Origin of the sequence: Algoriphagus jejuensis, assembly GCF_039523455.1 — a bacterium.
GTDB lineage: Bacteria > Bacteroidota > Bacteroidia > Cytophagales > Cyclobacteriaceae > Algoriphagus > Algoriphagus jejuensis.
Genome location: NZ_BAAAFI010000045.1, coordinates 57,672 through 146,728 on the forward strand (window position 1 = coordinate 57,672; position 89,057 = coordinate 146,728).

The following is an 89,057-nucleotide window of genomic DNA, read 5'->3' on the forward strand; positions in this document are numbered from 1 at the left end:
GGGCAAAAAAAAGAGCCCCGAAAGGCTCCATTGATTTTTTTTCAGATTCTAAAATCTATACCCGAGACTAAAGCCCCCGTTGGGTTCTACTGCGGAAAACTTATCCGAAACTGCTTCGCTAAAATTGCGGGCAACGCTCACATAGGGCCCAAAAGCAAAATGCTCGGAAACCTCCCATTTGTAACCGATACCTGCACCCAAGATAAATGCGGTCATATCAGTGGTGGCCACTCCACCAGCTACAGACTCCTCATAGTCTCCAAATCTGAATTTTAGGAAGGGAAAGACGTGAAATCTCCCGCTCCGGCCATTGCCGAAATAGAAATTCATCGCGGACTGGATGGAGTTGGTTTTGAAAGTTTCCCCATCGCCGTCGGATTGATACCCAAAGCGGTCATTGATATGCAACTGGATATCCAAGGAATGACTTTCGCTGAGAAATCTTTCATAGCCGAGTTCGAAAGAACCCAACAAAAACATGTTGAGAAAATTGAGCTTTATTTCATTTTCGAAGTTTCCAAGATTTGGATTGGAGGTAGAAGAAGACGAAATGACCTGCTGGGAAAATGCAGAAATGGTAAACGCCGCAGCGACGAAGGCAGACAGGATAAGTTTTTTCATGTGTCGGGAATTAGACTTCTGAGCTAATGGCAAGGATTACGCCAATTCCATTTTATAGTGCTGGATATTGCACTCCTCAAACATTTCGCCGACTTTCTGGAAGCCGAATTTGGAATAAAGTGGCACCGCTGTGAGCTGGGCATGTAGGTACTTGGTTTTCCCCTTGGCTTCAGGGGTTGCCTCCACGTCCGTCAAAACCGCGGACACCAGCGCCTGTCCCACGCCATTTCCCCGCGCTTCTTCGAGCACGGCAAATCGCTCCAACTTCACCCCGTTTTTGGTAAATCTCCAGCGCGCTGTACCCACAGGAATACCGTCTATGCTGGCCAAAAAATGGGTAGAGCTATTCTCAAACTCATCGTATTCCTCGGCTGGGTCAACCTGCTGCTCTATAACGAAAACGAGTTCTCTTATCTTGAAAACCTGCTCAAGGGCTAGCTTATCCGTTACTTTTTCTACTGTTGGCTTCATAGCGTTCTTGATCTCTATCTTCTTGGTCTTTTTCGTAAGCTTCGATAATCGCTTTGACAAGCTTGTGTCGGATCACGTCTTTGCCGCTTAGACTGACCACTCCGATCCCTTTGACATCCTTTAGGATTTTAAGCGCTTCGGCCAATCCTGACTTTTGTCGGACTGGCAAATCCACTTGAGTTTGATCCCCAGTGATAATCACTTTGGAGTTGGGACCCATTCTCGTAAGGAACATCTTGATCTGCTCGCTGGTGGTGTTTTGTGCTTCGTCCAGCAGGACAAACGCATCGTGCAGCGTCCGCCCCCGCATGTATGCCAGCGGCGCGATTTCGATCACCCGGGTCTCTTGATAATACTTGAGTTTTTCCGGTGGCACCATATCCTGGAGCGCATCGTAGATTGGTCTCAGGTAGGGGTCGAGTTTTTCCTGAAGATCTCCCGGAAGAAAGCCCAGATTCTCTCCCGCCTCCACCGCCGGACGGGTAATGATGATCCGTTTTACTTCGCGGTTTTTCAACGCACGTACAGCCAAGGCTACCGCGATGTAAGTCTTTCCGGTACCGGCAGGGCCGAGAGCAAAAACCAAATCATTGGTCATCGCCGCCTCTACCAGTTTGCGTTGGTTGGCTGATTTCGGTTTAATGACCAATCCCTTATTCCCGAAGACAATCACCTGATCGCGATTGGCTTCCTCAAAAGGAATCCCCTCGACATCGAGGTAGTCTTTGACGTTTTCGGGGGTGAGGTGACCAAAGCGGTCGAAGTGCTCCAACAACAAATTGATCAGGTCATTGATGCGCAAAATCTCAGGTGCGCCGCCCTGAATGCGGATTTCGTTGCCGCGAGACACGATCTTACTCTGGGGAAATGCCTGAGCGATTTGCCGGATGTTTTCATTGGCTGTACCCAAAAATTCCGCCAAGGGCACGTTCTCTAAGGTGATGACTTTTTCGACCAAACTTGTATTTTGATTAAGGTTTACCTTGAAGGCTAAGGAATAAAATTTCTATTTTTGTCCGCTCCCCCTCAAACAAAACTACACAATTTTAATAGACTTGCTTGTATGGCATTGGTGACATTCCTCTCTGAATTTGGGGATAAAGACTACTACGTTCCAGCGGTAAAGGCGAGGATGCTCTCGATCAACCCGCAGCTGAATATCATCGATATATCCCATGCAATTGAGCCCGGGGATCTGGAGCAGGCGGCCTTTGTATTGCGCTCCGTGTTCAGAGAATTTCCCAAAGGGACGGTACATTTGGTGGGAATCAATACCGTAGGAGTCATGACCCAAGGCTACATCGGAGTGAAATTGGAAGAGCATATTTTTATAGGCCCCAATAACGGGATCCTGAGCCTTTTGGCGGACCATGATCCGGGGATCTTGGTGCAGTTTGCTGATATTCATCTGAAAGACTCCACTTTTCCCACCCGGGATATCTTGGCTCCTATCGCTGCGAAAGTGGCAAGTGGGGCAGCCATTCATGATTTTGGAGGGCCGCTCACCAATTTCCGCAAGCTGATGTCCCGACAGGCAAAAGCTACCCGAGAGCATATCATCGGACATGTGATCCGTATCGATCGATACGGCAATCTGCTGACCAATATCCGCCGGGAGGTCTTTGAAAAACTGAATCCCGGCAAATTTAAGATTCAGTTTGGTCGTGAAGCCGTGGATCGACTCCAGACCGGATACGATCAGGTAGAGCCGGGCGACCCATTTGCCTTTTTCAACAGTTTGGATGTGTTGGAGATCGGTATCAACCATGGTCACAGCGGCAATCTATTGGGACTGAAGCAGGACAGTGTCGTGTACGTTCATTTTGGAGACTGATGTTGATCCGGATAGTACGCATGACTTTCAAGCCCGAGGCAGTGTCGGCTTTTTTGGAAAACTTCGAAAAGAATAAGGACTTTATCCGAAATTTCCCCGGCTGTCAGCACTTGGAGCTATGGCAGGATCATTCCGAGAAAAATATTTTCTTGACATACAGCCATTGGAAAAGTGAGGAAGCGCTGAATATGTACCGTGATTCTGAGCTCTTTAAATCCGTATGGAGCTTTACCAAGACTCTTTTCTCAGAAAAACCTCAAGCCTTCAGCACAAAAAAGTTGCAGGAAGTGGAATCCTGAGTTTGCAGAAAAAAATTCTTTCCTCATATTTGCATCCCGTTACGGAAGTGATGGAGCCAAGTCAGGCGTAAGGCCGGACTTACCGAATGCCCAGATGGCGGAATCGGTAGACGCGTTGGTCTCAAACACCAATGCCGCAAGGCGTGCCGGTTCGACTCCGGCTCTGGGTACCAAAAGCTCGCTGAAAAGCGAGCTTTTTCTTTTTACCTCAAACTTTTCCAAAGTTCGAAACTTTGGAAAAGTTACATCAAAATGGAAGTTGGCACTTTTTGATTTTCAAGGATGATAATATTCACTCTTCAGACAAGAGCAATATTCTCCCAACTCACATCCCTCCGGACTGCCTGTACAGAAGTCAAAGCAGTAAAACCCATGCTTGAAGATCATCACTGGTCTTACCAAGATATCCATCAATAACTCATAGCGCCTGGGTTGGGGGAGGTCATCTGGGAAAGCGACCTCCAAATTCCACGACTTCATCATTGTCACAAATGCCTCGTTGATCTGAGTCAATTGGCCTTCGGAAAGTTGATCTCCGGGAGGAAAACTCTCCCGCTTCAAACCGCAATACCGTTCAACTCCCGCTCTTCCCTCCTGACTTACAAATTGCTCTGATTCTTGAAGGGATTCTTCCAAATTTTCCTCTGGTGAGTTTTTTCGCGATTTTTTATAATAATCCGCGGGACGATGACCTGCTGCGATATCTTCTAGCAGGATGTTGACATAAGCTTGCATAGTAGGATTGGATTGATGGATGAAAAAATTCGATTGGACAATTCAAAATAATTAAAATCAAGCATATATTTCAACGAAAGCCTCCCCCACCCACCTCCCCAATAAATAATAAATCAACATTGTCACTAGGCAAAGCGCAACGGAAAGGGCTTGGCATTTTCCCACTTTTAAAGGTGGTTGACAGCCTCAGAGAGATTGAAGAAGTCTTTAGGATCTGGAGCCTTAACCCCCCTAACAGTTGCACATATTCAGTATTGAACGCGATCTCAAACACTGTGAACGATAGGTGGCTTTGGCTGGTGTATTTTAGGAATGGTGTACATCTTTTTGGAGCCTTCTTCAAAAGTCCCTGAACTCGCCTTCCTTTAATTTTTGAAAATCCCGGATCAATCTCACTGAATCATACCTCAAAGCAGACCCAGTTAATTGAATATTTCAAGACGAATAGAAATGGGGTTCTACCCTTAAGTTAGTGAGGATATAAGTTTAAGCCTCCATGGAAGAATAGAATAGCACTTCTGAAGTTGGCGAATGTGCGATACCCTTTTCCGACCGTTTTGAGTTCTTGTATTTTACCGTTTAGGCGCTCGGCCATGGCGTTGTTTAGATTGGTCAACAGTGCGTTGACCACTCCGGAAACATGCCTGTTGAACATATCCACGACCTTGTCTATTTCTTTGATTTTTCTTCGAGTAGCATCAGTGGCCCATCGGTTAAACAACAGCCTGGCGAAGAGATTTCCGGCACTGAATAGTTCCCTGAAATTTTCCCGCACCTGCCTGGCTTTGCTTACCTCATAGTTGGCATCGGCGATGGCGTCAAAGTGGATGCGCTGTCTTTCGGTAAGATTCTCCGGGTTCTTGAGCAATGCATAGCGGCTGTGTTTCAAGTCCTGGTGTTGCTTCACTTCTCGTCTGCGTACTTGGTCGATGGCCTCGTTAAGATACTTGACCAGATGAAACCTGTCATGCACGATCGACGCGTTAGGTAATGTTTCCTGCGCTGTGGCGATGTAGGGCTTCCACATGTCCATACTGATGGTGGATACCTTCTCAAGCTGATCAGGAGTCAATGATTTGTTTAACAGTGTTTTAGTCGACTCCTTGGTACGGTCTTCTTCCACATCCAGCACACAGCCGGACTGCGGGTGACTGAGCACAGTGATGTAATGATGCCCTTTCCTAAAGGACTTTTCATCGATACTCAGGTGCTGAAAGGTAAGCTGAGAATAATTCCTTCTCTGCATCCCCCGCTCGGTGCTCAGGTGCAAGATTCGGTTGATGACATTAAAGCCACAACGCAGCAGCGATGCGGTTTTAGTCTGGTTTTTACTCGCCTTCAGCAGATCGATTGCCGCATGCTCAAACAGGAACGTGTGGCGCTCATGGCCAGAAGCCCAATTGGGCTGGACGGTCTTGACCTTTCCGTCTGACGCCTTGATACGAGGTAACCGACTTTGATGTAAGTCTTATATTGCATCGTGTCCAAATGCCTCCAGGAACGCTCTGGAGCATAGTCATATATCTTGCAAAGCTCGCCCGTTACAGCATCTTCCAACTGATCCAATACACAAGCAACCTGAATATAGATCTCCTCTTTTGTCAGATTCGAATCTACCGATTCAACGATCCAACCGTCTTCCAGATCAAGCAGCTTGGTGAAGAAATTCTCTGTAAACATCTTTTTGCCTCAAGATACCATTTCCATTAAATTCGTGGTAGAACCAAAAAGAGTTGAAGTCACCACTATTTTAAAGGAGTAAAATCCAACTAAAATGCTCTCATCCCATAATTCCCACTAATAAAATTTACTAAAAAATCCCTTCGTCAACCAAGAACCAAAACTAATATCAAAGACACAATACAGCCTAGAATTTATTCTCTAGGCTGTATGATAAATTAATATTAGATATAACAATCAAAATCTAATCTATTTCAAATGAATCCAGAACTCAACTCATGCTCAGACATTCGACCAAATCTGCGAAATCACCTCCTAAATATAAAAACTCAAATATATTGGAATTTAATTTTAAAAGCGCGCTTAGTAAAATACCTATTTTTCCATCCAAATAGACTAGAATAGTCCAGCCAGGATTTTGCCTAGCTTTTCGCCCATCCCAAAAAAAACAAGAAATAAAATCGAGCTAGTAACAATACTTAGAACGATAATCATCTGAATTAATACGTTTTGTTTCTTTACCATTGACCGCTATTTACTTTTTCTTTAACATACCCATAAACCGTCCCTACGACAAAAGCTCCTGCCACAAATATCAACCAACCGCCTTGAGTATTTTGAAGCTCTTCCGGCGAAAGCGAAATAAATTTATCCTTTTCCATAATTAATTTTTAGCTAAGGCTCTCCCTAATTCTTCACCTTTGTTAAACGCCCAAGCAGCTGCTGCATAACCAGCAGCTCCTGCAGTTACTCCCAAAGTAACTAACACCCCTAAATGGGCAAACCCCCCATCAACTCCTTGGCACTCTTCCAAGCTCATTTCTCTCAACTTTTCCATAAGTTAATAAATTTTGTTTTCCTGACCAATCTTTCCCGGGCATTGGAACTCCCAATCTCAGCACATCCTTACACCTGTAGTTAGCGTTGGTTTCAGCGACTGATCATATTACTAAGCTATCCTCAGTCAGTGCATAAAAATAGCACGGAGTATATAAATTTAAACTTTCTCCACCATTGATTTCCGTCCGGCTTTTCGAATCAAGGAGTTCGAACCTGACCTCTATCTTCAATTCGTGCTGCTCAGCATAAACGAAGCCGTCAAGCTTTCTCGAGAACTGGATATCCATTCCAAAATCTTTCAGATACTCAATATAAACATAGAGTTGTCTCCTACCTATCCCCAAACGTTCCGCCAATTCTTCCGGACTGCCTGTTCTACGCTCCTTTACCAGCTTATTTAAAAGCTGAAGTCTTTCAATCTGCCTGATAAATTCCATAGTCAAAAATGCATTTTCAATTTAAAACCAAAAGTTGCTTGCTAATCATTTGAAAGTACTTTCCTTCATCTGCCAACAACCCTTGGTGGGTACCTTCTTCAATTAGTTTGCCTTTTTCCAATACGTATAGTCGGTCAAAATCCTGCACTGTTGCCAATCGATGAGTTATAAAAATGACGGTCTTACCCTCAGCGGCAAACATCCTGATAGCCTGCTGAACAAACTGTTCTGAATCAGGATCAAGAGATGCTGTAGCTTCGTCCAAAATAAGAATTTCGGGATCCCTATACAGCGCCCTGGCAATTGCAACTCTTTGTTTTTGTCCCCCCGACAAAGAAGCGCCGTTCTCCCCCAAATAGGTCCCGAAACCATTGGGCAAGCTTTCGATGAAGTCCATCATTCCTAACCTGTTACAGATACTTACAACTTTTTGCATATCAGGCTGATAGTCTCCGAGGGCCACATTCTCCAATACATTTCCTGCAAAAAGATCAATCCGCTGTGGTACAACTGACACTAAACTTCTCAGACTGACATTGCTGATGAATTTTATATCATGTTTACCTAAGTAGATATTTCCTGATTGCAAAGGATAGAGGTTTTGCAACAGTGAAATTAAAGTACTTTTCCCTGAGCCACTTTCGCCGACTACTCCCGAGATTTTGCCTTTGGCAAATGTCAGGTTAAGCAACTCAAAAACATTAGCCCTAGACCCATATCGAAAGGCGACATTTTTAAAAATGATATCACCTACTTCTTCTTTTTGGATTGGAAAAGTATCAGTTGCGCTTTCCACTTCCAGATCCATAATTTCAAACAGACGATCTGCAGCAATCAATGCATTTTGGATTGTCTTGTTCATACCGATCAAACTCGAAACCGGACCTGTCAAATAACCTATCAAAGCATAAAAAGACATCAGCTCGCCAGGAGTGATTTCATTTTGAAGCACAAACCCTGCCCCTACCCAAAGCAAAACGATGGTGAAAATCCTTGAAACAGCCTCTGACGATGTTCCCGCAAAAATATTGTTGAGCCCGGACTTGTATACTGTCCTAAGCAAAGACACAAACCTGACTTCTGTTTTGATATTGGCGTGATCCTCTGCCCCAAACCTTTTGATCGTACCGGCGGCGGTAATTGACTCCACTAAATGTGACTCCAACTCGGCAGATTCCTCCATCAACTTCCGCTCTGCCTTTTTGTTGAGCATATTGGTGACAACGTAGATAATGGAATAGAGAGGAATCACCAAAAGCATAATCAACGCAAGCTTCCAGTAAAAAGTAAACATCAAGCCAAATGAAAAAATCACGATAAATACATTTACCAAAAACCCGATCGAAACATCATTAATAAAAGCCCTGATCTTCACCGCATCACCGATCCTGGAGATGATTTCCCCGACACGCATGGTATCGAAGAAACGCTGAGGCAAAGTCAATAGATGCTTATAATAGCCCAAAATCAGCCTCGCATCGATTCTTTGACCTACCTTTATGATGAAAAGTGTTTTGTAAACACCAATAGCGATCTGGATCAGCAGCAAAAAGATCATGGTAACAGAAAGCAGATTCAACAGATTGGTATTTCTTGCTATAAAAACATGATCGATGATTTTTTGTACATAGATGGAAGTGGACAATCCCAGAAGCGTATAGATAACCGCCCCAACCAGGGATTGAATCATGACTGAGCGATGCGGCCTGAGCAAAAACCAAAACCTACTCCATGTACCTACCTTTTGATTGGTGGCTTTGAACTCTTCATTAGGCATTAGTAGAACCAAGACTCCGGTCCAAATCTCTTTGAAGTCGTCCTCACTCACAGTATGCAACAGACCATCTCCCGGATCCATGTATTCCACTGTCTTCCCTCGGAACTTATAAAGCACCACAAAATGGTGCAATACTTTTTTGACGAGCACGTGGGCGATTACTGGTAGCGGCACATCCTTCAATGTTTCAAATTCACCTCTTACCCCTTTTGCAGTGAACCCCATCTTGGTGGCAGCCTCAATCAGTCCCAATATATTGGTACCCTTTTGATCCGTTGAAGCCATCTGTCTGATTTTGGCCACCGGCATTTCCAACTTGTAGTGTGAAGCCACTGAAGCGAGGCAAGCTGCACCGCAATCGGTAATGTCTCTCTGTTTTACTTTAATACCCATATTTAAAAAATTAGCTTTAAACTTTTACAGAAGGGTTTAGCCAGTTGTCCGCCTTGTCATAAAGTAGCTGGAATAATGAACGCCTGGCAACTACAAAGCGGGCGGTAAAAGTCATACCCTTTTTGATAGTCCCTTCCTGTCCAGAAGAGAGATGCAAAGAAGGGAGTTCGAGTTTCGAGGTCACTAAATAGCCCGCCTCTCTTTCATTTAGCAAAGTAAGGTCATCCGCTACTTCGAGCACCTTACCTTCCGCGACACCCCATTGGTTATAATTATAGGCATCAACTTGAAAAGTCACATTTTGATCCTTTGTGATAAAGGCTATATCGGCAGGTGAAATATATGCGATAGCCAGTAAAGTAGCATCTGGAGATATTTCCGCCAACTTTTGCTGTGAGTAAACAAAATCTCCTTTGTTGAGATTCATTACATTGATAAGAGTACCACTAGCCCCGGCAATAATTTTGTATTGATCCAACTGCTCCGAATATACCTCTAACTGATTGAGAAGTCGCCTCTTTTCATTGCTATGATCGATGAGGTCTCGCTCCCATTCATTTACTTTTTGCCTCCTTATCAAATCCAACTCCGCCTGGGCCTGCTTGTATTGCACTTCAATGTTATCATAGTCAGCAAAGGCGATGGACTTACTTTCATATAAAAGTTCTGCTCTCTGAAAATCCCTTTCGAGTTTTTGAACAGCAGCTTTCTGATTGTCGATTCTCGACTGAAATTCCAGCAAGGACGAGCGATAACTAGTAGAGCTGAGAGGAGAACGTGTTACTTCTGAGTTCTCGAAATCTAGGCTCAGCAGTCTATCTAAATCCCTAATAAAATCTCCCAAAAGAGCCAGCCTCTGCTTTACCCCTCCCATTTCCAGATTAATTTCTTCACCTCTGACAATCGCTAGAACCTCTCCCTTTTCTACTTTTTGATTTTCAGAAAGATTCCATATTTCGAGCCTCCCGCCTACCGAAGTCATAATGGAGTTTCGTTGCAATGCTGACTGAAAAGTCCCGCGGGTCTGAACAGCCACATCAACATAAATCAGCGGCAGAACGGCAAAAAAAGCAAACAGCCCTCCCAGTAAAATAATATAAATAGCGTGGGATCTCACGCTGATACGAGAATCGTAAAGCTCTACCGTGTTAAAGATGATAGCTGCTGGAAATATTTTGTTTTCCATATGTAAAAAAATTAAAGAACAAAAATCTATGACATTGAAAATCAACCTAATACCCACTTAATAAAATATATCTTTCTAAGATAAATTCTATCTTTTCAAAATAATCTCAAATCCTTTAAGTCAATGAGGAACTTACCTGTCTTAATAAAGACAAGAGGAATCTCCAGAAGAAATCTAATTAATTTGGGAAAAAACTCGCTAAAAATATTGTATCTGAATTAACTAAAAACAAAATCAAAAAGCAAAATAATTTTCAAGTTTTTTAGCTATCAACTTTAAAACAAAACATGCCAGATCATAACAAATTGAACAACAGAGACTTTCATATCTCTTATGTGATGTTTAAAAATAAAACACTCTATAACAAGCAATCACTACTCAAACAATTTCAGTACCACAACCTGAAAATAAGAATTTTCTCGGGCGAAGATCTCGCCGTCCAACGCATAACTATTCCAAGAAGCATGGTTGAAACTTTAAAAAAAATAGCCCAAGTAAAGCCCATCTGTCAAAGGAATTCTCTCTGGATTAATCCTACAAAAATAGTCCTGTCCAGTAAAGGCGATGGGAGAGGCCCGGGAATTATCTACTCCTACCTCCCCAAAAACCAATAAATCGCCACCGTCACCACGCAAAGTGCCAGGGAAAGGGGCTTCGCGTATTTCCACTCCTGTAGATTAAGCGGGCTTCGGGGAATAGCCATTGCAGTTGTTGCCGGAAACTTCAGGCTCACCAAGTACATCACTGCGAGATTGAGTAAAAATTCAATTCCCCAGATATGGATGAAGTGGATGTCGATGGCAAGCCAAAAAGTCGTGACCAGATAGAACACAAAGCCTACCAACAGCCCGGCCTTTGCCCCGGCCGCGGAAACTTTCGGTATAAAAAATCCGGCAATCAGGACTGAGGCGATTGGGATAAAGAATATCCCATTGAGCTGCTGCATGAGTTGGTAGAGGCCCTCGGGCGCATTGGCCACCATCGGTGCGATCAGGATGGCGATCACCGCGAGGATCAGAGAACTCAACTTTCCAACCTTGACCAGCTTGCTGTCCGAGGCGCTGGGTTGGATGATTTTTTTGTAAATATCCAAGCTGAAGATCGTAGAAGCGGAGTTGAGAACAGAGTTGAACGTACTGAGGACCGCCCCTAAAACCACCGCGGCAAAAAAGCCGATCAGACTCAGCGGCAGCACTTTTTTCACCAAAACCGGATAGATGAAATCCTGATCTCCATAGTATTGCTCTCCATAATAATAGAAAGCGATCACACCTGGCAAGACGATGATCAAGGGAATCAGGATCTTGAAGACTCCGGTATAAAGCAGTCCTTTTTGGGCTTCAGCCATGTTTTTTGCTCCTAAAGCCCGCTGGATGATTGTCTGGTTCATCCCCCAGAAATAGATCTGGTTGATCATCAAACCCGTGAAAAGTGTACTAAAAGGCAGGACGGAATCCTCCGTGCCTATCACGTTGAATTTTTCGGGAACGGCTTCATAAACTTTGCCCAAGCCGGTCATCATGCTCCCGTTTCCGATGTCCCAAAGCGCAAAAGCCGGAACCAACAAGCCGCCAATCATCAGTCCGATGGCATTGATCATGTCGGAATAAGCCACGGCCTTCAGCCCGCCCAAGATCGCATAGATCGATCCGATGACACCGATCGTGATCACTGTTAGCCATATGCCTTCCGTCTGACTTATCTGGAAAACCTCTGAGACATTGAAGATGCTCTCCAAATTGATCGCGCCAGTGTAGAGGACAATCGGCAGCAGTGTGAAAACAAAGGAAAGCATCAACAGCAGCGAGACGATGGTCTTGGTCGTGTCGTCATAGCGGACAGCAAGGTATTGGGGAATCGTCGCCAAGCCCATCCGCAGATAAATCGGCAAAAAGTAAAGCGCTGCGATTACCAAGGCAATCGCCGAGGTCACTTCCCAGGCGATGATGATCATGCCGTTTTTGTAGGCCGAACCATTCATCCCGATCAAATGCTCCGTGGAGATATTGGTCAGGAGCATGGACCCAGCGATCACTCCACCCGTCAAACTTCTGCCTCCCAGGAAGTACCCGTCTTTTGACCTGAGATTCTCTTTTCTCAACTTGTACCAAGAAAAAACAGCAACAAAAAGCGTGAATCCTACAAAGGAAATGACGGTGAGCATGAAGGTTATTTTGGGTTGGAAAAAGTGGAGATATCAAAAAAAGGGGACATTGACTATCCCCTTTCGATTAGCGGCTTCTTTTAAAATTTCAGCGTTGCCGGCAAATATTTGGCGACCAAGTCTTCATAGTAAGGCCTCAGTGCTTTGGAATCCGGCGGCACAGGCACCTTGGAATATAGGTCATAGGGATTGAACTTATCCACCCACTTAAACATCTCCCGATCGTGGTCACTGAGGAGGTGATCGTAGGCATTTTCCCGATGCTGGGCATAGAACGAGTGGTAGCGGATCATGTAAAGCGCCGGTTCGGGCATATAATCCTTCACCATCTGATACAGGTATTCGTCGTGTCCCCAAGACATCTTCACCTGATTCAGCCCACATTGATGAGAGTACACACCATACTTTGTATTGTAGCGTTCGTCTTTGGAATCTGGATTTTGGTCAAAAAATTCCGGATAAACGATCCGATCCGAATGCTGGCAACCTACCGGAAAAGTATCCCCGACAACCGCCCATTGCGGTTCGCCAAAGAGGCAAAGCACTTTTCCCAAATCATGGATAAATCCGGTCAGCACAAACCAATCCGGATGACCGTCCGCACGGATCGCCTCGGAAGTTTGAAGCAAATGCTGGAGCTGATCCAAATTAGTATCCGGATCTGAGTCGTCAATCAGGGTGTTGAGGAAATTCACCGCATCCCAAAAAGGCATCTCCTTCTTCTCGAACTTCAGAAACTCGCTTTCCTTTTCCCGCACAAAGTCATACGTCTGATAGGTATGGTTGAGCTTGTAAAACTCCCGCACGGTATCCACTCGCTCGGAGTCATGGTAGTTTCGGTAGTCATCCTTGGCTTTGGCCTGCTTATCCTTGGGCTCAGGATAGCGGGTCAAAAGATCATCTTCCCAATCCTCGATGGATTGGAGGGGAGCTATTTCAGATTCTGAGAGCTGAGTTTTCATATGAATATGAATTGTTTTTTAATGGCTATTTGGAATCTCGCATGGACTGTAAACATTCGATTACGAAGCTTACATCACGCTCGATTCCATAGGTTTATTGATTGTCTGGGAATATAGAAACAAAAAGCGATTGCCTGCAAGCCCTTGGTACACAAACAAATCGTGGCTTCGGATAGGCACTCTTCCAGCACAGTGAACACGAAACACTCACTCATACTTTCAGATTACATACTTTTTTATCCATTTTTATGCAATTTGAAAGTCAAACTTTCAAATTGCATACTTTTTCATCTATTTTTATGTAATTTGAAAGTCAAAGAGTAAGCTGATGATCCAGAGAATACTTGAAGAAAAACTCATCCAAGGTCTGAAGACCATGCCGGTGACAGTCATTCTCGGGCCCCGACAGGTCGGAAAAACGACCTTGGCCCTCGAACTGGCAAAGCCTGCCGTAGACAAGCCCATCCATTACCTGGATTTGGAGCTGGATTCCGACTTGGCAAAACTGGACGATGCGGAAGCCTATTTGAGGCGTTTTGAACACCAACTCTTGGTCATCGACGAAGTGCAGCGAAAGCCAGCTCTTTTTCCGGTGATCCGGGCTTTGGTCGACCTTCGCAAGAGAGCCGGAGAACGAGCAGGGCATTTTCTTCTGTTGGGCTCTGCCTCCAAGGAACTGCTCCAGCAATCCTCTGAAAGTCTGGCTGGACGCATTCGCTACCTGGAACTCCATCCCTTTTCGGCCCTCGAGCTCCATCATGAAGACCCCTTGGGCTTTAAGGTGGACAAACTATGGTTTCGCGGAGGCTTTCCCGACAGCTACTTGGCCGATTCGGAAGCTGAAACCCAGGATTGGAGACGGGACTTTATCGCCACCTATGTCGAAAAGGACATCCCGCTCTTTGGTCCCCAGGTGCCAGCCACGAGGATGAAGCGGTTTTGGTCTATGCTCGCCCACTACCATGGGCAGCAGGCCGTCCTGACAGAGATCGCAAAAAGCCTCGAGGTCAGCCACACCACTGCCCGCACTTATCTGGATATTCTTCAGGACTTCCTCATGGTCAGGCAGCTGCAGCCTTGGTCTGGCAACACCAAAAAAAGGCTGGTAAAAACTCCAAAAGTGTATCTCCGGGATTCCGGGCTGCTTCATAGCTTGTTGAATATCTCTTCCTTCGAGCAGCTAATGGGCCATCCCGCCGTGGGCGCGAGCTGGGAAGGCTTTGTGATGGAAAATATCCTGAACCATTTGTCGCCAGACTGGACAGCCAGCTACTATCGCTCAAGCAACCAGGCGGAGATCGACCTTGTCCTGGAATCTGGGAAAGAAGTATGGGCGGTAGAGATCAAAAAGTCCAGCGCCCCTACGATCAGTTCAGGCTTTCATCGAGCCTCTGAAGACATCAGTGCCACCAAGAAGTTTATTGTCTACTCCGGTTCAGACCGATTTCCGATGAGAGGAGACCTTGAAGTCGTGGGTCTGGTCGAATTCATGAACATGATTTCTTAATAAAAAACAACTTGTACAGCATCCCGTACAAGTTGTTATATTTGTCAAAACCCCGAAAACCATGGAAGTCACGACCTACTCCAAATTCCGCGAAAACATGAAGTCCTACCTGGACAATGTCGTCAACGACCAGCAGCCACTCTACGTCACCCGTGCCAACGGAGAAGACGTGGTCGTCCTCTCCAAGTCTGACTACGAAGGCCTGCAGGAAACTTATTATCTGATGAGTAGCCCGAAAAATGCGGAGAGGCTACTTCGGGCAATTGACGAAGCAAACAGAGGTCTTGGCGTGAAAAGAGACCTTATCGAACTCTGAGCCTCCTGCCATGTATATTATTTTTTTATCCACAGGATGGGAGGATTACCAGTATTGGATTGAGACAGACGTGAAGTTTCTCAAAAAGATCAACACACTGATCAAAGAATGTCGACGTACTCCATTTCAAGGAACGGGAAAGCCTGAACCGCTGAAAAACGAACTGTCTGGCTGGCGGTCTCGAAGAATTGATCGAAAACATAGGCTGGTATATCGAGTGAAAGACGGAGCCTTGGAGATCGCCCAGTGCAGGCACCACTACTAAAAACCTCCTTTTCTCCACCCTTATCCAACTCCGGATACCCTGCGCAGCTCACCAATCTCCGTCTGCATCTTGGCCATCATCCGCATCAGCTGCCGCATATCGCCTTCCTGCTCGGGTATCTCCCGACTGGTATAGGCATACAAAGCCCAAATCTCCAGCACTTCTTCCACGGGCACAGCGTATGGCTCAAAAAGCGGGTTGAGCGATTTCAGCAAGACCTTCCCTTCCTGCCCCAAGGTCACCAGCTTGAAGACAAAATCCTGACTTTCCCTCAAGATCACGATGCAAGGCGTGCCCGGCTTGAGCGCTGTCCAGTCCGCAACAAACTGCGCAATCACGTCGCTCCCCTCGGGAATAGGCTCCATGGAATCGCCCGTGGTGGGAAAAATCCGAAACGTCCCACCTCCCGGCAGATTGGGCAGGGAGTACTTGGGCAACGTGGCGATAAACTCCGGGTCATTGTAGCCGGTGCGATAGCCTGCCTTCGCCTTGACTGGCACATACTCCACATTCTCGTTATTGTCACGATCCACACTGATAGCCAGCACACGCAGGTTGCCACCACGGATATAGACATCATTTCCCGCCTCCAAGTCTCGCAGCTTCAGCTCTCCCAGCTTAGATAATTTTACCCTAATGAGGCTGTCTATGCTGATCCCAAAGAGCTCCGACACCGCCATGAGATCATCCATCGCCGGCGACTTGGTCTGCCCGGACTCCAGCGCATTGACCTTGGACCGGGTCGCCTCCAGCCTATCGGCCAATTCCTGCTGTGTCATCTTGCGTCGCTCTCGGAGGAACCTCAGGTTTTCCGCAAAGAAATTGGTTGACTTTGCCATTGCTTTTTGATAGTATTAGAGTCAATGTTTTGACATGATTAGTGTCAAATATAAGTAAGGGAGAGATAGGATGAAAACATCAGGGGATAAAAATGAGGCAATACGCCAACTCAGGGCGAAAATCATGGAACTGGAAGGCTTCAGTGCTTCGACCCAGCTCCCTACCTCATCCTTGGGCCTTGGCCCCATCGAGTCCTCGTTTCCCGGCGGCGGCTTTCCCCTAGGCACTGTCCACGAATTTGTCAGTCTCCACCCGGCGGATGCCGCCTCCACCAATGGATTTATCTCAGGCTTGCTGGCCTCTTTGGTGCGCAAAGGAGGCTTTTGCCTCTGGGTGAGCAACCGGCGCAGTGTTTTCCCTCCGGGCTTGAAACGCTTCGGGATAGCGCCTGACCGGGTCATCTTCATTGATCTCAAAAGAGAAAAAGACGTGCTCTGGGCCATGGAACTGGGACTCAAATGCAGCACGCTTTCCGCCGTGGTCGGCGAGCTGCAGGAGCTCAGTTTCACCGAATCCCAGCGCCTGCAACTGGCTGTAGAGCAAAGCAAAGTAACCGGACTCCTCCATCGACACAATCCCAAACACCAACATGCCTTAGCCTGTACGACACGTTGGAAGATCGTCTCACTCGGTAGCGACTTGCCGGACGGAATGCCCGGAGTGGGTTTTCCCACTTGGAAAGTCACCCTGCTCAAAGTACGGAACGGCAGACCGGGCGAATGGAAAATGGAATGGAAAGGCGGTCGATTCCAGCCGCTGACTCCCCGAGAATCCCGCAAGCAAATCCACCTTTCAAGAGACCAACACTATGCCTAGGCGCTTCCTTTCCCTTTGGTTCCCCTACCTGCTCACCGACCGGCAGGTGATCCGGCAGCCTGCGCTTCGGGATCAGGCCTTTGTCTTTGCCGCTCCACAGCGGGGCAGGATGACCATCCAAGCCTCCAGTCTCCCGGCGGTTTCGCTGGGGATACGTCCAGGAATGGCTGTCGCTGACGCACGGGCTTTGCAGCCTGAGCTTTTGGTCTTGCCCGACCAAGTCGGCCGGGGAGCAAAACTGCTCCAGGGCCTCGCGGACTGGTGTCTTTGCTACACACCTGTAGTGGCAGTCGATCCTCCCGACGGGCTAGTCCTGGAGATCTCGGGCTGCCCACATCTCTGGGGTGGGGAAAAATCCTATCTGGAAAGTCTGACCTCTACGCTGAAGGCAAAAGGCTACCACAGCAAGGCGGCGATATCCGACACCATCGCTTCCGCCTGGGCAATGGCGAGATACGGCCAGCAACACATCATCGCGCCTGACAAGCAACGGGAAGCCCTCCTTTCTCTCCCTCCCACTTCGCTGCGCCTCGATCCCCAAACCTTGGATCGAATGGATAAGCTGGGCTTTAGCCAAATCGGCCAATTCATCGACATCCCTACCCCCACGCTCCGCAGGCGCTTTGGCGAAGCCACAGTCCATCGTCTGGGACAGGCTTTGGGCAGCGCACATGAGTCACTGGAGCCAATCCTTCCCAAGGAGCCCTACTTGGAGCGCCTTCCCTGTCTTGAGCCGATTCGGACTGCGCCCGGGATCAAGATCGCGTTGGAAGAACTGCTGAAGACCATTTGTCAAAAGCTCTCGAAAGAAAAAAAAGGCATGCGGAAAGGCATCTTTCGGGGACATCGCATGGATGGAAAGGTCGAGGAAATCTCCATCGGCACCCACATGCCTTCGCACCATCCTGAGCATCTTTTCCGCCTCTTTGAGCTCAAAGTCCCGACTATCGAACCAGATCTGGGCATCGAGCTTTTCGAGTTGGAAGCCCTGCTCGTGGAGAAGATCAGCGAAACCCAGGAGTCGCTCTGGCACAGCGCCGGGGACGACGTCACCGCATTGGCAGAACTTCTGGACAAGATGGCCGGCAAGATGGGGAGCCAAACCATCCATCGCTATCTGCCCCAAGAGCAGCACTGGCCGGAGCATTCCATCCGGGAGGCGCATTCCCTGGAGGACAAGCCCAACACGGAATGGAACACCCATCGGCCTCGTCCGCTGCATCTTCTTTCCTCTCCGGAGCGGATCGACGTGATGGTTCCCCTGCCGGATTACCCGCCTTTGCATTTTCGCTATCGCGGGGAAATCCTGCGCGTGGCAAAGGCCGACGGCCCCGAGCGCATCGAGCAGGAATGGTGGCTCCAGTCCGGCCCGCCGCGGGATTACTATGTGATCGAGGATGAAAGTGGAAAACGGTACTGGCTATTCCGGTTGGGCATTTACGGAAGAGGCGACCCGGAATGGTTTCTGCATGGTTTCTTCGCTTAAAACGAAAGATTAGATTTTGGAAACTTATGTCTTGTTTGAAACCTTCAGTGAACAGATCGTAAGGGGTATGTATCATCTCTATTACATCATACTATAGTTTTCCGGTTAACTATAACTTAACGACACAAATAAGGCACAAAGAGGCCAAATTATTCTTCAGTCATTAGTTGACATCCAAACGAGTTAGGATTTGCCACCACGCTTTCAACCTTTAAAATCACTTTCAAACCCTCCTGCATCCCACTTATCTTTTTTCGTTTTTCGCCTATCTTTATCACTATGCCTTCAAACTCTTTGCTAAAAGTCGCCCTCGCCCAGATTGCTCCCGTCTGGCTAGACAAATCCGCTACCTTGGAGAAAGTCAAAGCATCCATAGTTGAAGCAGCTGAGAAGTCCGCCGAATTGATCGTATTCGGAGAAGGCTTGGTTCCCGGCTACCCTTGGTGGCTGTCCATCACCAACAGCACGGCTTGGGATAACCTGGTTCAAAAGGAAATTCACGCCCACTACGCCCGCCACGCCGTCCAAATCGAGAAAGGCGACTTGGCTGACATCCAGAAGCTGGCCAAAAAACATCAAATCGCCACCTACCTCGGCATTATCGAGCGACCAGCAGACCGCGGTGGTCATAGCCTTTATTGTACGCTCGTCTATATCGATCAAATGGGCGAAATCCGCTCTGTCCATCGCAAGCTTCAACCTACCTACGAGGAGCGGCTAACTTGGGCTCCTGGAGACGGAAATGGCCTGCAGGTTCACCCACTTAAGGGATTTACCCTCGGAGGACTGAACTGCTGGGAAAACTGGATGCCATTAGCAAGAACTGCACTGTATGGCTTGGGTGAAAATCTCCACGTCGCCGTCTGGCCAGGAGCAGTGAGAAACACTGAAAACATCACCCGGATGATTGCACAGGAAGCCCGTTCCTTCGTGATTTCGGTTTCCAGTCTGATGCGCAGATCCGACTTCCCAGCCGACACGCCTCATCTCGACTATATCTTGGAAAACTGCCCCGATGTCCTAGCCGATGGAGGCAGCTGCATCGCCGGGCCTGACGGAAAGTGGATTCTCGAACCTGTGGCAAACAAAGAAGGCCTTTTATATCAAACCCTGGACTTCAACCGCGTGCTGGAAGAGCGACAAAACTTCGACCCTGTTGGCCATTATTCAAGACCGGACGTGTTGGAACTGAGAGTGAATCGGGAGAGACAGAGTTCGGTGAGGTATTGATGTAACGACTGAACTTCTATAAACCCAGGGGCCTATGGACGAGATTTGCAATCTCATCTTACTTTCCCCGCAGCAAACACCAATTTCAATCCCATCTCAAAAATTGTTTTTCCCGTCAAAAAGACTTCTATACGACTTATGACCCAAAAAAAAAACATCACCGAAGTTGGGAAGCTGAAAAGCGAAAATCCATCTTTCAGCAGATTTGAAGTTACCTTAGATGAGTTCAAAGATCCATGTAACGAGTCCATGCTTGGCATGTATGGCGGTAATTAAGATCTAAAATCTCGATCCGCCATCAAAGTCACTTGAAATCACTCCACCTCCGCTCTAATAATCAGCACACAATTTTCTCAACTAGATTTAGCCTCCCTCTTTTCAATTAGAGTTTTCCGCTAATTTTAGAAGTTGAAGCCAAACCTATGCAGCGAACTTTGTCTCTTCACGGACTTTTCCGGATCAGCAGACCGATCAACCTACTGATGGTTGCCTTTGCTCAAATCATGGCCGCCCACTTCCTGGTCCGCACCACCGCCGATGGGCTCCCCGTTCTAGAGGACTACCGGCTGTACCTACTTGTACTTTCTACAGTGATCATCACCGCAGCCGGATACATGATCAACGACTACTACGACGTCAAAATCGACTATGTCAACCGCCCGGCAGAAGTCGTGGTCGGCAAAGGAATCAAACGCAGAGTGGTGATCTTCCTCCATTCCCTATTCAATTTCACCGCGATTGGACTTGGGTGGCTGGTCGCACCGAGGATCGCCGCTTTGGATTTTCTTGCATGCTTCCTGCTCTGGCTCTACAGCAATCGGCTAAAGCGTGAGCCCTTTGTCGGTAACCTTACCGTAGCTTTTCTGACCGGACTTTCGATCTACCTTGTCGCCTTCTACTACCAAAAGTCGGAACTACTCGTGATGACTTATGCCATCTTCGCCTTCTTCCTAAACCTGATCAGAGAGATCATCAAAGACATCGAGGATCGCCCGGGAGACCGGAAACATGGCTGCCGCACCCTGCCCATCGTTATCGGTTTTCGCAAAACCAAGCAAGTCATTTTCTTGATTGCACTGGGACTGGTCTGCTCCATCTTGATTGTAATCTTCAAGATCAACAGCCCTATTGTATTTATTTATTTTGGGATTTTAGGCCTTGCTTTTGGCTGGTTTATGTGGAAAATCTATCAAGCCGATCGAAAAAAACATTTCACCCGCCTGAGTGCAATCGCCAAGATCCTGATGCTGGTCGGGACGCTGAGCATGGCGTTTTTATAAATAGCACAAAGTATCAAGCAATCAACATCGGTCTTCGGACAGCCGACATCAAAGCCAATTTCGAAATTTTTCAATTTTCAAATCACCTTGTCTGCTTAGCAATTCCCTACCGAATCACTTACTTTCATGCAAATTTTTCAACAATGCTTGATTCTAAGACCCTGGTAGTAAAAATTGGTTCCAATGTCCTTACCCAGTCGAACGGGTTGCCCGACTTGGATCGAATGGAGCATTTGGTATCCCAAATCCAAAAGCTCATCTCGTCCGGAAAAAAAGTAGTGCTCGTGAGCTCTGGAGCGGTAGCTTTTGGACGCCAATCGATCCCACTGCCCGGAGGCCTCAATCCAGTCTTCAAAAAACAAATTTGGGCCTCCACGGGACAGATTCGCCTTATCAACCAATACCAAGAACTATTTGCAAAGCTCAATCAGCCTATCGCCCAGATCTTGGTAACCAAGGAAGACTTTCGCGATCGAAAGCATTACCTCAACATGAAAAACTGCATAGAGGCTCTTTTGCAGCAGGGGATTTTGCCTATTATCAATGAAAACGACACCGTCACGATCACCGAGCTGATGTTTACCGACAACGACGAACTTGCCGGCTTGACGGCCGCCATGATCAACGCCGATACACTTCTACTCCTGACCAATGTAGACGGGATTTTTACTGGAAACCCAACAGACCCCAACTCCCAACTGATCGAAAAAGTAGCCTCTTCCATGCCGGAGGTGTCCAATTACATTTCGGCGACGAAGTCCTCCTTTGGGCGGGGTGGCATGCTGACAAAGTATGCCATGGCAAAAAAATCGGCTAGCTTGGGTATCCAGGTCTTTATTGCCAACGGAAAACGGGACGGAGTCTTAACCGAATTCCAAAACAAAAGCCTCCGCTGCACCTGGTTTGAACCCAATAAGTCAAAACACGCAGCAATCAAATGGCTCGCCCACGGCGCGCACTACTATAAGGGAGAAATCACCATCAATCAGGGCGCAAGAGAATCCCTGACTTCGACCGTGATTCGCAGCCTCCTACCTATCGGCATCACCGCGATCACTGGAGAATTTTCAAAAGGTGATATCTTGCTGATCCGCGATACGGAACAAAACAAAATCGGCTTAGGAAGAGCCGAATATGCTTCCAAGATCGCTCAGGAACTGATCGGCCTCAAAAACCAAAAGCCGCTCGTACACTACGATTACCTTTACCTATTTGACCATGAATGAGTACCAGCATATTTTTCAGGAAGTAAGAAAAGCAAGTCGCCTGCTGATTGGCGTGTCCACAGACAAAACCGAAGCAGTGCTGCTAGCGCTCGCTGAGCTTGCAGTGGAGAAAATCCCATTTCTTTTGGAGGAAAATAAAAAAGACCTCGATCGGATGGAACCAAGCAATCCGATGTTTGACCGATTGCAGCTGACCGAAGCACGTATACTGGGAATCGCCGCCGAAATCAAACAGGTCAATCGACTCCCTACACCTTTGGGAATCAAATTGGAGGAAAATACACTCGAAAACGGATTGCAGCTCAGCAAGATCAGCGTACCGCTCGGAATTATTGGCGTCATCTACGAAGCCCGTCCCAACGTTACGTTTGACGTCTTCACGCTGGCACTTAAGTCGGGCAACGGATTGGTGCTGAAGGGGGGCTCCGATGCGGACTTTTCCAATCGGGCAATCCTGAAACTCATCCATCAAGTTCTGGCAAAACATAGTATGCCGGTCGCTGCTTTCCAGCTGCTTCCTCCAGAGCGTGCCGCTACCAAAGCATTGCTCGAAGCCGTGGGTTTCGTGGATGTGATCATTCCAAGAGGCTCGCAGGGTTTGATCAATTTCGTAAGGGAAAATGCAAAAGTGCCTGTGATCGAGACCGGAGCGGGGATCGTCCATACCTACGTGGATGAAAGCGCTGATCTGAAAAAAGCTAAGACTATCATCCACAATTCCAAAACCCGCCGCCCCAGCGTCTGCAATTCGCTGGATTGCCTGATCATTCACGAGGAACTGCTTGAAGACCTGAGTGAACTGGTGCTTCCTCTGATGCTAGACAATGTGAAGATCTATGCGGATGAAAAATCCTTCGCACATCTCCAACGGCATGAGCTGATCCAAAAAGCAGACGAAAGCCACTTTGGAACTGAATTCCTTAGCCTAAAAATGTCCATCAAAACCGTGAAAAATCTGGCCGAAGCACTGGATCACATCGCAACCTATTCTTCCAAGCATTCGGAGGCGATCGTCTCCGAGAATCAATCGAACATCGATCGATTCCTGCAGGAAGTCGATGCAGCGGCAGTTTATGCCAACGCTTCGACTGCTTTTACCGATGGAAATCAGTTTGGCCTTGGTGCCGAGATCGGCATCAGCACCCAAAAGCTCCACGCCCGCGGCCCGATGGCACTCAAGGAACTGACAAGCTATAAATGGGTAATTCGCGGAGAAGGGCAAATCAGGAATTGACACAAAAAAGTCTCAGGACTAAAGTCGAGTTTGATTCCGTTTCGATTTCCGCGATCTATGACTTTCTTTCTCTTAGCTTTGAAAAAGTATTCACCATGAAAAATCTCCTTATCCTATCGATTGTTGCGCTCACCGTTTTCAGTTCTTGCGCCGGCAAACAAACTGAAGCAGAAAGTACCGAAACCCTTGGGGAAGCGGCATCGCCGATCAACTTAGACCCTGCCAAATTCCAGGAAATGAGCGGAGAAGGCATCATCCTCGATGTCAGGACTCCAGAGGAGATCGCCTCCGGAAAGATCGAAGGCGCGCTTGAAATGGACTTTCGCCAAGCCGACTTTGCATCCCAAATCGCCAACCTGCCCAAGGACAAGGCGATCTTTGTCTATTGTGCTGTCGGTGCCAGAAGTAAATCCGCAGCGGAGCTCTTGATTCAGGATGGTTTTTCGCAAGTGTACCACTTGAGCGGAGGAACCCAGGCATGGACACAGAGTGGCCTGCCACTGGTTCAAGAATAAACCCAGATCGAGCACAAAAAAAGTCCCTTGGGGTTTCACAACCTCAAAGGACTTTCTCGCTCCTGCTGCTCGCATTTTGCTACTAGACCTTCACCCGCTTCCCCGTCGCTGCACTTTCAAGGATTGCCTCGACGATGCGGATATCGCGTTTTCCTTCTTCTCCCGGCACTGACATCGGTTTTCCATTCATGATGCTCATCGCATCGTCGTCCATCTGATAGACCTGCTCCATGGGTTGCTGAAAAGGGAAGTTGATCTCACCTAGGGTGCTTTTCCCCTTGTTTCCGGCATAAGCCGAAAAGGGCGCCATTTCTATCGTTCCTTTTTCGCAGACGATGTTAAGATAGTTCACATTCTCGGCAAAGGAAGTCTTGATCTTGCCAATGACTCCTCCCGGAAATTCCAGCTCTGCCTCCACGATTTCACCCAAGCCATCTTTGTAGATCTCCGGCCGCTCGGTCCAAACCTTGGCCGACTTCACCGCCACGGGTTCCATCGCGCTGCCGAGCCTCGCCCCTTGGATAGAATAGACGCCCATGTCGTAGATCACACCGCCACCCATCTCTTTTTTCTGCTTCCAATGGTCGGTACGGCCTTCGCGATATCCAGCCGCACAGTCAAGAGAGGTCACTTTGCCCAGCTTGCCACTTTTCACGATCTCATTGTAAGCTTTGGTGTTGGGTTCATGCTGGCAGCGGTAGCCGATGGCGAGGCTCACGTCATTTTTCTTGCAGGCATCGATCATCGCTTGGCAGTCTGCAGCCGTCACGGCCATGGGTTTTTCGCACCAGACCTGCTTTTTGGCGGCTGCCGCCCGCTCCACGTACTCCCGGTGCATCGAGGGAGGCAGGACCACATAGACCACGTCGATATCGGGATTGTCCTTGATCGAGTCAAAGTTTTCGTAGTTGTAGATATTCTTTTCTGGGATGTTGTACTTGGCCTTCCAAGTCTCGGCTTTGGAGGGAGTTCCAGTCACGATACCAGCCAGGTAGCAGTTTTTGGTGAGCTGCAGGGCCGGAGCAAGGAGATCCGTGCTGTAATATCCGAGTCCCACGAGGGCGATGCCTAATTTTTCTTTTTTGACTGGATTGGCAGTGGCCAAAAAAGTGAAGGGTGAAGTCAAGCCTAATCCAGCCGCCAGCCCGAGGGTTTTGAGAGATTCGCGTCTTGTAGTCATAATTTTCGATAGGTTAATGGGAGTTTGTCAATAGGTTTTAGAATTATTGTATTTTTTGAAAATCAAGATAGCCTATTCCATTCCGCTATCAAAAAATAGTACCTTGAGAATACGATTCAATAAACTCGCTTCAACGATGAAAAAGCTACTCTTTCTATTTCTCATGGCCTTGCCGGTGTTTTCTTTTGCCCAAACCAAGCCTTACCTCACCCTTGCCGATGCCGAACGAATCACCGCGGCAGCCGAGGTAAAAGCCAAGGCGGAGGGCTGGAATGTAGTGATTGTGATCATGGATGACGGCGGCAATCTGATCTCCCTCAAGCGTATGGATGGGGTACAAGTCGGCTCAATCGACGTCGCCCAAGCAAAAGCCAAAACAGCAGTATTCTTCAAACGATCCACCAAGGTCTTTGAAGATGGTATGAAAGCCGAAGGCGGAGGCAGAATCGCGACACTTCCCAACGCAATTGCGGTCGAAGGTGGCTTACCTCTCCTCAAGGACGGGATCATCGTGGGAGCCATCGGTGTATCTGGAGTTACCTCAGCCCAAGATGGGATCATTGCTGATGCCGGGGTAAAGGGCTACTAGGCTCAGCTAATTCCCAATTCTTCGAAACTATAGGAATTGAAGGAAATCTATCGACAGTTTCAGATGAACTAGCTGTAATGGTGGATGTAGTAAAACTCCATGCTCAAAACTACATCAAAGTCCTGCCAAGAACGCCCTTCGCGGTTTCCTGGCAGGATTTTTCACTCTCAATCCACAGGAACTGATCGAGATACAAAAACCTTCTCCAGTGAAATAGGGCCGCCTGTATTATTGCCAAAAAAGTGCCCATGAGCAGATAAAACCCGCTTTCTTTTCAAAATCACTTCTCCCAGCGCCGAATTTTGTGTCCCTATTTTCCTAGCTTTAGCTAAACCTTAAACTCTAAAACCCATGAAACTCGGTGCTTTTTCAATCAGTCTTTCGGTCAAAAACCTTCAAGCCTCCAAAGAATTTTATGAACATCTTGGCTTCTCTGTCTTTGCGGGAAGCGATGAAATGAACTACCTGATCATGAAAAATGAAGATTCCCTGATCGGACTTTTTCATGAAATGTTTGAGAAAAACATCCTGACTTTCAATCCCGGCTGGGATCAAGACGCAAAAAATCTCGACACTTTTGATGACGTCCGGAGTATCCAAAAACATCTAAAAGAAAAAGGAATCAGCCTAGCTCAGGAGGCGGACGCTGCAAGCAGCGGACCCGCAAGCATTGTGTTTTTTGATCCGGACGGCAACACGATCCTAATCGACCAGCATCGCTAACCAACTCTAAAAACCTATGGAAGCTGCCGTTCGCTACCACTATGGCTCTGTCGACACTGTCCGAGTCGAAAATATCCCCCAGCCTACTCCTTCCCCGAAGGAGATATTGATCAAGGTCATCGCTACCACCATCAATCGAACCGATGTCGCAGTGGTGACTGGAAGTCCGGCTATCATGAAGCTTTTCGTGGGTATGCCGAAACCCAAAAACCCCGTGACTGGGACCGACTTCGTGGGAGAAATAGTAGGCGTAGGCCCCCAAGTGAATGATTTTCAGATGGGAGACCGCGTCTGGGGCTTCATCGACAATGGCTGCGGGAGCCAAGCGGAATATTTTTGTACCTCGGCTTTTTCCAACCTTCGGAAACTTTCCAAAAATATAGATCCATTCATCGCTGCTGCTTCCATCGAAGCCGCTCATTATGCGATAAATTTTATCAACAAGATGGCCCTGCAGCCCGGCGACGAAGTGCTGGTCATAGGGGGCACCGGTGCGATTGGTTCGGCAACTATCCAACTGCTCAAAACTATGCAAATCCACGTAACTGCCGTCTCCCTCGGCCATGTGGACAAGGTATTGGCACTCGGGGCTGATCAGGTAATTGATGCGAATAAGGAGAACTTCACCCGGGTTGAAAAGCGTTTCAAGGCAGTCTTTGATGCGGTGGGAAAAAGCCGCTTCAGGATCTGCAAACCACTGTTAACAGAAAGGGGCACCTATACCTCCTCGGAGTTGGGACCAAATTGGGAAAACCCACTGCTGGCGTTGAAAAGCCTTTTCTGGGGTAAACAGAAAGTCAAATTCCCGATACCATTGGATGTCCAACAAAGCCTCCGGCAGATGGAGCAATTACTTTTGGAAGGGAAGTTCAATCCGCTGGTTGACCGTACCGTCAAGCTAAGCCAGATCGCTGAGACGTACGCCTACGTCGCCTCCGGACAAAAAATCGGAAACGTGATCCTCGACCTTTCAAAAACCTAAACCGAATCCCGTGAGACCCAAGCTGACAGGAAGCCGACACGTGTTGGCAGTGAAGAATCTCAAAACCTCAGCTGACTACTATAAAACGCTGCTTGGATTTGAAACGCTCTGGTCGGATGACTTTTGGCATTTTCTGGTGCGAGACGAAATTACGTTGATGCTCGGCGAGTGTGCAGATGAAGTTCCTGCGGGCGATACTGGTGACCATTCCTATTTTGGCTACTTTGAGGTCAAGCATATCGACACGCTTTTCGAAGAATATCAAGCCAAAGGTGTGGAGTTTCTCAGCCCAGTCCAGGATAGACCCTGGGGCCAGCGGGAATTTACACTTCGGACTCCAGACGGGCATCGGATCGCTTTTGGCGAGGAGATAGCACGTGGATAGATATTGCGGGAAATTACTGCGATCGGCTTTGAATCAGGGTCGCTTTTTCATTTTCTCCGAAAACTCCAAACGGAAAATCACCAGGGGAACTGACACCCCGAGCGTAATTGCCAGGAGGACAAACAGCGTCATCACGCCGTTGTAGATCGCTTGGTTGACGATCTGCCCGTAGTTCGTGTCAGGCTGGGTGGCCAGAGACATCAGTCCCAACATGGCCCGATAGGCAAAAGCTCCGGGAACCAGCGGAATCACCGAAGGAATGGTGATCATCATCGGGATCAGCTTTTGTCGGTTGCCCAGAAACACACCGGTAAATCCGACGACCAAGGCTGCCACAAAAGTCGCCAACACCACCCTTGCTCCTATCTCTGGAAGCATCAGCCCAAACTTGACCAAGCCTCCCAAAAAGCCCACCAGCAGGATCATCCACAAACTTCTTTTGGGAGTGTTGAAAAGAATTCCAAAACCAAATCCCGCAAGGCTACACCACAGCCCCTTGAAAACAACTTCCAGCAGCTCCATCAAAAAGGAATGTTAAAGACGTACAAAACAGTTGCTAGCCCCGCTGCGATGGCAAAAGCATGAATCAGGGAATTGACTCCCCGGTCGATTCCGTTCAGGATATAGCCATCCAGCAGATCCACGAATGCGATGATCAGGGGCACACCTGGAATCAAATACAAAACACTTGTGGCAAAGGCCTGCCCCATTTCCTCCAGCAAACCCACCTGCCAACACAGCATTACCGCCAAGGCAGACAGCAGGGCACTCAGAAAAGTGATTACATAGCTGTTCATGCCCTTCTTGAGCAGTTCCTGTTTGAGAAACAGCCCACAAAAAGTCGCAAAAAAGGCGCTGCCCATCTCCTTGTAGTCTCCTCCAAACGTGTAGCAAAATGCCGATCCCGCCAAACTGACCACCAAGAGGATTAACCATCGGGAATAGTGCGGCAGGCTCTGGATCATGAGCAATTCTGCCTTCGCCTCCGCCAAGGGCTTTGGAACTGTCTCCAAATCCAAACTCAGATTGCTGACCTCGGACACCACCCGGAAATTCACCCCAGGAAGAGCCGGTTTTCCGCGGCCGCCGGAAAAGGCATTCGCCCCCTCCCGGTCGCGAATGCTGACGCTCAGGTGTCTGGTACCAAGGTCGGAGTATATCCTATATCCATAGGCGGTCGACACACGGTCGAGAACCATGCTGACTCTCCTCGTGGGAGCACCGGCATGCAGCATGGTCATGCCCATATTGAGCAGGAGCTTGCCCAGCAAAAGGGGATCGTAAGGGCTGTTGGATGAGGCCATGGAATCAAAAAGGCGATTTGCTGCTTAAGATAGTAGATTTTGCCAATCTGAAAAAAGGGCAAGGTGAGGGATTAAAGATAGTTTTGGAGGAAACCATGGCAGAAACGATCTTCCACTAAGGACTAATTTCAAACAAGAAACCTCAGATTTTCGAATCCAGGGATATCCTTTTTCAAATCCCCTCCTGATCCAGCAAATACACCAAAGCCGTCATGGCTGCCGCTCCCAGCTCGAGTTCCCGCTGATCCACCACCTCAAACACATCCGCCTCGGTGTGATGGTAGAGGAAGTATTTTTGGGAATCTGGCTTCAGACCAATCAGAATCGGGCCTTGGTCTCTCAATGGGCCAATGTCGGCCCCACCTCCGGGCCTGTCCAGATTCCAAACTTGATAGGGTCGGAACAGCGGCTCCCAACTCGCCAACTTTGCACGCTGCTCCTCAGTACCGCTGGACGAAAAGCCAATCGGTAAAAAACCACCCGAATCAGACTCAATCGCCGCGACATGCTTTTCTCCTTTTTCCTTGGCTACGCGGGCATATTCCTGCCCTCCACGGAGCCCGTTTTCCTCATTCATCCACATCACAGCACGGAGTGTCCGCTTGGGCTTCCAGCCAAATTCCTTGAACAAGCGCAATACCTCAATTCCCTGCATACAGCCTGCCCCGTCGTCATGAGCTCCCTCGCCCACATCCCAAGAATCGAGGTGCCCACCAACGGCAATGATCTCTTCTGGCTTTTCGCTGCCACGGATTTCTCCGATCACGTTGTAGGAAAGTTTGTCGGATTTCATCTCCCCGTGGGACTCCAAGTAAAGCCGCAAGTCTGGCTGCTCAGATAGCAAAGCGCTGAGCAACTCTGCATCCTGCGTACTGATAGCCAAGGCAGGGATCTTGGGAAAATCCGGATTGTAGCGCTGATTGCCGGTATGGGGGATGTCATTGATGGTATTGCTCAGCGAGCGGACGACGCTGCCGATTGCCCCAAGCTTACTGGCCTCTGTCGCCCCACTGCTACGCTGGGCATTTGCCCCTCCGTAAGCTTCGAAAGCGTCGATCTTCTTGGGATCCATAGGGCCGTTGAAAAAAACGATCTTCCCCTTAACCTTGTCGCCAAGCTCCTTCAACTCTGGAATGCTTTTCACCTCCACCACTTGGCCGGAAAGGCCAGCCGGGCCTGTTCCCTGGGTATTCCCTAGCGCCAGAGCACTCAGTTCAAGAGATCCGTGTTTATCTGAATTGATGATCTTTACCACGTCTTTTCCTCCCCTTTCCCAATGAGGCACCATCACCGGCTGAAGATAAACGGTGTCAAATCCATAGCTTTCCATCAATTGGCGAGTCCACTCGACCGCTGCTGCCGCGCCGGGAGATCCGGCGAGACGATTGCCGATTTCCTTGCAGAGGTATCGGAGATTGTCGTAGGTATGGCCTGTGGAAAGCTCCTTGTCATAGATCTTGCGGATGCTGCTTTCGTGATCTTGGGCTAGGGCGATACCTGGCAAAAAGAGGAGAAGGAAAAGGATGTTTTTCATGGTTCTTAACGACTTGTCTCAAAATATAAGGAAAGGGAAATTCGGTTTCTGGATTTTTTGACAACTGGCGAAGTGAAAGAATTAGACCATTACCGAGTCACCACTGGCAATTAAGTCTTTATGTCAAATTCCCCATCGTTTGAAACTCATTCTTATCCTTCCTTTTTACCGCCCAGAAATAATTTTTGGAATTGACAATCAATTGACTAAAATTGAGACAATAGATGGTCTGCAGCCCACGAGTTTTCGACTATGTCTGACCCTACTTTTGCTTTAAACCTAACCCAACACTAACCTATGTCGCACCTTTTACGCAAACATTCCCTTGCGGCGCTGGTCTTACTTTGCTTGTTGGCCTGTAAGTCAGAGCCCGAGGAAGACCCCAGCATCAAGCCAGAAGATAACCGATATACCAAAGTGGTCCTGACCGAAGGGATGGACGAGCCGATGGAGATGACTTTTCTGCCCGGAGGAAAAATCCTCTTCGTCGAAAGAAAAGGCGGCGTCAAGATCCTCGACGAAGCGACTCGGAAAGTCACGCTCGTGGCCACGATCCCGGTCAACACCAAATACACCAATAAACAAGGAGTAGTTCGCGAGGCGGAGGAAGGCCTCATGGGCGTGATCGCTCACCCTGACTACGCCAAAAACAACTGGATCTACATGTATTATGCTGATCCGACAGACACCAAGCACGTGCTAGCCCGCTGGGAACTGAAGGGTAACGAGCTGGTGGAATCTTCCAAAAAGGTCGTCCTCGAAGTCCCCACCCAGCGTGAGGAATGTTGCCACACCGGCGGTGGGATGGTCTTTGACGCGGAGGGAAATCTCTACCTGACCGTGGGCAACAACACCGTCAACCCGCGCGAAGGCTCTTCCAACCTGGACGAAAGACCGGGAATGGAAAATGCCGACGACCAGCGTGCTCCCGGCAACACGAATGATTTAAGAGGAAAAATCCTCAGAATCCATCCGGAGGATGACGGAAGCTACACGATTCCAAAAGGCAACCTTTTCCCGGAGGGCACCGAAAAAACGAAGCCTGAAATCTACACCATGGGTCACAGAAATGCCTGGAGACCAACTATCGACAGCAAAACCGGCTACCTCTATTGGGGTGAGGTCGGACCAGACGCTTCGGTGGATTCGATCTGGGGGCCAAAAGGATATGACGAGTTCAACCAAGCAAAAGGTCCAGGCTTCTTCGGCTGGCCTTACTTCATCGGGGACAACTTCCCCTACAACCGTCACAACCACGCGGACAGCTCCTATGGCGCTCCTTACGATCCTGCCAATCCGGTCAATGAATCGGTGAACAACACCGGTTTGAGAGAACTTCCGACTCCAGTCGTTCCGGCAATGATCTATTACCCCTATGGTGCTTCTGAAGTTTTTCCTGAGTTGGGAAGCTCGGGGCGAAGCGCCACCGGTGGGCCGGTTTTCCGCAAGGCGGATTTCAAAAAAGATGCACCTTATGTCTTTCCTGCTTACTACGAGGGCAAATGGCTGATCGTAGACTTTATGCGGGGCTGGATTTTCGCAGTTAGCATGGATGAAAATGGCGACTACCAAAGCATGGAGCGTGTCTTGCCGAATGAGACCTTCAGCTCGGCCATCGACATGGACTTTGGACCCGACGGAGCGCTCTACATCCTGGAGTACGGCTCGGCTTGGTTCCGCGGAAATGCCAACTCCCGTCTGATCAAGATCGAGTACAACAAAGGCAACCGCAAGCCAAACGTCACCGCTAGCGCAGACAAAACCTCCGGCGCTGTTCCTTTGACCGTCGCATTCAGTTCAGCAGGAACGAGCGACTTTGACGACTATGATCAGGGAAAACTCAGCTATTCTTGGGCTATCAGCAATGCTGCGGGCTTTAGTCAAACCCTCACCGAAGCCAACCCGAGCTTTACTTTCAGCGAAGCGGGAACCTACCAAGTCGTGCTGACAGTGACGGATACGAAAGGTGAAACAAACAGCAGCTCCATGGAAATCGTCGCTGGCAACGAGCCTCCGGTGGTCGCCATTGACTTTGGCAGCATGAACATGAATAAGTCGTTCTGGTTTGGGGAAAAAGAAATCCCTTACTCCATCACCGTGACGGATAAGGAAGACGGCGGCACCGGCGATGGCAAGATCAAGTCGGAAGAAGTTGCGGTGACTTTCGACTACGTACCGGCAGGATTTGATCCGATAGAGATCGCTTCGAAGCAAAGCGGGGTAGAAAACGCGGCGATCTTGAATCTAGGCAAAAACCTCATCGAAGGCAGCGACTGCAAGTCTTGCCACCAATACACCGAAAAATCCATCGGCCCCAGCTATCAGGCTGTGGCGGAGAAATATCCCAATTCGGAGCAAAACACCAAGTACCTCATCGATAAGATCATCAATGGCGGGGCCGGCGTCTGGGGTGAGCATGGCATGGCCGCGCACCCTTCGATCCCTGAAGCGGACGTGAGGAGGATGGTGGACTACATCCTGGCTATGGACGACACACAAGCCAACATTGCTTCACTTCCGCTGAGCGGAAAGGCAAAGGCAAGCATCCCTGAAGGTGAAAACGGCCAGGGCAGCTTCCTGCTTCGCGCTTCCTATGCCGACAAGGGCGCCGGAGCAATCGGCTCCCTCTCTGGCGTGGACTACATCGCCCTGCGAAATCCTTTCCTCGATCCGCAACTTTCCGTGGACCGAAAAGGCGTCACGCTCCTCACCACGCCAAGCATCAGCTTCATGATGATCGGTGACGGTTCGCATATCGCCTTCAAGGGCATTGACCTGACAGGAGTACAGCAGATCGACGTGATCGCAAGTATCAGCAGCCGAAATGGAGGCATCGGGGGTTCGGTGGAAATCCGACTCGACTCTCCGACCGGCGAACTGCTTGGCCAGTCTCAGACCATCGGTCGTGTAGAGATGGGCTTCCGGCCTCCACAGGGCATGAACATGATCGACTGGAGAAGACAGGTTGCTCCCCGGGCCAAGACTCCGATCAAAGCGACTACGGGCGTTCAGGATATCTATTTGGTTTTCAAAAATCCAAATGCCCATGGCGAGGAAGTCCTCATGGGCTTGATCGAGATCGAGTTTAAGAATAAGGCAGACAACTAACCGCGAAGGAATTCTCCTTCAGAAATGAATGAGGCCCCGATCCGTTTTTGATCGGGGTTCTTTTTTTGGGGCAAAAGCACTATAACCAACCCTTTTGGATGGGAAAGTGGGGCTGAAGGCTTAATTTCAGGCGATTATTCCTGTTGAAAAACCCAATTTACCCATGTCAGTTTTTGCCAAAATCGCTCTAGGCCGTACCCTTTTTCCAGCCATTCTTCTACTCACTGCCTGCTTGGCGCTGTTTTCCCAGCCTGCAATGGCACAGAACCTTGAGGGCGATTGGCTGGTTGACGGAAAGTCTCGGCCGGCCAAAGTGCTGGAGGTTTCCCTAAAAGAAATCCAGCTTAGCAATGGGCTGATCCGTCGCAGCTTTTACCTGGACCCAAATCTCGTTTGCTTCGATTTCAGCAACCTCGGCACCGGAGAGCAATTGCTGCGAACCGTGATGCCGGAAGCGCGCATTACCTTGGATGGCGTCGAGTATGAGGTTGGCGGCGCGATAGACCTGAAGGAAAGAGGCTTTTTCAAAAAAGAATGGCTTTCCCAAGTCAGCAGTCCCGCAGCCAATTTCCAATACCAATCCTATGAGGTTTCGGAGATCACGCCACTTTTCCCATCCAAAAATCAGTTTTGGACCAGCGAGGAAAAAGGCGGCAAAGGCAAGAAAGTGTCCTTTTCCTACACCCATCCCAACTTGCCGGGTCTCAGTCTGATCGTCCATTACGAAATCTACGACGACCTTCCCTTGGTTGGGAAGCACCTGACTCTGGAAAACAATGGTTCAAAATCCATCCACATCGATCAGGTCGTGCACGAAATCCTCGGCACCATCGAGGAGGAATCTGCCGTCGTCGGCAGCACCGAGCAGATGAAAAAACCGCATCAGCTGTACGTGGAGAGCGATTTTGCTTTCAATAACTCGATGAATGCCGAACTCAGCAACCAAGCCAGCCACTGGAAGCCGGACTCATCCTACACTTCCCAGGTCAACTACAACTATCAAACGCCGAGTACGCTGGAGATCTATCCGGAGAAAGGAATCGGAATTGACCTGGCTCCGAATGAAAGCTTCCGCTCGATCCGAAGTTATGAGCTCGTCCTCGACAGCTACGACCGCGAGAGAAATGGCTTGGCCCGCAGAAAGATGTATCGGGCACTGACACCTTGGGCTATGCAAAATCCGATCTTCATGCACTTGGTCAGCAAAAACGACGAGCAGGTGCGCACGGCATTTGACCAGTGCGTCGCAACCGGCTACGAAGCGTTGATCTTGAGCTTTGGCAGCCATATCAACATGGAAGATGACTCCCCCGAAAACATCGCCCGCTGGAAGTCGCTCGCCGACTACGCCCATTCTAAGGGAATCAAGATCGGCGGTTACTCGCTCTTTTCCTCTCGAAGCATAGGCCCGGAGACAGACGTGATCAGCCCGCTGACGGGCAAACCCGGCGGAGCATTCTTCGGCAATGCGCCCTGTCTGGGAAGCGAATGGGGACAGGATTACCTGCGAAAACTCCAATTCTTTTTCAGCGAAACCGGCTTTGATATCTTTGAAAATGACGGCCCCTACCCAGGCGATGTCTGCGCCTCCACTTCCCATCCGGGCCACAAAGGATTGGCCGACTCTCAGTGGGCCCAGATCAACATGCAAAAAGGCCTCTACCAGTGGATGAACGGGGAAGGCATCTACATCAATGCACCAGACTGGTATTTCTTGGACGGAACCCACAAGATTGCGATGGGATACCGTGAGGTGAATTTTGCTCTGGCAAGAGATCGCCAAAAGGTGCTCAACCGCCAGAACATCTACGATGCAACCTGGGAAAAGACGCCTTCCATGGGTTGGGGCTTCGTGCCGCTGACTGCCTATCATGGCGGTGGTCCGGATGCAGTCCTCGAACCGCTCAATGAGCACCTCGACGACTACAAGCAACTCATGATGCAATACTACGGCGCTGGGATCCAAGCCTGCTACCGCGGCCCGAGACTCTACGACACGGAAGAGACGAAGGAAGTGGTAATCGAGGTGATCGACTGGTACAAGAAGTATCGGGATATCCTGAATTCAGACATTATCCGCCTGAGAAGAGCCGATGGTCGCGATTGGGACGGCTGGATGCATGTGGATCCAAGCGGAAAAGAGAAAGGCCTGATCATGCTGTTTAATCCCACTTCTGAGGCTATCAAAAAGGACATTGCTATACCTCTTTATTATACGGGATTGACAGAGCAAGCCAGCATTCGAGTACAGGAAGAAGCCGCCAAAACCCACCAGCTCAGTAGAAATTACGAAGCGACAGTATCAGTCGAGATCCCAGCTAACGGGTATACCTGGCTTGTGGTGGAGTAAGATAATTGTCGTGACAGTGAAACGACAATCTTTTTAATCCAAGCCCAAATACATTATTGCACTTCGCTCCGATCAGCCCAAATAATGGATAAAAAAACCATCGGCCATGCCTACGGCATTTTATGAAAACCTTTCGACTCTTGGAATCCAGCCATTAAAATGGCTGGCTAATGGATGATTCATGCCTACGGCATTTGGTTGACACATATATTGAACATTTCCCCAAAATCCCTCTTTTGTAAATCCTAAATTCACCTACCTCCGGGCAAAAGTCGTCTCAACACTCAAGCCGCCTCATTCCTCGCCCATAAATCCGGGATGTGAAATCTCTCATTCATTAGCCCAATAACCTTCACAAAGGGTATTATCAGGACAGAGAATGTGGGCAAAACCCCTATATTTTCAGCCTGACTAGTTTCGAAATGCCTTCTAAATCCAATAGCACCAGCCACTTCCGCATCAACACTTCAGTAGCTGTCTCATTGCTTCTAGCCTTGGTGAGCTTCTCTGCTGTGGCGCAGGATGGATCATCGGAATCCGGCTTCTGGCTGTGGCAGCTCATGGGAAGGCTTCACCCGATGCTCGTCCACTTCCCGATTAGCTTGCTGATCTTTGCCGGATTTCTTGAGCTTTTTACCCTTGGGAAATTCAAGCATCCCCTACGTCCGGGCATCCGGATTCTGGCTTTAGCCGGAGCCATCAGCGCCATTTTCTCGGCGATCTTCGGATTGCTTCTGGCTAACAACGAAGGCGTCAGCGGTGAGATTTTGGACATCCACCAGTGGATTGGCATCGCCTCAGCGGTTTTGAGTTTGGGACTTCTTTTCTTTTTGGGAAAAAGAAGACCAAAAGCCAAAACAATTCCCATCTACCGAAGTCTGCTTTTCGTCGCGGGAATAGGTGTTGGATTGGCAGGACATTTTGGAGCTTCGCTGACCCACGGAGAGGACTTTCTGACGGAAGTCTTGCCTTGGCAAGAAGATGTGGAAGCACCCGAATCCATCACCATTGATCTCGCAGCATTCGCCTCTACCCTATCTCCGGATCAGGAAATCCTGCTGGCGACGAATGTCCGCTCCGTCTTTGCACACAACTGCTACAAGTGCCACTCCGGCTCCAAGATCGAAGGCGAACTGAGGCTCGATGAAAAAGAATTTGTCTTTGCCGGAGGCGAAAACGGGAAAGTCATTGTGCCCGGAAACCCTACTGAAAGCGACCTGATCCGCCGGATTTCCCTCTCGAAAAACCATGACGATGTCATGCCTTCCAAGGGCAAATTGCTTAGCAAGGAAGAAATAAAACTGCTGACGCTTTGGATCGAAAAAGGAGCTCCTTGGCCCGATGGGGTTGCGCAGCAGTCCATCTATCGGGTAGCGGATTTGGCTCCTAGAACGCCCGATCTACCTCCTTCCCGACCGGGACTGGAAAATCCGATCGACCGCTGGGTGGATCAGTACTTTCAGCAAAATGAATTGGAATGGAGTGCAAAAGTAGATGACCGAACCTATCTGCGGAGGATCTATCTGGACGTGATCGGCCTACTGCCCTCTCCGCAGGAACTTGCGGATTTTGAAAGGGACCCAAACCCCAACAAAAGAGAGCTCTGGCTGGAAAATCTGCTTGGCCGAAAGGACGACTTTGCACAGCATTGGCTGACCTTTTGGAACGATCTCCTGCGAAATGACTACACCGGCACCGGCTACATCACCAAAGGCAGATTTGCTATTACGGATTGGCTTTACACGTCGATTCGCGACAACAAGCCCTACGACCAGCTGGTAAAGGAACTGCTCAACCCCAACGCCAAGTCCAAGGGCTTCATCGAAGGCATCCGCTGGCGAGGAACCGTGAATGCCTCCCAGCGCACCGAGATGCAGGCGGCCCAGAACGTCGGGCAGGTCATCCTTGGCCTAAACTTGAAATGCGCCTCCTGTCACGACAGCTTTATAAGCGACTGGAAGCTGGAGCAGTCCTATGCCTTTGCCAACATATTCGCAGATTCCACCCTGGAGGTCAGCCGATGTGAGATCCCCACAGGAAAGATGGCCAAGACCGAAATCCTCTGGGAAGAGCTCGGCGAGATCGACAGTCTGGCGACCAAAGCCGAAAAGCTGACACAGTTGGCGGATCAGCTCGTGCAGCCCGCCAATGGCCGAATGTATCGCACAGTGGTCAACCGAATCTGGAAACAGCTAATGGGTCGGGGGATCGTGGAGCCGGTGGACGAGATGGACAATGCCCCTTGGAGTCAGGACTTGCTGGATTGGTTGGCAGTGGATTTTGTAGAAAATGGCTATGATCTCAAGCGTCTGATCTACCAGATCGCCTCCTCTCGGGTCTACCAAAGCCAATCCATCGCCGTCGCTTCGCCCGAAATGCTGATGGGTGAAGACTTCAAGTTTCAAGGAATTGTAAGCAGACGACTCACTGCCGAGCAGTTTTCGGACGCAGTAAGTCAGCTCTCGGCTCCGCTCTTTGACTCGACAGAGGTGAAATTTAGACCCTACGAGCTGATCCCCGAGGCCAAACCGACACTGCCTTACGCCAGGGCCTCGGTCGTGGCAAACAACTCCTTTCTCACCTCACTGGGCCGTCCCAATCGGGAGATCGTCTCCACCAGCCGAGACAGTCAGGCGAGTCTATTGCAGGCTTTGGAACTCAGCAACGGCGACCGACTCAATAAATCGCTGGAACTTGGCGGCTTTATCTGGGTAAAAAACTATCCCGACACGGAGCAACTGACCCGAGAGCTGTTTGCACGGGCGCTGCTTCGAAGTCCAAATGAAAAAGAGCTGGCGCTCGCGAAGCAGACTTTCGGAGAAAAGCCAGATCCGAACGAAGTCCAGGACTTTCTCTGGGCGCTGTTTCTTTCTCCTGAATTTCAAATGATCTATTGACGCGATGAAGTATCTACAAAGCCGAAGAGAATTTCTCAAAAAAACCAGTGCCGCGGCCATGGCAACGATGGGTATGGGCGCACCCTTGGCCGGATTGCTTTCTTCCTGCGAAAGTACAGGAATGCCGTCCACAGCGGACTCCGTCATCCTGCTTTTCATGGCAGGAGGAATGGCGCATACGGAGACTTTTGACCCAAAAAAATACACTCCTTTCCGCAAGGGAATGGAGTCAAAAGAAGTCCTGAGTACCTTCCCGTCTATCCCGACCGCGCTGGACGGGATCCAGTTTTCGAAAGGCCTGGAAAACATCGCCTCCGTCATGGACAAAGGCACGCTGATCCGCTCCTACGTGGCGGCGGATTTGGGGCACATCCTCCATACCCGGCATCAGTACCATTTTCACACCTGCTACGAACCGCCCCAATCGGTGGTCGTGCCCCACTTGGGAAGCTGGATTGCAAAAGAAAAAGGTGCCTTGAATCCGGTGATTCCGCCATTTATCAATATCGGTCAGAATTTTTCGGTAGGTGAAGGCGAGGAGTTGAAAGCCTTTCACAGCGCGGGATTTCTGGGTTCGGAGTATGGGCCGTTTTTGATCCCGGATCCCTCTGCGGGGCTGGATGCCGTTCGGCCTCCGGTTGGGATGGACTCCAAGCGATTTGAGTCGAGAAACCAGCTTTACAAGGATCTGATTTCGGCCGGGCGCATGGGAGAGTTTGGCTCCGAATATCAGAAGGAATCCCTCAAGCGATCCATGGAGCAAGCCTACATGCTGCTCAACTCTCCCGAAGCGAAGGCTTTTGACCTCAGTCAAGAACCCAAAGAAAGCTACGACAAGTACAATACGGGGAAGTTTGGCCTAGGCTGCCTGCTGGCGAAAAGATTGGTCGATCAGGGCGCGCGCTACATCACCGTGACGACTGAGTACATCCCGTTTTTCGGTTGGGATACGCATGACAATGGCCACACCCGACTCAAGGACATGAAGAAGATGATCGACGCTCCTGTCGCCCAACTGATCAAAGACTTGGATCAAAGCGGGAAATTGGACCGAACACTCGTCATCGTTGCGAGTGAATTTAGCCGGGATATGCTGACCGAAGGACGCCCGGATCTGAAAGTACTCGATCAGGTAGAGGTGCCGGATATCATCGACGATTTGAAAAACTACGGCATGCATCGCCACTTCACCGATGGCTGCTCCATGTTGTTATTTGGAGGCGGGGTCAAAAAAGGCCATGTCTTTGGCAAAACCGCCGACGAGCGTCCCTGCAAGACCATCGAAAACCCCATCAAGATCGACAGCGTTCACCAGACGGTTTATCATGCTTTGGGAATTCCAGCTGACAAAAATTACGAAATTGAGCAGCGCCCTTTCTACACCACGCCGGATGGGCATGGTAAGGTGGAATTTGACCTACTGGCGAAAACCTGAGCCCAGACATCCTGAAAATAATCCGATCATCACAATCCAACAACCTTACCCACGGCTGTCGTTAAACCTTTTGGCTTGACAAAAATCAAAGGCCGATATTCCATCCCTCAATCAAACCAATTTCTCTTCTCAAATGAAACTCATCACTACTCTTGCCTTGGCTTTAGGCACTTTTCTAGCCACTATTTCTGAGCCGATCGCCCCCGCCACGGTCAACAAAACCGAAAGCACCGTCACCTGGAAAGCAGAAAAAGTTACCGGCAAGCACTGGGGCTACGTGCCCATCGCCGATGCACAGCTTGACGTGGCCAACGGCAAAATCACCGGGGGCTCCTTCGAGATGGACATGACAAACCTGACCGTGGAAGACCTCACCGATCCAAAATCAAAAGGCAACCTGACCAACCACCTGAAGTCCGACGACTTCTTCTCCGTAGAGAAATTCAACAAGTCCACCTTCAAAATCAAAGAAGCCAAAACCTCCAACGGAACCGACTACAGCATCTCCGGTGACCTCACCATCAAGGGTACCACCCAGCCGATCACTTTCCCTGCGAAAGTGACCGTATCCGGCAATAGCCTGACTGCAAGCGGCGAGATCACCTTTGACCGCACCAAGTATGACATCAAGTACCGCTCCAGCAATTACTTCGAAAACCTGGCAGACAAAGCCATCTACGACGACGTCAAACTGGAAGTGAAGCTGGTCGCGACGATCTGATTTGAAAATTGAAAGATTTTAAAATTGAAAAATTTGGCCTGAGTTTGACTCAGGCCTTTTTTTTGATTAAGTATCCTATTTCAATCTTCCTTTGTCTTGCTTCTCCAAAAGCAGGACTAGACTTGTTTCTTCTATGTGAAAAAAAATACCGCGAGGCGCAAAGGCCGCAAAGCTTTGGCTGATTAGCTTGTCATTTCTGAAACCAAGAAGCTTTAGCATTTTTCTCTGCGCTCTTGAAAACACCAGCTAGTGTCCTATCGTGTGCAGTTCAGAACGACATCAGTTAACACCTAGTCCAAAATTCTCCGCATCCTCTGGGATAAACTACTTGCGCACTTTGCGGTTAAAATCTTGTTAGTAGGTGACTCATTTTCCGTTGGCAGACCCACGGTATTCCACCCAAAAAGGCACCACATCAGTCTGGATTAGCTTTGCTCCAGGTCCAGTCAACTCATCAGCAACCTTCGGATCTGGATTGGAGGATAGCTTCTGGTCAGTTTCTCCCAATGAATTGATCCAGGCTTTCATGCCCAATTTTTTGCAGGCCCTTAGGGTTTTGGCGGTATTGAATCCCCCATCGATGTGAACAAGAGTAGGATTAAATTGCTTTTTCGCACGGTAGACATCCTCCACAGAATAAGTTCTCGGCATCAGTTGCGCCTCTGGCATCAGACTGCGCACATGATCCAAGACCTCCCAGTCCGAGTCGAAGAAAAACACCTGGTCGGCCATATCCAGCTCTTTGACTATCGGCACGAGAAACTCAATTTTCTCAGTCTTCAGATCCAAATCCACATAGATTTTGCCTTTGGCCAACTGCAAAGCTTCTTTGAGTGAAGGTACAAACTGATCAGATTCACTTCCATCGGTGTTCTTTAATCTCACTTTGCGGATTTGCTCGGCAGTCATGGTTTCCAAAGGTCCCCTTGCAGAAACCGCCGTTCGATTCACCGTGCCGTCATGCATCAAGAAAGGCACTCCGTCTGAACTCACGCGCACATCAATCTCGATGATGTCCACCCCGAGACGAATGGCCTCCTCGATGGATTTAAGGCTGTTTTCTGGATAGACGGCATGTGCCGCCCGATGGGATGCGATGACCAAGCTATCCGGATGCTCCATCCGAACCTTGATCTGACTCAATTGGGCTTTTGCCTGCGCACAAAAAAGCGACAGGGCAGCAACAAAAATTAAAGGAAAACGCAAATTCATATTTTTAAGGATTATTGATTAACAGGCTCCGTTCGTTCAGGTACCGCAGGAATTTTGTTTACTATCTTGTTTCCGCCTTTCTTTTTGGTCATCACGAAGGCATCGTAAAGCTCCCCAGTCGCCATGTAGGACTTATACTCGAGTTGGTCTCCGTTGATGCGGATCGTCTGGAAGAGCTGCGTGCCGAAGGCCTTGCGCACCATCCAATCTTCATTTTTCACGTCATACATCTTTGGCCCCGCCACCGAGACAACGTAGACTGGACCTTTCTTGTAGTCCAAAGCTTCGGTTCCAGGCATCGTATGAGCCTGTCCTCGCGCATACGCGTGGTCATGCCCTTGGAGTACCATATCCACTCCAAACTCTTCGAAGATCGGTCTAAAGTCCTGAAGCAGCTTATCATTTGTCCGCTCGGCCTTGGTCGCATAGACCGGATAGTGGATGAAGACAAAGGTCCATTTCTTGGGATTCTCGGTCAGGATCTTGCGCAGCCAAGCCTTCTGGATTTCCAGCATCTCGTTGGACTCATCGATCTGCTCCGTGTCCAATGAAATCAGCTTCACATCCGTATAGTTAACCTCGTAGGCCGTTTCTTCCAGTTCGGCCACGCCTGCCGGGCCATTGGACGGCAGGTTAAACTGCGCCCGCCAGTGCTCGGTGATCTTCACGTTGCGAAACTCGTGGTTGCCGGGGCTCATGAGGTTGGGGATGGAAGCGTGCAAAAACGCACCGCCCTTGAACCACTCGCCCCACTCCAAGTCCGAGTTGTGTCGGTTGATCAGATCGCCCGCATGAAGCGTGACGTCCACACGGCCGGCCGACAGGTGTGATTCGCGATAGACTCGGCTCCATAGGGACAAGATATTGGTCTGCGCATCGCCATAGTAAAGGATTGAAAACTCCCCTTTGGAATCCGGCATCACGATCTGAAACCATTCGCTCCAAAGTCCCGGTTTTCCCACCCGATAAAGGTAGCTCGCGCCCGGAGTGAGTTGATCTACCGTGACTGCATGGTTGTTGAAAGTCAGGATTGGCTCGTCCTCTTTTTCAGTCTTGAACTTGGAAGTGCTTGCAGAGAAACGTTTGACTTCACTCTGAAATTCAGGACCCGGCGTGGCAGGAGCCAGCTCCAAAAAGGACTCGGTAACCGCCGAGGAAGTCCGCCAGTTTACCGCGATGGTTGTTTCGCCATTTTCTCCGGGGTGAAGAATAATCCGGTCAGGTCTTTCTCCTGCAATGTACATCTTTCCGGGAATTGAGTCTGCTACTTGGGCTTCCGTTTGGGAATAAGTCACTAAGCCAATTGCAAGGCTTAGTGCTGCAAGTTTGATTTTGTAATTCATAGATAAATGAAAATAAAAACAGGACGGAACATCCATCCCATCCTGTAAGAAAACCATATCTATTCTACCCTTTGGAGGTACCAATCGGGCTAGTCCTGGCGGTTAATTCTGTGTGAATTTGTCTTTAAACTTACGTTTTGACAAAGCTACCCAAGAATACCGCAAAAGGTCGAATGTTGCCATCCGAGCTTGCAACTAGCCTTGCTGCTCTTCAAAATTTAGCTTTTGGTGCGTCATGGTATTTAGCATTAGATGCGTTGTAGTTTTTAGCTTTTAAGGAACAGCTATCCAAAAAGTCACTTCTCCCCAACTTCCAAAAATCGGGTTCGGAGTCACTTCCGTCGCTTGTGCTGAGCGAAGCCGAAGCATCCGTCTCCCGTCTTCCGTCCCAGAATCAGCAAACAGGAATGACACAACATTTCACCCGGCTTTCATACGTAGATCTAACCTCCTACAAATCATACTTCAGCGTCAAGATCCCATACCGGGGCTGCACCAGATAAGCATAAGTACTGATCAGGTTTTCGCTAAAGCTGTCTCGGCGAATCGAGCGGGTATCGAGGATATTCCATACCGAGAGCCTGAGTTCCCAGGGACTGGACTTGCCCTGATAGCTCAGGAACGCGTTCAAAAACTCGTAGTCGCTGCGAATCCCGCTGGCTCTGTTGAGGTAGGAGTTGTAAGTGTAGTCGGCGTTTAGCTTCAGCCCTTTGAAGAGGTCCAGGTCGATCTCCAACTTGGGACTGTGGGTAGAAAAAGTGTTTTGGATGCTTCCCGAGGTGTAGTTGTTTCCCGTGAAGGCATAGCCCAGATCCACCTCCAAAATCTTGAAAAAGGTCGTCGTCACCTTGGTGTCATAGGTTTGGGAAAACTGCTCGTTTCGGCTTGGGTTTTCATCCAAAACCAAATTAGTCGAGAAGGCATTCCAGCGTCCTCCCAGTGCAAACTTGAAGCGGTTGTAGCGCTTGTCCATCCTCAGACTCCCATTTACTGTCTCGTTGGTCGGTTCGATATTGAGCTGAGAAAGGAGGCGGTTGATGCCCATAAAGTCCGTCGTAGTGATGATCTCATCCCGCTTGCGCTGCCAGTTGAGATCGCCAAAGAGATTGAATCCGGAGAACATGTCGAAATGGTTGAAATTCAACGAATGGGAGTTATAAAGCCCATTTTCAAGCATCCGATTCCCCTGGAAAATCGCATTGTAATCCTGCAGCACAAAGCCCTGGGCGAGCTTTTGGATATCCATAAAATTAGCCTCGGTCTGGAAACGATAGGTCAGCGAGCGGTTGGACTTGATCGCCCACTTCGCGTACATCCCCGGGAGGAGCAGCAGCTTGTCATGGCTTAGCTCATCGGCAAACTGCTGATCGCGCCATGCATAGCCGTGTAGGTAAAGTGAGGGACTGAGGATGATCTTTTTCCACTTGGTCTTATACGTCATTCCGAGATACAGGTCCTGCATGCCAAACTCATTGTTATTGACAAACGCGGCAAAATCGGCTACTGCCCCTTCTTGCCCCATGCTTCCGACGAGGCTTTGGGAGATATTTTGGTAGCCTAAAGCCCAATTGAGGTGGTTGGTGGCGTTGAGGATGTGATAGTAGTTGAAAGCGCCCTCGAGGGTCTGGGTGTGGATCTCCTGATTCTGGAGAAAGCGGTAGGTCTCCTGCTCCATCACCGGAAGAAAATCCCCAAAGGGCTGCCGATTTATGGTCAGGTCGTAGAGCGGATCTTGGAATTTTTTCTCCCAGTTCACTTCCATAGAATAGACACGCTTGGCGCTCGGAGCATGATACCATTCCACTTTTTGCTGCAGACTGTAGGGAGTTCGAGTCTGTAGCGTCGCGAGGTTTTGCTCGATCTCGCCAAAGTTGGAGTTCTGGACGTTGCTGTTGGAGATGTCGGAGACCTTGCCAAAAAAGCTGTATTTAACGTAAGTTTCCTCTTTGGGTGTGTAGTTGACCGCGTATTTGAAAAGGCCCGATTTGTTTTCCACCTGACTGGCTGTCGTGAGCAATTCCTCGTTGTTTTCCCCCGAATTCAGATAGGTGCGATAGGAAGAGCTTCCCAGCTTGTTGTCAGAAGCGGACCCGATGGCAAATCCCGAATGCCTCCATTTTTTACTCGGGTTGTAGTTGAAATTGATCGCGCCGAGATGCGTCTCCAGCGAGGCGGCATTGTCCCGGCTGGCCATAGGAATGCCGAGGTCGTCCGAACTGAGATTCACCCGCGAACCTGCACGGGAACTGAGTCCGGCCATCCCGCCGCTGAAGCGGAAATAATCCTGCAAGGTGAAGGTTTGCTCCCCGACGTTGTTGGTGCCGGCGATCAGGTTGAGATTCAGCTTCGGCGCATAGTAGAAGACATTGGCGTGGCCGAGGTAGCGCTCTTCCAGCCCCCCACCCGCCGTGAGGTCCCCAAAGACCATATTCTTTTTCCCATCCTTCAGCTGGATATTCAGCGCCAGCGTCTCGTCATTGTCCAGCCCTCGGATCGGAGAGATTTCGTTGAAATTTTTCAGCACCTGCACCCGGTCCACGGCATTTGCGGGAAGGTTTTTGGTCGCCAGCTTGGTGTCTCCGTCGAAGAAAGTCTTACCATCGACGAGGACCTTGTTCACTTTTTTGCCCTGCACCTTCACGTCGCCATTGTCGTCGATCTCGAAGCCCGGCAACTTCTCCAGCACATCTCCCAGCTTGCGCTCCGTGCCGGTGGTGAAGGCGTCCGTCTTATAGGTTAGCGTGTCGCCCTTCATCGTGACCGGCATCTCGGATACGACCTCCACGAGTCCCAGTTCGGTGTCACTTTGCTGCAGGATGATCTGCATCTGGACTTCGGAATCCCATTCTGTCACCAGCTTTTCAAATGGAAGGAACCCGACAAAGGAAACTCGAAGCAAATAGCTGCTTCCCGGTGCCAAGGTAATTTTGAACCTACCTTCCTCATTGGTGATTCCAAAGCCGCCGATCGTTTGCGTGCTTTGGTTGATCGCCACCACGTTGGCGTAGGCAATGGGTCGGTTTAGGCTGTCCAACACCTGCCCGATCAGCGGGCGATTTTGGGAAAAAGAACTCAGGGAGATCAGGAAAAAGCCGAGGAAAAGAAAGGTACGGTATAGAAAAGGCATAGTTGGCAAGTAAGAATTATGAAATCAGAAAGTTGAAGTAATGAACTCGATCCAGATAGACTCGGGCCGTCATTGGTAGGAACGAAGCAGTCTATTCCACTCCGTCAAAAAGATTGCTTCAGGGCTTTATACTCTTCGGGCGTGCTTAGCCTCAAGGAACCCTTTGCAATGACGGTTCCGCAACGTCATTGCGAACGCTGTGAAACAATCTCTTAAGCGGTACTCCAACAGGGCAGATTGCTTCACTCCTGCGTCGTTCGCAATGACGGCAAGTCTTGGCTCTTACTTCTAGGTTCTTGGATCTGTCTAGCTACTTGATACTGACGTCTTGCTACTAATTTCCAATCCTGATCGTAAACTGATTCCCCTCGCCTGGCTTGCCTTGGTAGCGATTCATCATCTGCTTCATACCTTCCTCCTGCACCGCGCGAAATTCCTCTCTACTGACCACTTTTCCACGCTTCGGATGCTCTATCTTCACCGGATCCGCGGAGGGATTCAGCTCGATCTTTTCGCAGATCAAGATCCGGCCGGAGTTGTGGACCTCCAGGATCAAGCCGGGGAGGCCAAAGTAGTTTTCAGGTCCATGCGCCACAGGGATCTCCGGTGTAAACCAAGCCACCACCTGGATGGTATCTTTGACCGCTTCCATCTCGGTCATGCCGGTAGAGAACCGCTGCGAATCGATGATTCTGGAGTAAGTGGCCTTTTGGGCCGTATAGTTGCCGATCTTTTTGGTCTCCTCGCTCAGCTCCCATTCGGCAGGCTCCAGGGCATCTTTGATCAGAAATTCCTTTCCCATCACATCCTGCTCCTGCTCATAGGCTTGATCCGCCACGTTTTTGTAAAGCACCCGATCCGCACTTCCCGTATTGATCACCATGGTCATCCCTCCCGACGAGGCGGTGGCTGGCCCGCCGCCCAGGCTTTCGGCTTGCCTCCACATGGATTCTGTTTGGGTAAAGGAAAGAATGTAATCCTTTTCCATCTGCTTTTTGAGCTGGGCCTGGATTTCGGCCATTTGCTCCGGACTAGTCTGAGTACTGTCCATCTGGAACTTTATGGTGCTGGAAGTCTTGTAGTAGGCCCTGCCAGTCAGCCCCTGACCTGAGGCTTCGGTGATAAAAGCTCCCGCGAAAAAGAGCCCTGCAAGTAGTAGTGATTGAAGTTTCATTGTTCGTTTCGTTTATGCTACAAATGAATTGTAAAGGAGAAAATACATGCGTTAAGCACTGTTAACGTCTGTTAAGGGAGTCTTAGGAATCGAAACTGTGGGGATTGAAATCTGCGTGACTTTAACCTCCGATGCTGACTTTCCGCCTATTCGGTCCGCCTGGCTTGCCTTGGTACTGCCCTTCCATGTTTCGGATGCTTTCCTCCTGTATCGCCTGAAACTCCACACTGCTCAGCACTTTGCCCTGCTTTGGCACCCGGATCTCCACCGGATCGGCGGAGGGATTGAGCTCGATCTTTTGGCAGTAAAAAGCCCTTCCTCCGTTGTGGACCTCGAGGATCAGGCCTGGCAGTCCAAAGTAGCTCTCCGGCCCGTGGGCCACTGGAATCTGCGGCGCATACCAGACGGTTATCTGGACAGTATCTTTGACGGCCTCCATCTCAGCCATCCCTGCGGAAAAACGCCTGGAGTCGACGAGCTGAGAATAGGTGGCCTTATATGCGGTATAGTCGCCGATCTGCTTGGTCTCTTCACTCAGCACCCAATCCTCGACAGCCAGCGCATCCCGGATCAAAAAGTCCCTTCCCATAAACTCCTGCTCTTGGGTATAGCTTTGGGTGACCAGGTTTTTATACAGCATGTCGTCCTCCCGGCCCGAGAGACTGATCGTCATTTCGTCCGAAGACTGGGATGTGGCACCTTTATCTAGGCTCGCCACCTGCTGCCAATTGGATTCCGTTTGGGTAAAAGACAGGATAAAATCCCGCTGCCAAGGCTTCTTCATGATCTCATGCGCCTGGGTGATTTCATCCGGACTCATCTCAGCACTGTCTATCCGGATCATGATCTGATTGGAGGCTTGGTAGTAGACCCGTCCGGTCAGCTGGGCGAAGCTGGTGGAGAAAATCAGGGAGAAAACTCCGACGAGTAACAGCAGTTTGGTTTTCATGGCTGGAATGGATTTATTGTTTGTAACTCAAAGACTCCCAAAACAAGCCAAGGCGCTGAAGCAAAAGCGTTAAGCAATGTTAACGAGTGTTAAGCCCTGTTTTTTGGCGCTTTCGAGTCGCCTAATTTAGTGTCGTGGAAAAACTGCAGTTCAAACGTATCGGCATCTTGATCGGCTTCACGCTGCTCCTCAGCATCGGGGTGCAGGCTTGGCGCATGTATTCCCAGTTTAAGATTATCCGGCACCAACTGGTCTTGGACATCCAACAGAGCTTGGACAATTCGTTGGAAAACTATTTTGCAGAAATCGTCAAGACCGACGTGATCCCTGTCAGGGGCCAAAGGCCCGGCCGCCCACCACTCCGGGACTCCATGCGAGTCAATACGGTAGTGACTCGCATGCGCACGGATAGTTCCCAAGGCAGAAAGCGCCTGGTTGTCCATAGCAGCAGTAAGCCTTCTGCAATGACCTTGGATTCTCTGGTTTGGGAGACGAAAGAATCTGATATGGCCCACCAGTTGATGCAGATGGATTCGGTGAAGTTTTTTCAATTCGGAGAAAACTCCGACATGAATGTTTTCTTTGGGAGCAATGCCTCAGACAGCATCGATCAGCTGCATTTCTTCACCAACAAAATCTTGATTTCCATCACCCGAGACTCCTTGGATTTCGATAAGATCAATGGGCTTCTTTTCACCGAACTTCAGAGGAGGGACATTAATATCAACTATCGCTTGGTTCATCTCACGGGGCATTCCGAAGAAGACAGTCTCTTGACTGCCGGAAAAAGTCCTATGCCCTTCAAAACCGTTGCCCGTTCGACTTTCTTGCCTCCGGGCCAGTCGCTCGAGATGTACTTCGAAAACACCGCCCTGACCATCCTCAGACGTGGTTCGGCGGAGGTTTTGACTTCCCTGGTTTTTTTGGGCATCATCGCCTTTGCCTTCTATTACCTCTACCAGACGATCCGAAACCAGAAGGAAATCGCGGAGATCAAGCAAGACCTGATCGCCAACATCACCCACGAGTTCAAGACGCCCATCGCCACCACGCTGTCGGCCATCGAGGGAATTGAGCTGTTTAATCCCGAAAATGACGCAGCAAAGACCAAGCGCTACCTCGGCATCTCCAAGTCCCAGATGCACAAGCTCAACCAGATGGTGGAAAAGCTGCTGGAAACGGCAACCTTGGATTCCGAGCAGGTCGTGCTGAAAAAAGAAAACATCGAGCCGGAGCCGATCTTGCAACAACTCAGAACGAAATTCCAGACTTTGGCGCCGGACAAAAAAATCGAGTTGATCCTCCCCGCCCACTGCAAGACCCTCGAAGCGGACCCTTTTCACTTCGAAAATGTACTCTCCAACCTCCTCGACAATGCCGTGAAATACGGCGGAAACGAGATCAGAATTTGTCTGGACCAAAACGGACTGAACAAGATCCGAATCCACGACAACGGGGGAAATATTAACTCAGACCAAAAGGAACGGGTTTTTGAGCAGTTTTACCGCATCCCAAAGGGCGATCTCCACGACGTGAAGGGCTTCGGCATTGGGCTGTATTACGTGAAAAAAATCCTGGAAAAACACGGCGGAAAGATCGAACTGGAAACCGGGCAACACTCCACCACCTTTATCACCTATTGGCCATGAGCAAGATCAGCGTACTTCTTGCTGAAGACGAAATTGCCCTCGGGACGATCATCCAGGAGAGCTTGGAGAGTCGCGATTTTCGCGTTCGGCTCTGTGAGGATGGGCAAAAAGCTTGGGAAGCCTATGGGCAGGAAAAGCCGGACATCTTGGTCTTGGACGTGATGATGCCCAGGAAGGACGGTTTTACGCTAGCCGCCGAGATCCGCAAGACTGACCCCTACACCCCGATTATCTTCCTCACTTCCAAAAGTCAGACCGAGGACGTCGTCAAGGGATTTGGGCTGGGTGCCAGCGACTACGTACGCAAGCCCTTCAGCATGGAGGAACTGATCGTGCGCATCAAAGCCCATCTAGATCGCCTCCGTACGCGACAAGCCCAGAGCGATTGGATTGGATTGGGGAAATATGAGTTTCACCCTACCCGCCAAATACTGAAGCTGGCCGAAGAAGAATCCCCGCTCACCGCCCGGGAAAGCCAACTGCTGCAGATGCTCCTCGAAAACGCCAACGACATCACCGACCGCACGCTGATCCTCACCCAGATCTGGGGCTCAGACGACTTCTTCAACGCCCGCAGCATGGACGTCTTCATCACCAAGCTCCGCAAAAAACTCCAGGACGATCCGGCGATCCAGATCCTGAATGTGCGGGGGTATGGGTTTAAGTTGGTGTGTTGAGGGAATGCCGTCATCGCGAGGAGGAGGAACTAGAGCAAAGCAATCTTCCCTTTCGATTTTCTTTAAAAAGATTGCCGCGCGGTCCAAAAAATCCCGACTCAATCCCCATAAGAACCTCACCGGTTCCCCGAAATAATCGGGGCAGGCAGTGCAACAGCGGTTTCATTGTTCGTGCTTCGCGCAACGAAAACCTAGTTGTTAGTGACAGTTTTTGACTCTAAAACATTTTTAAAATCTGTTTTGAAAGTTTCAAAATCGAAGTATTTAATTTTTTTATGATTTTTAATTTTTTCAAGAGACTCAATTAATGCTTCAGTAATTACTCTTTTTAAGTCTTGACTCAGTAAATGAATAGTTTTGGAATAATCAAATTTTATATCATATTGCAAACACTTATCTTTATTATATCTAATTCTACGCTCTTTAAAAAAAAAAATCAAACTCAGGTTTTACACAAATTATCCCAATATACATTTCATTGATATCACTTCCGTAGCTTTTATTCGCTAAAAAGTTTTTCAATAAAATTGATAAATCATGTATGATCGAGTTTTGTTCGTTGGAAAAATTACTTTCTAATGTTAATGCAAATTTCATGATGTATAGTAAAGGCGCGATTAAATTGCCACTAACGAGCAGGGCTTTGTGCAGTAGCGGTATTCCGTGTTTCGTCTGCCCCGAACTGCTGCTGATAAATGTACAAAAAGTTGATGTTTATTTCTATTGTTCATCTGCATTCGGTCAGCCAAAACCGAAGATGATTAGCGAACCTGCTGTTGATGCTGCGTTTCGTCCGCCGCTATTGCACAAAACCCCATGTTGCCTGCTGGCTTTTGTGTTCGTCAACGTTTCATAAAAAATTCAATCAAACCTAAAATAGTTGTTACTACAAGAACTAACGCTGCAAATATTCCTTTGTTATACTCTAGTACTCTTACAGAAATCATCTTGATGAAAAATAGTAAAATGGAAAAAACTATGAGTAAAACTGAAAGAACAAAAATCGGAAAAAATATAATAATGAGCCAAACTATATAAAGCGAAAAGACAAGCGTAAGGCAATTTAGAATTGTTAGTAGTATTAATAAAATTGAGCCTATTCCCGTAGGTAGTTGAAATACATCAACACACAGATAGACGATAAAGTATATCAGCAAATTATAACCAGCGTACACAGTTATCAAAATGATATATCTCAGGATGAATTTATACGCATTACTTGCATCAATGAGGAAGTTTGGTAAGTCCTCCCAGATATAATCGTCAAATATGCTATTTATGAACCTCACACCGTATGCAAATGCGGCATACAAAAAATATTGCAGGTACTTTACCTCTTTCACGAGTGCCCAAAAAATTTTGATTTCCGTCCAAAATTTGTAAAGCAAAAATGCTACTAAGAATGAACAGCCAATTATTGCTAATACAAGCCTAAGGTCATCCTTTTTTAGGAATGAGAGCCACTTTATAGGATTTAGCTCCTTGATGTAAGAGTAGAATGACTTGAACGACTTCTCAATTGCATCTTTCTGCTTTTGCAAAAAAAGAAAATCTGCAACTTTTGTGAGCAGTAGAAGCAGTCCAATAATAAATGCAATATGTACTGTGTTATTCATTTGCAGTTTATTGGCTTAGGTTGAAAGCTTGCAGGCAACATCCGTATAAGTCCCACTCTTTTCCGAGTGTCGTGTATATCCGTTTGGGACGGAGCGACTTCCGAACGTTTTGCTCTTCAAATTAAATCATTTCGGAATCCAGACCAAGAGCAAATGGGGGATTTGGGATTTACAATCCCAAATCGAGAACTGGCAGGGAGAACTTTACCAAAGTTCGGAACTTTGGAAAAGTTCTTATCCGCCTACCGTAGCAATCCCATCCCTACAAAACCGGCTACTTCTGCGCCTCCTTATAGATCGCATCCAGTAGCGATCCTTCCTGCTTGGTGTCGTTGCCCAGCTCCCAAAACATGATTCCCCCGATCCCCTTTTCCATCGCATAGCGGGTTTTCAATGCCACAGAAACCGTGTCATCGTAGGACAGCATCAGACTATCGGTCGCATTGTACATGTAAGGGGCTTGAGCTTTGTCATCCCAAAACCGTACGAAGTTGCTGTCCGCCTCATACTTTTCCCGAATGGCATGATAGGCCATCCAGCCAATGTGCAAGCCTCCGCTGAGTTGGTAGAGTCCGTTGTTGGTTGGCGGCACACCTTTCCAAACCCGTCCGTAAAATGCTCCACCGATCACGATTTGCTTCGGATCTACGCCCTTTTCGATCAGGAAGTCCACGATCTTTTGCGCCGAACGAGGGTCTGAATCCGGGTTGTCTCCACTTTTATATAGACTATCCAAACGCGCTTGGAAAGGCGTTCCCGCGATATCTGTATTCTTCACATCGCCCAGTGGGGTGTGGTGTCCCGTGTAGATCGACACGCCGGAGACCTGATCGTAGGTCATCACGTTGGTGTAGTCGGCGTACTTCATTACCTCGTTTACCTCGATAAAATCATAGTAACGCTTCCAACCGGCGGAAGCAAACGTCAGGAGCTTGGTCGTTTCGAAAGTGTCCAGCATCTCCCGCAGGCCTTTCATCAGCGCGGTAAAGTTCTTCGTATCCTCGGGCCTGGCCTTGGTACCCGCACCGGAAATCCCCGGATACTCCCAGTCCATGTCCATCCCATCGAGCTGATAGGTCTCAATAAAGGTCTTCGCGCTTGCGACGAATTTCACCCGGCTTTCCTCCGTCAGAGCCATATCGGAAAAGCCATCCGCTCCCCAGCCGCCGATGGCGATCATTACCTTCAGATCTGGATTTCGCTCCTTCTGCTGGACCAAAGCCTCCAGTTTTGGTCCAGCTACCTCTGGCTTGCCAAACTTCATCTCCCCATCGATCACATGGGCAAAGGAATAGATGATATGGGTCAATTTCTCTACCGGCACCTCCTCCGGCTTAAAGTTCCGCTCGGGAACATAGTAGGCCATGATGACCGGCTTGATCGTAGAGGCTTCGGCACCAGCCTCTGAGGACTTTTCCGAAGGAGAACAGGCCCAGAATAGTGTAAGGGCAAAAAACGATAGGAGATAGTTGTGTTTAGTGGTCAAAGCAGATCTTGTTATAGTTGATAGATATTTTTAAATAAGACAATCTACTTATCTTATTTTTTCAAAAATCTAATGACGCGAATATTTCCCGTACATGAAATCAAAATCCGATAAAAGTCCGGATTCTTACACGAATCACTTAGCTTAAAGCACCGACCTCTTTCGCTGCCCTATGCACATCCGAAAAGCACAAATTGAAGATTCCGATGCGATTGCCACATTGCTCATGCTCGCGACTGGCGAAGTCATTCGCCGATTGATCGGAGAGAACAATCAGGCCAGGGCACAGGATCTCCTCCTTCATTTTGTCAAAAAGCCGTACAACCAATACTCCCATCATAACTGCTACGTGGCAGAACAGGATGATCAAATTGTTGGGGCCTTGCTCGCTTACGACGGCGGTAACTTGGCGGCACTACGGGAGCCTTTTCTGGCCCACGTTCGCCAGCACTTCAATCCCCTGGCAACTGTCGAAGACGAAACCCAATCGGGGGAATTTTACATCGACTCGATTGTCGTATCACCAGCGCATCAAGGGAAAGGCATCGGGTCTCAGCTGCTCCAGCATCTGATCCAGGAAAAAGCCATCAACCAAGGCCAAACGCTCGGATTGTTGGTGGACAAAACCAATCCCTCGGCGAAGAAGCTTTACCTCAAACTGGGCTTCAAGACTGTCGGCAAAAAGACGCTGCTTGGCCTCGAACTGGAGCACTTGCAGCTGAAAGGATAAAAGCCAGTTACCATATTGTAGTTTTTATTACAGTATTTTTTGATACGGTAAAATATTCGTATTTTTGTGCTATGAGATTCTACAATAGGGAAAAGGAACTTGATCAACTGCGTAAAATCCGTGAGCGCTCAACCCAATCCGCCCAAATGACCGTGGTGATTGGACGTAGGAGGATCGGCAAAACCAGCCTGCTCAAAAAAGACATGGAAGGCCAGGTAGCCGTCTATCTCTTTGTGGCAAAAAAAAGCGAAGCATTACTCTGCCAAGAATTTGTTGAGGCGGTAAGAAACACCCTTTCAGTCAACCTTTTCGGAGAAATCACACGGTTCAAGGATTTTTTCGCTTGGGTGATGGAGCTGTCCCAAAGCAGGAATTTCACCTTGGTCTTGGATGAATTCCAGGAATTCAAGCTCATCAATCCCTCGGTTTTCAGTGAAATCCAGAACATTTGGGACTCGCAGAAAGAGACGAGCAAACTCAACCTGATCTTTTGTGGCTCGGTGTACTCGATGATGAAGGACATCTTCGAAAACGCAAAGGAGCCTCTTTTTTCCCGCGCCACTGCAAAACTGACCATCAGGCCTTTTGGGGTCCAAGTCCTGAAGGAAATCCTCGCAGATGCCAATCCAGCTTACAGCCAAGGTGATTTGCTTGCATTTTTCTCCCTGACCGGTGGGGTAGCCAAGTACGTGGAAAACTTCGTCTCTGCCGGTGCGCTGACGCTAGACGGCATGTTGGCGGAGATTTTCTCGGCAAATTCCCTGTTTCTTGAAGAGGGCAAAAACACGCTTATCGAGGAATTTGGCAGAGACTACACCACTTATTTCTCCATTCTCTCCCTGATTGCATATTCGAAGACATCCCGACCCGAGATCGAATCGATCCTGGAGACCAGTGTGGGACCATTTTTGGAGAAGCTGGAGTCCGACTTTGGGATTATCAAAAAAGTCCGCCCCATCCTCGCCAAGCCCACAGGCAGATCCGTCAAATACGAGATAGTCGACAATTTCCTTTCCTTTTGGTTTCGCTTTGTCTTCAAAAATTTCAGTGCGGTGGAGATAGGAAACTTCGATTTCCTAAAAACACAAGCACAAAGTGGATTCCCCACTTTTTCGGGTAAGATGCTGGAACGTTACTTTGTGGAAAAATTCAAAGAAAGCAATCGCTTCTCGGAAATCGGCACCTATTGGGAGCGAGGCAACAGCAATGAAATCGACTTCGTGGCCGTCAATTCGGCAGAGAAACGTGCTGTTTTTGCAGAGGTAAAAGTCAACGCAGCCAAGATCAATTTGGACACTTTGAGGCAAAAGTCCCAGAGTTTAGCCACCCAGTTTCCTGGCTACGAGCTGGAATACTTGGGCCTTTCTCTAGCAGACATGTGAATTCACTCACCAAGCATGATGCAGGCTGACCTGTAGCTGGTTTTTGGCCCAGTTATTCGTGGTCTGCCTCATCCATCCGAGTTGAGTTCGCAGTCGATCCCCAAGTCCATAGCCCATGCCTAGGTAGGTTCGATTTCTGTCAAAAAACTCGACACTTACATCTCTACCGATATCCTTTTGTCCATTGATGAAGATCTCGTTGTAAAGCGCCACATAGAGCGTGTTTTTCTTCAATTCCTTGGCATTGAGAGGCACATTCACAAAGAGATTGTAGCGGTAGCGGGTGCGAAAGTCCTGATACTCCACCCAGCGCTGCTCGTAGCGGAAGCGATGGGTAAGCAAAAAACGCCCGCCGACCTTTTGGGGAATCAGCGCCTCCTGATAGATGCGGTTTTCCAAGACCACTTCTCCCCCGTCTCCAAAGGCCCCGGAACTTACATTGGCATACCCCAGCGTAAAGGTAACACTGGTATTGTTTGGGGTATACGTCAAGCCCGAGCGGAGCAGCAACTGCTCCTTGTCTCCCCCCAAATCCCAGGATCGATATTGAAAATCCCCCTGCACACCCCAGGGACTGTCCCCGAAACGGTGGGTGAAAAAATACATGTACCAGGCTCCCAACTGGTCTTCATCGAAACTTGCCTGTCCCCATGCCATGGGGGAGCAACTTAATAGAAGGAATAGGGCAATCAACTTTTTCATCTTAATGGATTGGGTAAAAAGGCAGCAGGATCACCGCCTACTCGTGAGAATAAGTCCCTCCTCTAGGAACAGGTTTTCTATTTCTGAAGTGGTAAACGGGCGTCGGTGTTTTTCCAAAAATCCGCCAACTTGGTCCTCAGCTCCATCACAACCAACGGAAGCTCCTTGGACAGGTTGTGCTCCTCCATGGGATCATTGCTGAGATCAAAGAGCTCCGACTCAGTACCGTCAAAGTAGTAGATCAGCTTGTAGTCCCCTGACCGTACCACCGAGTGGGGCGTCACATTGGGAGAACGATAATGAGGAAAATGCCAAAACAGGTCTCGCTCCAGGCTTTGCTGTGTGCCAGTCAGCACCGGCCAAAGGCTTTCACCTTCCAGCTCGGGTTGGTCTGGATTTTCACCTGCCAGCTCCAATACCGTGGAGATCCAATCCATCGAGATCGTAGGGACTTCCGAGGTAACTCCAGCAGGAACCGTACCTGGCATGCTCACAATCGTCGGGATGCGGATTCCCCCTTCGTAGGGATAGCCCTTGTATTCTCTCAGACCGATATTCCAAGTGATGGGGTTGGATTTATTTCCAATCAAACCGCCATTGTCTGAGGTGAAGATCACCAGGGTGTTCTCCCTAAGACCATTTTGATCCAAATAGTCGAGCAACTTGCCGACGTTGGCATCGAGATTTTCAATCAGCGCAGCATAGACAGGATTTCTTTGAACTCCCGGCGCCCTGGCTTTGTACTTTTCTACCAGATCAGCAGGCCCCATGATCGGTGTATGGACGGCATAGGGTGCCCAGTGGACGAAGAAAGCTTGGCCGGGATGTGCATCCAAAAAGCCAATCACCTCATCCGACTCCCGGTCTGTCAAAAACTCGCCAGTCTTGCGTGGAGGCAGGTTTTTGATGACATAAAATTCACTGGGCGTTTTTGGCAAGTACGGATCAAAATAGCTCGGCGGCTGGCCGAGGTCGTTGCCTCCGACATTCACATCAAAGCCCTGATCCTCGGGATGCATACCCTCGTCGCCCAAATGCCACTTGCCCACGTGCAGCGTCGCGTAGCCGAGGGGCTTCATCCGCTCGGCAATCGTCACCTCTTCGAGAGGCAAAAAGCCCTGTATCTTGGGCGTTTTCAGAGGTTTGTCCGCAAACTCCTCGTATTCCCCGGGCAAACCCGACGTGGTGACACCCTGAAACTTGGCGCGAATCCAATCCGTGATCCCGATCCTCGCCGGATATTTCCCGGTCATCAAGGCCGCCCTTGAAGGCGAGCAGATGTGCGCCGCCGCATAGGACTGGGTGAAAAGCATACCCTCTGCCGCGAGCTGATCGAGATGGGGTGTTTCATAAAAATCGCTTCCAAACACCCCCAAATCCGTAGCTCCCAAATCATCCACATGAATCAGGATTACGTTGGGTTTTGCTTGCTTTTGGGAAAATGACTGGCTACTTAAACCCACCAGCGAGAGACAAATCAAAAATATTTTCATGCCCTTAATTAAAAGAAAAAGTCCGGAATTCCGGACTTAAATTGATACCAAAGGCCTCTGGGCCTTTTCTAGACAGCCTCAATTGACCATTGAAAGCCGATTTATTACAAATTCTTCCTATTCAACTCCTCCACCGCATAATTCGCAGCTCGTGCTGTCAGCGCCATAAAGGTCAAGGTAGGATTCTGAGTGGAAGTACTGGTCATACAGGCACCATCGGTCACAAATACATTTTTGCAATGGTGCAATTGATTCCATTCGTTGAGGAGGGAAGTTTTTGGATCTTTGCCCATACGTACACCGCCCATTTCGTGGATATCCGAACCGGGCAAAGCACCTGAATCTTCCACTTTGATATTGGTGAAACCGGCTTTTTCATACATCGCAGTTTGTTGTTCGATGAAGTCAGCCACCATCTTATTGTCATTCTCTTTCCATTCCACCGAGAGAATGATCTTTGGAATCCCATATTTATCGACTTGATCGGTGCTGAGTCGGACGTGATTATCCTCCACTGGGACAGTTTCACCCTGCATCCAAGCAGCCATCCCCCAGTGATCGTTCAATATTTGGTTGAGGAGATTGTCCCGTAGTTCGTCGCCGATCATGTCGGTATCGGAACTCATCCCACGACCTCCGGACATACCGATGGAATAACCTCTTAAGAAATCTGTTTCCTGTTTGAACACATTTCGGAATCTCGGTACGTAGGCGTGACCCGCATGTCGGCCTTCCTGTTTTTTATCCAAAAAGCCTTCAAAAGTCGCATAGCCTTTTCCCCGGTAATTATGCGAACCCAAAAACTTCCCCATCAGCCCTGAGTCATTTCCTATTCCTTCGGGAAAACGAGAAGATTTAGAATTCAGCAGGATCGAGTTGGAAGCGATCGTTGAGGCATTCACAAAAATGATTTTAGCATAAAAATCCATCTCATCTCCGGTTTCCCGATCGATGATTTTGACTCCTGTTGCCTTTTCCTTGGCATCATCGTAGATCACCGAATGAACGATCGAATCTGGTCGAATGGTCAAGTTTCCGGTCTTTTCAGCCCAAGGCAAAGTAGAAGCATTGGAACTGAAATAGCCTCCATACACGCAACCCCGGTTACACATCGTCTGATTCTGGCACTTTATTCTACCCTGCTGCCTATGAATTTCCTGAGGGTCAGTCAAATGAGCACATCGGCCTTGAATTAAATATCGATTGGTGAAATTCGTCTTCAGTTGCTCCTTGTAATAATTTTCGATACAACTCAATTCAAATCCAGGCATAACTTCTGAATCCGGCAATTCTGCAAGACCATCCTTAGCCCCCGCAATCCCTGCAAATTTCTCCACGTATTCGTACCAAGGATTCAAATCTTTTACACGGATTGGCCAATCCACCGCAAAACCGTCCCGAGCCGGACCTTCAAAATCAAAATCTGACCAGCGCTGGGTTGCTCTAGCCCATAGCAGCGACTTGCCGCCCACATGGTAACTTCTCCACCAGCGAAATGGCTTTTCAAAAATCACTGGCTGCTCATCTTCAGACATGGCCCACTGCACTGTTTCCTCCCGTTTCCAAGACCAATCTGCCAAACCAGCACGCTTTTCAAGGGGAATATTTCCTCTAAACTCAAATTCCCAAGGCGCTTTTGAGGCCGTAGGGTAGTCTTCGATATGACGCACCATACGACCACGATCCAAGACAAGGGTTTTGAGACCGGCATCGCAAAGTTCTTTTGCAGCCCAGCCACCTGAAGCCCCCGATCCGATGACGATGGCGTCGTAGGTGTTCGTTTGTTTGGCTTTCAGGTTTAGGTTTGACATAGCATTTTGGGTTTTTGATTTTAGGGAAAGAAAAGTAACAAATGTCCAGAAAGATAGAATGTTACCCGTGTAAAAAACGCTGAAAAAACGGGATCAGGACAACGTTCAAAACACCAATTGACTTATCTCGATTCTTTCAAATGGATTCAGAACAAGGAAATCTTGTTCTCCGGTAATCAAAAAATCTATTTTGTCGTCCAAGGCCGGCTCTCTACAGACATCTACTTGTCATGCTTTGACCTCGGAAGTACAGACTCAAGTTCATGCAAAGTATCGTTGGAATAAAGAGCAAAGCATTTCCCAAAATCGGATAATTACACTTTGTCGGCGGGCACATCCACACATCCGCGGTAAAATCCCGGCGCAACTTGGTGCCCTCTATATTCCACCATTACTTCTTTCACTGTTGTAAAACCCATGATCGTATTGGATCGCATCAGGTTGTAAAACTTCTTTTCGTCCTCATTTTCAGAAGAATTTAAGGCCAATAGTGCGGCTTCTTTTTCAGCCGAAGAAAGGTCCAAAAAGCCGGACTTAAGCAGCGACTTCAACTGAGTTTTGATGAGATCCTGGTCTTCCTTTTCGTAGCATTTTTCGAAAAGCTTGATCAAAAACTGGTCTGTCCCGGTGCTGATTGCGCCTATGGGTTTGGCATCAGGTGTAGGCAAAATCGGAGGATGGCCTTGCGGGATAAAAGCATCGGCGACGGCGGTGATCATCCGCTCCTCGTCAAAGCTGAAAAACCCTTCGTGAGTGAGCCGATCCGCAATCTGCCATTTCCAGTCGACCAAAGCCAATCCGGCAATGCCAACTCCAGTTGCACCGAGAATTTTGAGGGATTTACGTCTGTCCATGGTTTTGATATTTTGGGAGATAACGAGGTGACAAGATACCTTTTTATAGAAAAGCCAGAACGGAAATCAGGACAGAAATCCATCAGTGGAATCCCTATCCTGATTCGGATTATCGATCGGAGTAGTTGAAAGAAAGTCCGATGGACAGGTAGTAACGAAACACGTGATCTTGGGAGTTGCTGGAGATCCCAAGGGTAATCGGCCCGAGGATAGACGCATAGCTTACGTCGGCTCCGTACCCGAAATAGTAGTCGTCCTGAAACACCTTGTCAGGCCAGTCGACTTCGTTGAACGCATACTGCTGGCTATACCCCATCCAGTTCATCCCTGCTCTGAAGTAAATCTTATGGATTGGCACAAACTGAAAATCCGCCCCAAGTTTCAGGAAGTTGGGCGTCTGAACTTCGGCATAGTTCAGTCCCCAGAACGGAGTATCATCAAAGCGCACATTCTGGTACCCCCCAACATAAAAGTCCTGGAAAATCTTGTCTCCTTCCTCTTGTGAGAAAACGACTCCCACAGCCACCGAGGGCTTAAACTGGAAGCGATGACCGAGCGATAAAAACTTGGAATACCGCCCGTAGATCACCCCATGACCCGAGGGAGTCAACTGCTCGACTATATTCTCCACGGCCGACACCGGCACCTCAACCTGCTCGCCATCCACATCAAGTGTCACAGAATCTACCCCCGACACCAAGTTCACACCGATCCACTGCTTCAGATTAAACGTTGTTTGGATCAATCCCTCGGCGCCTTTCGTGGGATAGTTTCGGTCATTTTGGGAGTTTCGATAATACCTAAACCTCATCCCCAGGGATCGTTGGTAGGCGTTTTTCAAATCATCCGACACGATGTTTCCAAAGCGATATTTGGCTTTGATATTTTCGAAAATACCTCCAAAAGTAAATGATTCTTTCAACGACGAGGTGGAAATCATCTGAGCTTCCATTCTTGTATTTTTGGAAACAAACACATTGTCCTCTTCACCGTCGACGTAAGAGGGTATTTGCTGATTGAGGTAATTTGCCCGAAAGTTGAAGGCGTATTTTTTATCCCCGCCCACATATTTATAGTGATCAATTCTAAACTTTGGATTTTGGCTGATGTCGCCGATAAAGAGTGTTCGGGAGGATTTGCCTATAAAATCCCGCGCAGTGAAATTGAGCAGAATACCTGCGGAAAATTGGTTATCGTAGTGAAATGCGACATTCAACAGTTGTTTGGGCTTTTCCTTCACTCGAATCAAAAGCGAAAAATGCTGCCCCACTTCATGGACTAGGCTATAATCCACTTTGTAAAAGCCATTCATCCCAAAGACTCGGTTGATCCCATCTCGAATATCCTCACGGGAGACCTCCTTTCCAGGCTCGATTCCCAGCTTAGAGATGATTAGAGATGTCGGAAAGATGCCGTTGCCGCTCACTTCAATCTTGTCAAAGGTCATCGGCAAACCTTCCAAGCCGATCCCGGGAGACAATCTTGAAATCCCCAGACTATCGGCCATTTTCTGAAACTTTGGATAAAAAGCTTCGCCTGTCTTATCCCCTATCTTCAAAATCGCATCATAATCCCCAAAACTTGCGGTCCCGTATGGCCCCAAATCCGGCTTGATGTAGATATCGGTGTTCTCGATGTTTTCTCCCGTGACACCCAGAGAGGAGGCCATTGCCAGCTGCATCAGGATCGCCCCAAAACCATCGAGTTTATCTGCAGCCAAAAAATTTTCATCGCTGACATTGACTCCGATGACAAAATCCGCCCCCATCGCCTTTACCACATCGACCGGAAAATTGTTGACTACACCGCCATCCACGACCATCGTACTATCTAACTGAAATGCCGTAAAAGCAGTCGGAATGGCGATACTCGAACGGATAGCATCATGGAGATATCCCTTATCAAAGACGATCGCCTTGCCGGTACTGATATCCGTGGCAATGCACCGAAAGGGAATCGGGAAGTCGTCGAAGGTGGCGTACTTGCTGGCCGGCCAGGTGAAATAGTGTAGTGTTTCGGATAGTACTTGGCCTTCGATCAGACCCGACGGAAGGCTTATCTTTCCCTCCTTCATCGGCAGTTCTAGCAGGTAGCGATTGTAATATTCCTTTTCTTCAAAAGCAATCTTTTCAAACCCCACCCGATTTGAAATAATCAACTCCCAATCAATAGATCGGATGATTTCTTCGAGTTCATCCGCATTGTAACCCAGAGCATACAGGCCGCCGACCACCGAGCCCATGCTCGTACCGACCACATAGTCCGGGCGGATGCCCGCTTTCTCCATCGCACGGATCACGCCCACATGTGCCATGCCTTTGGCGCCACCGCCGCTGAGCACCAAGCCGATTTTCGGAGGCTCAGTGTCCATCCGTGAATTTTGAAAAGCTTCGCCTTTGATAGCAAACCCGCTGAAAGCGCACCAAACCCCACATACCAGCCCAAAGCAATTTCTCATTCTCAATCCTACTTTGGGTTTATTTTCTATAATCCAGCGGAGCCTTACGATCTCCTACCAACGCGTTGTATGTAAAATCGTCCCCTCTTCTTTTGTTCAATTCTTCCAGCGCTTTGCCAGTCACTGAGGGATCCTTGAAGATATCCATTGCCGTCAGGGTCATCGTCTTGGCGGCTACTACCATCCCTTTTTGCCCGATGCTCATGCCTCCGGCCGCCACGGCCTGCCAGGTATGAGCAGAAGTACCCGGTACCCAGGTGGCGGTACCCAAACCGACTGTCGGCACGAGCCAGCTGATGTCCCCCACATCGGTGGATCCTCCTCCACCTTCCTCTGACACGACAAAGGGTGCGATCTTAGCAGCATCGTCCGGACTTACTTTCACACCAGCAGGATAGGTTTTGATGATATCTTCGGCAAATTTCTTTTCCTCGGGGGTATAGGTTACTCCACCGACTAGCTCCAGGTTTTTATGCATGATACGAGCAAGCGTCTCGTTGGGCAAAAGATTGTAAACCCCATTGATCACCTCATATTCCATGCGGGTTTGAGTGCCCAGCGCGGCTCCCTCGGCAGTTTTTACCATCCGTTCAAAAATCTCCTTCACGACCATCGCATTGGGATGGCGGACATAGTGGTAGGATTCAGCAAAAGCAGGGACCACATTAGGTGCTTCCCCACCGCGGGTGATTACATAGTGCATTCGGGTTTCCATTGGCACATGCTCGCGCATCATGTTCACCATGAAGTTCATGGCTTCTACTGCATCCAAGGCGGATTTGCCTCGTTCGGGAGCCGCTGCCGCATGGGAAGCTTCGCCGTAAAATCTGAACTTGGTCGAGATGTTCGCCAGGGAAGACGTCGCGCCAGCCGCATTCTGAGAACTTGGGTGCCAATGAATCATCGTATCTACGTCTTTGATCAGTCCGGCACGGGCGATGTAGACTTTTCCTCCCCCGCCTTCCTCGGCCGGAGTTCCATATACCCTGATCGTCCCTGCGATGTTGTTTTCCTTCATCCACTCCATGACAGAGATCCCAGCGGCGACCGAAGCAGCGCCAAACAAATGGTGTCCACAGGCATGTCCTGCCCCTCCCTCGACTACAGGATTTCGAACGGCTACGGCCTGTTGCGAAACACCCGGCAGGGCATCAAACTCCGCCATGATCCCGATCACCGGCTTGCCTGATCCGTATTCTGCCACAAACGCGGTGGGAATGTCGGCAACTCCGGCGGTCACCGTAAATCCGGCATCAGCTAGGGTCTTTTGCAAAAGCGCAGAGCTGTTGGTTTCGAGATATCCCAGCTCGGGATTGCTCCAAATCTGCCGGGCGATATCCCCGTAAAAATCAGCTTTGGAATCGAGCTTTTTCAACACTTCATCTTGGCCAAACAGCGGCGAAAACGATAACAGAACTAAGAGCGGAAGTAGGTATTTTTTCATGTAAGGTTGGTTTTCCGGCAAAGTACTAATTGTTGCCAAATGAAACAGGAAATAAGCGGCCAAATGGTGATCTTGGCTGAGCTTCGGTACAAGCCTTTTCAAGGAAGGAAAAATTAGGTTTTTTGATTTAAAAAAAATATTTACAACCCATTAGTTTTCAGTCAATAAGAATATTCCTAAATTTTAAGATCCAACCTAAAATCTAAAATGAAAAAACTTTTGAAAGTGCTCGCATACCTTTTTGGAGCCCTAATCTTGCTAGTGATCGGCGCATTCGCATTTCTCCAACTTGGATTCCCAAAAGTAGATCCCGCAGAAGAGATCACCATCGAATATAGTCCTGACCGAATCGAGCACGGCGCTTACCTAGCGAACCACGTGACGATTTGCATGGATTGTCACTCTATACGGGATTTCTCACTGTTTTCAGGCCCTCCAGTACCAGGAGAATTAGGTGGGGGTGGCGAAAAATTTGACCACTCCATCGGTCTGCCCGGGGTTTTCTATTCAAAAAACATCACTCCTCACGGGATATCCGACTATACAGATGGAGAACTTTACCGACTGATTACCACCGGGGTGACCAACGACGGCAGGCCGATGTTTCCATTGATGCCCTATTCCTATTATGGCAAGATGGATCCTGAAGACATCTATGACATCATCGCCTACCTTCGTTCATTGCCAGCAATTGAAAATGACATACCCGATTCCAAGGCAGATTTTCCGGTCAGTTTGATCTTGAGAACGATCCCACAAAATGCAGAAATGACCAAAAAGCCTGACCCATCAGACCAAGTTGCCTATGGTGCCTACATGATCAACGCTGCCGGATGCAGAGAATGCCATACCCAAGTGAGTCCTCAGGGTACTATTATCCCCGAAGTAGCCTACGCCGGCGGCAGGAGCTTTCCATTTCCAGACGGCTCGATCGCGACGTCTTCCAATCTGACCTCCTGCCCAGATACCGGATTGGGAAACTGGACAGAAGAGATGTTCGTGAGTAGATTCAAGCAATACACCGATTCTGGCTATGTCAACCCAAAAGTTGCTCCTGGTGAATTCAACACCATCATGCCTTGGATGATGTATGCGGGTATGGAAGAACAGGATTTGAAAGCGATCTTTGCTTACTTAAAAACTGTCGCTCCGATCAAGAATCAAGTGGTGAGATTTACTCCCGGAGAATAATCATCTTCGGTAGACTTTAACTAGCGGCTCCATATTTTGGAGCCGTTTATGTTTGCGGTTATTCCTTGGTATGGATCTGGTACCACCGATTGCTACGGGAAGGATGCTTATTTTTAACAAAAGAAAGACAAATAAAACTTCCTTTAACCCGCGCCTATTCGTTTTTTAATACTGCTATGAAATCCTCCAGAAGAAAATTTATCGCACAATTAGGAGCACTTGGCGCAAGTACGGGATTGGCGGGTATAGCCGTGGCTACGCAAAACCGAGAATCAAAAAACCGGAGAATCCCTCAGCCGTTTACGCTGACCATCTTCCAAACTACCGATGTGCACTGCCAGATCCATGCCCATGACGAGTTGTTTTGGGAGGATGAAAAAGCCGTCTTCCGCAAAACCGGAGGATATGCCAACCTGAAAACGTTTCTGGATCAGCAAAGAAAAAAGATAGAACACAGCTTCCTAATCGATACCGGGGATATGTTCCAGGGTTCGGAGCTATCGGTAAAAACCACCGGAGAGGCGATGATTCCGATCTTGAATGCGCTGGACTACGACCTTTATCTCCCCGGAAACTGGGAAGTGGTCTACTACAAAAAAACGATGCAGCACCTGCTGGGATCCTTGACTGCTCCGAAGGTTTGCGCCAACATGTACCACGACGCCGGAGACGGAAAAAAAGGGGAATTGATCTTTCCTCCCTACCATATCTGGACTGTAAACGGTGTCAAGATTGGATTTCTTGGGTACACCGATCACTTGGTTCCCATCCGTCAATCTCCCAACTACAGCAAGGGAATCGTCTACACGAAGCCGGAAGAGAATTTGGCTCACTATGTCGATGTGTTGAAAAAAAAGGAAGAATGTGTCTTCATCGCGATTATAGCCCATCTCGGACTTTCTCAGCAAATCTCTCTTGCCAATCACCCGGCCTGCAAAGGAGTAGACTATATCCTGGGAGGTGACACGCACGAGCGCGTCCGCAAACCGATTCAAGCCAAATTTGCCAAAGTCGTCGAACCGGGAGCCTTTGGCTCTTTCGTGGGAAAATTGAAATTGCACATCGAAAACGGAAAGGTTGTCAACGACTCCTACGAATTGATGGAAGTAGACGCCATCAAATACCCGGAAGCGCCAGAAATGAAGCAGCTCATTTCAAAGAATGAAAGTCCCTATCTGGAGAATATTCAGCAAGTGGCGGGTTATAGCACCCTCCCGCTTTACCGGTATTTCGTGATCGAAAACACGATCGACACGATGATCTTGGAAGCCATCAGCTGGCAGATTCCGGAGGTGGACATTGTGCTTTCTAATGGTTTCCGTTTCTGCCCCCCTCGATCGACTCCCGACCACACCGGCAACATCCCGATCACGAACGGGTTTATTTTTGACATGCTTCCGGTCGACAGCAACATCCGAACGGGAAAAGTCACCGGAAAACAAATCAGCGAATGGCTGGAACGTGAGCTAAACAATGTTTTTGCTGCAGATGCTTCCCAGCGGTTTGGGGGATGGGTGATCAAATTCAAAGGGATGGAAGTGAAGTTCAATGCCTTCGGAGTAGAAGGCAGGCGAGTCCAATCCGCCTTGGTACACGGTCAGCCACTGAGCACCAACAAGATCTATAAAATCTGCGCCTGCGAGCGAGACGGCGATCCCGATGACATACTTTGCCGGTTTAAGGGAGTGCTGGAGACCGAAAACACAGTCTTCACCCTCCACGATGCGATGAAGAATTACCTGGCCGCAAACTCGCCCGTCACGCCTACTCCTCCCCAATCTGCCCTTGCGCTCGATGCCCCGGCGACTTTGCTCACTCAGGTCAGTGGTGTGGATTATGAGTTTAGATAAAGTTGATTTGTATTACTTCACCTCTTCTTACAATTTAAATTGGGCAATTGGGGATAATCGGTTTCTCCTCTTTTGCACCGAGTAAGAATCCAACCTCATTCCTTTACTGCCGATTTCTGCCTAGTTTAGCTTCTCCAAGATCTATCATAGAAAGCCCTGAAGCAATGCGTCAAAATCTTCTATCTATCGGTGTTTCCCTAGCTATCCTCTGTGCCTTTTCCTGCAGCCCAAAAGCCACTTTTCGCATCATCGACAAGCCCATCACTTGGAATGCCGAGCGAGAGCAACTTTCCCTCCAATACCTCAAAGACCGGCATGGCTTGGACCAGACGACAGCGACGATCGACCCCCAAATGGTCGTGGTTCACTGGACAGCGATCGACAACATTGAGGTGACCTTTGATGTATTCAACCCTCCGCTTTTGGGTGGCCGTGCAGACCTGACCGGTGCCAGCAACCTGAACGTCTCCAGCCAGTTTCTCGTCGACCGGGACGGAACTATTTTTAGACTTTTGCCGGACACCACCTTTGCTCGGCACGTGATTGGCTTGAACTATCTGGCCATCGGCATAGAAAACATCGGCAGCGATGCCATGCCCCTGACCAAAGCCCAACTTGAAGCCAATGAACAGCTCATCCGCTATCTCAAAAGAAAATACCCCATCGACTATGTGATCGGCCACCACGAATACCAAAACTTTCAGGTGACGGACCTTTGGAAAGAAGCCGATCCAAACTATCGGACCGTAAAGACCGATCCGGGGGACAAATTCATGAACCAACTGAGAAAAAATCTAAGTGACCTCAACCTCAAACCCCTACCCAAGCTCTAACCTTGGTCTGTGAGGACACAGACCAAGGTTTCTAAAGTTTAGCCAGAAATAGCCCTTTAACCCAAATCCCATATCCAAGCTTTAAGCCTCCTATGCGTTTCCAATTCCAGTTTTCCATTTGGATCATTTGTTCAGTCCTCTTTTTCGCCTCCTGTAAATCCCAAAAACCAGTCACTCCACAAAAGCCGACTCCTCAACAGCCAACCACCACACCTACACCTCCTTCAACCTCTGCTCCAAAAACAGCCGAAACTCTTCCGCCCAAAACCAATCAGCCAGCGATAGCACTGAAGCCTTTGAGCTATCAAATGCCGGACATTCCTCGTGAGTTTCGCGGAGTTTGGATTGCTACGGTCGCAAATATTGATTGGCCGCTTTCTGCCACTGACCCTTGGGAAAAGCAAAAACTGGAGTTCACCAGACTCTTGGACTATTACAAAAAGAACAACTTCAACGCCGTCATAGTCCAAGTGCGGACTGCAGGCGATGCTTTTTACCCAAGCAATCTGGCTCCCTGGTCTAAATACTTGACGGGAAAGCAGGGAAGAGCACCTGCCACCTCCGAAAATCCCCTGACCTGGATGATCAAAGAGACACACGACCGCGGGTTGGAATTCCACGCCTGGCTCAATCCCTACCGCGCCACGATGACCCTCGAAACGAGTGAACTGAGTCCCGAGCACGACTACAACAAACACCGCAACTGGATGCTGAAATACGGCAGCAAATGGTACTATGACCCGGCGCTTCCAGAAGTGAAAGCCCACCTACTCGCAGTGATTTCGGAGATCGTGGACAATTACGACATCGATGCGATTCACTTTGACGACTATTTTTACCCCTACCGAGAGCCGAAGCTGGAGTTTCCCGACAAGGCTTCGTATGACAGATACAAAAAGCCGGGGCAAAGCCGGGACGACTGGAGAAGACAAAACGTTAACGATTTGATCTTTGCCCTAAACCAGACAATCAAAACTCGTAAGCCTTGGGTACAGTTTGGTATTTCGCCTTTTGGAGTCTGGAGAAATCAAAGCAAAGACCCCAAGGGCTCCCCCACCCAGGCAGGTCAAACGAACTACGACGACCTTTTCGCAGATGTTCTGCTTTGGATGAAAAATGACTGGATCGATTACCTCGTTCCCCAGCTCTACTGGAGCATGGAGCATCGCTTGGCCTCCTACCGAAAGCTCGCCGACTGGTGGTCCAACAACAGCTACGGCACCAACGTCTACATCGGCAACGGGCCCTACAAGATCCGGGATGATTCGGACGCTGCCTGGAAGAACCCAGCCGAGCTCAACACCCAAATCAACTATGCCCGAACCTTGCCTCAGATCCACGGAAATGCCTTTTTCTCTGCCAAATCTCTTTATGTAAAAAATAATGACATCGCTGATCTACTGCGAAAGGAAGTCTACAACGAGCCAACCCTTCCTCCTTCCTTCGAACCCAAAACCCCTGCGGTGATCGAGATCCCGGTAGTCTTTGACGTAAAAACCAATGCGCAAAACACGCAGATCAGCCTCGAAAAACCTGTCGACCCAGCCATCCGCTACGCGATGGTACAGGGAGGAAACGACCTGACTACTTTGCAGGATCAGACCATCCACACCGCTTGGGTAGGCGGATCAAGAGTGCGATATTTAGAAGTGCCGAGTCTGAATACAGACTATCTAGCCATTCGCTGGATCGATCACTACGGCAGAATTGTCCAAACTCAGGTTTTCCAAACCCCAAAAACCACCCGCCCATGAAAGACATGCTCGTTCGCCTGACGGAGCTTCCAGACACCTCAGCACTGGAAAAAAAGCTTCTGGAAAAAGAAAAAACGGTGTTTCGCAAAGCAATCGCACCTGAAAAACACCTCGTCAGCGAATGGGTCATGGAGCAATTTGGAGACTACTGGAAGTCCGAAGTGGAAGTGGCTTTTGGCCGTCAGCCGGTTTCTATCTGGCTTGCGCAAAGGGGGAATCAGATCTTGGGTTTCGCCTGCTACGAAAGCACCGCCAAAAACTTTTTTGGTCCCACCGGCACCTTGGAGTCTGAGCGGGGAAAAGGCATCGGCAAGGTTCTGTTGGTGAAATCTCTTCTTTCCCTCCGGGAAATGGGCTACGCCTATGCGATCATCGGCGGAGTCGGACCAGCGGAATTTTACGAAAAAGCGGTGGGTGCCAAAACCATCGAAGGATCCGAAGTCAGCATTTATCAAAATCTACTGAGAAAACCATGACCCAAAACAAGTCCAAAAATCCCTGGTTTTGGGTTCCATCCCTCTATCTCACCGAGTCCGTCCCCTACGTCATCATCATCACAGTATCCGTGATCATGTACAAAAAGCTCGGCGTATCCAATGCCGACATCGGACTCTACACCTCGTTTTTATATCTGCCGTGGGTGATCAAACCGATCTGGAGCCCGATCCTGGAGCTTTTCGGAAACAAGAAAAAATGGTTTCTCAGCATGCAGCTGATTCTTTCCCTTGTTTTTTTGGGAGTAGGATTTACGACCGGATTGGATCAGTTCTTTATCATCACCCTGGCCTTTTTCTGGATGGGCGCATTTGCTTCCGCCACCAACGATATTGCCTCTGACGGCTTGTATCTGATCGCTTTGAAACCCGCACAGCAAAGCTTTTTCGTGGGAATGCGAAGTACATTCTACCGGGTTGGGATGATCACTGGCCAGGGATTGATTGTGATTTTGGCTGGATATCTGGAGGAAAAGTTCGGCGATCCGGCCCAAGCATGGTCTTGGACGATGATCGGCGTGTCGGCATTGATGCTGATATTGACTGGCATCAACTATCTCACGACTCCGACTGTTTTGGAAGAGCGATCAAAGCCTGAAGATCAACCGAAATTCGGGAAGATCTTTGCTACCTTTTTCACCAAGAAAAACATCGGGCTTTCCTTAGGCTTCGTGCTTTTATATCGACTTGGAGAGTCTCAATTGGTAAAGATGGCCTCTCCTTTTTTCCTTGACGAAAGAGTGGATGGAGGATTAGGATTGAGCACGACCGAGGTCGGATTTATCTACGGAACGGTTGGCGTGATTGCCCTGCTGACAGGTGGAATTCTCGGAGGAATCGCCATTTCAAGACATGGACTTGGAAGGTGGATGATGCCGATGGCTTTTGCGATCAATGCTCCAAATATTGGTTATATCTTTCTTTCCTGGCTGCAGCCCGAGCGCATCAGTTTTGCGATGACCGTGGTCGTGATAGAGCAGTTTGGCTACGGCTTTGGCTTTGCTGCATACATGATTTTCTTGATTTTCCTGGCGGAGGGAGCTTTCAAAACCGCACACTATGCGCTGGCAACCGGCTTTATGGCTATGGGCATGATGCTGCCGGGAATGCTCAGCGGCTACATGCAGGAGTGGCTCGGCTATCCCGGATTCTTCGTCTGGGTGGTGATCGCCACCATTCCCGGTTTCCTGATGGCCTACTTGGCGAAGTATCCGAGGGATTTTGGGAAGAAGACGGAAGCTTAATTTGATTCCCGAAAACTTCGACATTCGATATTCAGCGTTCGATATTCGATGTTGAAAAATTTACGATTTACGAGGGGGTGAACCGTCACTCCGAGTGAGGCACGATCGACGCAGTCTCCTGTTTAAAACTTGGCACAATGAGTTTGCTTCGGGGCTTCAATCCCACAAATGCCGTAGGCATGAACCATAGTCTAGCCAGCCATTTTAAGGACTGGACTCCAAAGAATCATAACGATATAAAAATGCCGTAGGCATGGCCGATTCCGATTGTTCAGGCAAGCAGTCTCCAAATCACAAACCTGCTCCTAACGATGAGATTGCTTCGGGGCCGAACCCCGAAAATTCAATTTTAACTTAGTTTAATCGCCCCTCGCAATGAGGAAACTGGCTCTGCGAGTGAGGCACGAGCAGCCTGTCCCGATTATTTCGGGAAAGCAATCTCCTGATAAACCCTGCCACCTGGTAAATGTCTGGGCCAAAATGCCGTAGGCATGAAGCATTATCTAGCCAGCCATTTTAATGGCTGGACTCCAAAGAGTCAAAACGTTTCAAAAATGCCGTAGGCATGGCCGATTACGATTATTCAGGAAAGCAGTCACCAAATCAAAACCTGCTCCTAACGATGAGATTGTTTCGGGGCCGCACCCCGAAAATTCAATTTTAGCTTAGTTTAAACGCCCCTCGCCATGACGTTAAGTCCTCGGAGCCTCGACGCAATCTTCCAATTTTGCTATCTTTCAATCTTCCAATCCAGCAATGAACAAATCCCAAAAAATCGCCCAATCCTTCTCCCCTGCTGCATTTATCCATGACACGGAGGAAAACCACCAAGCCATCGAGCACCTCATCCTCGAGCAGGAAATCGGAGGATTGACCTTTTTTCATAGCCGGCATTCAGCTGCGGCCAACTTCGAAAAGCGGGCGGAGGCACTGGAGACTGACGGCACTTTTGAAAAAATCATCGGCCTGATCAACCGCTACCAGGTACTTTCCAAAATTCCACTTTTGATCAGCATCGATGGGGAATACGGCCTGGCGATGCGGATCGAAAACACGCCGCAATACCCCTTTGCAATTACCCTCGGAGCAATACAAACCGATGCAGAATCTCTTGTCGAAGAAGTTGGCTTCCGCATGGGAGTCGACATGAAGCGCTCCGGTATCCATCTCAATCTCGCGCCCTGCGCCGATGTCAACACCAATCCCGACAACCCAGTGATCGGCTATCGCTCGTTTGGAAACCAAGTCGATCAAGTAGCCAAACTTGCTTTTGCTGCCTATTCCGGACTGAAAAAAGCCGGGATTGGCGCTTGCCTGAAGCATTTCCCGGGGCATGGAGATACGGCAGTGGACTCGCATTTGGGTTTGCCGATCCTGAACAAGACCAAAGCTGAACTCGAAGCCGAAGAGCTGCTCCCCTTCCAATACGGAATCGACCGAGGCGTAGAGATGATCATGGTGGGGCATTTGGCGGTACCTGCTCTGACGGGAGGAAAGGAAATCCCAGCCAGCATCAGCCGGGAACTGATCACGGATCTGCTCAAGGGAAAGATGGGCTTCCAAGGCTTGGTGATTTCCGATGCTTTGAATATGAAAGCCGTGGCCAACCTTTTTCCCGAACCTGGCGAACTCGAGTGGAAGGCCTTCCATGCAGGAAATGACATCCTTTGTTTTTCAGATCAGGTCAAAGCAGGCATTCAAAAAATAGCGGAACGGGCCACGGAGGAAGAAGTTGACCTTGTATTCCAGAAGATCATGGGACTCAAAACGCGCTTGGGCGTCATAGAGGCCAAGAAAGTAGAGTCCCCTACCTTCGACTGGGAAAGCCATTCCAAGCTCCAGGCTGAACTGGCCGAAAATTATGTCTCAGTGATCTCCGGAACGATCAATCCAAAAGAAATTCATAGCCTGGCCCAAGCCGGGAAACTGGGCTATCGGGAGTTTTTCAGTTCGGGAAAAAGCCATTTCGCTGAGCGGTTGGAGTTGCCTTTTGTATCTATTGAACAATCCGAAAAAGTCATTCTGGCCGTATTTGTTCCCAGTCATAAGCCCCTGAACCAATTCGGCATGGATCTGGAAACCCTAGCCGAAATCCAAAGGCTTGCCCAAAGCAAAACTTGCATCTTGGTTCACTTCGGAAATCCCTTGGCGCTAAAACATCTGGGGAATCTGGAAAATTTTGAGGCGGTGATCTGTGGGTATCAGGGATTTGAGGAGGCGCAGAAGGTTGCTACAAGTTTTTTGGTTTAAAAGTCGAAAACTCAAAAAAATAGGATATTTTCCTGTCAAATAAGCGCCAGAAAAACGAACCCTTTATGGCGCTTAGCATCCCAATTCAGGATCAAAAGCGCCATTTTGTGGCGCAAATAAATAAGATATTGGCGAGTGTATCCGACCTCACCGACAGAAATATTAAATGAAGAAATACACGGCAAACTACACATATACTAATCCGAATTTTGTAATTCAGAACCTCGTAACAAATCAGTCAAACGCTGACTTGTTGCCAATTTTGTATGTTGTAAAAAACATTTTGCAACGTGGTTTACCGACAACTCTCTCAAAATATCTACAATCCGAATTAGGCGAAATTCATAAACTCGAAAACTTTGAAGAACGTTTTTTGTTTGCAACAAACCAAACTCCTATTTGGAACGACACAATAAAAGGCGACACAGAAGACAATTATTATCCAGCAAAAGACTTTTTCGAAAGAATTATTCCAAATGAATTCGGAGAATATTCTTTTATTCAATCGTTGCTAATTCCCGAAATTCAAATCAATGAAATTATTGGCGAAGACAATAAAAACTTCATCAACCAACAAGTAGATTTCTATTTACCACAATCCAAACTTGTAATTGAAATTGACGGACAACAACACAAATTGGATGAAGTTACCAGAGTTACTGACAGCACAAGAGATAACTTTTTATCCAACAAAGGAATTACAACAATAAGAATTGATACAAGAGAATTGCAAAATGGTTCGTATGTTTCGAAAGTTGAAACCATTTTAAATCATCTTGAGAGATTTAAAAAACTTCTATCCTACTACAAAAATGCATGTAAGAAAATAGAAGAATACCAAATGAGCGAAGAAGAAATTAAAACGAAATTATTGCCTACGGCAATAATCCGTTTTCAAGTTTTGCTCATTGAGTTGCTTACTCACAAGTATTTGACATTTGATGAAGATTGGAATTTCAACATTTTAACTCACGAAAATTTACCGGATTTTGCGGAATTGGCTATAAACGATTTGCTTATTTGGATTGATAAACTTTGGCAACTTAAAAACAAACAAGAACTCAAAAAGCCAAATTTCAACATTGTAATTACGACTGACAAAACGAAATTTCAGCCAACAACAAAAGCAATAAATATTGACTTTTCACTATTCAAGCGTTACACAGACGAAAACAAAATCAGCGAAGATGTAATTTTTGTTCGCACAGATTATTTTGACATTGTAAAAGACAAAAACTATTTCAGAGTTAGTACAACCGAACCAATTAATTACAACATCACGGACGAAGACAAAACTAATTTGGAGTTTTTCCTTGATAACATTTTTGACAAGTCAAATTTTCGAGAAGGACAATTTCCAATTGTTTCAAATGTATTGAATAGAAAAGATACAATTGGACTTTTGCCAACAGGTGGCGGAAAATCTTTGTGTTATCAACTTCCTTGTTTGCTTCAACCAAGTATAAATTTTGTGGTCTGCCCCATCAAATCTTTGATGTACGACCAAAATGATAATTTGGTAAAAACTCTTGTAACCAATGTAAGTTTTATTACAAGCGATTTAGAAGCAGACGAAAGACGAGTTATTGAAAGAAACTTTGAGCAAGGACGATATTTATTTGTTTGGATTTCGCCCGAAAAATTTCAAATTCCATCATTTAGAGAAAAGATAAGTGCGATTGTCGCTAATTTTTCAATCGCTTATGCAGTTATAGATGAAGTTCATTGTCTTTCAGAATGGGGACACGATTTCAGAACTTCGTATTTGAATTTAGCCAAAACCATTGACAAATTAAGCCCCAAAGATGAAAATGGTGCAGGGAAAATTAAGTTTATTGGCTTAACGGCAACAGCTTCTGTTAAAGTTATGACAGATATAAAAATAGAGTTTTCAAGACAGAAACAGAGATTAGAAGATGAAAATATAAAATCGCTTTTAGATTACAGCCGTAAAGAATTACAATTTGAAGTAATCAATGATAACGGAAACAAAAGTCAAAAGATAAAAGAACTTCTTGAAGAGCTTAAAGACAATGAGAGTTTTACAGAAAACGAAGAAAAAGTAGGGTTGGTGTTTACACCAAATGTAAATGGAGCTTATGGTTGTTATCAAGTTTCAAATACATTAAATGCCATTTATCAGGATAAAGTAAGTTGGTTTTCAGGAGACATTCCTAAACGTGATGTTTTAGACCAAAACACAGGACGAAAAATTGGCACAGAACCAGTAATGGCAAGAGATGAATTTAATAAATTCAAACAGCGAGTTCAAAAAGATTTCAAAGAAAATAAATATCAATTGTTAGTTGCTACAAAAGCCTTTGGAATGGGTATTGACAAACAAAACATCCATTATACTTTCCATTACGGTTTACCAAGTTCGGTTGAAGCATTGTATCAAGAAGCAGGAAGAGCTGGACGTTGGGACAAACGAAAAGCAGAAAATAAAAATAAGATAGGGAAATGTTACGTTTTACATTCGCCTGAAACTCACGACCAAGAAAGAGTTAAACGACTTTTTGACAAAGACACAACATTTGCCGAAATAAAAAGTATTAGTGATGAAGTCGGATTTGGAGGTAGAGATATTTTCAAACAAGTTTTCTTATTTGTTCAAGGGCAAAACGATATAGAAAAAGATTTTGAAATCATTTTAGGCGTAATCAGAAACTACTTTCGAGAAAACTCAAAACTTCGAATATTTTGGAATGATGCTTATTCAAAATTGAAAATCAATAGCGACACATTACAAAAAGCAATTTATCGTTTAAGTCTTTTAGGAATTGTTTCCGATTGGACAACGAATTTCATTGACCATTTTGAAGTTCAGTTCAAAACTCTTGACGAAAACCACATTATAAAAAGTGTTTCGGATTATATTACGAAGTATGAACCAAACACAGATGTAAAAATAGATTTAGAGAAAATTCCTCAAAATTCAATTTTAGAAAAATCAGTTTGGTATTTACTGAATTGGACTTTTGAGAATATAGCTTATGGTCGTAAGCAATCTTTAAAAACACTTTCGGATTGGTGTTCAGAATTTGAAGACAGCGAAAGTTTTAAACAGCGGATTGATAGCTATTTCATTTTTTCTGAAACAACTTTTGTGCTTCAACATATTGCAGAAAACCCAAAAGAATATGAAAAATGGTTTGAAGTCTTGACGACTAATAACCAATTTCCAAACAAAATAGAGTTCGAGAAACTGAAAGACAGCATAAGCCGTTTTTTAGAGAGTTACCGTAATAATGTTGGGCTAAATTTTTTAAGTGGTTTTGTTCGTTTAGCGTTGAATGATTATGAAGATAGTGACGGAAAAGAACGCTTTGAAAGTGCATTATCAAGTATCAAACAAACTTTTACAGAAGAAGAACAAAGCGATTTTTTATATCGTTTGAAAGTTTTAGGAAAACATTTGACCGAAGAACAAAAAATGGAATTGAGCCAATCCATTTCAGAATATTACCCTGAAATGTTGGAAGAACTCGCAGAATATTACGATTTGGCATATTTGCTAAATGATGTTTATTCTCAAAAATTACAAGAACTAAAAAAACTTAATAAGAAATTTTATGAGCAACTTGCAGAAATTTAATGAAACACTTGAAGAGTTCAACCAAGAAGTTGGACAACTTAAAGACGTTTCGGGTGCTTACAAAAAGTTACAGCATTTAACTGATACCTATAACGTAATAAGCAAGCAGTTTGATGAAAACAGCAAAACGCTTGACAAAATAAATGAACTTCAAAAAGCACAGCAAGAAAAAGTTGCCCAAAGTTTAATAGAACTTGAAAATTCTAACAAACAGGATAAAACCGAGCTTGCAAAACTTGTTGAAGAGAAAACCGACGAAATCCGAAAAGAAAATAAGGAATTCTACAAAGACCTTGAAAGCACAATCAAAATAAAGCTTGACGAAAATAAATCGGAAATAAAACAAATAATTGAAAATGAGCGAAACCAAATCAAACAAATTTTTGAAATTGAGTTTGCTAAAAACACGAAAGAATTAAAACAAGTCATTGAAGCAGAAAACAAGACAATAAAAATTTCTGTTTGGGTAATTGGGGGACTGACTTTAATAATGAGTATTTTAACAGTAATAAAACTATGGACATAACTCCTGACAAAAACGCCAGCCGATAGTCGAGTAGGTAAAGGGGAATTCCACCCCTAAACCTCTCACAGAACCGTACGTGAACCTCTCGATTCATACGTCTCTTATTATGCAGTCGGTATTAGTCTATCAGACTAACTTGTAACCCAATTCCCAACGATAGAACAGGTTTGGAGATGAAACCATCTCCGCTTTTCTATTTGTCAGGAATTTGCAATTACTCTAGCCAAGCCATATCCACCTAAAAAAGCGTACTCAATATGCAAGTCGAAAATCACTTCTCCGCTGGTTGAATTTGCAATTGCAACCTGACCAAACAAGCTGATTTTCAAATAACTAAAATTCCAAAATCTCGAAAACCCCCTTCCGCAATCTGGAAATTGCAATCTACATCTTCTCAGCTCCATTTTCTTGAGATTAGGTTCCTCTTCCCATAGTCGAACCGAAAACACATCCCATTTTTTTCATAAACCCCTCAGCTTTTTTACCTTCGGTAAATGACCAAAAGCAAAACCAAACACTTTTTTCAAATTGCAATGCCCCTGGCAGGAATCATCAGCCTGATTATCTTCCCTCCCTGGCTTCTGATCAAGGCTTGGCTCATGCCCTTACCCGATACCATTCAGGAGCAAGTCGACGAAGCTATTTCCTATGGAATCGAGGGGATGATCGTCTACGTAGATGAAGCACGCAAGGAACCGGCTCTGTACGCCGCAGGCTGGAAAAATCGGGAGAACAAAGTCCCCGCGGACGCACATTCGCTCTTTAAGATCGCCAGCATCAGCAAGCTCTACATCGCCGTCGCGGTCGCAAAGATGACCCACGCAAACCGACTTTCTCTGGACAAAAGTCTGGCCGAGTACCTCCCGGAATTTGCCGACCGGATAGAAAACTCCGAGCAGATCACCCTTCGGATGCTGGTGCAGCACCGAAGCGGAATCCCCAACTTCGTGGATCACCCGGACTTTCCCTGGGACAATCTTTACAAGAAAACCAGCGACACCTACCAGCTCGTCTTCGACCAGCCGGCCGACTTCGCTCCTGACAAGAAGTATCGCTACTCCAACACCAATTACCTCCTGATTGGGGATATCTTGGACAAGACTTTGGGCTATAGCCACCATCGCTATATCCGGGAGGAGATTTTGGTTCCACTGGGACTGAGTCATACCTACAGTCTGCTGAGCGAGGTGGATTTGGATGAGGTGATGAGCGGATACTCTGTCGGCTACGAGCCGGACATCAAGCCTAACGATTATATCATACCTGGCGGCTCCATGGTAGCCACAGCGGAGGATGTCGGGATCTTCCTAAGAGCCTTGAACGACGGTTCCCTCCTGACCGAGGAAGAGCAGGCGATCTACTCCTCCATCTACGAGTATGGGCATACCGGACTGCTACCCGGCTACCAAAGCCATGCATTTTACCATCCGGACATCGATGCCGTGGTGATCCAGTTTGTCAATACCAGCGGGGGTGTGATGTGGAACGTGTCGGAAATCTTTTACAATCGAATAGTCAAAATCCTGAAGAAACAAGAGTAGGCGATGACCTTCTTTGAGTTTGTAACCGAGGACCTTATCGCCTTTTCTTTAACCCAAAGGTCGCGTGTGGGATGACAGCACTTCCATTTCCAAGCGCAAAATCCCCTTCGATTCCCGGCGGATTGGGAGAAAGCAAATTTTAAAAACAACCAAGCATGACTCCAAGAATTGAAAAACTGAACGAGAAAAAATTGATAGGCACACCGCTGAGAATGAGCCTATCCCAAAACAGAACCGGCGAACTATGGGGGAGCTTTATGCCGCGAAAACGGGAGATTGAAAACCGGCTGACAAACGAGATGATTTCGCTGCAATTGTATCAACCAAGCCATTTTATCAATTTTGACCCGGAAAACGAATTCGAAAAATGGGCCGCTGTCGAAGTATCCGATCTTGAGAATGTACCGAGCGGAATGGAAGCGTTCAATTTGACCGGAGGGCTTTATGCTGTATTTGAATACAAGGGATCGAGCAGCGACACCGGCATTTTTCAATACATCTTCGGAACCTGGCTACCCCATTCAGACTATGATCTGGATGACAGACCACATTTTGAGGTTTTGGGAGCGAAATACAAAAACAACGATCCGACATCTGAGGAAGAAATCTGGATCCCCATACGATCCAAGAACGTCTAAGTTAGCCCCCATATATAGAGTTTGTCCCGGTCTTTCTCCCCCTCTGATTTTCACTAAAAAATTGAAAGCAAACAAAGGCTTTAGAGATATGCAGAACGCTTCCGCTAAAGTCTTTGTTAGCCGATAGAGCGAAAATCAAAAGCGATTAACGCCGTTTCATCATATATGACGAGCAAACCAACCACCTTTACCATGAAGAGCAGAAGAAGTTTTTTGAAAAAATCAATTCCTCTAACCGCCTTACCACTCATTCCAATGTCATTGTCAGCCGAAAATCAGCAAAATAACCGTGCTGCCGAAGTCAACACAACAAGACCAAAAGTGATCTTCTTTGACGTAAACGAAACACTGCTGGACCTAAACCCCTTAAAGCAGTCGGTTGTAAAAATACTGGGAGGCAAGAAGGAGCTGGGAACACTTTGGTTCACGACAATGCTCCAGTATTCGCTTGTGGCCACGGTATCCAATAAATACTATGATTTCGGCCAAATCGGAGCATCGTCCCTTATCATGGTCGCCAATAACAACGGAATCACATTGAGTGATGACGAAGCAAGGAGTGCTGTCAAACCAATTCTTTCGCTCCAGCCACATCCTGAAGTAAAAGAGGCATTGGAATTATTGAAGCAAAACAATTACAAACTCATATCATTTACGAATTCATCAAATAAAGCCGTGGAGCAGCAGTTAGATTTTGCAGGAATTGCCAGCTATTTTGATGGCAGCATCAGCGTCGAAGATTACGGAAAGTATAAACCCGATACAGAAGTTTATCATTGGGCGGCACGGAAAATGCAACAGGAAAACAAGGATTGCTTACTGGTCGCAGCCCATGGTTGGGATATCGCAGGCGCGCTTTGGGCAGGCTGGCAGGGAGCATTTATCGCCAGGCCAGGACAACAGTTGTTCCCTTTGGCTCCGCTTCCTCAAATCAACCAGCCAAACCTCCTTGATCTAGCGAAACAGCTGATATCGCCTTAAAATCCGCTTGTTTCACTTCAAAATCTCTCGTTTGCAACCTCGATATCCTATCAAGGGGTTTTCAATCCAAGATTGCATGAACCGGAACATGAAAACTGGAGATTTTATCGGCCTATTTTCACAAATTAGAGTTACAAACCCTGTGAGAACCTCCAAATTGCAAATTTAGAGTAGCACAGGATTTCGAAGCAGAATCGATAATTTGAAAGCTTAACGAAAAAACCGATGAAACCCACAGACACGCACAACCAACGGATGGCGAGCATGACCTTTTCCTCGGTCTATCCACACTACGTCACCAAAGTGGAAAAGAAAGGCCGAACCAAGGCTGAGCTGCATCAGGTCATCACGTGGCTGACGGGCTTCGATGATCAGAAGATTCAAGCGCTGATAGACGAAAAAGTGACTTTCGAATCCTTCTTTGCGCAAGCAACGCTCCATCCGAATGCTCCTCTCATCACCGGCATGATCTGTGGGTATCGGATCGAGGATATCGAGAATCCCCTGACTCAGCAAGTTCGGTACCTGGACAAGCTGGTGGACGAGCTGGCCAAGGGGAGGAAGATGGAGAAGATCCTGCGCTCCTAGACGACACTTCCCAAGGGATTTTTAGACCCCTCGAGGAGCGGCTCCTACCCTGCAAGGGCTTTGAGTCCCTTGGAGGGTTTTCATTTCCCAAAAAAAGTAAGTTCCAGAAAAAACTTTGGGGGCAGAAGCCTCCAAGTTTGCATCCGGTCTTTTTCCCTAGAGCGTCTGAGACAAAAAAACCAAATCACACATGAAACGTTTCCTCGGGGCATTTTTAGTGCTTTTTCAACTAAGCCTCGCTTGGGGACAGACTTCTTTGGAAAAAATCATGCTGAAGCCGGGGCGATATCCGGTCGGGTTTAATCACTATCTGGCTCATGACAGCACGAGAAGCTATCAAAGGATCTACGATTGGAACAATCAAAGTATTCCAAGACCCATCCCTATAAGCATTTGGTATCCTTCGGTGGATCCCCCGGCCGACACAGAACCGCTAAAAGTGGTAGACTACATGCAAATCCTCAAAGAAGAAGAGGAATGGGAACACCTCCCCGACGAGCAGATTTTGAACTGGTTTTACTATGCGAATACACCCGCCAACCAGTCTCATCTCGAAGAAAATGTAACAGCCTTTCGGAATCTAAACCCGGCAAGAGGCAAGTTTCCTGTCGTCGTCTATGCGCCAAGCTACGAGGCATCTTCAATCGAGAATTTTGCCATCTGCGAGTATTTGGCCAGCCATGGATATCTGGTGATTGCCAGCCCAAGCAGAGGAGCCGACACCCGTTTTTTTGAGGGAGGGACAGGGAAAGATCTGGAAACCCAGGCGCGGGATATTGAGTTTTTGGTGAAGGAAATAGCTGGTTACCCGAATGCCAATCTTGAGAAAATCGCAACGGTGGGATTTAGTTTTGGAGGACTGTCGAATGTGCTTTCGCAAGTCCGTAATGAACAGATCAAAGCCATTGTCAGCTTGGATGGAAGTATCAAATACCAATACCCCACACTGAAGAAGTCGCCTTTCTTTGACATCAACCAAGTAAATGTGCCATTTATCCACATGGCCCAAAAAGAAATCCCGGAACAGGTCATCGAAGAGGACAAGTTGGACTCGACGCTGGATCAGTTTGAGTTTTATGACAGTCTAAAATACAGCGATGCCTATCAGTTACAGTTCCATAACCTGACTCACGGGCATTTCAGCACGCTTGGTGTTCTCTTTCAAGAGCGGGACAAAAGACAGGACAAGACCGATTCAGAAATTATGGAATCGTATCGTTGGGCATGTGTCTATGCGCTCAACTTTCTGAATGCTTACCTAAAACAAGATTCAAAAGCATTGGTATTTCTGGAAAATCAATCCCACCAAAACGGTGTCAATAGTGGCTTGATCTCGGCAACTAGAAAGAATGCGCAAAAGCCAATCTTCACTTTTCAGGATTTCAACGAGCTGGCCGCAAAGCAAGACTACCAAAACCTAAAGGAGCTCTATGTCCAGACGAAGAAAAACCATCCGTCCTTGAAACTTCCGGAGGGAAATCTGAATAATCTTGGTTTGCAACTCGTCTTTAACCCAAAGACTTCTCAAAAGGGAATCAAGGTTTTCTTGCTCGCTACGGATATCTATCCCAATTCAGCTAACCTCTTCGACAGTCTAGCTGAAGGCTATTTGTTCTTGGATGATCAGGCAAATGCGAAAGCAAATTTTGAGAAATCGCTGAAGTTGGATAGTGGAAACCAAAACGCAATAAATCGACTTCAACAGCTCAGCGGCAACGGTCCGATCCGCTAGAAATAGAAAGTCACACCTTATCTTCCCGATTCGAGAAAAGTGGAACATGACTGAATTGGCAATTCGTTTCCTTTCTCTAAAGCAAGTGTGCGATACCGTAGAAAATTAAAACTCCCCAAGGGATCTTGAACCCTTGGGGAGTGGCACTACACCACCCTCCAAGGGCTTCGAGTCCCTTGGAGGGTTTCTTTTGAAGATCAAACTAGATTTTAAGCTACGGCCCCATGAAAGGTCATAAGTGATTGGATTGATCCGGATTAAAAGTATATTCCCTTAAACATTTTTCACTATGACCGGCAGTCGGATCCCGTTTGAAGAGGGAGCTTTTTACCATGTCTGGACGCATGCAAACGGCACCGAAAATCTATTTCGAGAGGATGAAAATTACAGATTTTTCCTGTCCAAATATTCCCTCCATATTTCCCCAATGGCCAAGACTTTTGCCTATTGTTTGATGCCCAATCATTTTCACTTCATGATTCAAGTGCGGGAAAGTCCTGAAACCGAGTGCGGAAAAGCTTTTGGGAATCTATTAAACTCCTATTCCCAAGCCTTCAACAAAAAGTATGGGAGAAAAGGAAGCTTGTTTATCCAAAATCTAAATCGCAGAAAGATAGAATCGGATTCCTATTACAGCAGATGCGTCACCTACATCCATCAAAATCCCAGTCACCATGGTTTCGTCAAGGATTTCAAAGAATGGAAACACAGTTCCTGGAAAGCTCTGGTGTCCGAAAAGCCTACTAACCTGGAACGTCAATCGGTCTTGGAATGGTTTGGCGGAATCTTAGGAATAGCCGCCGCTCATGAAATAGAGCATGATCCTGAGAATGAATGGCTTTTTGGAAAATAGTTACTCAATCTCAACTCGGTATGAGCCAAACTCCCAAGGGATCTGTATAAGTTTCAAGCTAAGCTAAACTCCCCAAGGGGTTTTGAACCCTTGGGGAGTGGCGCCCACACCACCCTCCAAGGGCTTCGAGTCCCTTGGAGGGTTTTCTTTCGGGGACAAAAATGGGTTTACTGGCAAAATGCTCGAGGAACAAAACTAGCTTCCAAAGGAGAAATCCGGTTCTCTCCTCTCCGATGTCTTCTAAGATACCACCAGCTCAAACCAAAATTCCCCAAGGGGTCTGTATAAGTTTCAAGCTAAACTCCCCAAGGGGTTTTGAACACTTGGGGAGTATCGGAGATTACTTCTCCACCGAAAATCTATACTCAATAGTATGCTCGTATTTTTCTCCTGGATTCAGGATCGGACTGGGAAAGTTGTCATGATTGATGGCGTCGGGCCAGTTTTGGGACTCCAGACAAAAACCCCAGTGCTTATCATAGGTCTTGCCATCCGCTCCCGAAAAATCCTTCACAAAATTCGCGGTGTAGAACTGCACCCCGACATTGTCTGAATACATGTCCATCACGCGGCCGCTTTCGGCATGACGAACTTTCGCAAAGTGTTTCATTTCATCTGACTTCTCTGTTTTCATCACTAGGTTGTGGTCAAATCCACCGCCGTTGGCGACGATCTGATCGGCTAGGATCTTGGGACTGCGAAAGTCAAAAGGGGTTCCGGTCACGTCTTTGATCTCTCCAGTTGGGATCAAACCGGCATCCACAGGCGTATAGGCATCCGCCCAAAACTGAAACTCATGGTCCTGCACGTCGCGCTTCATCCCGCCCAAGTTGAAGTAGGTATGATTGGTCAGGTTGACAATCGTCTTCTTGTCCGTAGTCGATTCAAAGCGAATTCTCAGCGTATTGTCCAGTGTAAGCTCCATCCAAAGGGTAGTAGAAAGCGTGCCGGGATAGCCTTCTTCCCCATCCATGCTGAGATAGGTCATCTTCACGCCCACCGTCGAGTCATTGGTGTAGGTTTCCGGAGTCCAGACTTTCTTGTTAAAGCCAACCAAACCGCCATGGAGGTGATTTTCGCCATTGTTTGTGGCGAGCTCATAGGTTTTGCCATCCAGTTCAAACTTCCCTTTGGCAATCCTGTTGGCGATGCGACCGGCAGTAGCTCCAAAAAACGGGTTTGGCTTGGTCAAAAATTCCTCGACCGTATCAAAAGTCAGGGTCACATTTTCCAGTTTACCGGTTTTGTCTGGAGCGATAATTTTGGAGATTAGTCCTCCGTAGTTGGACAGCTCCACTTGCATGGTTCCGTTGTCGAGAATGTAACGGAAGATCGACTGACTGTCGTGTTCAGCCACTTTTTCAGCTTTGATCATTAGATTGATGTCTTCATGAATAGGTTCTTGGGTTTGTTTTGTTGAGCAGGCAAAGGCGCCTGAAAGTACGATAGCCAGGCCAAAAAGAGAAAGGTATTTCATGGTTTTTAGTTTGTAAGAATTGAAAATTACAAGATTTTAGGTTTGGGAAATTAGATTTGACAACTTCCCTTTAAGCACCTGCCCGCAGTAGACAAGGATTTGGGGGTCATCGAATTTCGTGTTAGAAAATCGATAGAATGCTAATTTTCAAAAACCGGCGCGCGATTCTTCCAAGTCCTCGAAAATCGTAAATCTACTGTCTGCCATATTTTTTCCGGATCAGATCTAGCTGACGCTGAAGTTCATCCTGTTGGATAAACTTCCCCTGAATCATGATTGCCTGGGGTTTCTGCATCGTAGTCAGATCCTCCAAGGGATTCTTTTGCACCAAGACAAATTCTGCCGCAGCACCTGGCTTTAACACTCCCCATTCCCCGCTTTCTTCAAAATAGTCTGCGCAGTTGACCGATCCAGTTTTTAAAATCTCATAGTTGGACATTCCTGCCTCAGACATGGACGCGATCTCACGATGGATCGAAAATCCCGGCACGTTGAAAACCTGCGGCGAATCTGAGCTCATGATCATCGGCACATTGGCTTTGTGCAAATCCAAGAAAAGCTTCTGCCGAAAGTCTAAATAAGGCTTGACTTTAGTCTCTGCCAAGACCCCATCCGCTTCCAACTTGGTTTTGGTATTGAACCATTGGGTTACGAGCTGCCCCGGCAGGTAGACCATCTCCGGTTGCTGACGAAGTTCATGTGCGGGCTGGTAGCCAAAGTAGCGCTCAAAGAGCGTCAAGGTCGGAGCGATCCAGGTTTTATTCTCCAAGCATAGTTGGATCAATCCAGCCAGCTTGGTCTGGTCTACTTGACCGACCAGATTCATGTTAAATGGCCCAGAAACCGTCGGGTCTATCGTCGTTCCCTCGGGCAGCATCGCCTCCAAAAAGCCATCAATATGCTCCACGGAGCGGTAGCCGTTTGTCACCGAAGTCACCAAACCCACATCCAAAGAGACGTGGCCTCCATAAAAAATCCCAACCTTCTTAGCTTCGTCGGCTATGGCCAAAAACTTCGGTGTATCCAAGCCGGGATGAAGCTTCAAATGGTCGTAACCGGCAGCTTTCTGCACCCGCACCATCTGCCGACCGGCTTCGGGATCCGCCACGGACGACCCGTTGAGTGAAGGTCCTGAGACAAACATCCTCGGGCCAGGCACTTCGCTTTTTTCCACTTTCGCCTTTAATGTCAAATGCGACTCATGCCCTAGCATGCTGCGAATTCTCAAGACACCATTGGCGAGATAAAGCCACAACACATCCTCTTGAAACTCCGGCCCAAACTGGTCTGGATTGGGCAAATGGGCATGGAACTCTGCCAAGCCCGGAAAGACAAACCCTCCTTTACCATCAACCGCCTGAATCCCGCGCGCCGAAATATCTTTCTCAGGAGCGATCTCAAGGATCTTCCCATCCTTCACATAGATCGAGTGATCCTCCAGTATTTTGTCGTCCAGCATCGTGACCACATTGACGTGGTGGATGAGAAATTCTTGTGAAAACGTCGGTACAAAAAAAATGGCCGCAAAAGCCAGTGAGAGCAAAGTTTTATAGAGTTTCATAGTCCGGTTTGTTTGGGTTCGAAACATAATTTCGTTCTTTCCCTTTTTGAAACCAATCCGCAGGTGGATTTTATTGAAAGCAAGGTCAAAGCCATAAAGAGACGAAGACTCAAAGAACGCTAGTGCTGGTGTATCGCATCCTATATCTTTTTCTCGCTCTCGCAAAGGCGCAGAGAAGCAAAGGCTGAACTTTGCGGCTTTCCGGCTCTGCGAGAAAAAAGAATCGAAAACAAAAAAAGGCTGGATCGCTCCCAGCCCAATTATTTCATTCAAACAAATAGCGGACAACTACAACTCTACACTGATGTGAAGTTTGCCACCCAGCCCTTCTTCCACAATCTTCCTCAGTGTAGAAATACTAACATCGCTCACAGCCCGCTCTATCTTGGAAATGTAAATTCTATTCACTTTGTCCGTATGGGGGCTCGCAAAGGCGCAGAGATTCTGTGTTTAAGATCAAGAAGAAATAAGGATTTTCTTAAATTTCGTTACTCAAGTCGGCGTCAGCCAGACTGTG

At 47.9% G+C, this 89,057-nt stretch carries 74 protein-coding genes and 1 tRNA gene; 43 read left to right on the forward strand and 32 right to left on the reverse strand.

From position 1 onward, the window contains the following. Window positions 1-48 precede the first annotated feature (48 nt). Genes ABD031_RS18090 through ABD031_RS18100 form a run of 3 tightly spaced genes read right to left on the reverse strand, consistent with a single transcriptional unit; the run spans window position 49 to window position 2,050 of the window. A complete protein-coding gene (locus ABD031_RS18090) occupies window positions 49-621 on the reverse strand; it encodes a DUF3575 domain-containing protein (RefSeq protein WP_343854002.1) in 573 nt (190 codons plus the stop codon). Between the two features lie 36 nt (window positions 622-657). Further along, window positions 658-1,092, reverse strand: a complete 435-nt coding sequence (locus ABD031_RS18095; protein ID WP_343854003.1) for a GNAT family N-acetyltransferase — start codon at window positions 1,090-1,092, stop codon at window positions 658-660. Then, on the reverse strand, window positions 1,061-2,050 hold the full coding sequence (locus ABD031_RS18100) for a PhoH family protein (RefSeq protein WP_343854005.1): 990 nt from the start codon (window positions 2,048-2,050) through the stop codon (window positions 1,061-1,063). The genes ABD031_RS18095 and ABD031_RS18100 overlap by 32 nt, the downstream gene beginning before the upstream one ends. A gap of 105 nt (window positions 2,051-2,155) precedes the next feature. Between ABD031_RS18100 and ABD031_RS18105 the strand changes: the two genes are divergently transcribed. From ABD031_RS18105 to ABD031_RS18115, 3 genes are all read left to right on the forward strand, one after another. After that, window positions 2,156-2,926: an SAM hydrolase/SAM-dependent halogenase family protein gene (locus ABD031_RS18105; RefSeq protein WP_343854006.1), complete on the forward strand. Its 771-nt coding sequence runs from the start codon at window positions 2,156-2,158 to the stop codon at window positions 2,924-2,926. Next, window positions 2,926-3,225 (forward strand): putative quinol monooxygenase, encoded by a 300-nt coding sequence (locus ABD031_RS18110; RefSeq protein ID WP_343854007.1) that lies wholly within the window; start codon window positions 2,926-2,928, stop codon window positions 3,223-3,225. Before ABD031_RS18105 ends, ABD031_RS18110 begins: the two co-directional genes overlap by 1 nt. A gap of 88 nt (window positions 3,226-3,313) precedes the next feature. Continuing rightward, a tRNA-Leu gene (locus ABD031_RS18115) sits at window positions 3,314-3,398 on the forward strand. Between the two features lie 103 nt (window positions 3,399-3,501). Here the strand turns inward: ABD031_RS18115 and ABD031_RS18120 are convergent. From ABD031_RS18120 to ABD031_RS18165, 10 genes are all read right to left on the reverse strand, one after another. Further along, complete coding sequence (locus ABD031_RS18120; protein ID WP_343854009.1) at window positions 3,502-3,960, reverse strand: hypothetical protein; 459 nt, start codon at window positions 3,958-3,960, stop codon at window positions 3,502-3,504. A gap of 469 nt (window positions 3,961-4,429) precedes the next feature. Next, window positions 4,430-5,401, reverse strand: a complete 972-nt coding sequence (locus ABD031_RS18125) for an ISL3 family transposase (RefSeq protein ID WP_343854111.1) — start codon at window positions 5,399-5,401, stop codon at window positions 4,430-4,432. Further along, window positions 5,299-5,640 carry a hypothetical protein gene (locus ABD031_RS18130; RefSeq protein WP_343854010.1) on the reverse strand — a complete coding sequence of 114 codons (342 nt, stop codon included), beginning with the start codon at window positions 5,638-5,640 and terminating at the stop codon, window positions 5,299-5,301. Before ABD031_RS18130 ends, ABD031_RS18125 begins: the two co-directional genes overlap by 103 nt. A 518-nt stretch (window positions 5,641-6,158) precedes the next feature. Next, window positions 6,159-6,302 carry a hypothetical protein gene (locus ABD031_RS18135; protein WP_343854011.1) on the reverse strand — a complete coding sequence of 48 codons (144 nt, stop codon included), beginning with the start codon at window positions 6,300-6,302 and terminating at the stop codon, window positions 6,159-6,161. A 2-nt stretch (window positions 6,303-6,304) separates the two neighbouring features. Next, window positions 6,305-6,478, reverse strand: a complete 174-nt coding sequence (locus ABD031_RS18140) for a hypothetical protein (protein ID WP_343854012.1) — start codon at window positions 6,476-6,478, stop codon at window positions 6,305-6,307. Between the two features lie 103 nt (window positions 6,479-6,581). Continuing rightward, the gene (locus tag ABD031_RS18145; protein WP_343854014.1) at window positions 6,582-6,917 is read right to left on the reverse strand and encodes an HTH domain-containing protein; all 336 of its coding nucleotides are present in this window, start codon (window positions 6,915-6,917) and stop codon (window positions 6,582-6,584) included. Window positions 6,918-6,933: 16 nt separating this feature from the next. Continuing rightward, complete coding sequence (locus ABD031_RS18150; RefSeq protein WP_343854015.1) at window positions 6,934-9,087, reverse strand: peptidase domain-containing ABC transporter; 2,154 nt, start codon at window positions 9,085-9,087, stop codon at window positions 6,934-6,936. A 16-nt stretch (window positions 9,088-9,103) separates the two neighbouring features. Beyond that, a complete protein-coding gene (locus ABD031_RS18155; protein WP_343854016.1) occupies window positions 9,104-10,273 on the reverse strand; it encodes an HlyD family secretion protein in 1,170 nt (389 codons plus the stop codon). Window positions 10,274-10,865: 592 nt separating this feature from the next. Continuing rightward, window positions 10,866-12,437 carry a solute:sodium symporter family transporter gene (locus ABD031_RS18160; protein WP_343854018.1) on the reverse strand — a complete coding sequence of 524 codons (1,572 nt, stop codon included), beginning with the start codon at window positions 12,435-12,437 and terminating at the stop codon, window positions 10,866-10,868. Window positions 12,438-12,517: 80 nt separating this feature from the next. Next, window positions 12,518-13,399: an inositol oxygenase family protein gene (locus tag ABD031_RS18165; protein ID WP_343854019.1), complete on the reverse strand. Its 882-nt coding sequence runs from the start codon at window positions 13,397-13,399 to the stop codon at window positions 12,518-12,520. A gap of 328 nt (window positions 13,400-13,727) precedes the next feature. Here ABD031_RS18165 and ABD031_RS18170 point away from each other — a divergent pair, with 328 nt between their 5' ends. The 3 genes from ABD031_RS18170 (at window position 13,728) to ABD031_RS18180 (ending at window position 15,487) form a co-directional block, all read left to right on the forward strand. Beyond that, the gene (locus ABD031_RS18170) at window positions 13,728-14,906 is read left to right on the forward strand and encodes an ATP-binding protein (RefSeq protein ID WP_343854021.1); all 1,179 of its coding nucleotides are present in this window, start codon (window positions 13,728-13,730) and stop codon (window positions 14,904-14,906) included. A 61-nt stretch (window positions 14,907-14,967) separates the two neighbouring features. Next, a complete protein-coding gene (locus ABD031_RS18175; RefSeq protein ID WP_343854022.1) occupies window positions 14,968-15,222 on the forward strand; it encodes a type II toxin-antitoxin system Phd/YefM family antitoxin in 255 nt (84 codons plus the stop codon). A 10-nt stretch (window positions 15,223-15,232) separates the two neighbouring features. Then, on the forward strand, window positions 15,233-15,487 hold the full coding sequence (locus tag ABD031_RS18180) for a Txe/YoeB family addiction module toxin (protein ID WP_343854023.1): 255 nt from the start codon (window positions 15,233-15,235) through the stop codon (window positions 15,485-15,487). 20 nt (window positions 15,488-15,507) lie between these two features. Here the strand turns inward: ABD031_RS18180 and ABD031_RS18185 are convergent, their stop codons facing one another. After that, the gene (locus ABD031_RS18185; RefSeq protein ID WP_343854025.1) at window positions 15,508-16,326 is read right to left on the reverse strand and encodes an XRE family transcriptional regulator; all 819 of its coding nucleotides are present in this window, start codon (window positions 16,324-16,326) and stop codon (window positions 15,508-15,510) included. A 124-nt stretch (window positions 16,327-16,450) separates the two neighbouring features. Between ABD031_RS18185 and ABD031_RS18190 the strand changes: the two genes are divergently transcribed. From ABD031_RS18190 to ABD031_RS18225, 8 genes are all read left to right on the forward strand, one after another. Further along, a complete protein-coding gene (locus tag ABD031_RS18190; protein ID WP_343854026.1) occupies window positions 16,451-17,143 on the forward strand; it encodes an ImuA family protein in 693 nt (230 codons plus the stop codon). Then, a complete protein-coding gene (locus ABD031_RS18195; protein ID WP_343854027.1) occupies window positions 17,136-18,629 on the forward strand; it encodes a Y-family DNA polymerase in 1,494 nt (497 codons plus the stop codon). Before ABD031_RS18190 ends, ABD031_RS18195 begins: the two co-directional genes overlap by 8 nt. A gap of 279 nt (window positions 18,630-18,908) precedes the next feature. Next, a complete protein-coding gene (locus tag ABD031_RS18200) occupies window positions 18,909-19,859 on the forward strand; it encodes a carbon-nitrogen hydrolase family protein (RefSeq protein WP_343854029.1) in 951 nt (316 codons plus the stop codon). Window positions 19,860-19,997: 138 nt separating this feature from the next. Beyond that, window positions 19,998-20,135, forward strand: a complete 138-nt coding sequence (locus tag ABD031_RS18205) for a hypothetical protein (RefSeq protein ID WP_343854031.1) — start codon at window positions 19,998-20,000, stop codon at window positions 20,133-20,135. Between the two features lie 146 nt (window positions 20,136-20,281). Beyond that, window positions 20,282-21,139: a geranylgeranylglycerol-phosphate geranylgeranyltransferase gene (locus tag ABD031_RS18210; protein WP_343854033.1), complete on the forward strand. Its 858-nt coding sequence runs from the start codon at window positions 20,282-20,284 to the stop codon at window positions 21,137-21,139. Between the two features lie 143 nt (window positions 21,140-21,282). Then, entirely contained in the window at window positions 21,283-22,365 is a 1,083-nt protein-coding gene (gene proB / locus ABD031_RS18215; RefSeq protein WP_343854035.1) for a glutamate 5-kinase, read from the forward strand. Then, window positions 22,358-23,599 (forward strand): glutamate-5-semialdehyde dehydrogenase, encoded by a 1,242-nt coding sequence (locus ABD031_RS18220; RefSeq protein ID WP_343854037.1) that lies wholly within the window; start codon window positions 22,358-22,360, stop codon window positions 23,597-23,599. Before proB ends, ABD031_RS18220 begins: the two co-directional genes overlap by 8 nt. Window positions 23,600-23,694: 95 nt before the next feature. Beyond that, window positions 23,695-24,114, forward strand: coding sequence for a rhodanese-like domain-containing protein (locus tag ABD031_RS18225; protein WP_343854038.1), 420 nt, complete (start codon window positions 23,695-23,697; stop codon window positions 24,112-24,114). 82 nt (window positions 24,115-24,196) lie between these two features. Here the strand turns inward: ABD031_RS18225 and ABD031_RS18230 are convergent, their stop codons facing one another. After that, the gene (locus ABD031_RS18230; RefSeq protein WP_343854040.1) at window positions 24,197-25,294 is read right to left on the reverse strand and encodes a Gfo/Idh/MocA family protein; all 1,098 of its coding nucleotides are present in this window, start codon (window positions 25,292-25,294) and stop codon (window positions 24,197-24,199) included. A gap of 136 nt (window positions 25,295-25,430) precedes the next feature. Between ABD031_RS18230 and ABD031_RS18235 the strand changes: the two genes are divergently transcribed. From ABD031_RS18235 to ABD031_RS18250, 4 genes are all read left to right on the forward strand, one after another. Further along, window positions 25,431-25,883 (forward strand): GlcG/HbpS family heme-binding protein, encoded by a 453-nt coding sequence (locus tag ABD031_RS18235; RefSeq protein ID WP_343854041.1) that lies wholly within the window; start codon window positions 25,431-25,433, stop codon window positions 25,881-25,883. A 351-nt stretch (window positions 25,884-26,234) separates the two neighbouring features. Beyond that, complete coding sequence (locus tag ABD031_RS18240) at window positions 26,235-26,606, forward strand: VOC family protein (RefSeq protein WP_343854042.1); 372 nt, start codon at window positions 26,235-26,237, stop codon at window positions 26,604-26,606. Between the two features lie 16 nt (window positions 26,607-26,622). Next, window positions 26,623-27,588 (forward strand): NAD(P)-dependent alcohol dehydrogenase, encoded by a 966-nt coding sequence (locus ABD031_RS18245; RefSeq protein WP_343854044.1) that lies wholly within the window; start codon window positions 26,623-26,625, stop codon window positions 27,586-27,588. A 10-nt stretch (window positions 27,589-27,598) separates the two neighbouring features. Further along, window positions 27,599-27,973 carry a VOC family protein gene (locus tag ABD031_RS18250; RefSeq protein WP_343854046.1) on the forward strand — a complete coding sequence of 125 codons (375 nt, stop codon included), beginning with the start codon at window positions 27,599-27,601 and terminating at the stop codon, window positions 27,971-27,973. A 33-nt stretch (window positions 27,974-28,006) separates the two neighbouring features. On the opposite strand, the gene ABD031_RS18255 is transcribed toward ABD031_RS18250, so the two are convergent. The 3 genes from ABD031_RS18255 to ABD031_RS18265 form a co-directional block, all read right to left on the reverse strand. Next, window positions 28,007-28,495 (reverse strand): threonine/serine exporter family protein, encoded by a 489-nt coding sequence (locus ABD031_RS18255; RefSeq protein ID WP_343854047.1) that lies wholly within the window; start codon window positions 28,493-28,495, stop codon window positions 28,007-28,009. Next, window positions 28,495-29,277: a threonine/serine exporter family protein gene (locus tag ABD031_RS18260; protein ID WP_343854048.1), complete on the reverse strand. Its 783-nt coding sequence runs from the start codon at window positions 29,275-29,277 to the stop codon at window positions 28,495-28,497. The genes ABD031_RS18255 and ABD031_RS18260 overlap by 1 nt, the downstream gene beginning before the upstream one ends. 172 nt (window positions 29,278-29,449) lie before the next feature. Next, complete coding sequence (locus tag ABD031_RS18265) at window positions 29,450-30,811, reverse strand: M20/M25/M40 family metallo-hydrolase (RefSeq protein WP_343854050.1); 1,362 nt, start codon at window positions 30,809-30,811, stop codon at window positions 29,450-29,452. 297 nt (window positions 30,812-31,108) lie between these two features. On the opposite strand from ABD031_RS18265, the gene ABD031_RS18270 reads away from it, so the two are divergent. The 5 genes from ABD031_RS18270 to ABD031_RS18290 all read left to right on the forward strand — a co-directional run bounded on the left by ABD031_RS18270 (window position 31,109) and on the right by ABD031_RS18290 (window position 41,322). Next, window positions 31,109-33,919, forward strand: coding sequence for a PQQ-dependent sugar dehydrogenase (locus ABD031_RS18270; RefSeq protein WP_343854051.1), 2,811 nt, complete (start codon window positions 31,109-31,111; stop codon window positions 33,917-33,919). Between the two features lie 163 nt (window positions 33,920-34,082). After that, window positions 34,083-36,269: an alpha-galactosidase gene (locus ABD031_RS18275; RefSeq protein WP_343854052.1), complete on the forward strand. Its 2,187-nt coding sequence runs from the start codon at window positions 34,083-34,085 to the stop codon at window positions 36,267-36,269. A gap of 422 nt (window positions 36,270-36,691) precedes the next feature. Then, the gene (locus ABD031_RS18280; protein ID WP_425542794.1) at window positions 36,692-39,166 is read left to right on the forward strand and encodes a DUF1549 domain-containing protein; all 2,475 of its coding nucleotides are present in this window, start codon (window positions 36,692-36,694) and stop codon (window positions 39,164-39,166) included. 4 nt (window positions 39,167-39,170) lie between these two features. Beyond that, window positions 39,171-40,601 carry a DUF1501 domain-containing protein gene (locus ABD031_RS18285; RefSeq protein WP_343854054.1) on the forward strand — a complete coding sequence of 477 codons (1,431 nt, stop codon included), beginning with the start codon at window positions 39,171-39,173 and terminating at the stop codon, window positions 40,599-40,601. Between the two features lie 133 nt (window positions 40,602-40,734). Next, a complete protein-coding gene (locus ABD031_RS18290; protein WP_343854056.1) occupies window positions 40,735-41,322 on the forward strand; it encodes a YceI family protein in 588 nt (195 codons plus the stop codon). 366 nt (window positions 41,323-41,688) lie between these two features. Here ABD031_RS18290 and ABD031_RS18295 read toward each other — a convergent pair whose 3' ends face one another. From ABD031_RS18295 to ABD031_RS18315, 5 genes are all read right to left on the reverse strand, one after another. Further along, window positions 41,689-42,534: a glycerophosphodiester phosphodiesterase family protein gene (locus ABD031_RS18295; RefSeq protein ID WP_343854058.1), complete on the reverse strand. Its 846-nt coding sequence runs from the start codon at window positions 42,532-42,534 to the stop codon at window positions 41,689-41,691. Window positions 42,535-42,545: 11 nt separating this feature from the next. Further along, the gene (locus ABD031_RS18300) at window positions 42,546-43,877 is read right to left on the reverse strand and encodes a purple acid phosphatase family protein (RefSeq protein ID WP_343854059.1); all 1,332 of its coding nucleotides are present in this window, start codon (window positions 43,875-43,877) and stop codon (window positions 42,546-42,548) included. 451 nt (window positions 43,878-44,328) lie between these two features. After that, the gene (locus ABD031_RS18305; protein WP_343854060.1) at window positions 44,329-47,004 is read right to left on the reverse strand and encodes a carboxypeptidase regulatory-like domain-containing protein; all 2,676 of its coding nucleotides are present in this window, start codon (window positions 47,002-47,004) and stop codon (window positions 44,329-44,331) included. A gap of 334 nt (window positions 47,005-47,338) precedes the next feature. Then, window positions 47,339-48,178: a GLPGLI family protein gene (locus ABD031_RS18310; protein WP_343854062.1), complete on the reverse strand. Its 840-nt coding sequence runs from the start codon at window positions 48,176-48,178 to the stop codon at window positions 47,339-47,341. 121 nt (window positions 48,179-48,299) lie between these two features. Further along, the gene (locus ABD031_RS18315) at window positions 48,300-49,127 is read right to left on the reverse strand and encodes a GLPGLI family protein (protein ID WP_343854063.1); all 828 of its coding nucleotides are present in this window, start codon (window positions 49,125-49,127) and stop codon (window positions 48,300-48,302) included. Window positions 49,128-49,261: 134 nt separating this feature from the next. Between ABD031_RS18315 and ABD031_RS18320 the strand changes: the two genes are divergently transcribed. The 3 genes from ABD031_RS18320 to ABD031_RS18330 all read left to right on the forward strand — a co-directional run bounded on the left by ABD031_RS18320 (window position 49,262) and on the right by ABD031_RS18330 (window position 52,491). After that, window positions 49,262-50,776, forward strand: a complete 1,515-nt coding sequence (locus tag ABD031_RS18320; RefSeq protein WP_343854065.1) for a sensor histidine kinase — start codon at window positions 49,262-49,264, stop codon at window positions 50,774-50,776. Continuing rightward, the gene (locus ABD031_RS18325) at window positions 50,773-51,453 is read left to right on the forward strand and encodes a response regulator transcription factor (RefSeq protein WP_343854067.1); all 681 of its coding nucleotides are present in this window, start codon (window positions 50,773-50,775) and stop codon (window positions 51,451-51,453) included. Before ABD031_RS18320 ends, ABD031_RS18325 begins: the two co-directional genes overlap by 4 nt. An 816-nt stretch (window positions 51,454-52,269) precedes the next feature. After that, complete coding sequence (locus ABD031_RS18330; protein ID WP_343854068.1) at window positions 52,270-52,491, forward strand: hypothetical protein; 222 nt, start codon at window positions 52,270-52,272, stop codon at window positions 52,489-52,491. An 852-nt stretch (window positions 52,492-53,343) separates the two neighbouring features. Here the strand turns inward: ABD031_RS18330 and ABD031_RS18335 are convergent. Further along, window positions 53,344-54,555: a glycoside hydrolase family 18 protein gene (locus ABD031_RS18335; protein WP_343854070.1), complete on the reverse strand. Its 1,212-nt coding sequence runs from the start codon at window positions 54,553-54,555 to the stop codon at window positions 53,344-53,346. 172 nt (window positions 54,556-54,727) lie between these two features. On the opposite strand from ABD031_RS18335, the gene ABD031_RS18340 reads away from it, so the two are divergent. Together ABD031_RS18340 and ABD031_RS18345 are read left to right on the forward strand one after the other, a co-directional pair. Next, the gene (locus ABD031_RS18340; RefSeq protein WP_343854071.1) at window positions 54,728-55,285 is read left to right on the forward strand and encodes a GNAT family N-acetyltransferase; all 558 of its coding nucleotides are present in this window, start codon (window positions 54,728-54,730) and stop codon (window positions 55,283-55,285) included. A gap of 71 nt (window positions 55,286-55,356) precedes the next feature. Beyond that, window positions 55,357-56,667 (forward strand): ATP-binding protein, encoded by a 1,311-nt coding sequence (locus tag ABD031_RS18345; protein ID WP_343854072.1) that lies wholly within the window; start codon window positions 55,357-55,359, stop codon window positions 56,665-56,667. A gap of 6 nt (window positions 56,668-56,673) precedes the next feature. Here ABD031_RS18345 and ABD031_RS18350 read toward each other — a convergent pair whose 3' ends face one another. From ABD031_RS18350 to ABD031_RS18375, 6 genes are all read right to left on the reverse strand, one after another. Continuing rightward, a complete protein-coding gene (locus ABD031_RS18350) occupies window positions 56,674-57,369 on the reverse strand; it encodes a DUF2490 domain-containing protein (protein WP_343854074.1) in 696 nt (231 codons plus the stop codon). A 77-nt stretch (window positions 57,370-57,446) separates the two neighbouring features. Continuing rightward, window positions 57,447-58,862, reverse strand: a complete 1,416-nt coding sequence (locus tag ABD031_RS18355) for a sulfatase (protein ID WP_343854075.1) — start codon at window positions 58,860-58,862, stop codon at window positions 57,447-57,449. 104 nt (window positions 58,863-58,966) lie between these two features. Continuing rightward, a complete protein-coding gene (locus tag ABD031_RS18360) occupies window positions 58,967-60,673 on the reverse strand; it encodes a GMC oxidoreductase (RefSeq protein ID WP_343854077.1) in 1,707 nt (568 codons plus the stop codon). Between the two features lie 314 nt (window positions 60,674-60,987). Continuing rightward, window positions 60,988-61,527: a gluconate 2-dehydrogenase subunit 3 family protein gene (locus tag ABD031_RS18365; RefSeq protein ID WP_343854078.1), complete on the reverse strand. Its 540-nt coding sequence runs from the start codon at window positions 61,525-61,527 to the stop codon at window positions 60,988-60,990. Window positions 61,528-61,636: 109 nt separating this feature from the next. Continuing rightward, complete coding sequence (locus ABD031_RS18370; protein WP_343854080.1) at window positions 61,637-63,898, reverse strand: patatin-like phospholipase family protein; 2,262 nt, start codon at window positions 63,896-63,898, stop codon at window positions 61,637-61,639. A 106-nt stretch (window positions 63,899-64,004) separates the two neighbouring features. Continuing rightward, entirely contained in the window at window positions 64,005-65,429 is a 1,425-nt protein-coding gene (locus tag ABD031_RS18375) for an amidohydrolase (protein ID WP_343854082.1), read from the reverse strand. Window positions 65,430-65,636: 207 nt separating this feature from the next. Between ABD031_RS18375 and ABD031_RS18380 the strand changes: the two genes are divergently transcribed. The 15 genes from ABD031_RS18380 (at window position 65,637) to ABD031_RS18450 (ending at window position 85,502) form a co-directional block, all read left to right on the forward strand. After that, entirely contained in the window at window positions 65,637-66,620 is a 984-nt protein-coding gene (locus ABD031_RS18380; RefSeq protein WP_343854084.1) for a c-type cytochrome, read from the forward strand. 176 nt (window positions 66,621-66,796) lie between these two features. Next, a complete protein-coding gene (locus ABD031_RS18385) occupies window positions 66,797-68,470 on the forward strand; it encodes a bifunctional metallophosphatase/5'-nucleotidase (RefSeq protein WP_343854085.1) in 1,674 nt (557 codons plus the stop codon). A 164-nt stretch (window positions 68,471-68,634) separates the two neighbouring features. Beyond that, entirely contained in the window at window positions 68,635-69,303 is a 669-nt protein-coding gene (locus ABD031_RS18390; protein WP_343854087.1) for an N-acetylmuramoyl-L-alanine amidase, read from the forward strand. A 92-nt stretch (window positions 69,304-69,395) separates the two neighbouring features. Next, window positions 69,396-71,057, forward strand: a complete 1,662-nt coding sequence (locus tag ABD031_RS18395; protein ID WP_343854088.1) for a glycoside hydrolase family 10-like protein — start codon at window positions 69,396-69,398, stop codon at window positions 71,055-71,057. Beyond that, window positions 71,054-71,533, forward strand: a complete 480-nt coding sequence (locus tag ABD031_RS18400; protein WP_343854090.1) for a GNAT family N-acetyltransferase — start codon at window positions 71,054-71,056, stop codon at window positions 71,531-71,533. Before ABD031_RS18395 ends, ABD031_RS18400 begins: the two co-directional genes overlap by 4 nt. Further along, window positions 71,530-72,795: an MFS transporter gene (locus ABD031_RS18405; protein ID WP_343854091.1), complete on the forward strand. Its 1,266-nt coding sequence runs from the start codon at window positions 71,530-71,532 to the stop codon at window positions 72,793-72,795. Before ABD031_RS18400 ends, ABD031_RS18405 begins: the two co-directional genes overlap by 4 nt. A gap of 756 nt (window positions 72,796-73,551) precedes the next feature. Further along, the gene (locus ABD031_RS18410) at window positions 73,552-75,045 is read left to right on the forward strand and encodes a glycoside hydrolase family 3 protein (RefSeq protein ID WP_343854093.1); all 1,494 of its coding nucleotides are present in this window, start codon (window positions 73,552-73,554) and stop codon (window positions 75,043-75,045) included. A gap of 166 nt (window positions 75,046-75,211) precedes the next feature. Then, a complete protein-coding gene (locus ABD031_RS18415; RefSeq protein ID WP_343854095.1) occupies window positions 75,212-78,643 on the forward strand; it encodes a DEAD/DEAH box helicase in 3,432 nt (1,143 codons plus the stop codon). Then, window positions 78,621-79,169, forward strand: coding sequence for a hypothetical protein (locus ABD031_RS18420; protein WP_343854096.1), 549 nt, complete (start codon window positions 78,621-78,623; stop codon window positions 79,167-79,169). Before ABD031_RS18415 ends, ABD031_RS18420 begins: the two co-directional genes overlap by 23 nt. Window positions 79,170-79,663: 494 nt before the next feature. Beyond that, on the forward strand, window positions 79,664-80,710 hold the full coding sequence (locus ABD031_RS18425; RefSeq protein ID WP_343854097.1) for a serine hydrolase domain-containing protein: 1,047 nt from the start codon (window positions 79,664-79,666) through the stop codon (window positions 80,708-80,710). Between the two features lie 155 nt (window positions 80,711-80,865). Continuing rightward, window positions 80,866-81,348: a GyrI-like domain-containing protein gene (locus tag ABD031_RS18430; protein ID WP_343854099.1), complete on the forward strand. Its 483-nt coding sequence runs from the start codon at window positions 80,866-80,868 to the stop codon at window positions 81,346-81,348. A gap of 192 nt (window positions 81,349-81,540) precedes the next feature. After that, a complete protein-coding gene (locus ABD031_RS18435; protein WP_343854101.1) occupies window positions 81,541-82,329 on the forward strand; it encodes a haloacid dehalogenase type II in 789 nt (262 codons plus the stop codon). 225 nt (window positions 82,330-82,554) lie between these two features. Then, window positions 82,555-82,917 carry a DUF2200 domain-containing protein gene (locus ABD031_RS18440; RefSeq protein WP_343854102.1) on the forward strand — a complete coding sequence of 121 codons (363 nt, stop codon included), beginning with the start codon at window positions 82,555-82,557 and terminating at the stop codon, window positions 82,915-82,917. Window positions 82,918-83,107: 190 nt separating this feature from the next. Next, window positions 83,108-84,649 carry a dienelactone hydrolase family protein gene (locus ABD031_RS18445; protein ID WP_343854103.1) on the forward strand — a complete coding sequence of 514 codons (1,542 nt, stop codon included), beginning with the start codon at window positions 83,108-83,110 and terminating at the stop codon, window positions 84,647-84,649. 289 nt (window positions 84,650-84,938) lie between these two features. Beyond that, entirely contained in the window at window positions 84,939-85,502 is a 564-nt protein-coding gene (locus ABD031_RS18450) for a hypothetical protein (RefSeq protein ID WP_343854105.1), read from the forward strand. A 340-nt stretch (window positions 85,503-85,842) separates the two neighbouring features. Here ABD031_RS18450 and ABD031_RS18455 read toward each other — a convergent pair whose 3' ends face one another. Both ABD031_RS18455 and ABD031_RS18460 read right to left on the reverse strand, forming a co-directional pair. Next, window positions 85,843-86,979 (reverse strand): aldose epimerase family protein, encoded by a 1,137-nt coding sequence (locus ABD031_RS18455; protein ID WP_343854106.1) that lies wholly within the window; start codon window positions 86,977-86,979, stop codon window positions 85,843-85,845. 193 nt (window positions 86,980-87,172) lie between these two features. After that, on the reverse strand, window positions 87,173-88,540 hold the full coding sequence (locus ABD031_RS18460) for an amidohydrolase family protein (protein ID WP_343854108.1): 1,368 nt from the start codon (window positions 88,538-88,540) through the stop codon (window positions 87,173-87,175). Window positions 88,541-89,057 lie beyond the last annotated feature (517 nt).

Coding starts and splice junctions, on each gene's coding strand:
- ABD031_RS18300 (WP_343854059.1), bottom strand. CDS start 43,877: ATGAATTACAAAATCAAACTTGCAGCACTAAGCCTTGCAATTGGCTTA.
- ABD031_RS18190 (WP_343854026.1), top strand. CDS start 16,451: ATGGAACTGGAAGGCTTCAGTGCTTCGACCCAGCTCCCTACCTCATCC.
- ABD031_RS18160 (WP_343854018.1), bottom strand. CDS start 12,437: ATGCTCACCGTCATTTCCTTTGTAGGATTCACGCTTTTTGTTGCTGTT.
- ABD031_RS18165 (WP_343854019.1), bottom strand. CDS start 13,399: ATGAAAACTCAGCTCTCAGAATCTGAAATAGCTCCCCTCCAATCCATC.
- ABD031_RS18425 (WP_343854097.1), top strand. CDS start 79,664: ATGACCAAAAGCAAAACCAAACACTTTTTTCAAATTGCAATGCCCCTG.
- ABD031_RS18110 (WP_343854007.1), top strand. CDS start 2,926: ATGTTGATCCGGATAGTACGCATGACTTTCAAGCCCGAGGCAGTGTCG.
- ABD031_RS18095 (WP_343854003.1), bottom strand. CDS start 1,092: ATGAAGCCAACAGTAGAAAAAGTAACGGATAAGCTAGCCCTTGAGCAG.
- ABD031_RS18445 (WP_343854103.1), top strand. CDS start 83,108: ATGAAACGTTTCCTCGGGGCATTTTTAGTGCTTTTTCAACTAAGCCTC.
- ABD031_RS18155 (WP_343854016.1), bottom strand. CDS start 10,273: ATGGAAAACAAAATATTTCCAGCAGCTATCATCTTTAACACGGTAGAG.
- ABD031_RS18270 (WP_343854051.1), top strand. CDS start 31,109: ATGTCGCACCTTTTACGCAAACATTCCCTTGCGGCGCTGGTCTTACTT.
- ABD031_RS18380 (WP_343854084.1), top strand. CDS start 65,637: ATGAAAAAACTTTTGAAAGTGCTCGCATACCTTTTTGGAGCCCTAATC.
- ABD031_RS18325 (WP_343854067.1), top strand. CDS start 50,773: ATGAGCAAGATCAGCGTACTTCTTGCTGAAGACGAAATTGCCCTCGGG.
- ABD031_RS18370 (WP_343854080.1), bottom strand. CDS start 63,898: ATGGACACTGAGCCTCCGAAAATCGGCTTGGTGCTCAGCGGCGGTGGC.
- ABD031_RS18360 (WP_343854077.1), bottom strand. CDS start 60,673: ATGTCAAACCTAAACCTGAAAGCCAAACAAACGAACACCTACGACGCC.
- ABD031_RS18450 (WP_343854105.1), top strand. CDS start 84,939: ATGACCGGCAGTCGGATCCCGTTTGAAGAGGGAGCTTTTTACCATGTC.
- ABD031_RS18455 (WP_343854106.1), bottom strand. CDS start 86,979: ATGAAATACCTTTCTCTTTTTGGCCTGGCTATCGTACTTTCAGGCGCC.
- ABD031_RS18410 (WP_343854093.1), top strand. CDS start 73,552: ATGAACAAATCCCAAAAAATCGCCCAATCCTTCTCCCCTGCTGCATTT.
- ABD031_RS18105 (WP_343854006.1), top strand. CDS start 2,156: ATGGCATTGGTGACATTCCTCTCTGAATTTGGGGATAAAGACTACTAC.
- ABD031_RS18140 (WP_343854012.1), bottom strand. CDS start 6,478: ATGGAAAAGTTGAGAGAAATGAGCTTGGAAGAGTGCCAAGGAGTTGAT.
- ABD031_RS18225 (WP_343854038.1), top strand. CDS start 23,695: ATGAAAAATCTCCTTATCCTATCGATTGTTGCGCTCACCGTTTTCAGT.
- ABD031_RS18200 (WP_343854029.1), top strand. CDS start 18,909: ATGCCTTCAAACTCTTTGCTAAAAGTCGCCCTCGCCCAGATTGCTCCC.
- ABD031_RS18355 (WP_343854075.1), bottom strand. CDS start 58,862: ATGAAAATATTTTTGATTTGTCTCTCGCTGGTGGGTTTAAGTAGCCAG.
- ABD031_RS18330 (WP_343854068.1), top strand. CDS start 52,270: ATGTTGCCTGCTGGCTTTTGTGTTCGTCAACGTTTCATAAAAAATTCA.
- ABD031_RS18345 (WP_343854072.1), top strand. CDS start 55,357: ATGAGATTCTACAATAGGGAAAAGGAACTTGATCAACTGCGTAAAATC.
- ABD031_RS18220 (WP_343854037.1), top strand. CDS start 22,358: ATGAATGAGTACCAGCATATTTTTCAGGAAGTAAGAAAAGCAAGTCGC.
- ABD031_RS18350 (WP_343854074.1), bottom strand. CDS start 57,369: ATGAAAAAGTTGATTGCCCTATTCCTTCTATTAAGTTGCTCCCCCATG.
- ABD031_RS18150 (WP_343854015.1), bottom strand. CDS start 9,087: ATGGGTATTAAAGTAAAACAGAGAGACATTACCGATTGCGGTGCAGCT.
- ABD031_RS18375 (WP_343854082.1), bottom strand. CDS start 65,429: ATGAAAAAATACCTACTTCCGCTCTTAGTTCTGTTATCGTTTTCGCCG.
- ABD031_RS18170 (WP_343854021.1), top strand. CDS start 13,728: ATGATCCAGAGAATACTTGAAGAAAAACTCATCCAAGGTCTGAAGACC.
- ABD031_RS18460 (WP_343854108.1), bottom strand. CDS start 88,540: ATGAAACTCTATAAAACTTTGCTCTCACTGGCTTTTGCGGCCATTTTT.
- ABD031_RS18435 (WP_343854101.1), top strand. CDS start 81,541: ATGAAGAGCAGAAGAAGTTTTTTGAAAAAATCAATTCCTCTAACCGCC.
- ABD031_RS18275 (WP_343854052.1), top strand. CDS start 34,083: ATGTCAGTTTTTGCCAAAATCGCTCTAGGCCGTACCCTTTTTCCAGCC.
- ABD031_RS18415 (WP_343854095.1), top strand. CDS start 75,212: ATGAAGAAATACACGGCAAACTACACATATACTAATCCGAATTTTGTA.
- ABD031_RS18205 (WP_343854031.1), top strand. CDS start 19,998: ATGACCCAAAAAAAAAACATCACCGAAGTTGGGAAGCTGAAAAGCGAA.
- ABD031_RS18130 (WP_343854010.1), bottom strand. CDS start 5,640: ATGTTTACAGAGAATTTCTTCACCAAGCTGCTTGATCTGGAAGACGGT.
- ABD031_RS18340 (WP_343854071.1), top strand. CDS start 54,728: ATGCACATCCGAAAAGCACAAATTGAAGATTCCGATGCGATTGCCACA.
- ABD031_RS18180 (WP_343854023.1), top strand. CDS start 15,233: ATGTATATTATTTTTTTATCCACAGGATGGGAGGATTACCAGTATTGG.
- ABD031_RS18405 (WP_343854091.1), top strand. CDS start 71,530: ATGACCCAAAACAAGTCCAAAAATCCCTGGTTTTGGGTTCCATCCCTC.
- ABD031_RS18315 (WP_343854063.1), bottom strand. CDS start 49,127: ATGAAAACCAAACTGCTGTTACTCGTCGGAGTTTTCTCCCTGATTTTC.
- proB (WP_343854035.1), top strand. CDS start 21,283: ATGCTTGATTCTAAGACCCTGGTAGTAAAAATTGGTTCCAATGTCCTT.
- ABD031_RS18295 (WP_343854058.1), bottom strand. CDS start 42,534: ATGAATTTGCGTTTTCCTTTAATTTTTGTTGCTGCCCTGTCGCTTTTT.
- ABD031_RS18195 (WP_343854027.1), top strand. CDS start 17,136: ATGCCTAGGCGCTTCCTTTCCCTTTGGTTCCCCTACCTGCTCACCGAC.
- ABD031_RS18430 (WP_343854099.1), top strand. CDS start 80,866: ATGACTCCAAGAATTGAAAAACTGAACGAGAAAAAATTGATAGGCACA.
- ABD031_RS18245 (WP_343854044.1), top strand. CDS start 26,623: ATGGAAGCTGCCGTTCGCTACCACTATGGCTCTGTCGACACTGTCCGA.
- ABD031_RS18240 (WP_343854042.1), top strand. CDS start 26,235: ATGAAACTCGGTGCTTTTTCAATCAGTCTTTCGGTCAAAAACCTTCAA.
- ABD031_RS18310 (WP_343854062.1), bottom strand. CDS start 48,178: ATGAAACTTCAATCACTACTACTTGCAGGGCTCTTTTTCGCGGGAGCT.
- ABD031_RS18230 (WP_343854040.1), bottom strand. CDS start 25,294: ATGACTACAAGACGCGAATCTCTCAAAACCCTCGGGCTGGCGGCTGGA.
- ABD031_RS18390 (WP_343854087.1), top strand. CDS start 68,635: ATGCGTCAAAATCTTCTATCTATCGGTGTTTCCCTAGCTATCCTCTGT.
- ABD031_RS18185 (WP_343854025.1), bottom strand. CDS start 16,326: ATGGCAAAGTCAACCAATTTCTTTGCGGAAAACCTGAGGTTCCTCCGA.
- ABD031_RS18420 (WP_343854096.1), top strand. CDS start 78,621: ATGAGCAACTTGCAGAAATTTAATGAAACACTTGAAGAGTTCAACCAA.
- ABD031_RS18120 (WP_343854009.1), bottom strand. CDS start 3,960: ATGCAAGCTTATGTCAACATCCTGCTAGAAGATATCGCAGCAGGTCAT.
- ABD031_RS18135 (WP_343854011.1), bottom strand. CDS start 6,302: ATGGAAAAGGATAAATTTATTTCGCTTTCGCCGGAAGAGCTTCAAAAT.
- ABD031_RS18145 (WP_343854014.1), bottom strand. CDS start 6,917: ATGGAATTTATCAGGCAGATTGAAAGACTTCAGCTTTTAAATAAGCTG.
- ABD031_RS18280 (WP_425542794.1), top strand. CDS start 36,692: ATGCCTTCTAAATCCAATAGCACCAGCCACTTCCGCATCAACACTTCA.
- ABD031_RS18255 (WP_343854047.1), bottom strand. CDS start 28,495: ATGGAGCTGCTGGAAGTTGTTTTCAAGGGGCTGTGGTGTAGCCTTGCG.
- ABD031_RS18265 (WP_343854050.1), bottom strand. CDS start 30,811: ATGAAAAACATCCTTTTCCTTCTCCTCTTTTTGCCAGGTATCGCCCTA.
- ABD031_RS18385 (WP_343854085.1), top strand. CDS start 66,797: ATGAAATCCTCCAGAAGAAAATTTATCGCACAATTAGGAGCACTTGGC.
- ABD031_RS18290 (WP_343854056.1), top strand. CDS start 40,735: ATGAAACTCATCACTACTCTTGCCTTGGCTTTAGGCACTTTTCTAGCC.
- ABD031_RS18235 (WP_343854041.1), top strand. CDS start 25,431: ATGAAAAAGCTACTCTTTCTATTTCTCATGGCCTTGCCGGTGTTTTCT.
- ABD031_RS18305 (WP_343854060.1), bottom strand. CDS start 47,004: ATGCCTTTTCTATACCGTACCTTTCTTTTCCTCGGCTTTTTCCTGATC.
- ABD031_RS18365 (WP_343854078.1), bottom strand. CDS start 61,527: ATGGACAGACGTAAATCCCTCAAAATTCTCGGTGCAACTGGAGTTGGC.
- ABD031_RS18395 (WP_343854088.1), top strand. CDS start 69,396: ATGCGTTTCCAATTCCAGTTTTCCATTTGGATCATTTGTTCAGTCCTC.
- ABD031_RS18090 (WP_343854002.1), bottom strand. CDS start 621: ATGAAAAAACTTATCCTGTCTGCCTTCGTCGCTGCGGCGTTTACCATT.
- ABD031_RS18260 (WP_343854048.1), bottom strand. CDS start 29,277: ATGGCCTCATCCAACAGCCCTTACGATCCCCTTTTGCTGGGCAAGCTC.
- ABD031_RS18400 (WP_343854090.1), top strand. CDS start 71,054: ATGAAAGACATGCTCGTTCGCCTGACGGAGCTTCCAGACACCTCAGCA.
- ABD031_RS18440 (WP_343854102.1), top strand. CDS start 82,555: ATGAAACCCACAGACACGCACAACCAACGGATGGCGAGCATGACCTTT.
- ABD031_RS18210 (WP_343854033.1), top strand. CDS start 20,282: ATGCAGCGAACTTTGTCTCTTCACGGACTTTTCCGGATCAGCAGACCG.
- ABD031_RS18285 (WP_343854054.1), top strand. CDS start 39,171: ATGAAGTATCTACAAAGCCGAAGAGAATTTCTCAAAAAAACCAGTGCC.
- ABD031_RS18175 (WP_343854022.1), top strand. CDS start 14,968: ATGGAAGTCACGACCTACTCCAAATTCCGCGAAAACATGAAGTCCTAC.